This window comes from Adlercreutzia sp. ZJ176, from assembly GCF_011038975.1.
In the GTDB taxonomy this organism is placed as follows: Bacteria; Actinomycetota; Coriobacteriia; order Coriobacteriales; family Eggerthellaceae; genus CAAEEV01.
Genome location: NZ_JAAKEC010000013.1, coordinates 1 through 94,822, shown reverse-complemented (window position 1 = coordinate 94,822; position 94,822 = coordinate 1). Strand labels below are relative to the sequence as shown.

The following is a 94,822-nucleotide window of genomic DNA, read 5'->3' as shown; positions in this document are numbered from 1 at the left end:
CGTCTGACATATCACACTCTGATTCGAGTTCCATGTCCTCAGTATCCGGTTCTCAAGGTCCCGCGGCAGGCCGCCCCGCGGCCTCCCCGCCCGCGCCTCTCGCGAGACGCGCAAGGAGATACTTTACCAGCCCGCCGACCCGCCGTCAAGGACTTTTTTCGGGAAGATCCCGGTTTTGTCCCAACATGGGGTGGCGCGCACCGCCTCTCCGAAAGGCAGCTTGTCTATACTACCTCCCCCGCCGAGGATTGCAAGCGATCCGGCGCTTCTCCACAGCTTGGACACAACTCCAGGGGGGAGGGCGCACAGCAGCGCCCTGGGCGAGCCCCGAGGACATGGGAGGGCGGGGGGCGAAGCCCCAAGGGCGCGGGAGGCGGAGGTCCTGGACGGCAGCGCCCAGCCGGGCGAGGCGAGCCCCTCCCGTGTCATCCTGAGCGAGCGGAGCGAGCCGAAGGATCTGGTTGCGGGCACGATGCGCCCGCATGCGCCACCCGCCTGCGGCCGGATCCTTCGGCTCCGCGCCCTGCGGGCGCTCCGCTCAGGATGACACCAAAGGAGTGAACGGGGCCAGGGTTCGGGCGATTTGTCGAAACAGGACTTCGCAAACCGCACGGATAAGGCCGCTTGACAGCAGCGGCTTCAAAAACCGTGCGAACGAGATTGCTTGACGGCGGCGACTTCGCAAACCGCACGCGCGGGGCTGCCTCATGGCGGCGACTTCACAACGAGATCTGTTCGCGGAACTGCTTTATATGGAACTACTTTATATATAAGATAGCGGGTATCGAAAGCGCATCGAGGACGTATGTTGAAAGGTACCTATGAACGCATCCCCCACACCCGCCATCCGCCTGCCCGGCTTCGCCATGACGCTTATCGACGCGCTCGAGGCAGAGGGGCATGAGGCGTGGTGCGTGGGCGGGTACGTGCGCGACGCGCTGCTCGGGCGGCCCTGCAACGACGTCGACATTGCCACTGACGCGCTCTGGCCCGAGGTGAAGCGCATCTGTGCGGCGCGAGGCATGCGCGTCTACGAGACGGGCGCGAAGCACGGCACCGTGACGGTGGTGGTCCCCTCCGCCGCAGACGCGCACCACGAGGCGGAGCATGCCGTCGAGGTCACCACCTTCCGCTGCGACGGCTCCTACCAGGACGCGCGGCACCCGCAGCAGGTGCAGTTCGTCTCGACCATCGAGGAGGACCTCGCGCGCCGCGACTTCACCATGAACGCGCTCGCCTATCACCCCCAGCGCGGGCTCGTCGACCCCTTCGGCGGCATCGACGACTTGCAGGCGGGGATCATCCGCGTGGTCGGCGAGGCTGAGAAGCGATTCTCGGAGGATGCCCTGCGCACGCTGCGCGCCTGCCGGTTCTGCTCCCAGCTGGGCTTCCGCATCGACGAGGACACCTATCGGGCCATGCTTGCGCACAAGAGCCTGCTGGCGAAGGTGTCGACCGAGCGGATCACCCACGAGCTCGACGCGCTGCTGCTCGGCGCGCACGTCCGCGACGCGCTCATGGCCACCGTCGACGTGCTCTCGTTCGTGCTGCCCGAGCTCGCCGCCATGAAGGGCTGCGCGCAGATGACGAAGTACCATGTCTACGACGTCCTCGAGCACACGGCCTACGCCGTCGAGAACATGCCGCCCACCCGCCTCGGCCGCTGGGCGGCGCTCTGTCACGACATGGGAAAGCCCGCGGCGGCGTTCTTCGACGAGGGCGGCGTGGAGCATTTCTACGGGCACGCGAAGGTGAGCGAGGCCCTCGCAGGCGCGCTCATGGACCGCCTGCTCATGAGCGGCGCCTTCAAACACCAGGTCATGAAGCTCGTCCGCCACCACGACGACGAAATCAGGCTCGACAACCGCGCGATTCGCCGCATGCTCATGCGCCTCGACGGCGACCCCGTGCTGTTCCGCACGTTGTGCGACCTCAAACGCGCCGATGCGCTCGCGCAGGCGCCAGCGTTCGGCAGAGGGCGCGTCGGCAAGGTCGAGAAGCTACGACGCATGCTCGACGCGCTGTTGGAGGCCGAGGAGGTGCCTTCGATGCGAGCCCTCGCGGTAAGCGGGCACGACATCATGGGGCTCGGCGTTGAGCAGGGGCCTGCCGTGGGCAGGATCCTCGCCGCGCTGCTCTCCGCCGTGGTGGACGAGCAGGTAAAGAACGCGCGCGAGCCCCTGCTCGAGCTCGCGCGCACGATGATCTGAGGGGCTGAGCCGCCGCTTCCCTTCGCGCCCTCGCGCTCCCGCGCCCCTTCGCCGGGCCTTTGCCCGCGCGCCCGCGTCCCTTCGCCGCCCCTTCCCTTCGGCTACTTCAGGCCGGTTGAGTCGGCGTCGAGGGAGTCGCCGAGGTACTCGGCGAACGGGTTCGGGCCCACGTCCTCGAGCTCGGAGACGTGCCAGCACTCCGTGGCCGGCAGGCCCTCCACGGAGTCGGCGACGAACACCGGGTCCTTGCCCGCGTTGCGCTGCGCGGTGTAGTCGTCGAGCGCGCGCAGGGCCCACTTGCCCAAGAACAGGATGGTGACCAGGTTGATGATGGCCATGAAGCCCATGAATATGTCAGCCAGGTTCCACGCCAGGTCGAAGCTGTTCAGGCAGCCGTAGAAGATGACCACGAGGCACAGCACGCGGAACGCGGTCAGCACGACCTTGTTGCCGCCGAAGATGAAGCGCAGGTTGCTCTCGGCGTAGAAGTAGTTGCCGATGAGGCTCGAGAACGCGAACGCGAAGATGGCGAACGTGACGAAGTGGATGCCGCCGACGCCCACCGCGTTGTCAACGGCCATCTGCACGAGCGGCATGCCGTTGAGCGAGGTTGCCAGCTCGGGGTTCTGCACGTAGAAGATGAGCACCATCATGGCCGAGCACGTGCAGATGAGCAGCGTGTCGATGTAGACCGACAGGCTCTGCACGAGGCCCTGCTTCACCGGATGGGACACGCTCGCCGTCGCCGCGGCGTTCGGCGCCGAGCCCATGCCGGCCTCGTTCGAGAACAGGCCGCGCTTGATGCCGAGCATGACCACGCTGCCCGCGAACCCGCCAAAGATCGACTGGAAGTCGAACGCCGAGGCGAAGATGAGCGCGAACACCGCGGGGAGCTCACCGATGTTGGAGAGGGTGGTCCACACAGCCAGCGCGATGTAGGCGAACGCCATAACCGGCACGATGATCGACGTGATGATGCTGATGCGCTTCGCGCCGCCGAAGATGACGAACGCCGTCATCACCGCGAGCACGATGCCGAGCGCGATGGCCGTGCCGTTGGTGGCGTAGTCGGGCACGTAGTACTCGAGCGCCGAGGCCATGTTGAACGACTGCAGCCCGTTGAAGCCGAAGGCGAAGCACAGGATGAGCGCGATGGCGAACACGATGCCGAGCCAGCGCTTGCCGAGCGCCTGCTGGATGTAGTAGGCCGGGCCGCCGCGGAACTCGCCGTCGCCCGCGCGCACCTTCCATATCTGCGCCAACGTGGACTCGATGAACGCGGAGGCCGCGCCGATGATGGACATGAGCCACATCCAGAACACCGCGCCCGGGCCGCCCGTGGCGATAGCGGTGGCGATGCCCGCGATGTTGCCCGTGCCCACGCGGCTGGCCGTCGACACCATGAGCGCCTGGAAGGACGAGATCGACTTCCCGCCTTCCACGTGCTTCTTCTCGAGCAGCTGCGTGAACATGTCCTTGATGTAGCGGATCTGCACGAACTTGGTCTTGAAGCTGAACCAAACACCTACTGCCACCAGCAGGATCACCAGGATGTAGGTGTACATGAAGCCGTCGATCTCACCGGTGACGTCGATCAGCATCGCGTTCATGGCGTCGAAGTCCATAAGCCCTCCTCTAGGCGCGGCGGAACTGCGGATGAAGTGCCTGCGCGCATCCCCTTCGCGCGCAGGCTCGCTAATTCGCTGATTTTACCATCGAGGAGGGCGGCGCAGGCTGGGAAGTCACAGCGAGCGCAGGTAGCGCCACTTTTCGTCACGCCCCCGTTCCACGCTGGCAACCTCCTCGTCAGTGAGGGCGCGGAAACGGCCCTGGCGGCGCAGGTAGGCCTCGACGCTCGTGAACTCCTTCGGGTCGCGGTTGAGCGTGACCTTGCCGCCTGGCACGCCGCTCACCTGCGGCCCCTCGTACTCCGCGAGGTACCACAGGCCGCAGTCCACCACTTCCTTCGCGATCTCGACGGTCTCGTCGACGCCGCAGCCCCAGCCGGTGGGACACGGCGCGATCACGTGGATGTACTTGGCGCCGCGGATGGACGCCGCCTTCTGCACCTTGTTCATGAAGTCGGGCAGATACCCGATGGACGCCGTGGCGGCGTAGGGAATGCCGTGGGCGGCCACGATCTCGAACAGGCTCTTCTTCTGCGTGAGGCAGCCGTGCGCGTTTCGCCCCGCGGGCGTGGTGGTGGTCTTCGCGCCGAACGGCGTGAGCGACGACTTCTGGATGCCCGTGTTCATGTAGGCCTCGTTGTCGTAGCAGATGTAGAGGATGTCGTCGTTGCGGTCGATGGCACCCGAGAGCGCCTGGAGGCCGATGTCGGCCGTGCCGCCGTCGCCCGCGAACCCGACCACCGTGCAATCCTCGGGCTTCTTGCCCTGCGCGCGCAGGCCGGCCTCGATGCCGGAGAGGACCGCCGCCGTGGCGGCGAAGGGCGTAATGATGGCGTTGTTCGCGAAGCAGAGCTGCGGGAAGTTGAAGCCCACGGCGCTCATGCACCCGGCAGGCAGCGCGCAGATCGCGTGGGGGCCGAGCACCTTGAGCGCGGCGCGGACGGCGAGCGAGCCGCCGCAGCCGGCGCATGCCTTGTGGCCGAAGAAGAGCTCGTCGTCGGTGATGGTGCGCGCGTTGACCTTGGCTGCCATGGCTACCGCCCCCCTTCTGTGGCGTTGGCTTCCGCGACGGCGAGGTCCGATGGAGCGGGCTGCGCCGGGTTGGGTTGAGGCGGGGCGGGTTGCGGAGGGACAGGTTGCGCGGGGTTGGGTTGAGGCGGCGCGGGTTGCGCGGCGGGGTCTGCGTCGTTGACGCCCAGGAACACCACGCGCGATGTTTCACGTGAAACATTTTTGGGAGCGACAGGTTGGGCGGGTTGGGCGGGTTGGGGTGACTGGGCGGATGCGCTGGGCGAGTCGCAGTCGCCGCGCGAATCACGCGGGGCGGTTCCGTTGGCGGCGAGGTCCTCGAGCGTGGCGAAGACCCGCTCCATCTGCTCGAGCGAGATGTCGTCGCCACCGAGGCCGCCGATGAAGTTGAGCGTGGGAACCGGCAGCGCCGCCTGGTGCAAGGCGGAGTTCACGTTGGTGAACACCGTGCCCTCGGCGCCGAACGAGATGTCCTTCTCAAGCACGCCGACCGCCTTCGCGCCGGCGAGCGCGCAGGCGAGCTCACGGGCCGGGAACGGGCGCATGTAGCGGATGCGCACGAGCCCGACGCGCTGACCTGCGGCGCGACGCTCGTCGACGCAAGCGCGGGCGAGACCGGCTATGGAGCCGAGCGTGACGAGAACCGCGTCGGCGTCTTCGGTGCGATACGCCTCGATGAGGCCGGGGTAGCGGCGGCCGAACGCGGCGGCGAAGCGCTGCTCGACTTCCGCGATCACCTCGGCGACGCCGAGCATCGCGCGATGTGCCTCGTACTTGAAGTAGCGGTTGAATTCAGGTCCAGCCGAGTAGCCCATGTTCACCGGATGCTCGAAGTCGAAGCGGTTGCCCGTCTGGTAGGGCGGGAGGAACGCGTCGGCCTGCTCGGGCTCGGGCACGTCGACGTTCTCGTAGGTGTGCGTGAGCGCGAAGCCGTCGAGGTTGACCATGAAGGGCGTGCTCACGCGTGGGTCCTCCGCGATGGCGTAGGCCATGAGGGCCAGGTCAAGCGCCTCCTGGTTGTCTTGCGCATACACCTGGATCCAGCCGTGGTCGAGCAGCGCCAGCGAGTCGCGCTGGTCGCCGTAGATGTTCCACGGCAGCGCCGTGGCGCGGTTGGCGTTCATCATGACGATAGGGAAGCGCCCGCCCGCGGCGTAGGTGAGGACCTCGGCCATGTAGAGCAGGCCCTGGCTCGACGTCGCCGTGAACGTGCGCGCGCCAGTGGCGGAGGCGCCCATGGCGGCGGAGAGCGCCGAGTGCTCGGACTCAACGTGGATGTACTCAGCTTCGAGCTGGCCTGACTCGACCATCTCGGAAAGCCGCTCAACTACGACGGTCTGTGGCGTGATGGGATAGGCCGAGATGACCTGGGGACGCGCGAGGCGCACGCCTTCGGCCAGGGCCTCGTCGCCGGAGAGGAAGCGCTTCATCGGGCGTTCGCCTCGCTTTCGGGGATCATGCGGATGGCGTCGAACCTGCACGCCTTCGCGCACACGCCGCATCCCTTGCAGAAGTCGTAGTCAACGGCGACGGGGGCGGAAGCGCCTTGTGATCTGCGGCTATCCGCGGCGTGCGCGGCCGCGGAGGGCGTCTTGTAGATCGTGCCGTCGGGGCAGTAGAGGTAGCACTGCAAGCAGCCCGTGCACGCCTCGGCGTTGATGACGGGGCGCTCGTTGCGCCAGCCTGCGTTCTTCGCCACCAGGTGCCCCGCGGCATAGCAGGTCGTGCGCGCATATTCGGCCGGGTCGAGGCTCGGCGGCGCGACGAAGTGGGAGCGCAGCACGGGGATGTGCTCGCAAGCGCGCATGACGTCAGGGGTCTCGGAGACGGAAGCGCCCGCATGCCCACCCTCGTCTGCGACGCGCGATGTTTCACGTGAAACATTTTCGGGGGTTTCGGAGGGTTCGGGGGACTCGGGGGTTCCGGGAGTTTCGGAGCGCTCGAGAGATTCGGGACCCCCAAAACGCTCGGAACCTTCAAAGCCTTCGGAACTCCGCGCGGAATCCACCGCTGCCCTGGCTTCCGTCCCAGCGGCTCCGGCGACTTCTCCCCCGCCCTGCGGGCCGCGCGCGAGAACGCGCTCGCGCGCCTCAGCGACGATGCGCTCGTTCTTCGCATGCAGCTTCGCCGGCATGTACTGGCGAATTGCCTCGATCACGTTCTCTTCGCTCACGCTCTCGCACAACACGGAGAGCGCCCCGAGGAACACGGTGTTGGGAATAGCCCGACCCAAGATCTCCGTCGACAGCCCGTTGGCATCGATGGCGACGATGCGCTCGTCGGCGTAGCGCTTGACGCTGTTCACGAGAACGCGCCCGCCCGACTTGAGCTCGCGCTGCCACGCCTCGCCCGACGCGTCCAAGAGCGTGTCGTCGAGGTAGATCACGTAGTCGGCGCGGTCGATGGCGCTGCGGTCGCCGATAGGAGCGTCGCTGATCTTGGTGAACGCGCGCATCGGCGCGCCGCGGCGCTCAGGGCCGAACGACGGAAACGCCAGCGCGTACGCTCCGTCGGCTATCGACGCCGCCGCGCCGAGCAGCCGCGCCGCCGTGAACGCGCCCTGCCCGCCGCGGCCATGCCATAGAACTTCGATCATAGGTCCCCCTGTTTGAAGCACTTCGTCATCCCAGATCAGCCTCAGAGGCTAGAAGCGCGCGTACTTCTCCAGGTTCTTCTCGAGCTTCTCGACGAAGCGCTGCTCGAGGTCGGACAGCGCGGCGCCCTTCTTCGTCACGTACCCCAGGCGCAGGTCGACGTCGGTGTCGAGCGGTACGGTCTTGAGCGACGCGCCGTCGGAGATGCCCACCAGGATGCCACTCGTCACGGTGTAGCCGTTCAGCGCGACGATCAGCTCCGAAAGCGACGCGCGGTCGGTGCACGCGATGGACTTCGCGCGCGGGACGCCGGCAAGCGCCTCCTCGAAGAAGGCCGCCGGGGCGTCGGGGCCCTGGTCGAAGTAGAGGTACGGGTAGTCGGCCATGTCGTCGAGCGTCAGCTTCGCGGCGTTCACCATGGGGTGGCTCGCCGGCAGGGCCACGCGCGGCGCGCTGCGGATGAGCTCGTGAAACTCGCATCCCGCCTCCTCGAGCGCGGCGTTCAGCGCGTCGGCCGTCTCGGAGGTCTGGAAGATCACGCCGAGTTCGCTCGTGCCGGCCACCACATCGTCGATCACGCCCTGCGTGGTGCGGTCGTACAGCGCGTAGTGGTACTCTTCGCCACCCGCCGCAAGAACGACCTGCGCAAACGTCTGCACGTCAAACAGATAGTGCTGCCCTGAAACGGAAAAGCTCTTGCTCATGGCTACTTCGCCTGCCTTTCGTCGATGAAACGCGAAGCCTTGTGCTCGGAGGAAGTCCCCAGCTTACCCGCATCATACACGATAACCTTGGCGGGGCGCACGCCCGTGTGCGTCTTGAGCGCGTTCTCGACGCGCTTCGCCACCACGTCATACGGCTCGACGCTGCCCTGCGCGCGCTCGACCGAGACCTCGTACTTCGTCGTGAAGTTCTTGTCGTACACGCGGATGGAGTACTCGCCCGTGAGGCCCTCCTCGGCGCGCACCACGTACTCGATGTCCGTGGGGAACACGTTCACGGCGCCGACGATGAACATCTCGTCCTTGCGGCCGGTGACGTGGATGCGCGCGAGCGTGCGGCCGCACGTGCACTTCTCGGTGGACACGTAGCCGATGTCGCCCGTGCGGAAGCGGATCATCGGGCGGGCCTTCTTCATGAGCGTCGTGTACACGAGCTCGCCCATCTGGCCGGGTTCGAGCACCTCGCCCGTGGCCGGGTCAACCGTCTCGACGAGGATCTGGTCCTCCACGATGTGCAGGCCGTCCTTCGCCTCGCACATGGCCGCGCAGGCACCGTAGATGTCGGACAGACCGAAGAAGTCGACCACCTTCGCGCCCCACAGGTTCTCGATGGCCTCGCGCGTGGACTTGATGGAGCCGCCCGGCTCGCCCGCCACGATGATGGTGTGGATGCTGAAATCGGTCTTGGGGTCGTAGCCCTTCTCCTTCGCCTTCTCGCCCAAGGTCCACGCGTAGCTGGGGCTCGTCCAGATGACGGTAGGCTGGTACTGCTTCAACACGAACAGCAGGCGGTCTGACGGGACCGCGCCCACCCAGATGGCGAGCGCGCCGAGACGCTGGGCGCCGATGACGTCAGGGCCGCCGACGTAGAGCGCGAAGTTCAGGCCGTGGACGTAGCGGTCGTTCGGGCGCATGCCCGCCTGCCAGAACAGGCGCGCCTCGGTGTCCTGCCACAGGTCGAAGTCCTCCTGCGTGAAGGGGCTCACCGTGGGGACGCCCGTTGAGCCTGACGAGGTGGCCATGAAGATGACTTCCTCTTCGGGGACCGAGCACATCTCGCCGAAGAAGCTGCCGACGTGCTGCGTCTCGCGCTCCGTCTTCTTGTCGATGAAGGGGAACTTCTCGATGTCCTTGAGGGTCTTGATGTCCTCTGGCTTCACGCCCGCCTCGTCGAAGGAGCGCTTGTAGTACACGGTGTTCTCGTAGGCGTACTGCACCATCTTCTGCAGGCGCTCGAGCTGCATGGCCTCAAGCTCGGGACGCGGCATGCATTCGATCTCGGGATCGTAGTACTTCTGGTCGTAGGGGATGTCTTTGGCCATGATCTCTCCTTCTTGTTTCGCGCGCGGAGGCGCGCGGCGCGCTCCTGCCAAGGCGTGCTCTTGCAGTGTTTTTCCAGCATGTCGTATGAAACCACGAAAGCGCGAAGCGAACAACCTTTCTCGTCATTCGATGTTTCGATGCTTTACTATCTTAAATTCAGATAGCTTAGTTTATGGAGATTGCGAATGCCATAAGGAGCGTCGATAACTCCGCTTATCATGCAGTGCGGAACGCGCAGCAGGCAGCGGCGGACACCTAGAGAGAAGGGCTCACGCATCGGGCAGCGTGCGCCTGGAGAGAAGGGCGCGCGTGGCGCCGCGAGGCATGCGCGGGGAGGCGCGCACAGGGAAGGCGGCGTGCCTGGCGAGAGAGGGGCGTGTTTTACGAAGCGCGTTTCGCTAAACACGCCGAGAAGGTGAGGGAGCACGATCGCGCGAATGGACATTGGTAGTGAGGGTTCCCACGGGACGAAGCGTATGTGACGGACGGCGCACGTCGGGCGGTGTGCGGCGAAGAAGCGCACGAGGAGGAGCGGTGTGCGGCGGACAGAACGCGGCGTACGCCTGGCGAGAAAGACGAGCGCAACGGACAGAACGCGGCATATGCCTGGCGAGAAGGGCGAGCGCGGCGAACGGAAGGCGGCATGTACCTGGCAAGCGACCCAGAAACAGTGAAAACGTGAATGTTTCACGTGAAACATTCACGCCGCAATGGGCGTAAACGCAAGCGCAAACACGCGCGGCTACCATTTAAGCGAACGCAAGGAAAAACTACGAGAAGCACCGGAGAGAGGAAACCATGACGCTGCAACAACTTCGCTACCTTATCGCGATCGCCGAGTACGGTTCGATCAACGCCGCAGCGCACAACCTCTATGCGTCCCAGTCGAACCTCTCCACGGCGATCAAGGAACTCGAGGGCGAGCTCGGCATCACCATATTCACGCGCAGCAACCGAGGCGTGACGTTGACGAACGACGGGACGGAGCTGCTCGGATATGCCCGCCAGGTCATCGAGCAGGCGGACATGCTCGAGGAGCGCTACGCAGCAGGCGGCCCCAATCACGCGCGCCTCGCCATATCCTCCCAGCACTACTACTTCAGCGTGCAGGCCTTCATGAACACAGCCGACCAGTTCGACGGCGCGGAATACGACTTCATCTTGCGCGAGTGCGCGACAGGCGAGATCATCGACGACGTGCGCACCTTTCGCAGCGAGGCAGGCATCCTCTACACGGACGAATTCAACCGACGCGTTTTGGAAAAGGCGTTCTCAGATGCGGGGGTGACGTACTACCCCCTGTTCGACGCTCGCGTGCATGTATTCGTAGGTGAGAATCATCCTCTAGCGAAGCATGAGCTGCTTCGGCTCGAGGACCTCGAGCCCTACCCCCGCTACGCCTTCGAGCAGGGCACCACGAACTCGTTCTACTATGCCGAGGAGCCTTTCAGCTACCTCCCGCACAAGAAGAACATCCGCATATCCGACCGCGGCACGCTGACGAACCTTTTGACGCATTACAGCGGATACACACTCTCAACAGGCGTTTTGTCGGAAGAGATGCTCTCGGGCATCGTCTCCATACCGCTTGACTCGCCCGCGCGCATGCAGGTGGGCTACATCATGCACAGCGAGCGCCGACCGAGCGCGCTGCTCGAGAGCTACATCGCGAATCTGCGCGAGGTGATCAAGGGGAACCCCACAGTCGACGCCTATCTGGGCGACTAGACGACCGCCGGCAGAAGAACCACCGGCTGCCTGGCCGCAGGCTGATACCGAGCTGCACCAACGGCCTGGGCGCAGGCTGACCACCGGCCGCCTCGCCACCGATCGCCAGCGACCTAGCCGCAAGCTGACCGTAGGCTGGCCGCAGACGCTCGTCGCCTAGATGTTCTTGAGAATCTCCATGACGAAGTCGGCGTTCCTGAGCATCGTCTCCTCGTCAACGCCGTCAGCCACGTCGTGCGCCTCGCCGTAGAGCGCCGGCTTGCCAGCCTCCATACCCGCGAGGTGCATCGTCTGATACCCGCGCCGCGCCGCGCATGCCGTCGCGCTGTCCTTCCACAGCATCGAGCCCGTGCCCACGCTCATGCCGAGTGCTGCCGACGCCTTGCGTACGAAGCGCTTCATGCGCGACGAGCCCTTGACCGGGCGATATGTCCCCTCTTGCTCGATGAGCGTCAGCTCGCCCGCGCCGAGGCCGTCGAGGTTCACGATCACCGAGCCCTTGAGCTCGGCAGCATGCTCCGTCAGGAAGGCGTCCATGCCCGCGTTGCCTGCCAGGTCGGCGCCGAGCGCTACGAACCACACCTCAGTGTTGATGTCGGGATGGCGGAACCCGTAGATGCGCTGAACGTTCTCCGCACGGATCTCCTCAAGGGCCGCAAGGTTCTCTTCGGCCAGATCGACGGGGGCGCCCGCCGAAGCCGTGATCGGCATCTCGCTTTCGCCGGCAGGATAAGAGAAGGCGTCTTCGCCTTCGGCATAATCATCAGCGTAGCCGGCAGCACGCTCATCAGGCGCGCCACCGTGCACGGGAATCTTTTCCTTCACGCTCTTCACGCGGACGAGGGCATGCGTCAGCGACTCGCGGGAGAACCCGCCGCCATTCCAGCGGATCGTCTCCTGCGTTGCGCGGGGAGCATCCTCCCCTTCGGCAACGTAGTCCTCGTATTCGTCATACTCGGCGTATTCATCGTAGCCATCTGCGTAGTCATCATAGTCATCGTAGCCGCGCGAACCCGCAGCGAACGTGTCGGGAGCCTCCTGATCCTCGCGGAAGCTCTCCCAACCGCCGCGCGCCTTGCCCACGGCGCGGGCGTCAAAGGAGTCGTCAACGTCGAGCCACTGCTGCGGCGTGACCTCCTCCTGCTTATTCTTGCGCCCGAAGCCCAGCTTGCCCAGAATCCGAGACGCACGCGACTTCGGCATCTCGACGTATCCCGGTCCTGCAAACGCGCCCGTCTCGGTGTAGCTCTCCTCATAAGCTGAGTCATCGGCATCGTCAACGTACATCTCATCAGGCGCGACATCTTCAACCAGCTCGTCTCCCACCGGAGCGAAGGCGCCGGTAGCGCCGATGGAGGCGAACGAGCCCGCCTGGCTCACGTTGGAGGGAGCCTCTTCTTCGAGAGCGACCTGATCATGGGAAGAAGCGCTGTTCTGAGCTGCGATAACACCCGAAAGGGACGGGAGCGACGCACGCAGCGACGCCTTCTGCGCCTGTCGCGTTGCCTCAGAGGAACCTGCATTATCAAGCCCGGCGACAGCGGGGACAGCGCCGCGCAGGTCTTGGGCGCGCGCCGACGGATCAGCAAGCGGCGCGTTCTGCTTGTGCTCGGCAATCGGCGCGAGCGATCCCGTCAAGCTCGGCAGCGTGATGGCGCGCTTGCGGCGAGCCTTCTTCGGCTCCTCCGCCTGGCCGGCAGCGGGGTTCTCCAGCAAGCCGGGAATCTGCGGGGCCGGCTGCCCAGCCGCCGCGAGCTCGCGCGACTCGCGCTTGAGCGCCTCGCCGTCAACGGCAACCGGGATAAACGAGATGGTCCTGTCAGGCAGCGAAGCGGCGGAGGCGGATGAGCCATCAACAGAAACGGGCGCTCCATCAGCCGCGAAGGCGTCAGTGGGCGAAGGCAGGCTCTCGAGCGCCGAGGCGTCGAGCACGCGGACAGCGGGAACCGCCTGCAGGCCGAGGCGACCTTGCGGCGCTGACGTCGCAGCGCGCAGAGGCTCGACAGAGACCTCGCGAATCATGACTTCACCGATCTGGGGCTCGGTCACGGGAGCAACCTCGGGCGCGACCTCAGAAGCACCCCCGGCGTCAACCGTAGGGGCAGGGCCAGCTCCCGTTGCGCGGACGGGCGCTGGCGCGGGAACTGTTCCATCCGCAGCTGAGGCGGTGGGGTCGTACCCGGCCTTCGAGGTCACGCTCGAAAGGAAACCCTCTACGCCGGCAGCCTGATGAGGCGCGCCTTCATAGGGGGTGACGGGCTGTGCGGCGGCAGGATGATCCTGCTGCGCCTGCTGACCGCGCTCGAAAAGCGAGGCAACTTGCTCGAAATCAGACGCCTGCTCCTCGAGGATGCTGTCGCGCATCCTCTGCAGACGACGCTCGGCCTCCGTGGGGGCAAGCTCGTCAACGTGCTGCGTGCGCTGCGCAAGCTCGCGCTCGGCAGCGTCGAGAGCCTCGGCGTAGCGCGAACGATGCACGGGCGCCGCGGAAGCGGGCTTGCGGGCCTTCGCCTGGGCAGCCTTGAACCAGGCGGGCACGTCAGAGGAGTCGTGAGCAGCACGCGAAGATACGACAGCCGCAGAGCTCGCAGCAGCCATGCCCGCAGACGCCGCAGCGACAGCCTCCTCGGTTATCCCAGCGGCGGCAGCCTCTTCATGGTTCGCCCCCTGATCAGCGACAACGTCAACTTCCACGGGGGCAAACGCGTCGATCGCCTCTTCGCGGCGCGCGCGCATGTCCTCGTCCGAAGCAGACGCCACGGGCGGTTCCTTCACCTGAACGAGCTTGTCAGCGATGTCAATGTTGATCGTCTCGCTCACGGGGCGCCCAGAAAGAGCGGCGACAGCCGCCTTGGCGGCGAGCAGGCGCGCCTCAGGGGACTCGTCAGAAGCAAGGTCGAAAGCGGGCTCGTCGTAGTCAAGCTCGGCGCCGGCGGGGATGAACCCCGAGGCCAGCGCAGCATCTTCGCCATGCATGACCGCCTCCTGGCGGGCAAGCTCCTCCTCCGAGACGCGCCCGCGGCCGATGCGCGCGGCAACCTCCATGAGCACCGACACGCCCGCAGCGTTGCAGTTCGCGCCCTCGTTATAGGGCGCCGTGCGGTCCATCACGAAGGCAACCAGAGGCAGCACCGCCACAATCAGCGCAATCACGGTGAGCACGCTGAGGAAGACCGACAGGCCGCCCTCGGCTGACGTGACAAGCCGAATGAGCAGCAGGAAGGGGATCAGAACCATCGCGCCAAGCTCAGCCCAGCGGATGTAGGGCAACGCCGAGAGGATCGGCGCCGTCAGGCCCTTCTGCACCCTTCCGCTGTCGTAATGGGCCACCAGGATGATCTTGCGGCGCCGGCGCGCGGCCTCACTTGAAGTCGGCTCATATTTCGCCACGACGTTTTGGCTGACCCCGCGGTTGAGCAGACGCGAGACAACGGGCTTCCCCAATGATTCGGCGGCGAAGAGAGCCGCCGTGACCAGCGTGATGATCAGGGCCGGAATGACCATGACGGGTACTATCGTCGCGAGGAGCGCCATGAGGGCCGCCACGCCGGCGCAGATGGCGCGCGGCATGCCGAAGTCAGGGTTGCAGTTGAAGTCCTCGACGGAGGCAGTGAGCGTCGCTTCGCTTTGAAGCGCTTCGGCGAGGTAGAGCGCCGCCTGCTGCTCCTCCTCGGTTCCCGCGGGACGCGGGCCGATGGTCTGCGACAGATGGGCGACGTACTCTTTTATCTCGGACATGTGTCTTGCCTTTCATTTCCCGATCGGCACATGATTAGGGCATAATCATTAGGTAGTATACGCTATTTGCCCATGCTCCCCAAATAATCACGCAGAAACGCGTCGGCGGCCGCGGCGCGCGCGCGATCAGCCGCATAGGAGTCGAAGTCAGCCTGCGTGTTCTGCTCAAAGCGCTCGCTCACGAGCGTCTGGGGATTGCCCTTCTGCTCCTTGATGAGAGCTACCGCCTCGGCGTCGGCTTTGTTGTAAGCCTCGTTCGCCTCGGCGAGCATCTCCTTGTCGCGATCAAGGTAGGCCTGGTCAGACGAGAGGGCGAGGCGCTGCGATTCTATTCTCAAGTCAACATAATAAAGGAATGGCTCCAACTCCACCTCATAGCCCGCCTGCGCTTCTACGAGCTGCTCGCGGGCCTGCGTGAACAACTCGATGGCCTCGTTCGACTTCTCCATGGACGCGTTCACGTTGTCAGCGTTGATCTCCTCCACCAGCGCCGCCGCGGCGCGCGCGGCAGCGTCTCCTTGGAGGATCAGATCCCATCCCCTTTGGGCATGGTCGAACGGCGTGAGGGCCCGAAGCGTCTCCTTGAGGGCCGCGCTGCCCGACTGAATCATGTTCAGCCGCGCATTGATGCTGATGAGGGCCTGATTTGCCGTCTCTTTGACGTCGTTGTCGACAACGCCTTCCTGCAAGGATTCGACTGACCGCTTGACCTCGGCAAGCGTGCGCTCCGCTTCCTCAAGCTGCAACGCGCTCAACGCCTGGGCAGCGCCGGCGTCCGACTGAGTCACGGCGTTCAAGAACCCCTCCTCCGCCAGCTGCTCAAGCGGCTTTGACGAAGCCTGAACCACTAAATCGTCGAAAGGCAGGATTATGCTGTCAGTTTCCTCTATTTGCTGAATGTAGGTGACGAGCTGAGCCTTCTTGTCCTGCTGCATCTGAAGGCCCGCGTAGAGCGTAGCCGCGCCCGCCACCATGACCAGCACCACGGCGAGAGAGATGCCCGCGAGAGCCAGACGGCGGCTGCGTTTGCGCTTGGCCTTGCGCCGCGCAACCTCTTCCTGCGGAGTCTCCCATGCGGGAGCTGTTGCAGCAGACCGTCGCGAAGAGGCCGAACCATGCTGAGACAAACTTGACGAAGCGCTTGGCACAAGGCCCCCTGTTCCACGGCCGCCCATGCCAGCCGATACCGCACTGGGAAGCACGCCAGAAGAACCAACTGTCCCGCCGCCAGCAGAGACAGCCGCGCTCGCCGCGCCCACACTCGCGATGCCCGCGCCCGCGCCCGCCCCTCCTGCGGAAGAAGCGCCCGCGGCACCCGTAAGCGAACCACCGGCGGCAACAGCTGAAACACCCCCGTCACTCGACGCCGCGCCGCTGCCAACAGCCGTCGACCTCTCGACGGCGATCCCGGGAACCGTCTGAGGAGTCGAGGACCCCTTCACCTGCCCATCCTCAGCTGAGACAAACTCACCTGTCGAAAGCGGCAGCCCGCGCTCCTTGGTCGGCGTCGCAACCGGCTTCTTCGCGCGCCCGAGCGTAAACAGCGGTATGCTGCCGAGCCTCGACAGGCGCGCCTTCGGCTCTGCGCTGCGCGCGTCAGCCTCTTTCGCCGCCTTCGCCGCATCGAGCACGCTGAGGGAGATCTCGTTCGACGTCCCCTTCGTATGGTGCTTGATGTGCGCCGCGCCCGCTATCTTGTCCGCTCTGCTTCTCACGATGAGCCTATCTCGCCGGAAAATGTTTCACGTGAAACATTTTCTGTTTCACGCACGCCCCAGCGCGGAGATCACTTCGTCAATCGTGCACACGTGGATGTTCTTGCTGGGAAGCGACTTCAGAAACGCCTTTCCATATCCTTTCGTCACCAGGCGCTTGTCAGCTAAGATCAGCACTCCTTCGTCATCCGCCTTGCGAATCAGGCGACCTGCCGCCTGCTTCGTCTCGAGCACCGCCGCGGGCAGCACGTAGCGCCGCCACGCCTGCGCGTCACGCGCCGCGCGTTCGCACGACAGAGGATCGGTGGGCTTTGCGAAGGGAAGCTTGGGGATGATGACGCCCTTCAACGTGGCGCCGGGCGCGTCAAACCCCTCCCAGAAGCTCTTCAGCGCGAAGAGCGACAGGTGCTCATCCGCAAGGAAGTCGTCGCGCAGGCCTTTCACCGACACTCCCCACTTCTGACATACCAAACGCAAATCCTCGCTCTTGAGAACAGGTTGGACTTCGTCGAAGCACTTCTCCATTTCGCGACGGTTCGTGAAGAGCGTGAGCATCGAGCCGCGCTGCGCAATGTGCGCGCCGATGAGCAGCCTCTGCAGCTCAGGCAGGTAGCGGGGCTCGTTCGGCTCCGGCATGTCCTTCACCACATACACGGTCATATGGCTGTCGAAGTCATAGCTTGAGTCAAGTTTAAGCATGGTACAGTGCGACAATTCGTCGGCGTTGAGTCCTAGAGCTGCCTCAAATGACGCGAACGACTCATCCACGGTCAACGTCGCAGATGCATAGACAACTGAGTAGGTGTTGGAGTACAGCGTCTCACCCAGGCGCGCGCCCACGTTGTAGAGCAGCGCTTCGAGGTTCTCGCCGCCACGGCCCGCCTTATGGCAAAGATGCGCGGCATACACGTAACTTTCGGAACCTGCGAACAGGATGGTCTCGGCGGCGCGCAGCACATCCTTGAGCTCCATGGCGACCGAAGCGATCTCACGTTGCACCACAGCCGCACCCTCAACGTCCTCAAGGTAACCGACAAGCTCCTGACATGCGGTTATGAGCCTCTCCGCGCGCTCGGACATAACCTGCCCGAAACCTGCGAGCGCCTGGAAGGCCGAGGAGCGGCGAATCTCGTCGTTGATCCACAGGTCGACGTACTCGTATCCCTTGTTTCGCTTCGGCGGGTCGAAGTAGAGCAGGTCACGCACGTGCGCGGCAAACTCCCCCTCAGCCTCGGCGAACAGGCGTCCCGCTTCCTTCGCCTTGTTGGTCAACGCGTAGAAGAGCGTCCCCGAGCCTTCAGAGTCGGGTGCGACCACGTTACGCTCGGCACGAACGAACACATTTCGCGAAGTCTCGCCTGCCGAGACGCGTTGCGCCAGGTTGTTCAGGTCATCAACGGAGAGCTCCAGCGAGAACGCGCGGCGCGCTTCGTTCTCGGCGCCGTGGGCCTCGTCGACCACCCAGAAGCGAATGGGAGGCAGAAGCCCGCCGTCGGCGGCGAGGTCACAGAACAGCAGGCTGTGGTTGGTCACTACCACATGCGCCGACTCGGCACGGCGGCGTGAGCCGTGCACGAAGCACGACGTCCCGTAGAAGGGACACTTGCGACGCAGGCAGTCATGGCTCGTGGTGGTGATGGAGCGGCGCGGCAGGAGGCGGTAGTCAATCTTCAAGCCGTCCATGTCGTCATATTCCGTCTGCTCGATGTAGGAGAGCAGCGCGGCAAGCGCGGGCGCCTGCGAGTACACACCGTTCGTCACCTCGCGCATCTTAGGCCCCTCAGCCACAATGCGGTTTATCTTCCTCAAACAAGGATAATGTGAGAACCCTTTGAGGGCGGTGAACGTGAGGTGCTTCCCCTGCGTTTCAAGCGCTTGGGCCAGCGCAGGCAGCTCATGGTAGATAAGCTGGTCAAGCAGGGTATTCGTCTTCGTAGCCACGCCGACCGTTATGTTGTTGGCGACGGCTGTCAGCGCAGCGGGCACCAAGTAGGCCATCGACTTGCCCACGCCCGTGCCAGCCTCCACCATGAGGTTGTCGGATGTGGCAAACACGGCGCGGACGGCGCGCGCCATCGCCACCTGCTCGCCGCGCGGCTCATACACCTCATAGAGTGACCCGACGAGCCCTGATTCGCTGAACGCCTGGTCAATCTCACGCGCCGAGGGGAATGCCAGGCTCGACAGGGGATCTTCCGCAATGTCCTTGGCGTCGCGTTTCGCGCGCTGCTCAATGCTGCGCACGCGATCGCGGCGCATCGTGCGCAACGAGAACGGCTCATACGCGAAGTCGGGGGCGTCAGAGAGGGATGTTGAGGCGGTAGATGAAGCAGCAGATGAGGTTACAGCTGATGCCGTTGCGGTTCCGAGTACGGCGACTGTCGACCTCGCGGCGATGTTAGAGACTGCCGTTGCGTCAGCGATCCCGGATGCCGTTAAAGCCGCCGCATCATCTGCACCTACAGTACCTGAGACCGCGGGCGCGGGGCCCATTTCATTCGCCTTCTGCGCTGCTCGGCGCGCGTTCTCTCGTGCGAAATGAGCGAACACCACCGAAGTCGACCACTCAGCAGGCGTGGCCATCCTCGCGATCTCGCCGACGAGCGATGTGGGCATGGCATCGACAGCGGCGAGCAGGATGCGGAAGAGCGCGCAGGTGGCAGCCACGTCGTCGTCAGCGCGGTGCGTCGAGAGCGGCGCCCCGAAGGCACGCACTAGGTCAATGAGGCGATGTGACTTCATGCGCGGAAGAGCGATGCGCGCGAGGTCCAAAGAGTCAAGCCAGGTGTTCTCGAGAAGCGGATAGCCCGCAGGGTGCTTCGTGGTGAAGTTTCGATCGAATTCCGCGTTATGCGCCACTATCTTGGCGTCGCCGACGAACTTGACAAGCTGGGTGAGAGCGTCGGCGGGCAGCGGCGCATCAGCTACGTCCTCGTCATGAATGTCAGTCAGATGGGCTACATCATCCGGAATAGGTTTACCAGGGTTAACAAATGTGATGAACCAGTCAACTACCTCGCCTTTCTCCAAACGCGCGGCGGCAATCTGGGTGAGCTCGTCATGGTTTAGGGAGAAACCCGTGGTCTCCGTATCGAGCACCACGACATTGCGGTCAAACTCCCCGAAGTCAGATTGGGCGGCGCGCTGCGGAAGCGAAGCATAGCGCGCGAACACTTCATCAGGCGTTCCTTCTGTGACGAACTGCCTGAGCAGAGCAGAGACGGCGTCAGGCGACGTTTCGGAAGTTCCAGAAACCTCACCGCCAAACGAATCAGGAGAGATTCCAGCAGACGTGACAGGCAACGGCTCAAGCAAACCATCTGAGCCCGCCGAGCATGCCTTCATGTGAGCATCAGAGGAATCCGTGGAACACTCAGACGAAGTCGGCGCGATAGGATCCCTTAAAGAAACAAGAGACGAAGTGTTTCCGCCATCAAGCGCGTCGGTTAGTGTTTTCTTAGGCATGTTACAACTTCCTGGCTCATACTCTTGTTCCGCCACTCGCGTTCCGCCACTCGCGCGCACGCACCGATCTCACTGCTTTTCACGAAGCGGAGCAAACGCGCTGAACATATTATTTTATTATGTGAGGCAGCAAAAACATATCTAGACATTGTATCAACCTCTGGAATGGGTAGGTCATGGATCAGTATTTCGGTACATATCAAACATTCAACACTGTTTCAAAGAACGATGGCGCGGCGCTCATTGGCGCTGACAACCTCATCGGCGATCTTTACCAGATCGACATCGAGATGGACAGCAGCTCCCACAAAGCATGGCTCGTCAATCGATTTGGCAAGCGCGTCGGCTTCTTTGACGCCAAGTTCTCGCGCGAGCTAAGCATCTGGAAGGCGCGCGGGATGAAGTTGACAGCGATTCTCTCGTTCGTCGCCTACTCTGACGCGCCCGATCCTGGGCGCTACTGGGGCGAGATGGCCGTCATCTGCTACAACCCCTCAAACGACAAAGCGTTTTCAAAATTCGTCGATGGGGTGCGAAAGAAGATGGGAGAAGGAACGCGCCCGAACATCGACCTCAAAGACAACGAAGTGAAGAAGGTTTTATCAAGTGCGGGCATGTGGCTGCCTGATCAGAACATGCCTCTACCCAAGCTTTCCAAAGGCAACGCCATCATGAAGAGCCGGCTGTCCGTCAGCGAGAGGATTATCGAGCAAGGACGCAAGGGGAACAAAGGGTGCTACGCAGCAAGTTGGGCGTTTCTCATTGCGCTGGTTGTTCTTGTTCTGCTCGGGCTGAAGTCCTGCGGCGTGTTTTAAACATATCCACGTAGAGTTGGAAGAGCGAGGGGCGGAATGTTTCACGTGAAACATTCCGCCCCCCTCCACCACTTTAAAAGCCAGCCAACTGAAGAGGCTTCAAAAAAAAGAGGGCGTGGCTGTTCTTTCTGTCTCATCTCCGAACCCTCACCGAAACTCTCACTACATCCGCAAGCCTAAGGAGGGGGTTGAAATGTTTCACGTGAAACATTTCAACCCCCTCCCTTTCACTCATAAAGCCATCAAATGCAGCCTCAGGCGTCCTCCAGCGCACATTGGATAAGAAACGTGCAGAGCTCAGGGAAGGATATACCCGCAGCGCGCGCAGCGTCGGGAAGAAGCGATGTTCCCGTCATACCTGGAATGGTGTTCGTCTCCAATATCCAACTTACACCCTCTTCGTCAAGAATGAAGTCAGATCGCGACACACCCGAGCACTCAAGCGCCCTATGGGCCCTCTCCGCCAAATCCTGAATCTCAGCGGTAACCGTATCAGAGAGACGGGCAGGACAGATATGCTCTGACCCGCCGGGAGCATATTTTGATTCGAAATCATACGAATCGCTCTTGGGAACTATCTCAATAATAGGCAATGCGCGCGGGTTTTCATTGCCGATAACAGCCACTGTGAGCTCTGTTCCCTTGACGTAAGTCTCAACGAGAGCCTGCATGTCATACGCAAACACTTCTCCCAAAGCAGACTCTATCTCCTGGCGACCTTCGACGATAAAAACGCCGAGAGAACTTCCCTCAGTCGCAGGCTTGATGACGCAGTGATCCCCCACCATTTCAACGATCTTCTCAACATTAAATGATTCACCCTTTTTGAGAACCATCGACTGCGGCGTAGGAATACCCGCCGCCTTGTAGAACATCTTAGCTTTCGCCTTGTCGATGGCGAGCGCGCTCGACCACACATCAGACCCAATGTAGGGCAAGTCGATCATCTCAAGGAATCCCTGGATCGCTCCATCCTCTCCTTTTCGACCATGCAAGCACAGGAATGCCGCGTCGAAGTCACCGTCAATGAGAGCCTTCAAATCACTCTTGACCGCAGGATCAAGCGACGTCACCTGAAATCCTGCCTCAGTAAGAGCACTGAGGGCACCTTCTCCAGAAGCGAGCGAAATTTCACGCTCGCCACTCGTTCCTCCCGAGAGAAGCGCCACGCGGCATTGAGTTGGTTCGAAAGACTCAAACATCAGCATCTTCTTTCCCATCGACTAAAGACATCGCCCGAAAGTATACCAAATGTTGATAAGCCCCTGAGCAGAGCATTCTCCACCTATATCCGCATTCTCCCTTCTATGAAAACAATTCCTGAGCGACTTTTGAAACGTCATATCATCTAAACTACTCCTAGCTGCATATCTCAGCATAAGCTCTTTCACTTGAGTTCGCGATTCTCATCGACTGACTCGAAAGCGCTTTCCATGACATCACTCGAGCGAAGGTGAACAACCAACATGACGAGACCTTTGAATGAAATCAAAACTTACCGACTTGATCAACTTGAATACCTTGTGAAGGACCTCGGGCAACCAAAGTTCCGAGCAAAGCAAATCTATGAATGGTTTCACGTGAAACATGCCTCTTCTTATGATGAGATGACCAATCTCCCCCTCGCCCTGCGCGCTCAGCTTGCCGAAGAATGCCCTCTTGCAAGCTCTCGAATAGCAGATAAACGAATCTCAACGGACGGCACGCGAAAGTACATCATCGAATTCTCTGACGGGCAGCGTGCAGAAACCGTAGGGCTTCCCTCTGAAAGCGGCGACGCATCAAGGCAGCGCCTCACCGTATGCTTCTCCACTCAAGTCGGTTGTCCCATGGGATGTGCCTTTTGCGCAACCGGAAAAGAAGGATTCAAGCGCAACCTCACCGCAAGCGAGATAGTCGATCAGATCTTAGCGGTAGAGGAAGATTTTTCCCAACGAGTGACCAACGCCGTGGCAATGGGACAAGGAGAACCATTTCTCAATTACGAGGAGACCCTTAAAGCGCTCAGGATGATAAACGAGAAAGAAGGATTAAGCATAGGGGCACGACATATAACGGTGTCTACGTGCGGAATCATTGAAGGTATCGAGCGGTTTGCGAAAGAACCTGAGCAGTTCACGCTAGCCGTCTCCCTCCACTCCGCTATTCAAACAAAACGCGACAAATTGATGCCAAAAGTAGCGAACCAGCCGCTTGACCAACTTAAGCAGGTGTTGGAGAGCTACATCAGAAAGACGAACCGCCGCGTGACGTTCGAATACCTTCTCATCCGGGATGTCAACGACGGCCCCGAAGATTTGAAAGAACTCTTAAAATTCTGCGAAGGCATTCTCTGCCATGTGAACCTCCTTCCCGTGAACAGCGTGGAAAATTCTCAATTCAAACCTTCAAAGAAGCATGTCAGCGAGATATGGCTTAAGGAGTTTGAGAAACGTCACATCGAAGCTACTTTCAGGAAATCAAGGGGTGCAGATATATCCGGCGCATGCGGCCAATTGAAGAACAAGATGAGTGAGGTGTGATGGTAGGGAAATGTTTCACGTGAAACATTTCCCTAAAAGACTCCAACCAACGGCCTCTCCAAGTGTTTCACGTGAAACACGTCCCTTAAACAGAGCTGCCCTGAATGTTTCACGTGAAACATTCAGGGCAGCTTTACTCTTCCCTTTGATGCAGGATCAGGAAACTGAGGCTATCAGCTCCTCAAAGAGCCTCTCAAGCTCCTCTTCATCCTTGAACTCAATCTCTATCTTGTTCTTTCCTTTGACAGATTTCACTCTCACGTTGGTGTTGAGAACCTCTCGGAGCGCCTTCGCAACCGACTTATATGCCTTAGGAAGAGGCTGCCTTGCTGTTGTCGAGCCTTCCGAGGGCTTTCCGGAAAGCAGACGAGCTAAATTCTCAGCTTCGCGAACGCTCATTTTCATTTCCATGAGTTTGTTAGTGAGCGTCTGACGCCCCTCTTGGGAAGGAATAGACAAGATGGCACGCGCGTGCCCGGCCGTGATCTTGTCTTCGAAGAGAAGCTGCTGGGCGCCCTCCGGCAGGTCGAGCAAGCGCAAGGCGTTTGCGACAGTCGATCGTCCCTTCGACATCGCTTGAGCAATGTCAGCTTGGGTCATGTTCTTGCGTTCCATCAGGCGCTTATACCCATAAGCTTCCTCAATGGGGTTAAGATCAGAGCGCTGGACGTTCTCAACAAGAGCCAACTCAAGGGCCCGGTCCTCATCAACGTCCTTAATGCGAACCGGGACAGTCTTCAATCCAATGGACTTACAAGCCTGCCAGCGTCTTTCTCCTGCAATGATCTGGTACTTTCCTTCTCTGATCGTTCTCACGAGAATAGGCTGTAGAAGGCCGTCTTTTTCAATGGAGTTTGCAAGCTCCTCGATCTCTTCCTTTTTGAAGTTGGTTCGCGGTTGATCAGGGTTAGGGACGACGCTCTCAATGGGAACCTCGTCAAGTTTTTTCGCCAGCACTTTCCTCAAAGTAAGGGGTTCCTCAGCCGATTTCTCTTGCTCACGTTGAACAGCGGGGCGCGGCAGATCAGCAGGCACAGAAGAGGGTTTTAGCTTAGGCTCAACGAAGGAGCTGTAGGAAGGGATATTCTCTTCCCCTACCACAACTCTCTCTCGGGAAGGAGAGGGGGTCGCGGGCATTGAAGTCTCGAAAGTACCTCCCAACAGGGAATTTAATCCGCGGCCAAGGCCGCCTTTTGTATTTTTAGCCACGGTTGATCACTTCTTTCGCAAGCTCAGTGTAGGCAATAGACCCCTTTCCGCGAGGATCGTATTGCGTGATGGGCTGACCAAAACTCGGTGCCTCGGATAGCTTGACGGTACGAGGAATGAGAGTGGTGAACACGATCTTTCCAAAATACCCTCTCACCTCGTCAACAACCTGCTTTGAAAGCGTCGTCCTGTTGTCATACATGGTAAGAAGAACACCATAGATGTCGAGAGTGGGGTTGAGCCTTGTTTTGACACGCTTCATTGACTCAAGAAGTTTTGTCACGCCTTCCAGTGCGTAGAACTCACACTGAATAGGAATGAGAAGCTTGTCAGCAGCTACGAGCGCATTCACGGTAAGAAGTCCCAGAGACGGCGGACAATCTATGAAAATATAGTCATATCGGCCGCGCATGGTTCCTACAGCGTCTTTAAGCCTGTTCTCGCGAGCCATCTCGGAGACGAGCTCTACTTCGGCACCAGCAAGGTTGATCGTCGCAGGTGCGACATCTAATCCCTCGCAAACGTCAGGAATTATAACCTTCTCAATGGGTACATCAGAGAGGAGGACGTCATAGATGCAGTGTTCTACTGTTGATTTCTCTATCCCAAGGCCACTCGAGGAATTTCCCTGAGGATCCAGATCAACGAGAAGAACTTGGCGGCCCATCTCGCCGAGCGCAGCTGCGAGATTAATTGCCGTAGTTGATTTCCCTACACCGCCCTTTTGGTTGATTATGGCGATGATCTTCGTCTGCCCTACCACGCGCTTTACTGGATCTTTTTCCTCGTATGTTTTTAGAATCCGCTTCTCAGCCTGATCTTCAACTGAGGGAGCAAGGTCTCTCACCACCACCTCGACATCCTCTATGTCAAGATAGATCGAAGAAGCCGACTCAGGGGCCGGATCCTCAAGGTTTTTATCCTTCGGGGAATCCTCAACGTTGTTCACCAGGGCGTTCTGCTTGTCGTTTCTGTCGCGTTTAAAGCTATCCAGAAATCCCACTGGTGCCTCCTTTCAAAGCTAGCTAGAGAGTATATCAAACAAGAGAACACGAGGAATGTTTCACGTGAAACATTCCTCTTCAAACGGAAAAACAAACGCAAGACAACAGGTGAAAAGCTGTGATTGTTTCACGTGAAACAATCACAGCTTGCAAACAAGACGATCAAGTGGAGCACAGCACAAATCATGACGCCTTTTGGTAACTTCAGCATGAATCACTTCGCAAACTCCATCAAAGTTTTCCTTGACGTCATTGTTCGTGAATCTAAGCACTTTTATCTCAAGTGTTTCAAGATAGATGCTCCTCACTTCGTCATACCTCATTTGGCGAAGATCGAAGTGCTGCCCACCATCAATCTCTATAGCAAGTCTAACGCGGCGACTATAGAAGTCAACAATGTAGTTCCCTATGACCTTTTGAGCAACAAAAGGTATCTCATACTCTCTGAGAAATTCCAGCCAGAGCTTTCTCTCGCAGGGAGTCATATTTCTTCTCATGTTTCCTGCTCGCTGAGCAAGAATTTGCCTGCGCGTATATACCATCTAAAAACCTCCCCTCACCAGTGCCTTGCTTATATGATAGAAGAACCATCTAGCGAATAGATGGGGAGAACTTGACATAGGAGGAGCAGGAATTTTGATTACTTCGAGACTCTTTTTTATAAGGATTACCCTCGAGGTGTCTTATGTTTGGAATATAAAATTCTCATCAATCTGACGCGAATGTCGAATGTTTCACGTGAAACATTATCCTCGAGGTTTCAGAGGTGAATGTTGAGCTAGACCTATTCGACGCGGAAGCTTCAGCTTAGGTTTGCCAATCTTTGTAAATACGATTATCTCGCGATGGGTGATATCATCGCTTAAGGTAAGCCTGCGTTGGGACGTACGCCTCATCCCCACGAGCTCTTCAATATCCAAGGCACCCTTCATTTCCTCCTCTGAAATATTGGCCTTGTAGCAGATAAGTTGCCCTCCTTTTTTCAAAAGCGGAGCAGCAAGCTCAATAAGGGAGGGGAGCTGAGTGAGAGCCCGCGCGGTGAGAACTGAGAAACCCCCTTTTCTCTCAAGAGACAACTCCTCAATCCTCCCCGCATAGGTCTTTATCTGAGGAGAGAGCTCCATCTGATCTAGAATCGACTCAACGATTGCCATCTTCTTTTTGACGGAATCAACGAGAAGAGTTTCACGACCCGTGACTATTGCGAGAGGAACGCCAGGGAATCCTCCTCCAGTTCCTAAGTCACCATACAAGCCTTCAGGGGCCGCCTCTATCTCAGGTAACGCAACAAGAGAATCCTCAAGATGAAGAATATGAGCTTGCTCGATAGAATCTATTCGAGTGAGGTTCACGCGATTATTCGCTTCAAGAACCAATTGAAGGTAATTTTCGAGAAGGTCGGTCTTGTTGTTCATAGGGCTTTCCTTAAAGAGAATGTTTCACGTGAAACATTCTATCGCAGCTGCTTCCGCAGACGCATCTTTCAAGTGCTCCATTCAGATGTTTCACGTGAAACATTCCCAATCACCGACTCAAACGGTGAGACTATCTCTTGTCGCACGGCTAATGGATCTTCACCTCCCACACCTCGTGCAACGAATCGGATTAGATGCCCATGAAATCAAAGCCGCCTACATAGCGAGAAGCTTCTTGTGCGCTGCGCTTGTCCGCCGCGCTTCGCGCGCCGTGTAGAATCACGACCCAAAAAGGAAAAGGCGCGCCCATTCGAGACGCGCCTCAATTCGCCAACTTATCGCAAAGAAGATCGGAAGCCTAGCGCGGCGTGATCACCACGCGACGAGCGCCGCCCTCGCCTTCCGAAGCGGTGGCAACGCGATCATCGTCGCGAAGCGTGATGTGAACGATGCGCCGCTCATACGGCGTCATGGGGCGCAGCTTGACTTCGTGGTGCTGCGCCACGGCGCGATTCGCGGAAGAACGCGCGATGGACTCGAGCTTCTGACGCTGGCGGCTCTTATAGCCTTCAACGTCAATCACCACCGGGTAGCGGAAGCCAATGGTGCGCACCGTGATCGCAGAGACGAGAAACTGCAGCGCATCAAGCGTCTTGCCGTGGCGGCCGATCAGAACAGCGAGATCATCTCCCGTGATGTCGAGGATGAGTTCCCCTTCGTCACCTTCATACTCATCGATGGTGATGTCACCGACGTTGAAGTACTTCAAGATGTCCTGGAGCGCAGCGATCGCCGTGTCCGCGATGTTGTCAAGCATCTCGTCAGTGATCTCCTGCTCATCAGCTGCCGCTGGCGTCGTCACCGCAGATTCATTCACGGAATCACTCTCAGCGCCTACTTCGTCGCTTGCGACGGCATCGCACGTCGCAGCTTCCTGCATACCATCACTTTCGACAGCAACAAGCGCGTCTGGTGCAGCGTCGGCAACGCCGCCTTCTTCAAGAATCTCTTCCGTCATCTTCCTTCTCCTTTTTCCAGTAGAACGGCATTCGAAATGTTTCACGTGAAACATTTCGAATCAGCAAAACAAAGGGAGTGTTTCACGTGAAACACTCCCTTGCTATCAAAGAACGGATGGACCTAGCGCTTCTTCTTCGGACGCGGCTTCTTCGCCTTACGCGTCACCGTAACCTCGACGGGCTTGACCTCAATGGGCTCCTCAGCTGCGACGCGCTCATCGTTCTTGCGGCAGAGGTGCATGGAGAATTGATTCTGGGCGACGCCAATGAGGGACGAGACACCCCAGAAGAGGAGCACGCCGGCCGGTGAGCTCCAGGAAATCCAGAGCATAAACAGCGACATGACGACCGACATGATGATCATCTGGTTCTTCTGCTGCGCGTTCTGGTTCCTGAGCTGCTGGAGAACCATCGGCAGGAAGGTGGCGCCGGCGAAGATCACCATGAGGATCAGATAAGGAACAAATGTTCCAAATCCCATGAAGAATGCCTGTTCAGGCGTCGTAATCAGGTTAGGGACCAGCGCGTAGAACGAGTAGTCGTGTACTTCCGTGCGCATGCCCATCTCACGCAGCACCTGGAACAGCGCGATGAAGATGGGCATCTGAAGGAGCATGGGGATGCAGCCGGCGAGCGGGTTGAACTTGGCCTCCGCGTAGAGCTTCTGCATCTCCTGGCTCTGACGAACTTGGTCGTCTGCGAAGCGCTCCTGGATGCTGGCGATCTTCGGCTGGATCTTCTGCATCTGGTAGCTCGACTTCGCCTGCTTGTGCATGATCGGCGCCATGATGGCGCGGAAGATGACGGTGACGATGATGATGGCGAGTCCCCAGTCACCGCAGAAGCTGTAGAAGAACTGGATGACGTCGAAGATCCAGTTCTTAAAGACTTCCCACATATTCTTTCCCTTCTGTATCCCGGCGGCGCGGCGCCGTGCGTCAAGGCACGGGGTCGTAGCCGTGAGGCCCGCCAGGATGACATTTAATCAAGCGCTTGGCCGTCAAGATGAAGCCCTTCCTGAAGCCGTAGCGCCTGAAGGCAATAAGTCCGTACTCAGAGCATGTCGGAACAAAACGACAGCAGGAGGGGAACAGCGGAGAGACGGCGGCGCGGTAGAACATGATCAGCCAGACGGCGACCATGGCTGGAAACCGCTTCACTGCAGCCCGCACCTTATCCATCGGACGCGATCCCATCCCCAAGAGGGGAGTTCCCGAGCATCTTGTCGCATGCCTTTAGCACTTTACTATAAGAAGCCACCGTGAGGGAGGACTTCGCGAGAAATATTACATCGTATCCAGCCCACGGACCGCCCAAGTCGCGGCATATCGCGCGCATGCGACGCTTGGCCGCGTTCCTCCAGACGGCGTTTCCGAGCTTTTTGCCGGCAATAAAAGCAACACGACCATTGCGGCCGTGTTGCTTAACCCCCTCGGTTGTATCTCCGACAACACGGCTCCTGACGATGAGCGTGAGGTACGAGCCCTTCACACGCCGCCCGGAGGCGAAGAGGTCGGAAATTTCTGCGCTGGACTTTATGGTATCCAACGAGAGCTCCCGCTAGACGCAGAGACGCTTGCGTCCTTTGGCGCGGCGAGCAGCGAGAACGGCGCGGCCGCCCTTGGTGGACATGCGAGCACGGAAACCGTGGCACTTGGCGCGCTTGCGGTTGTTCGGTTGATAGGTGCGTTTCATTTCTGGCCCCTTTCGTGTTCAAAGAGTAACTTTGAGAGTATATAACATCGAAGCAGCATGTCAACGATACAGTGCGAGCAATTCTACCAAATCTGCCACGAAGAAGCTACCGCGGGAAACGCGAAACGCGGGGCATCATCTCAGCGCCTTTCCTCTGGCACAGCAGTTTCCGCGCAGGAAGGCCCTCTGCCTGAAACGCCACCACCCCTTCTTCTCTTAGGTCTATAAGATATATAAAAGCAGTTGTAACAATAAGGGCGGTGGAAAAGTTGAAAACGAGCGAAGAGCCTGCTCGGGCGAGGTAAATTCCCAAGGGCCGCGGTTGACCGCCTGTACCCGATATCAACCGCGCGCATGAGAACTCCCGCTTTTGCGCCGACGCAGTGGATTAAAGGGGCGCTTTTCAGTCAGCTTTCCCGCTCCGATCCACTTCGCTTCGTCCGCCGGTGGTGCGCCCTTTGGCCCACGCCAAGGGGGAAAGGGAAGGGGGGAGGGGCACCTTAGAGCTCGCGGATGATCTGCTTGAGCGTCTCGATCTCCTCCTGCACCTCCCGGCTGCCGCGCATCAGCTCCTCGACGGTGGTGACCGAGTGCATGGCGGTCGAGTGGTCGCGGTTGAACTTCTTCCCGATGTCGTTGAAGGGCAGGTCGAGCAGCTGGCGGCACAGGTAGATGGCGATCTGGCGCGGATACACGATGTTGCGCGCCCGTTTGGGTCCGATGAGGTCGCTGTGCTTGACCTTGAAGAAGCCCTCGACCTCTCGCTGGATGTCCTCCACGGTGAGGTTCTTCGACGTACCGCCCGAGAAGTGGTTCTCGAGCAGCGTGCGCACACCCTCGATGGTGAGGTCGGGCTGGTTGAAGAAGGTGATCTGGTAGATGACCTTGGTCACGGCGCTCTTGAGCTCGCGGATGTTCGAGCTTGAGTTCTCCGCGATGTACATCTGGATGTCCTCGGGGATGGTGAAGTGGTCGAGCCCCTCGTTGTCGGCGTATTCTTTGATAAAGCTCTTGACGATGCCGAGCTTCGTCTCGATCTCGGGCGGCTGGATGTCGATGGTGCCGCCCTGGTTGAAACGCGAGTGGTAGCGCTCGTCGATGTCGATGTTCTTAGGCGCGCGGTCGGCGGAGAGCACGATCTGACGCCCTTGTGTGGTGAGCTTGTTGAATATCTGGAAGACGATGTCGAGCGTCTGCTTCTTGCCCTGCAGGTACTGGATGTCGTCGATGAGGAGTACGTCGGCCTCCTCGTAGTGTGTCTTGAAGTTCTTGTAGCTCGACTTCTCCTTGTCGTGCGCGGCGCTGGCCTCCATGTAGTCGGACAGAAGCTCGGCCGAGTCGACGTAGACGGTGCGCAGATAGGGCTGCGTCTCGCAGATGTAGTTCTGGATGGCGCGCATGAGGTGCGTCTTGCCCAGCCCGCTCTTTCCGTAGATGAACAGGGGATTCAGCGGCGTCTTGCCCGGCATCTCGGCGACGCCGACAGCCATCGAGTAGGCCATGCGGTTCGAGTCGCCGATGACGAAGTTCTCGAAGGTGAGTGTGGACGTGGGCCCTTCGCAGCCGCCGCGCCGGGCGGCGGCCTTCTGCTGCGCCGCGCGTTGGTCGATGTAGTGGTCTGGGTAGGGTGCCAGCGTGGCTGCCGCGCGCGCCGAGGCGGAGGAGGTTGGGGTGACGGCCGGTGTGAGCGCCGTGAGCGCTGGCGCGCCGGGCAGGGGGTGCGCGGTTGTCGGCGCGCCAGCGCTCACGGCGGGTTGGCCCGGCGCAAGCGCAGGCGTTGCGGTGGAATGGGTTTGCACCGGTGCCTGAGCTGTGGCAGCCGGGGCCGGCTCCTGTGCCGCGGGCTGGGCTGTTGCGGTGGTGTCCACCTCGATGACCACCGTGAAGGGGACCTGGTACATCTCGGAGAGCGCGCGCTTGATGACCTCGACGTAGTGCCGCTCGATCCAGGTCTTGATGAAGTCGTTGTCGGCGGTGAGCATGAGGAAGCCCTCGCTCATGGCCTGCGGCTCGAGACGCGAGAAGAAGGCGTTGATCTGGGACGGGTCGATGCCTTCGTACCCCTTGACGCGCGCGCAGGCCTCGCTCCAGTTTTCTTTGATCTTGCTGCTGTCCATGTTCTCTACCCCTTGTTTGTGAGTTCGACTAGAGCGCCTGCGCGACGTCGCGGCCGAGCGGCGTGAGGGTGCGCTTCTTCGCCGCGATCCGCTCGACGAGCCCGGCTTCCTCGAGCTTGCGCAGCGCGACGTGCGTGCTCGACACGGGCGTGTCGGTGAGCTGCGCGATCTCGGTCACGCCGAGCGGGCCCTCGTAGAGGAAGAAGGGGAGGAAGTCGCGCTCGCGCGGCGAGAGGGGAGCGAGGGCCATCTGGATGCGGGTTGCCTCATGTGCTGCCATCTGGGAGGCGAAGGCGGGATTGACCTGCTGATACGCTCCCGGCATGCCAACGGCTTGCGGCATCGCCCCGAACGGCTGGGCGTACTGCGCCGCAGGAGCGGCCGCCATGGCGCCCGACGGCGCGCCTGCGTAGGCGGCGTCGGCGTACGGGTAGGGCATCCCCGCGGTCGCGCCGCCCGCGAACGGAACGCTCCCGCCCGCGTTCGGCATGCCCGTGACGCGCGGTCCCGCTCCCGGCATCCCTGCGCCTTGCGGCTGGTACGCGGGCTGCGCGACCATTGGGGTCTGCCCTGACGTCGTGGCCTGCGCCGCGCTGCTGGTGCCCGTCAGTCCCACTGCCTGGGCGGCTCCCGTCGGTGCCTGCCCCATCACGGCCTCGGGCGAGCCCGCTACCGCGGCGGGGTCCATGCTGATGGTCACGACGGATCCCGCGCCCATGTTGTCCTCAATGCTGATGGTGCCGTGTGAGAACTCGAGGTACTCCTTGACGATGGGCAGCCCCGAGCCCACGCCGCGAATGTACTTCTTCATGGGCTCGACGGCTGAGGAGAAGCCCGGCAGCTGCGCCTTGTCCTTGTGGTTGATGCCCGGCCCCTGGTCGGCGAAGCGGATGGTGCTTCCCCGATCGAGGATGGACACGATGATCTCCTTGAAGCGCGCGTGGATGAAGTTCTCCGACACTTCGCGAATCACCGTGTAGGGGATGGCGCCCCCTGCCGCGCGCGCCTGCTCATACACCTTCGACGCGAGGTTTTCGATGTAGGCGCCCGTCTCGGCGGGCGGGATCTCGGTGACGCGCGGCGCGCTGCGCAGGTCATCGTAAAGCGCGATGCGCGCGGTGGCTGACACGTAAGCGTAGTCGTAGGGCGCGCCTGCCGGCTCGTCGGGCATCTCGGGTGCGTCGTTCTTCAGCGGAATCTGATCCACGGCTTGCTCCATTTTAAGTACGTTTTCAGGAAAGTTCAGGGTTATTCACCGACATTGTAGCTTTTTTCAGGGGCTGAAATCTACTCACCTGCGGTTTTATCAGGCCCAAAAAGAAGTTTTCAACATTTTTCAACAAAATGTGAATACTGAAAGCTATTCGACAAGGGGTTTTCAGAGTTATCAACATTTAATTCAGAGAAAGTGGAAAACACTGAAAGACATGAAAACAGAAACGCTGAAAATCAGCTCCCGTTGTTAAAAAGTGTTGAGATTTCCCTTGACTTTTTAGCTGTTTAAGTTTCTCCTGCTCGAACTCGCCCTTTTTCGTCATGTTCGGGATTGTCGGTGAAAAAGCAGCGGCGTTAAGGCGTCCGTATGTTCGCTTTTGTAAAGAATAATGTAAAACACCTGGTCAAAGGCTACTTTTAACGTAAAGTGCCGTTGATGGTCGAAAAAGTAATCAACCGTGTCCTTTAGGCTCAAGTCTCTGCTGATGAGGGGTTTTTCCCTTGGCTCTGCCGGTTTGAAGGTGTTTGAGGCGAGTTATCCACATTTTCCACAAGGGGGAGGGAAAGAATTGTGGAAAGCAGAGGCGTCTTTCAGCGCCGCGCGGCTGAAAGACGCCCGAGCAGCCGCCTTGGTGACGCTATAATATCCCGAGAACGCATTCACCTGTCATCCGTCCTGCGCCGCTCATCCCCGCCGGCGGGTTCTTACCGAGAGGTTTGTCGCATGAAATTCAGCATAAACAAATCAGAGCTTCAGAACGCCATATCCATCGTGTTGAAGGGCGTCTCGACGCGCTCGACCCTGCCGGTCCTCTCAGGCATCTTGCTCGACGCCCGCGATGACAAACTCGTGATGCAGGCGACTGACCTCGAGCTCTCCATCCAATATTCCGTCGCGGCGCTCGTGGAGGAGGAAGGCAAGACGGTCGTTCCGGGCAAGCTCTTCTCCGAGATCGTGAAGAACCTCGCCGACGCCGCCGTGCATGTGGAGGCGCGCGACGACCAGGCGTACATCACTTGCGACACCTCGTCGTTCTCCATCAAGGTGCTCAACCATGAGGATTTCCCGGGATTCCCCTCCGTCGACACGCACCAGCGCATCGAGATTCCCTTCGCGCAGTTCTCCTCCATGGTCAAGCGCGTGTCGCGCGTGGTGTCGAAGGATGAGAGCCGCGCCATCCTCACGGGCGTGCTGATCACGCTCGAGGCCGGCCAGCTGCGCATGGTGGCCACCGACTCGTATCGCCTCGCCGTCACGGAAGCTGCGCTGTCCGACGCCACGGCCGACGAGTTCCAAGCGGTGATCGCCGGCAGCTTCCTCTCCGAGATCGCTTCGCTGCCGAAGACCTCCTCGCCGGTCTCCATCGCGCTCGCTGACAACCAGATCGTCGTGACCTGCGAGGACACGGTGTTCATCAACCGCCGCATCGAGGGCAACTTCCCCAACTACAAGCAGCTCCTCCCTGACACCTACGCCACTCGCGCCACGCTCGAGGTGGACCGCCTCGTCGCGGGCGTCAAGCGCGCGTCGCTGCTCGGGTCATCCACCTCGCCGGTGCGCTTCGACCTCAACGGCGCCTCGCAGACCACCCAGATCTCCGCGGCTTCGCAGGACGTGGGCTCCGCGCAGGAGACGCTTCCGTGCGAGATCGAGGGAGAGGACGTGGAGATCGCCTTCAACTACTCCTACGTGCTCGAGGGGCTTGCCGCCGTGATGGGCGACGAGGTGTACCTCGAGGCCCAGTCGGCGGTCAAGCCGGGCATCTTCCGCGCGCTGCCGCCGGAGAACTACCTGTACCTGGTCATGCCCGTGCGCATCTCCTAGGCACATGCCGAGCTCACGCGCCCGCATCGCGGGAGGCGCGCGGTGACGCTGCGCATAACGGACATAACGTTTCGAAACTTCAGGTCATACGAGGAGCTGCGTCTCGGCAAACTGGGCATGCTCACCGTGCTCGTCGGCCCGAACGCGGTGGGGAAGACCAACATCGTCGAAGGCGTGCAGCTGCTCACTGCGCTCTCGTCGTTTCGCCATGCCACCATTGACCAGCTCGTGCGGCACGGGGAAGCCGCAGCGCACCTCAGCGCCTCGCTGACTGACGGGAACCGCCTGCTTGACGTGGAGCTTGCGGCTGAGGGGCATGCGAAGCGCTACCGGCTCAACGGCAAGGCGAAGCGCCCGGCCGACCTCAAGGGGCTCGTGCCCTCGGTGACGTTCACACCTGATGACCTGGGGCTCGTCAAAGGGTCGATGAGCGTGCGCCGCGCCGCGCTTGATGCGCTGGGTTCGCAGATCAACGCGAACTACTACCTGATCCAGAAGGACTACGAGAAGGTGATCCGCCATAAGAACCGCCTGTTGAAGGAAGAGACGTCGCCGACGCTCATCGACAGCATCAACGAGATGCTCGTGACCTGCGGCGCGCAGCTGACCTGCTACCGCGCGGCGCTCTTCGAGCGATTGATCCCGCACATGAGGGCGCGCTACGAGCAGATCGCCGGCGAGCGGGAGCGCTTTGACGCGTGCTACGTGCCGTCATGGGATGAATGGGGGGACGGCTCGGGCGTGCCCGCCTGCGCGGTGAAAGAGCTGGCGTCCCACCATCTCACGCGTGATGAGGCGCGCGCGTGTCTTGAGCGCGCGCTTGCTGTCCGCCGCGACGAGGAGCTGCGGCGCCGTCGCGCGCTTGTGGGCCCGCATGCTGATGCTATCACCTTCATGATCGACGGTAGCAACGCCACCCACTTCGGCAGCCAGGGCCAGCAGCGCACGGTGGTGCTCGCGTACAAGCTCGCCGAGGCGGCGGCAATCGAGGAAGTGCTCGGCGTCAAGCCGGTGCTGCTGCTCGACGACGTGATGAGCGAGCTTGACGGCGCCCGCCGCGAGGCGCTCGTCGGCTACATCTCGCGCGACGTGCAGACTTTCGTCACCACCGCCAACCTCGCGTACTTCGACGCAGGCATGCTCGCCACGGCTGACGTAGTGGAGCTGCCGCTTGCACCGTCGCGCAAGGGAGTTGCGCGGGCGCAGGGGGAAGAAGAGCAGCCAAAGGGAAATGTTTCACGTGAAACATTCGGCCTCCCTGCGCGGCAAGCCGACGCGCTGGAGATAGGTTCGTTGCGTGAAGATTTGCAGGATGCTTCTGCCTCCGCGCGACAAACCGATATGGGAAAGATGCCTCTTTCACCGTCATGTGAAGGTCGCGCGCAAGAGCCTTCGAATGTTTCACGTGAAACACTCGGCCTCCCTGCACGGCAAGCTGACGTAGTGGAATTTTCGCACACGTCGGGAGCACTGGCGCAGGAGAGGAGCGTGACATCATGAGGAAGCTCGGCAGCGAGCTGTCCGCGGTGACGGGCGGGCTCTCCTCCACCGACCAGGCTGCACGCATCGCGCGGCGCGCGGCGCAGGTGCAGGCGATGTTCAAGGCGGCCATCGAGCACATCTACAAGGAGAACGCGCGCTACGTGCTCGAGCACGTGAACGCGGTGTACATCAAGAAGGAGCCGGTCGGCGCACCGGAGGCGGGCAAGACGGTGCGCTCGCTTCTGATCTACATGGACGACGGCAGCTTCCGCAGCGACGTGCACAGCCGCCAGCACCTCATCATGCTGCTGCTCAAGGAGCGTTACGGCGAGGAGATAGAGGTGTTCAAGACCTTCCCGTCGCGCTTCAACATGCGCAACCGCCACCCGTACGCCTCGCGCGAGCAGGACGAGCGCGCCAACGCGCCCGCGTCAGCCGCGCCGCCCCTTCCGCTGACGGAGCACGAGCGCGCCCGCGTCAGCCGCGCCTCCGCGGGCATCGAGGACCCGCGCCTGCGCGCGCGCTTCGAGCATGCCATGGAGGCGTCGCTCTGCCAAGAAAAGGGCGAGAAGGCCGCGAAGGCACGTGGCGTGTAAACTGACGGCCGATTCGCAGAAAAACGCCATAATTCTCATAAAAAGTGAAAACACCACCTGAGAACGTCTGAAATCACGTCGCCTGAGCGCGCAACGGGCTCTTCTTCGATTCCGATATGGTAAAATTACACGGCAGAGCGCCCTCCCATGGGCGCGTCTTTCATGTTTTGCGACAAAAGGAGCGTGTCAATTGGCAGCAAAACCAGATCATTACGACGGTTCCGACATCCAAGTCCTCGAGGGCTTGGAGGCAGTTCGCAAGCGCCCTGGCATGTACATCGGCTCGACGGGCCCGCGCGGCCTGCATCATCTGGTGTACGAGGTCGTGGACAACTCGGTCGACGAGGCGCTCGCGGGCTACTGCGACAAGATAGAAGTGTGGATCCACGCTGACAACTCGATCACCGTCGCCGACAACGGCCGCGGCATCCCCGTAGACAAGCACCCGAAGGAGAAGATCCCCACCGTCGAGGTGGTCCTGACCATCCTCCACGCCGGCGGCAAGTTCGGCGGCGAGGGCTACAAGGTGTCGGGCGGCCTGCACGGCGTGGGCGTCTCGGTGGTGAACGCCCTGTCCACGCGCGTGGAAGTGTTCGTCAAGCGCGACGGCAGCGAGTACAAGATCGCGTTTGACCACGGCAAGACGGTCGAGAAGCTGAAGAAGCTCGGCCCCGCGAAGGGCACGGGCACCAAGACCACCTTCTGGCCCGATCCCGCGATCTTCACCGAGACCACCATCTTCGACTACGACACCCTGGCCAACCGCTTCCGCGAGATGGCCTTCCTGAACAAGGGCCTCAAGATCATCCTGCACGACGAGCGTGTTACCGACGCCGAGGGCAACCCGCGCACCGAGGTGTTCCAGGCGCAAGGCGGCATCGTCGACTTCGTCAAGTACCTGAACGAGGGCCGCGAGACGCTCAACAAGCCCGTCTACTTCGAGGCGGAGAACGAGGACGGCACCGTCGAGGTGGCGCTCCAGTGGTCGACCTCGTACTCGAGCAACTCGGTCATGGCGTTCGCCAACAACATCAACACGCACGAGGGCGGCACGCACCTCGACGGCTTCAAGCAGGCCATCACGCGCACCATCAACGAGTACGCGCGCAACAAGGGCCTGCTCAAGGAGAAGGACGCGAACCTTTCGGGCGAGGACGCGCGCGAGGGCCTCGCGGCCATCATTTCGGTGAAGCTGCACGACCCGCAGTTCGAGGGCCAGACCAAGACGAAGCTCGGCAACACCGAGATCCGCCCGCTCGTGCAGAACGCCGTGACGCGCGGACTGGCCGAGTACCTCGAGGAGAACCCCACGCCCGCGAAGCGCATCGTGGGCAAGGCCACCCAGGCGCTCAAGGCGCGCGAGGCCGCTCGCAAGGCGCGCGAGATGACGCGCCGCAAGAACGTGCTCGACTCGTTCGCGCTGCCCGGCAAGCTGGCCGACTGCTCCTCGAAGGACGCCGCCCAGTCTGAGATATTCATCGTCGAGGGCGACTCCGCAGGCGGCTCCGCGAAGCAGGCGCGCGACCGCAAGACGCAGGCCATCCTGCCTTTGCGCGGCAAGATCCTCAACGTGGAGCGCGCGGGCCTGCACCGTTCGCTCTCCTCGGACACGATCTCGTCGCTCATCACGGCCATCGGAACGAACATCGGCGACGACTTCGACGCCGAGAAGGCGCGCTACCACCGCATCATCATCATGACCGATGCCGACGTTGACGGTGCGCACATCCGCATCCTGCTGCTCACGTTCTTCTACCGCTACATGCCCGAGCTCATCAACCTCGGCTACATCTACATCGCCCAGCCCCCGATCTTCGGCGTGAAGAAGAAGAACTCGCGCACCACCAAGATCGAGCGCTACATCTACGACGAGAGCGCGCTGTCCGAGGTGCTCGCCGAGATGGGCGGCGCCGAGAAGTACGACGTGCAGCGCTACAAGGGCCTCGGCGAGATGGATCCCGAGCAGCTGTGGGAGACCACCATGGAGCCGCAGAGCCGTACGCTTCTGCAGGTGAACATCGACGACGCCGCCGAAGCCGAGCGCGTGGTGAGCGAGCTCATGGGCGACCAGGTTGAGCCGCGCAAGGAGTTCATCCAGAAGCACGCCCGCGACGTGCGCTTCCTCGACATCTAGGAGGTCGCGCGGAAGGGCGGAGGTTGTCGGCAGCCGCCGGCGTCGTGTCGCTGACGCTGTAGGGCGGGTTTCGCAACTGTCGGTCGCATCGCACCGCGGGCACGTAAGCAACTGCCGGCTAGCTGCAACTGCGCTGCGGGAACGTGAGCGGTTGCCGGCTGGTTGCAACTGCCCGCCGCTCCGCTCCGCACCGTTTCGGGCGATTTTGCGAAACGCGTTTCGCAAAACGCATTTGAGTGTGAAGAAATATGTCCGAAAGGAGACATATGACTGAAGAAAACGAGGGCCTGTCCCACGAAGGCTTGCCCGGTGAGGATCTGCCAGGTGAGGGTTCGCCGAACGACGGCCTGCTAAACAACGCCCTGCTGAACGACGGCGCCTCCTACGAAGAAGAGCTCTACGAAGACGCCTCCCGCAAAGCTTCGCCAATCGACGGCTTCGTCTCCGAAGAAGAGCGCGCGAAGTCGATGCTCGTGGACATGCCGAACCCCCACGGCGCCGTCATCGAGGGCGCGAACGGAGGCGAGGGCACCATCGTCCGCTCCGCCTACCTGGGCAAGGAGATGCAGGCGTCGTTCCTCGAGTACTCCATGAGCGTCATCGTGGCCCGCGCGCTGCCTGACGTGCGCGACGGCCTCAAGCCGGTCCACCGCCGCATTCTGTACGCCATGAACGAGTCAGGCTATCTGCCGAGCAAGCCGCACATGAAGTCGGCGCGCACGGTCGGCGACGTCATCGGCAAGTACCACCCCCACGGCGACGTGGCGGTGTACGACACCATGGTGCGCCTCGCCCAGCCGTTCTCCATGCGCCTGCCCCTGATCGACGGCCACGGCAACTTCGGCTCCATCGACGGCGACTCCGCAGCCGCCATGCGCTACACCGAGGCGCGCCTCGACAAACCCGCCATGGAGCTCCTGCGCGACCTCGACAAAGAGACCGTCGACTTCATGCCGAACTACGACGAGAGCCTCCAAGAGCCGAAGGTGCTGCCCGCGCGCTTCCCGAACCTGCTGGTCAATGGCTCGAACGGCATCGCCGTGGGCATGGCCACCAACATCCCGCCGCACAACCTCGGCGAGACGATCGACGCCACGTGCCTGATGCTGGAGAATCCGGACGTGACCACCGAGGAGATCATGCAGGTGCTCCCCGGCCCCGACTTCCCCACAGGCGGCCTGATCATGGGCAAGAAGGGCATCCTCGACGCGTACGAGACGGGCCACGGCGGCCTCACGGTGCGCGCGAAGTGCACCATCGAGGAGAAGAAGAACGGGCGCTCGTCCATCGTGGTGAAGGAGATCCCGTACCAGGTCAACCGCAAGCGCCTGCTCGAGAAGCTCGGCGAGCTCGTGCGCGACAAGAAGCTGCCCGAGATCTCGAACATCCACGACGCCGCCGACCGCCGCGGCATCGACATCATCATCGACCTGAAGGCCAACGCCATCCCGCAGGTGGTGCTCAACAAGCTGTACAAGCACACGCAGCTGCAGGTGGGCTTCGGCTGCAACATGCTGGCGCTCGTCGACGGCGCGCCGCGCGTCCTCTCGCTCAAAGAGATCCTGTTCTACTACATCGAGCACCAGAAGGACGTCATCGTGCGCCGCACGCGCTACGAGCTGGCGAAGGCTGAGGAGCGCGCCCACATCCTCGAAGGCTATATCATCGCGCTCGACAACATCGACGAGGTCATCCACATCATCCGCTCGTCCGAGACCGACAAGGAGGCCGCCGCGCGCCTGACCGAGCGCTTCGGCCTCACGAAGCGCCAGACCGACGCCATCCTCGAGATGCGCCTGCGCCGCCTCACCGGCCTCGAGCGCACCAAGATCGAGCAGGAGCTGGCTGACCTGCGCGAGAAGATCGCGTACTACAAGCGCGTGCTGCAGGACGAGGCGCTCGTGCGCGGGATCATCCGCGACGAGCTGCTCGAGATCAAGCGCAAGTACGCCACCCCGCGCCGCACCAGGATCACGGGCGAGGCGAAGGACATCGAGGTGGAGGACCTGATTGCCGACGAGTCCATGGTCGTCACCATGACGAAGGCCGGCTACATCAAGCGCCTCCCGGTAAGCACGTACCGCCAGCAGAAGCGCGGCGGCAAGGGCATGCAGGCGGTGAACCTCAAGGACTCCGACTTCGTAGAGCACCTGTTCGTGGCGTCGACGCATTCCTACATGCTGTTCTTCTCCACGGCGGGCAAGGTGTACCGCCTCAAGGTGTACGACATCCCCGAGGCGTCGCGCCACGCGCGCGGCACGGCCATCGTGAACCTGCTGCCGCTGGCGAAAGGCGAGACGATCTCGGCGGTCATCGCCACGAAGGACTTCCCCGAGAACGAGTACCTCATGTTCGCCACGGCGCAGGGCATGGTGAAGAAGACCTCCATGAACCAGTACGACCGCACGCGTCGCGACGGGCTGATCGCCATCAACCTGAAGGACGACGACGAGCTGATCGCCGTGCACCGCGTGGCGGAAGGCGAGAAGGTCATCATGGTGTCGAGCGCCGGCAAGGCCATCTTGTGGAAAGAGGACGAGGTGCGCGCCATGGGCCGCGACACCATGGGCGTCCGCGGCATGAACGTGCCGGCTGACGCGCATGTCCTCGGCATGGAGATCGCCAAGCCCGGCACGGACCTGTTCGTCATCACCGAGAAGGGCTTCGGCAAGCGCACGCCGATCGAGGAGTACCCCGAGCACCATCGCGGCGGGCAGGGCGTGTACACCATCACCATGACGCAGAAGAAGGGCTTGCTGTCGGTGATGAAGATCGTCGGCCCCGACGACGAGATCATGATCATCTCCGAGGAAGGCGTGGTCGTGCGCACCCCGGTTAAGGGCATCTCCGAGCTGGGGCGCTCGACGCAGGGCGTGTGCGTGATGAAGATCCAGGACAAGGACCGCGTGACGGCTGTGGCCATCTCCTCGACAGGCGGCAAGAAGAGGGTCGTCAAGGACGGCGCCGGCGAAGACGGCGGGCAGATGGGCCTGATCGAGCACGGCGAAGTCAGCGAAGACGACATCGACGCCGAGTAGGGCTGCTGCGCGGCGCGCCGTGCGTCGCTGCGCCGCAACGGCGCGCTCCGCGCAGCTGCGGCGTGCTGTACGGGTCGCGGGCAGTTGTGGCGTGCTGTGTTTTGCGGGTCGCGCGCGGTTGCAGCGCGCTGCGCTTTGCGAGTTGCGGGCAGATACGGCGTGCCGTGCGGCGCGGGTTGCGGCAGCTACGGCGCGCTGTGCGGCGCGGGTTGCGGGTGAGTTGCAGGCGAGTGACGAGCTGCAGGTCGTGAGCTGCCGGCTGCGGGGTTTGTGAGCGGGCGGCGACTCGCAGTCTGCGTGCTCTAACACGCCTGTGCCAAGTGAGCCGCGAGCTGTGATCGTCAGCACGCGCACGGGGGGAGTGTTTCACGTGAAACACTCCCCCCTCTCTCTTCCCTGCTCCCTTCGCTCCCCCCTTTTCGGCGTGTTTTGCAAGTCCTAACCTGCAAAATCGTCCGGAGCGATGCCCTCGAGGAAGGTGCGGAACTCCTGCAGCTCGCTCTCCTCGTCCTTGTTCTCCTTGAAGAGGTAGGGAAACGACGCCTTCTCCAGCACGTCTTCCTCTATGTAGAACGGCGCCTCCTGGCGCAGCGCGAGTGCGAGCGCGTCGGTGGGGCGCGCGTCAAGCGCGATCAGCCGCGCGCCTTGGCGCAGAATGAGCTGTGCGAAGAAGGTCTGCCCCTTCACCTGATTGATCACCACGTGGTCGACGCGCGCGTCAAGGTTGGTCATGGCGTCGAGGAACAGGTCGTGCGTCATGGGTCGGGGCAGCCTCACGTGCTCAATGGCCACGCCGAGCTGGGACGCCTCGGTCACGCCGATCCAGATGGGCACGATGCGCGACTTCCCCGCGGGCGAGTCCTCCACGGGCTCGAGCACGAGCACGGAGGGCTGTGCGGGGCCCGTGACGATGAGCGTGAGCACGTGAAGTGGAACCATGGAATCCTCCTGCCGGCATGAGCGTGTTTCCCTAATCTTAGCTGATGGGAAAACAGCGGCCGACCTCGGTGCGCGACGAACCCAGACGACGGCCACCCTAAGGGATGACCGGCCCCTGTGTTCGTGTTTATCTGGGTAGATCCAGGGATTCATGTTGCGCGGGAAGTGCGCCGCATTCCGCATCTCGAAGGGCACGGGTGAACGCAACCCGGAAGACGAGGACACCCACGCTTCAAGGGATGCAGGTGTGTTTTGCGTGGTGAGATTCAGTAAGATGGAAGCACTCTCGTTTCGAAGGGCGCGCGTGAGCTTTGCATGGTGGGCTTTGGCAGGAAAGGAAGAGCCGTCCCTTCGAAGGGGAATGCAATTCGCCCATGATGGATGAAAGTGATGTTGGCAGAATGTTGGTTGGAAGTTGGCAGCCAATATCCCGCCAACAAAAAAGCAGGCCAGAAATTGCTTCTGACCTGCGGTTTTAGTGGTGGAGCATAGGGGGATCGAACCCCTGACCTCAGGCTTGCAAAGCCCGCGCTCTCCCAGCTGAGCTAATGCCCCATGTCACCAAGCACTTCTTCTTGATGTTTCACGTGAAACATTCTGTGAAAAGCGCCCAGACATTAATAAACGCTCCACCGGCTAACTCGGCTCACGGTGGAGCGTTTATCGCAAAAATGGTGGGCCCGAATGGATTTGAACCAGCGACCTCACGCTTATCAGGCGTGCGCTCTAACCAACTGAGCTACGGGCCCTTGAAAAAGTGCTTAAATATCATACACCTGATTTGGCGCGCGCTGCAAGAAGTAATTTTAACTTTTTTAAAATTATCCGCTCGGCTAGATATGGACGAATCTGGCGAATTGGAACCGAATCTGGGCGGAGAACCTTGGCTTTCCGCAGTTGCCGCAACCCTAAGCATCGCGGACGTTGTTGGTGCTTTAAGGAAACGACCCGGTTGAGGACTGCAGGTGTCTTCGCCTGAGAGACGAAGGACGGCCGGCGTTGTTGCGGTTGGGGGGTTATTCTTGCTGAGAATGGCTACAGGATCAGGTGGGCTGCCGCCGCTATCACCAAAAGGTGCGCAGGGTAGTAGGCGTAGAAGAACCATTTGAGGGGTCGGCCGCGACGGCCCTGGTAGCGGGTGATGAAGGTGGCGGCGAAGAGGATCCCGACGCAGGCGTAGCCGAGTTCGCACCAGGAGGTGAACAGGGCTGTCGTACCTGCGAGCGAATAAGAGGGGAGCGCGCCTCCCGTCAGGATGTTCGCAAGGGCGGGGATGCCCGTCGAGGCGAAGGGGACGAGCATGGTCAGCATGATGCCGCGCGCTCCTTGGCTCCTGAGCTCGTGAAAGAGGAAGATCATGAGCGGGCCGATCACGGGCCAGTCGCAGAAGGCGCTGATGCCGAGCGCGAGACAGAAGCAGGCGGCGAACGCGCCGGGGCTTTTGCAGTGGTCGCGCGCGTAGAGGATACCCAGGCCGGCGAGAAGCGTGAACATAACGTTCCCCTCAAGGCCCCACAACAGTGAGAAGGGGACTTGCGATATGAGGGCGAACGCGAGAAGCCGCTTGGCGTAGCGTCGCATGTTCGAGGTGCGCGCGTATCCCTCCGACACGAGAAATGCCATGACGGGGAAGGTCATGCCTCCGAGTGCGTAGAGGATCAGGAGCGCGGGGGCGCCCCATAAGTCATATCCCGCAAAAGCGCCCGAGAACACGTTCGCCACATGGTTGCAGGTCATACCGATGATGGCGGCTACCTTGAGGGTGAATGCGGACACATCCGGGCGTAAGCCGGTGGTCGGACGGGGTGACATGCTGCCTATTGTGCGGGATGGTGCGGCGGGCGCTGTGTCAGATGGTGCGGCGGGCTCTGTGTCAGGCAACGTGACGGATGAGGTAGCAGGCGGGGAGCTTGCGGGCGCGTCGGGGGGTGCGTCAGACGGCGTTCCGGGTGATGTGATGGGTGATGTGGCGGAAGGCGCAGCGGGCTCTGCGTCGGGCAGAGCGACGGGTCCGGGCGCGTTGGTTGCATTGGGCGCGCTCGATATGTTGGAGGGGCCGGTTGGCACGGTGAGTTGAGCCTTCCTTCATCACTCTGGCGTGTTTTGCGAAGTGCGTTTCGCGAAACACGCCGGGGGAGTTGGGGAGATTATACTTTACCCATGAAGCTCAGAGACGCATACATGCGGTACCCGCTTGTCACCATGGCGGGCGCGTTCGTGTTGGCAGGTGTCTGCTCGGGGGTTGTGCGCGGAAGCGACTTGGCTGCACAGGTAGTGAGCACTGCATTTGCCGCCGCTGTGGTCATGCTGCTGATACGGCTGCTCGTGCCGCAGTCTCTCGGCAGGCTGGGTGGTCGCCTTCCGGGCGCGCAAACTCCTGATGAGAGGAGAGGGAACTCCCCTGAGCTGTCTCTTGTAAAGTCTGACGGCTGTTTGTCGGATGAGATGACTCCTGCTGGTCTTGGCGAGTGCTCATCGAACTCGCAAGCTTTGGGAGATCCTGACCTTCGCTCGGAGCCTCACCGAATGTTTCACGTGAAACATTATGCGTTGCTCCTGCTGGCTGCAGCTATTGGAGGAGCGTGGAGCATGGCAGGCGGCGCTGCGGGCGGGATTCTCTCGCTAAGCGCAACGGATCTTGTGGCGCGCTGCGCCTTGGTTCTGCTGCTCTGCGCGGCGACGGCTGTATTCGAAGAGGGTCTGTTCCGGGGGATCGTGATTCCCTGCGTGATTACGCGCGTGCGTTCTGAGGAAAAGACCGAGAGGGGGTTCGGGGAAGACCCGGAGGGAGAGTTCAGAAGGGAAACTGAAGGGAGGGCGGCTAGAAGTAAATCAGAGAATAAGTTGGAGGAGGAGTTCGGAAAACGGTCTGAAAGAGAACGCGTGAAACAGTCCAAGGGCAAAGGTTGGCGTGCTAACCCCGTGCTCGTTGCGGCTGTGTTCAGCGCGCTCGTCTTCGGCATTCTGCACGCATCGGGATCTTCGGATGGCAGCTTCTTTTCGCAAGCTGTTCTTGCCGGAGATGCTTTCAGCTCTTCTGCTGGGTATGCTCCGGCAGACAGCTCGTACGCTTCTGCCGGGTACGCTCTTACCGGCAGCCCTTGTGATCTTGTCGGGTGCGCTTTTTCCGGCAGCTCGTGCACCTCTGTCGGGTACGCTCTTGCTGACAGCTCGTGCGCTCTTGCCGGGTGTGTTCCTGCAGACAGCCCGTACGCCTCTGCCAGCAGCCTTTTCTCTCCTTCGTCAGCCCTCCTCTTCGCAGCTCTTCCTCCCGCTGTCATCCTCGCTGTGCAGGCTCTCCTCAAGGCGCTCCAGGCGGGACTCTTCGGCTTCTGCATGGCGGCAGTGTTTTTGGAAGCAGGATCGATCAAACAGCCCGTGATGATCCACGCTGCCTTCAACGTGCTCTACCTGGGTCCCTTGCTGGTTGCGACGGGGGCCGTCCCCGCCACCTACCTCACGGGGAATTGTGGTGACCTTGCGATGTTGGCGCTGACAATCGCGCTGTTATTGCCGCCGAGCGTCAAAAGCGCGCGATGGCTCGCACGCGAAGTGGTACCATACAGCAGTTTCCATCAGTAAAAAAGCAGCACCGTGTGAGATACCGCGAGGGTTTTGCGCAGCGCGCGCAGAGATGCGCGGGTGAAATTCGCCAAAGTTTCGCCAAAGGCGTGAGGCCAAAGCGCGAGGTTTGCGCAACGTGCGCGCAAGATGCGGTTGTCACTCACGAGGCTGCCGAGCATATCAAGAAGAGGGAAGAAGCAACATGAAGCAGGAGAACATTCGCAACGTCGCCATCATCGCGCACGTCGACCACGGCAAGACCACCCTGGTCGACCGCCTGCTGTGGGCCTCGCACGTGTTCCGCGAGAACCAGCAGGTGGCCGAGCGCGTGCTCGACTCCAACGACCAGGAGCGCGAGCGCGGCATCACCATCTTGTCCAAGAACATCTCGATCACGTACAAGGACGTGAAGATCAACGTCATCGACACGCCGGGCCACGCCGATTTCGGCGGCGAGGTGGAGCGCGTGCTCAACATGGCCGACGGCGCGCTGCTCATCGTCGACGCGTACGAGGGGCCCAAGCCGCAGACGCGCTTCGTCCTGTCCCACGCGCTCGAGCGCGGCCTGCGCATCGTGGTGGTCGTGAACAAGATCGACCGCCCGAACGCCGACCCCGAGGGCGCCGTCGACAAGGTGTTCGACCTGATGGTCGAGCTCGGCGCGTCGGACGAGCAGCTCGACTTCCCCGTGGTGTACGCCTCGGCTGTGAACGGCTACGCGCGCCTCGAGCCCGGCGATGGCAACATGGACATGGTTCCGCTGCTCGACATGATCCTCAAGGAGATCCCTGCGCCTGACGTCGACGCCGACGGCCCGGTGGCCCTGCAGGTCTGCACCGTCGACCACAGCAGCTACGAGGGGCGCATCGGCGTGGGGCGCCTGCACAGCGGCACGCTACACGAGAAGGAGCAGGTGCTCGTGGTGAAGGCTGACGGCGAGGACTATACCGCGCAGATCCGCAAGGTGTACACGTTCGAAAACCTGGGCAAAGTCGAGGTCCCCGAGGCGCACGCCGGCGACATCGTGGCCGTCATCGGCATCGAGGACGCCGACATCGGCGACATCATCACCAACCCCGAGAACCCCGTGGCCATGGAGCCCATCGCCGTCGAGGAGCCCACGATGGCCGTCGTGTTCGAGGCGTCCACCAGCCCGCTCGTGGGCCGCGAGGGCGAGATCGTCGGCGGCCGCCAGCTGAAGGAGCGCCTGCTGCGCGAGAAGGAGAGCAACATCTCCATGCGCATCCGCGAGACCGAGGACAAGACCGGCATCGAGGTGGCAGGCCGTGGCGTGCTGCACCTGTCCGTCCTCATGGAGACGATGCGCCGCGAGGGCTTCGAGTTCCAGGTGGGGCGCCCGCAGGTGGTGTACAAGGTCGACGAGCACGGCAACAAGCTCGAGCCGATCGAGGAGGCCACCGTCGACGTGCCGAACGACTACGCGGGCAAGGCCATCGAGGTCATGGGCACCGCCGGCGGCATCATGGAGGACATGGCGTCCGACGAGGCCATCACGCACCTCACCTTCCGCATCCCGTCGCGCGGCACCATGGGCCTCAAGACGCGCATCCTCAACGCCACCCACGGCGAAGCGGTGCTGTTCCACCACTTCAAGGAGTACGGCCCCTACTCGGGCGAGATGGCGGGCCGCAAGAACGGCGGCATGATCGCCATGTCGACGGGCAAGGCGGTGGCGTATGCGCTTGATACGCTCCAGGAGCGCGGTCGACTGTTCGTGGGCCCGGGCGACGAGTGCTACGAGGGCATGATCGTCGGCGAGTCGGCGAAGGACTCCGACATGGTGGTCAACGTGGAGAAGACGAAGAACCTGGGCAACCAGCGCTCGAGCACCGCGGACAAGGCCATCCAGCTCACGCCGCCGGTGACCTTCACGCTCGAGGAGGCGCTCGAGTACATCGAGGACGACGAGCTCGTGGAGATCACGCCGAAGAGCATCCGCCTGCGCAAGCGCCTGCTGTCGGCGACCGACCGCAAGAAGGCTGCGAAGAAGTAAGGGCGCCCCCGCCCGCGCGCGGCGGACGCCTGCGCGCGGCGGCCCACCCCGCTTCCCGCATCTCGCGCATCCGCCCTGCCGCGCATCCCCTTCGGGCGGTTTTTTGAAACGCGTTTCGCCAAAGGCCCCTCAGGCAAGCAAGCCGAGGGGCCTTTTCGCCGTCCGCCGTCCGCTGTTCGCTGCTGACGCCCCGCGGCGAGTATTCGTCGCGTGTGGAACGAAAGTGGTCATATTGTGCGCGTTCTCCCACGTCATTGTCCGTATGCGAAAATACACGCCGAAACTACCACGGGGCTTGACGATGGTCCCGTGTTCTCGGGAGGAACAAGCATGAAGAAGATGTCTTTTGCGAAGAGCTTGCTCGCGGCGGGGTTGGCAGCGGCGTGCGTGTGGGGCCTTGCGGGTTGCGCGATGGAGTCGACGAGCGCGAACGGCGTGAAGCTCACGGGAGGCGTGGCCGCCACCGTCAACGGCGTCGAGATCGCGGAAGACGACGTGACCATCATGATCGAGAATCAGCGCGCGGCGAACTCGCTTGACACCGAGGACGCGTGGGGCAAGTACCTCGCGCAGTCCGGCAGCACGCCCGAGAAGATGCGCGAGTCCTTCATCGACGGGTTCATCGGGCAGGAGCTCATCCGCCAGTTCGCCGAGGAGCGCGGCGTAACGGTTGACGACGCCCAGGTCGAGGAGGGCTTCGAGAAGACGCGCTCGAACTACGCCGATGACGAGAAGTGGCAGGAAGCCCTCAAGTCGAAGAACCTCACCGAGGACACCTACCGCGACAACATCCGCTTCTCGCTGCTGTACCAGGGCGTGACCGACTCGTTCGCGGTCGAGAACCCGTCCGACGAGAGCATGCTGACCTACGGTAAGATGTTCTCCACCTCCTACAACGGCGCGAAGAAGTCGTCGCACATCCTGTTCGAGGCAGGTGACGAAGCCACCGCGCAGCAGGTGCTCGACGAGATCAACGCCGGAACGCTCGACTTCGCCGCGGCGGCGCAGCAGTACTCCAAGGACAGCTCGGCGGCCGACGGCGGCAACGTGGGCTGGGACAAGCTCACCACGTTCGTGACCGAGTACCAGGAGGCACTCGACGGCCTCGAGGTCAACCAGGTGAGCGGCTTGGTCACCACCGACTACGGCATCCACATCATCAAGTGCACCGAGGTGTTCACGGCGCCTGAGGAGCTGACCGACGTCAACCAGCTGCCGGCTGAGTTCATCGAGCGCGTGCGCACGTACGCGGCGGATTCCGAGAAGAGCGAGGCGCTCGACGCGTGGCTGAAGGAGAAGCGCGACGCGTCTGACGTGGTGATCAACGACATGCCCGAGGGCCTGCCGTACGACGTCGACATGAGCAAGTACGAGACCGAGGGCAGCTCGGACGCGGAGGCGAGCTCGGACGGCTCGGATGCCGCTGACGCCGCTGGCGACGGCTCGGGCGCCGACGCCCAGGGAACTGACACGGCTGACGGTGCCGAGGCTGCTGCGGGCGAGGGTGAGGCTGCGGGCGGCGACGCTGGGGCCGCTGCCGCGGGCTCAGCCGACGCCGCCGCCGACGCTGGGGAGGCTGGCGACGCGGCGGCCGACGCCGCCGCGAGCTCTTCCGCGAGCGCATCCTCCCAGCCTGCGGAGTCGTAGCCCCTCCATGAACAACCCTGCTCCTCCCTTCCTCGAGCTGCGCGACGCGGTGGTGCGTCGCGCAGCTCGTGACATTCTGTCGGTCGAGTCGCTCGTGCTGCCCGAAGGCGAGTCGGTAGCGCTTTTGGGCCCGAACGGCTCGGGCAAGTCGACGCTCATAAGCCTGATCACGCGCGAGGCGTTCCCGCTGCACCGCGATGAGCCGCCGGTTCTCTTCCGCGGCCGCGAGCGGGCGACGCTCGAAGAGGTGCGCGCGTGCCTGGGGATCGTGTCATCGACCATGCAGGACCAGATCACCGTTCACCTTCCCGCCGTCGACGTGGTGGTGGGCGGGCTGTTCGGCGCGCTCGGCGTCCCCCGGCGGTTCAGCGTGACCGAGCAGCAGCGCCAACGCGCCTACGACGTCATGGACAAGCTCGGCATCGCCGACTTGGCGCCGCGCGACATCATGACGCTCTCGACGGGGCAGGCGCGCCGCGTGCTCATCGCGCGCTCGCTCGTGCATGACCCTGACGTGCTCGTGCTTGACGAGCCGTGCACCGGGCTCGACCCCGAGGGCATGTACTACGTGCGCCGCACCATGCGCGCGCTGGCGCAGGGCGGCCGCGCCATCATCCTGGTGACGCACTACCCCGAGGACATCATTCCCGAGATCAACCGGCTGGTGCTGATAAAGGACGGCCGTGTGTTCGGTGACGGCACCAAGCGCGAGCTGCTCACGGGCGAGCGCATGAGCACGCTGTTCGACGTGCCGCTTGAGGTGGTGGAATCCGGCGGCTGCTATGCGTTGGTGAGCCGCTACGAGTGAAAAATCCCCCCTTGTTCAAGGGAAAATTCTGAGTTAAAATACATAGTCGCTGCATCAGCCGTGCAGCTGTAGGTACGCGGAGAGATGTCCGAGCTGGCCGAAGGAGCACGATTGGAAATCGTGTATGCGCCAAAAGCGTATCTGGGGTTCGAATCCCCATCTCTCCGCCATTTGAAATTACGGGAAGCGCGCGCCGATGTTTCACGTGAAACATTTTGATGAGCGCTTCGTCTTATATTGATGCGGCGTGCGAACTTCGCGTTCTGCACGCAGGCGCCTGAGAAAACCCGGGCGTCGCACCCCATGCGGAGGGGTGGCAGAGTGGTTGAATGCGGCGGTCTCGAAAACCGTTTTACGCGTAACCCGCGTAACGAGGGTTCGAATCCCTCCTCCTCCGCCACGAATTTCCAACGCCTCGACAACGGGGCGTTTTTTCGTTCTCTTTCGCTTTTGATTCCGCCTCCGCCCCTTCTTTCTCCCCTCATTCCCGCGCGATAATTCGCCTGCGTAACGGCTTGGCAACGCGGTTTCGCTTACAATGGTTTGGTGAAGCGCAGCGGCGGGGATTGCGCGCTCGCGGGCTTCGCATGATGCACCGCGTGTGCGCTGAGGGGCTGCTTCAGCGCCGACGGTGCCCAAGACGAGGGCTGGAACCGGCTAGGTTCAGAAGAGGGCGCCATGTACACGAGGTTAGTGAGCCATACCGACAAGATCAACCAGCAGCTTGCGCGGTACGGGGTCAAGTTCGGTATCTACAAAGGCGGCGTGTTCGAGGAGCGCCTGTTCCCCTTCGACGCCGTGCCGCGCATCATCGAGGCTGACCGGTGGCAGCACCTCGAGCGCGGGTTGATCCAGCGCGTCGACGCGCTGAACGCCTACCTGCGCGACCTCTACAACGAGGCGCAGATCATCCGCGACGGCATCGTGCCCGAGCACTTCGCCTACGCGTCGTCGGGCTACCTCCCCCAGTGCGAGAACACCATGCCGCCCGAGGGCATCTACTCGCACATCTCCGGCATCGACCTGGTGGAGGGCAACGACGGCGAATGGTACGTGCTTGAGGATAACCTGCGCATCCCCTCGGGCGCGTCGTATCCGCTCATCGCGCGCAACCTGTGCCGCCGCTGCGACGCCGACACGTTCCGCGAGGTGCCGCTCGTCGACAACCGCGACTACGGCAGCCGCCTGAAGGACGTGATGGACAACGTGAACCGCGGCGGCATCAACGTCGTGCTCACGCCCGGCCGCTACAACGCGGCGTACTTCGAGCACAGCTACCTGGCCGAGAAGATGGGCGCCGTGCTCGCCGAGCCGAGCGAGCTGTTCGTGGAGGACGAGGTGCTGTACTACCGCGACTCGACGCGCAACGCGCGCGTGGGTGCGGTGTACCGCCGCCTGTCGGACGAGTACCTCGACCCGCTGTGCTTCCTGCCCGAGAGCCTCATCGGCGTGCCAAACCTCATGTGCGCATACCGCGCGGGCAACGTGGCCATCATCAACGCGCCCGGCAACGGCGCGGCTGACGACAAGGGCATCTACTATTTTGTTCCGCAAATGGTGGAATACTATCTCGGCGAGAAGCCCATCCTGAAGAACGCGCCCACGTACCTGCCGTACTACGCTGACGACCTGGCGTACGTGATGGAGAACGCCGAGAACCTGGTGATCAAGGACGTGGCGGAGGCCGGCGGGTACGGCGTGGTGTTCGGCTGCGAGCTCGAGCCGGAGAAGCTCGCCGAGCTGAAGGACTTCGTGCGCGCCGAGCCGCGCCGCTTCATCGCGCAGGAGGTCATCGACTTCAAGTGCCTGCCCACGTGGATCAACCACGAGATGGTCCCGCGCAAGGCTGACCTGCGCGCGTTCGTCCTCTCGGGCGAGAAGACCGCCGTGTGGCCGAGCGGCCTCACGCGCTACGCCCGCCAGGAGGGCTCTTCCGTCGTCAATTCGTCCCAAGGAGGAGGGTTCAAGGACACATGGGTACTCTCTCGCTAGAACGCGTCAACCGCCTGCTGTGGCTGGGCCGCTACGTCGAGCGCTGCACCACCACGCTGCAGTTCATCCTGGCCACCTATGACGCCGCGCTCGACTCGACCGAGGGCAACTGGAAGGGCCAGCTCGAGGAACTCGGCTTCGATCAGGACAACGACGACCCGGTGGAGTTCTTTCACGAGTGCCTGTTCAGCCGCACGCTGACCGCCTCGACGCATTACTCCATGTCGGCGGCGTACGACAACGCGGTGGTGCTGCGCGACGTCATCGGCACCGAGTCGTGCGCCTACGTGCAGATGGCGCTGAACGAGATCGAGCGTGCGGAGGTGTCGCCCACGCCGCTTCTGGACCTGCAGACGGTCATCGACATGATCATGGCGTTCAAGGGCTCGTGCGACGACTACATCGCGAACGACTCCGCGCGCAACATCATCAAGTGCGGCATGTCGATCGAGCGCATGGACCTGTACGTGCGCCTGAACTATCATCTGGGAGACTTGCGGAAGGAGACGCAGAAGCTCGCGACGCGCGTGGACCGCACCGGCATCTCGTACGACCGCCACGCGTTCAAGGAGCTCATCGATAAGATCTTCTCACCGCGTTTTCCCGAGGAGGTTACGTACGAGGAACTCGGGAGCATGCTCGAGCTGATCGCGCGCGTGTTCTGAGAGGATGTGCGCAGCGTGGTTGCGGGTTGCGGGCTGCGGGCCGTGGGCCGTGGGCCGTGGGTTGCGAGCGGGTTGCGCGCCGCGAACTGCAGGCAGGCATGCTGCGGTTGCGGTTGCGGGTTGTGAGCGGGTTGTGGGCGGGTTGTGAGCGCAGGTCGGCATGCTGCGGGCGCGGGCGCGCTGGTTGTGAGCGCGGGGCGCTGTTGCAACGCGCACCAGCGCGGCTCTGCCGTGAGGTGAGTTGCGATCTGCCGGTCGCGCGAGCTGCGAGCTGCGAGCTGCATGTCGCAGGCCGTGGGTGTGCGGCGAAGCGCGTGAGTGTGCGGCGAAGCGCGTGAAGCTGTACGTCGCAGGCCGTTCGAGCCTACAGGTCGTGGGCGCGAGATACGGGATTCGTTGCGGCCTTCCTCGGGACGTTTTGCGAAACGCGTTTCGCAAAACACGCCGAAAAGAGGAGGGAGGGCGCGTTATTTGGAGGAACGTCTATGAGGATGCTCTCATATGTTTTCGAAACGTCGCTGGCGTTCAGCGAGCCGGTCACTGACCACAGCTTCGTGCTGCGCTGCCTGCCGAAGTCGACGAACACGCAGAAGGTGATGGAGTCGCAGGTGTTCACGCGCCCGCGCATCCCGCTGTCGGAGCAGATCGACGGCTTCGGCAACCGCATCGTCGTGGGGTATTGCCCCTCCGCGCACGAGTCCTTCGACTTCTACGCCACGGGACTGGCCATGGTGGAGCCCGACGACGCGGGCCCGACGCCCGCACACCCGATGTTTCTGCAGGCCACGAAGCTGACGATGCCGAGTGACGCGCTTCGCGCGCTGGCGAAGGAAGAATCGCAGGCAGCTGGCTGGAGCGCGAAGGGTAACGCGGAAAGGTACGCTGCTTCAATCGCGGAGGACTCCCTGGGTGCGGAAGCGACGTGGGCGCGTGAAAATGTTTCACGTGAAACATCGGGCACACCTGACGAGGACGTCGCCGCAAAAGCACCTGATGAGGAAGTCGCGGCAGAAACATCCGCTAGGGATGACTTGGCAGGCTTACCGGGCAAGGACGTCATTGAAGGTTCACTTGTCGAAGTCGGCGCGGCGCCTGTGTCCCCAGAAGACGTCGCGGCAGACGCGGGGTATGCGAGCACCTGGGCGCTCGCGCAGCGCCTGTGCACGCGCGTGTTCGATTCCTTCGAATACGCGCCGGGTGCGACGGACACTACCACCACGGCTGCGGAGGCGTATGAGGCGGGGCGCGGCGTGTGCCAGGACTACGCCCACGTGCTCATCGCGCTGTGCCGCGCGCTGGGGATTCCCGCGCGCTACGTCACGGGCCTCATGGTGGGCGAAGGCGCCACGCACGCGTGGGTCGAGGTGCACGACGGCGAGCGCTGGCGCGGCCTCGACCCCACGCACAACTGCGTGGTGGACGACCGCTACATGCTCTTCGCCACGGGACGTGACTTCGAAGACTGCCCCATCGAGCGCGGGATGTTCCGCGGGAAGGCCGAGCAGACGCAGAAGGTGTCCGCCTCGCTCGGCGACGACGCGCCGGCGGTGAACGCGACCACGGCGCATCTCGCCGAAGCGGTGGCCGCCGAGGCGAAGGCGGGGTAGCGCAGGCCCTTTCGAAGGCGAGCTCGCAGCAAGCACCTTCTCGGCGTGTTCTCTACTCGTGGTCTGCTTTTGGCGTCGTTGTTTTCCACGCGGTGGAGCGGTTTCCCTGCCTGTCCGCCCGCCCACCTATCCGCCCGCGCATCTGCGCGACGTCTGCCCGCCCGCCCACCTGTCCGCCCGCGCATCTGCGCGCCGGCGCCGCCTGCCCGCGCGCGCCGGCGCCGCCCATCTGCTCCGCCCATCACGTCCGTTTGTTAATTGATTGCTACGTTCAAGGGCGAGTGTTTCACGTGAAACACTCGCCCTTATAATCTCGGATAACTGTTTTTCGGCGCCCGTTCGCCTGCCTGCCTGCCCTGCTCGCTGGCGTGCCCGGCGCCCCTTGGCAACCGAAAGAGCACGAAACGACATGGTAGAGACCGTTTTCTCCGCAGAGCTCCCGGTGAGGGAGCATCTGCTGGTGCAGAAGAACCGCATCATCGGGGCTGACCTCGCGCGCGAGGCGGGCGTCGCCCCCGGCGCGCCGTCCGCGTCCGCCGCGCGCCCCGAGCTGCTGGAGGCCGCGCCGCGCATGGCGGTCGTCACGGGCATCCACGGCGACGAGCTCGAAGGCCAGCACGTGGCGTTCGAGCTGGCGCGCATCTTGCGCGCGCACCTCGACCAGGTGCACGGCATCATCGACATCTATCCCGCCATCAACCCGCTGGGCATCAACTCCATCGAGCGCGGCGTCCCGGGCTATGACCTCGACCTCAACCGCGTGTTCCCCGGCGATGCCGCCGGCTCGCTCACCGAGGCGCTCGCGGCGGCGGTGATCGACGACATCAAAGGCGCGCAGGTGTGCGTTGACATCCACGCGTCGAACATCTTTCTGCGCGAGATGCCCCAGGTGCGCATCAACGAAGAGAGCGCCGAGGAGCTCCTCCCGCTTTCGCACCTGATCAACATCGACTTCGTGTGGGTGCACGCATCGGCCACGGTGCTCGCGTCCACGCTGGCGTACTCGCTGAATTCCATCGGCACGAAGACGCTGGTGGTCGAGACGGGCGTGGGCATGCGCATCACGCCGCACGAGACGGCGCGCCTCACGCACGGCATGCTGCGCCTGGCGAACCACTTCGGCATCTGGAGCGGGGAGTTCGGCCGCTACGGCATGCCCATAGTCAGCGGCGACCACCGCGTGAGCTTCCTCAACGCGAACGCGGCGGGCGTGTTCCTCCCGAGGGCGGCGCACGGCAAGCGCGTGGGGAAAGGCGAGCTCATCGGCGTGATCGTCGACCCGCTGGAAGGCGTGGTGCGCGAGGAGGTGCGCTGCCCGGTGAACGGGCTGCTGTTCACCTTGCGCGAGTACCCGGTGGTGTACCCCGGCTCGCTTCTGGCGCGCGTCCTGGGAGGTGAGTGAGGCATGGAGACTCTGAGGCTGTTCGAGCTCGACACGCCGTACCGCGAGCGGATGACCATCGAGGCGTACGCGTTCGGCCCCGCCGACGCCGCCACATCGGTGGCCGTGGTGGGCGCGATGCGCGGAAACGAGGTGCAGCAAACCTACATCTGCGCGTCGGTGGTCAAGCACCTGCAGGAGATGGAGCGCGACGGCGCGCTCACGGGCGACGTGCGGGTGACGGTGATCCCCGCGGTGAACTCGTTCTCGATGAACATCGCGCACCGCTTCTGGCCGATGGACAACACCGACGTCAACCGGATGTTCCCCGGCTACGACCAGGGCGAGACCACCCAGCGCATCGCCGCCGGGCTCTTCCGCGCGATCGAGGGCTGCACGTACGGCATCCAGCTGTGCAGCTTCTACCTGCCCGGCGAGTTCGAGCCGCACGTGCGCGTGACCGACACGGGCGCCATCGACCTGGCGCGCTCGTGGGAGCTGGCGAAGCTGTTCCGCTTCCCCTACGCCGTGCTGAAGGAGCCCGCGCCCTTCGACACCACCACGCTCAACTACAACTGGCAGGTGTGGAACACCTATGCGTTCTCGCTGTACAGCCCCAAGACGGAGAGCATCGACGAGGAGTCGGCGACGTTCGTGGCCGATTGCATCGTGCGGTTCCTGCACGGCGTCGGCGCGGTGCGCGACGACGTGCCGCCGCGCTGCGACACCCGGCTGCTGCGCGAGTCTGACCTGGTGAACGTGCGCACGACGCGCGCGGGCTTCTTCAAGCGGGCGGTGTACGTGGCGTCGAAGGTGAGGCGCGGTGACGTGCTCGCCGAGATCCTGTCGACGCAGGACTGCTCGGTGCTCGAGACGCTCGCGAGCCCCTGCGACGGCACGGTGTTCTTCCGCCACGGCCCCGCCATGGTGAACGGCGACACGATCGCGTTCAAGATCGCCCCCGAGAAGTAGCGGGCATTCGACTCTGAGAAGCAGGGTGTGTAAGTTAGACTTTGAGAAACAGGGCGCGCGAATTCGTTCCTAAGTAGCGGGCAGGCGGACTCGCCTGCTGTGTCCCTCTTCGGCGTGTTTTGCGGAATGTGATTCGCAAAACACGCCGAAAGGGAGGGGGGACGCGCGGGGAGGGGTTCGCAGCGAGCCGCGGCCCGCCTCGCGATGGAAAGCGGGAGCGTTGGGGAAAGCGGGAGCGTTGGGCGTAGCGGGCGGGGAGGGTTTGCTCCTTGGGTGGAAGAATGGGAACATCTGCTCCTACAGGGGGGAGAGGTGTGGCGAATGTGCGACAATACCGACAGCCTACAACGAAAGGAGGCCGTCATGGCCGATCGCGAAGTGGAAAACGCAAGCCAGGAAGTCCCTGAGATTCCTGAGATTCTGGAGAAGGTGCTGCTGTTCGCCCTCGACGAGGCGAAGGGCAAGATGGGCCAGGGCGCTGAGGTGATCCCCTTCACCACGCTGGTCGTGAAGGACAACCTGTTCATCGAGACGCATCCGGGCGAGGACGCCGAGGAGTGCTTCAACTTCGCGCGCCACACTGTCGAGGGCGCCCGCGGCGCCGAGGCGTACGCGCTGTGCTATGACGGCTACATCGAGACGGACGACGGCGTGATGGACGCGCTCATCGCCGAAGGCGGCGTCCCGGGCGCCGACGACGGCTACGCCATCGGGTACCTGTACACCGTGGAGGAAGGCGCCGAGCCGGTGTTCGAGAGCGAGCCCGCCTACGTGGGCGAGGCCCCCAACTTCATGGGTAACCTGAAGGACGCCTCCGAGTACACCGACGAGGAGATCGAGGAGAAGTACCTCGAAGAGGACGAGCCCGAGGACTTCGAAGAGTAGGGTTGCGCCCCGCGCCGGGCTACGGCGGACCTTCGTGCCCGCGATTATTTCTCACGCCTTGCGGAAGCGGCTGCTTGCCCCGGCACCCACGCGGGGCGGGCGGTCGTTTCTTGTTTCCCGCTGTGCCCCGCGCTGGGCTGCGGCGGCTTTCCGCTTGGTTTCCGTCAGACCGAAGCGACGGTCCGCCGTTTTTGCGCCAGAGCGCAACGTCCTTCGCGCCGCTCTCATGCCAGAACGCAACGCCTGCTCTGCAACCTTTGCGTCGGAGCAGGCGTTCCCCTTCGCCTCCTTCGCATCGAAACGCAGCATCCCGTCTGCCTCCCTCAGCCGCAGCGCGGCACGACCTTTGCCCCCGTGCTGCGCGGCAGATTCGCCAAACCCCCGCCATCTGCTTGCCAGGCGGCGCCGCTATGCTGAGGGGCAAGAGCTTCGGCATCCCCGTTGGGCGTGCAATCCGAAAGGAACTCGGCAGGAGGAGTGCTCGCACGCGGGTTTGCCAGGGGGTCGGTGCTCGGCGCGCGCGGCGTGGCGCGAGAAGTGACAGGGCGGGACATGGGCGGGATCACGAACAGCCCCGCGCCTCGCGTGACGAGCGCATATGTGTGGTAAACGTGAGCGAGCGAAAATCGGAGGGTACGCAAGGCGAGGCGCTTTGGTATACTAGGCAGGCTGTATCCTGCCCCGGTGAGAGCCTTCACCAGCCCGGGGCCGTAAAGTCCAAAGGAGGTGAGCTGATGAAGGCTTATGAACTGCTGTTTTTTGTCGCTCCTACTATCGACGAAGAGACGCGCGCGGGTGTTATGAAGCGCATCGAGACCACGATCGCCGCTGGCGAGGGTTCCATCGACAACGTCGACGCGTGGGGCAAGCGCAAACTCGCTTACGAGATCAATGGTCTGACCGATGGTGACTACACTCTCATCGATTTCCACGCTGATCCCCAGAACATCGCCGAGCTCGATCGCGTGCTGCGCATCACCGATGCGGTAGTGCGTCATATGATCGTGGCCCGCACGGATCGCGACTAGTGAGAGATCGGGCGGTGGCAAGCCGCCCCAGCATGAGGAGAGGTGGAAATGAGCATCAATCGAGTTGTTATCAGCGGTAACCTGACGCGCGACCCTGAGCTTCGCCAGACGCAGTCCGGCATGCCCGTGATGAGCATGGGCGTTGCGGTGAACGACCGCCGCAAGAACCCGCAGACCGGCGAGTGGGAGGACTATCCCAACTTCATCGACTGCACCATGTTCGGCACGCGCGCGCAGAGCCTCAGCAACTACCTGACCAAGGGCACCAAGGTCTCCATCGAGGGCAAGCTTCGCTGGAGCCAGTGGGAGCGCGACGGCCAGAAGCGCAGCAAGATCGAGGTTATCGTCGACGAGCTCGAGTTCATGTCGAGCCGCAACAGCGGCGGTGCTCACAACTCCGGTGACTACGGCGCGCCGGCGTACAACGCCCAGCCTGCGTACAATGCGCAACCCGCATACAACGCGCAGCCCGCGTACAGCGCCCCGGCCCCCGTCATCGACGCCTCCTCTTCGGTTTATGACGAAGACATCCCGTTTTAAGCGAAAGTTGAGAGGTTAATATGGCCGATTACGCTAAGCAGCCTCGTCGTAAGTACTGCCAGTTCTGCAAGGACGACGTCGAGTACGTCGACTACAAGGATACGCAGATGCTGCGCAAGTACGTTACCGATCGTGGCAAGATCAAACCCCGCCGCGTGACGGGTGCCTGCACCCAGCACCAGCGCGACATTGCGAACGCCGTCAAGCGCGCTCGCGAGATGGCTCTCATGCCCTACGTTGTCCCCGCTGTGAGCGGTCGCGGCGACCGTCGCAATCGTGGCTAAGGAGGACGACACATGAAGGTCATTCTGCTGAAGGAACTCAAGGGCAAAGGCGGCGAAGGCGACGTCATCGACGTGGCCGCGGGCTTTGCCAACAACTACCTGCTCACCCAGGGCTACGCCGTGAGGGCCACCAAGGGCAACCTCAAGCAGCTCGAGGAGCGCAAGAAGAACATCGCGAAGCGCGAGGAAGTGCGCATCGCTGACGCCAACGCCCTGGCCGAGAAGCTCAACGCCGCCAAGGTGTTCGTGGCTGCCCAGGTGGGCGAAGAGGGCCAGCTGTTCGGCTCCGTCACCGCCACCATGGTCGCCGAGGCCATCGAGGCCGAGCTCGGCGTTGAGATCGACAAGCGCCGCGTGGAGCTGGGCAAGCCGATCAAGGTTGCCGGCGAGCACGAGGTCGTCGTGTCACTGTACCGCACCATCAAGGCCACCGTCACCGTCACCGTCGGCGACAAGAAGGCTGCTGAGGTCGAGGAGGCCGTCGAGGCTGAGGTCGAGGAAGCTGCCGCGACCGAGACCGAGGCTGCCGAGGACGCCGAGTAGCGTCTGCGCCCGAAACGCGCAAGCGAACTCCCGAACTCCCCTTGCCCCACGTGGGCGAGGGGAGTTTTCTTTTCAGGGGCGCGCCCCAGCGCCTTTGCGCTACCATAGGATTGTTCCGCAAACGCCGTTCCAAGCAGGAGGAAAGAAGCCGATGCCCGCTCCCGCCTCAACTTCGCATACGCAACGCACCACCGTCGACGCGGCCAAGCGCGCGCAGCTCCCGCAGAATATCGAGGCGGAGCAGTCGGTGCTGGCGGCGTGCATGCTGAACACCGAGGTGGTCGAGGAGCTGATCCTGCGCCTGAAGCCCGAGAACTTCTTCCGCCCGGCGCACCGCATCATCTTCGAGTCGGTCTACGACCTCTCCGTCCGCCGCATCCCCGTGGACCCCATCGCCCTAGCCGACACGCTGCAGGCGAAGGGCCAGCTCGAGGCCGTGGGAGGCCGCGCGTACCTGGCCGAGCTCGCCGACAACACCTTCGCGCTCACCAACTGGCAGCGCCACGCCGACATCGTGAAACGCACGGCCATCCTGCGCGAGCTGGTGTACGCGGCTGCCGACATCAACGCGCTCGCCTACGACGCGCCCGACGACCTCAACCAGGTGGTCGAGGAGGCGGAGAAGACGCTGTTCAACGTCACGGAGAAGCGCGTGTCGTCGTCGTTCGTGAAGATGGACACGCTCATCACCGACGCGTTCGAGGAGATATCGAAGCTCGCCGCGCAGGGCGACCACATGGCGGGCGTGCCCACGGGCTTCCGCGACGTCGACAACCTGTTCCACGGCTTTCGCGGCGGCGACCTGGTCATCCTCGCCGCGCGCCCCGGCGTCGGCAAGACCTCGTTCGCGCTGAACATGGCCGTGAACGCGGCGAAGGCGGGCACGGCCGTGGCGTTCTTCTCGCTGGAGATGAGCGCGGGCCAGCTCGTGCAGCGCATCCTGTGCGCCGAGGCGCGCGTGAGCTTGTCGAAGATCCGCGGCGGCTTCGTGTCCGAGGGCGACTGGGGCGCCATCGCCGACGCGTCGAACACGCTCTCGAAGCTCGAGGTCTACATCGACGACTCGCCGGGCCTGTCGATCCTCGAGGCGCGCGCGAAGGCGCGCCGCGAGCTGCGGCACGCGGCGGGGCAGGGCCGCGGCCTCATCATCGTGGACTACCTGCAGCTCATGCAGCCGCCCGCCGTGCGCAAGGACGGCAACCGCGCCGTCGAGGTCGGCGAGATCTCGCGCGGTCTGAAGGTGCTCGCGAAGGAGATGGACATGCCGGTCATCGCGCTCTCGCAGCTCTCGCGCGCGGTGGAGATGCGCGGCAAGAAGCGCCCGATGCTGTCTGACCTGCGCGAATCGGGTTCCATCGAGCAGGACGCCGACATCGTCATGTTCATCGACCGCTCCATGGACGACATGGAGGCGGAGAGCGAGGACCGTCCTGACCTGGGCACGGCCGAGCTCATCGTGGCGAAGCACCGCAACGGCGCCACCCGGGACATCACGCTGGCGTTCAACCCGGAGTACACCAAGTTCATGGACTTCATCGACGACTCGCGCGTAGGCGGGTTCTAGCCCATGGCGCGCCGGCTTACGTTCATCCACGCGGCCGACCTGCACATCGGCGCGCCCTTCCGCGGCCTGCGCGCGCTGTCGCCCGAGTGGGCGGACCGCCTGTGCGAGGCGATTCCCGAGGCGTACGACCGACTGATCGACGCGGCGATCGCCCGCGCGGTTGACTTCGTGGTGATCGCGGGCGACGTGTTCGACGAGGCGCGCGCCTCCTACGCCGACTACCTGCGGTTCTTCAGGGGAATCGAGCGTTTGGGCGAGGCGGGCATCAGAGCGTACCTGTGCACGGGCAACCACGACCCGTACGCCCAGTGGCAGCAGGACTTCTTCGCGCTTCCTGCGAACGCGACGATGTTCGCCGCCGACAGGCCCAGCTTCGCGCTGTTCGAGCGCGCGGGCGAGCCGCTCTGCGTGCTCGGCGGCCGCGGCTATCCCAACAAGGTGTGGCCGGCTGACCGCGACATCGCCGAGGGCCTCACGCGCGCATCTGCCGAGGCCGCGCTCGGGCCGCGGGCCGTCGAAGCGCCGTTCGGCGTGGGCGTGCTGCACACCGGGCTCGACCTCGACCCGGCGAAGGCGCCTGCGAGCCCCGCGCGGCTGCGCGCCGCGGGCTTCGACTACTGGGCGCTCGGGCACATCCACCAGCGCTTCGTCGACAACCCGGAGGACCCGCGCCTCGTGTTTTCGGGCTGCATCCAGGGGCGCGACGTGAAGGAGACGGGCCCGCGCGGCGTGAGCCTGGTGACGCTCGAAGAGGGGGCGCCGAATCGCGTGGAGTTCATCCCCACGGCCAGCGTGGTGTGGCAGCGCTACGCGGTTGACGTGGGGGAATGCGCGTCGCTTCCCGCCGTGGCCGACGAGGTGATGCGCGCGCAGTTCACCGCGAGCAGCACGGCGCAGTGCGAGGAGATGATCTCGCGCATCACGCTTGCGGGCGCCACGCCGTTGCATGACGTGCTCGCGCGCCCCGGCGTGATCGAGGACCTGCGCGCGACGCTCAACGAGGCGCGCCCCGACTTCTTCGTGGACGCGCTCGTGGACAAGACCACGCGCCCGCTCGACCGCGAGGCCCTGCGCGCCGAGGGGATGTTCCCCGCGGCGGTGCTCAGCGCGGCGCAAACCTTGCGCGCGACCCCTGACGAGCAGGTGGGCTATCTGCAGGAGGAGTTCCTGCGCCGCGGCGTGCCGATGCCGCGCGGGGTGACGGCCGACCTCGACGCCCTGATCGGCGAGGCGGAGGACCTCGTGTTAGACCTGCTCGTCCAGGAGGGTGATCGCTGATGACTCCCTACCTGAGGCATGTCAAGATGGAGAGCTTCGGCGCCGCGCGCGACCGTATGGTGGGGCCGTTCTCGCCGCACCTCAACGTGGTGTTCGGCGCCAACGAGTCGGGCAAGACCACGCTCGCGGCGTTCGTGGGCGGCGTGCTGTTCGGCTGGGACGAGGCGCGCGGCGGGCGCAACGCCTACAAGCCGCGCGGCACCGAGCGCGCCGGGTCGCTGTTCTTCGAGGAGCGAGAAGCGGGTGCGAAAGGCGAGGGCGGCGTGCCGGCGGGGGATGGCGTGCTAGCGGGCGGCGCGGCTGCCGGTGCCCCAGCGATCCCCGGTGCTCCCGGCGCGCTGCTCGAGCTGCGTCGCGTGCGCAACGCCGACGGCCTGCAGGGCGACGCGCGCCTGGTCGACGACATCGACAAGGACACCTTCCGTGCCGTGTTCTCCCTCACGAGCGACGAGCTGCGCAGCCTGCGCAATACCACCGACGTGACGGCGCGCCTGCTCACGGCTGGGTCGGGCACGGGCGCGTCGCCGGCAGAGGCGCTCGCCGCCGTGCAGGCGCGGCTGGCGGAGCACACCTCGCGCGCCGCGAGCGCGCAGGACTCCATCGTGCAGCTGACCGAGGAACGCGACGAGATCCGACGCGCGCTGCGCGCGGCCGCGGAGGAGATGGAGAACAGCCGCGCGCAGGATCGCGAGTTCCACGCGATCGAGCCTGAGCGCCAGCGCATGAGCGAGCGCGTGGACCGCCTGAACGCGTCCGTCGAGAGCCTGTCGGCCTGCCGCGCTGGTCTGGAGAAGCTCGGCTCGGAGGCGGCGTCGTTGCACGTCGAGCTCGAGCACCTCCACAACGAGGAGCGCCGCGCGGTGGCCGCGCGCCGCTCGCGCGAGCAGGCGGTCGGCCGCGCGCTCGCGCGTCTGACGGGAGCCGAGGATCGTGCCGCGCGCGAGCGTCTCGAGGCGCTCGCGGAGCGCGAGGCGAAGCAGGCGCACCTGCTCGACGCCGCGCGCGAGGACTACGCCGCCGCGCGCGCCGCCTACGAGGCGCTTCTTGAGACGCAGAGCCGCGTCGACCAGGGGCGTCCCCATCTGCGCCGCGGCGTGCAGGTTGCGGTCACGGCAGCCATGTTCGCGCTGCTGCTGTGCCTGGGCGTGCCGCTGTTCATCCAAGGGCGCGCCGCGGGCAGTCTGTCGTACACGTCGCTTGGCCTGGTCATGGTGTTCTTCGGGCTCATCCTGGCCGCGTCGGCCCTCGTGCTTTTGTTCCGCCCCGACCGTCGCGACGAGGATCGCCGCGAGCGCATCGAGGCGGCTCACGAGGCGATGGCCCAGTGCGCCAAGCGCCTCGAGCTGAGCGAGCAGGCCCAGGTCGAGTTTGAGGAGGCCGTGCGCGCCGACCTCGCCGAGATGGGGCTGGGGGACGCGGGCGCTTCTCTGCGCCGCGCTCGCGTGCTGCTCGACGACGCGCGCGACGCCCGCGCCGAGATGGCGCTCGACCGCCAGCGCCAGCGCTCGGCCACGCAGCGCGTCAACGAGGTGGAGGCTCGCCTGGGGGAGATCGCCGCGCAGCAGGCGCTTCTGTGCGAGCGCGCGGGCGTGCCCGCCGAGGTGACGCTCGCCGAGCTCGACCAGGAGCTCGCGCGCTGCACGAGCGAGCGCGCCGAGGCGCTCGAGAAGACCGAGGCGCTCAACCGCCGCTGGGGCGAGCTGAGCCGCGAGCTCGCGCAGGCGCGCCAGGCGCGCGAGTTCGACAAGCTCAAGACGCGCTACCACGAGCTCAAGACGCGCATCGACGAGGCGTCGGTCAGCCTCGCGCGCCTGCTCCTGGCGCAGCGCATGCTGGAAGACGCCGTGGCGGCGTGGAAGTCGAAGAGCCAGCCCGAGGTGTTCGCCCAGGCTAGCCGCCTGTTGGCGCTCATGACGGATGGGCGGTGGACACGTGTGGCGCTCGCCGACGCCGGCGAGGTGCGGGTGACCGACAGCACGCTCACCACGCGCGAGCCCAACCTGCTCTCGCTGGGGACCTGCCAGCAGCTCTACCTGGCGCTGCGCATCGCGCTCCTCATGTGCGCCCCCAACGTGGGCCGCGCCGTCCCCGTGCTCGCCGACGACATCCTCGTGAACTTCGACGCCGAGCGCCGCCGCGGCGCGGCGCGCGCCCTCGCCGAGCTCGCGGAGACCCGTCAGGTGATCCTCCTCACCTGCCACGAGGAAGTGGTGCGCGTGCTCCAAGAGGCCACCGCGCCCACCCACCCCGCCGCCCTCATCAAGCTGTAGGGGCGGGACGTCGCCGCCCCCGCGCTCGGGGTGCCCGCGTACCTGGCGCGCCCGTCCCGCGCTCGGGGCGCCCGCTTCTGGCGCGTCCCCTTGCTCGCACCACGTGCGCCCCGCCCCTCACCCCCAACTCGACGTCCTCGACAACTAAAACGTCGAGGACTCGACAAAAATTTTATCGAGTCCTCGACAAACCGCTTGACGAGCCTGTCGAGCCATGTGATACTGAGCCGCAATGAGGGGGCACCCTCGAAAACAAGCGGATCGCTCCACCGCATCCCAACGGCAGGAGAAGCTTCATGACGATTCCCGTCAACATAGACGACCTGGTCAACCGCCGCATCGTCGAGTCGGCTCGCATCGAGTTCAAAAGCGGGTTCAATCCCAACGCCGTCATTCACACCATATGCGCCTTCGCGAACGACATTGACAACATAGGCGGAGGGTACCTCGTCCTCGGCGTTGAGGAGAAAGACGGCTCGCCCGTCCTCCCGCCCAAGGGAATACCTCAAGGCGAAATCGACGGCATCCTCAAGAAGATGGTGGGCTTTTGCCACCGCATAGAGCCCCTTTACAACCCTATCGCGGAGCCCGTCCTCTTCCAGGGCGCGTACCTCGTGGTCATCTGGGTGCCGGGAGGGCACGGGCGCCCCTACAAGGCGTGCAAGGACGTGCATTCCGCAGGATCGGCCAAGCACTATTACATCCGCAAGTTCAGCAGCACCGTCGTGGCCTCGCCTGACGAAGAGAAGGAACTCTTCTACATTTCGACGGACATTCCCTTCGACGATCGGCCGAACTTGCTGGCAAGGGTGGATGACCTGGATCTGGGTCTGATGCGCCAGCACCTCAAGAAGATCGGCAGCGACCTGTACGAGCATTCGGCGAAGCTGAGCACGCTTGACCTCGCGCGCGACATGCAGCTGGTCTCGGGGCCGGTTGAGGACGTGCGGCCCTTGAACGTCGGCGTGCTCATGTTCACGGAGCATCCCGAGCGCTTCTTCCGCTACGCGCGCATCGAGGTGGTAGACATCCCCGACCCAACGGGAGCGAACATGGTTGAGAAGGTGTTCACGGGTCCCATCCAGCGCCAGCTCGGGGATGCTCTCGCCTACATAAAGAACTATGTGATCAAGGAGAAGGTGACGAAGCGCCCGGATCGCGCTGAGGCGGCGCGGGCGTTCAACTATCCGTACGCAGCGGTCGAGGAAATCCTGGCGAACGCGGTCTATCATCGGTCGTACCAAATCAGCGAGCCTATCACGGTGAGGATCACGCCCGAGTCCCTTGAGGTCACGAGCTTCCCCGGGTTCGACCGCAGCATATCGGACGAGGACGTCGCCGAGCGCAGGATCAGGGCGCGCAGCTACCGCAACCGCCGCATCGGGGACTTCCTGAAGGAGCTGAGGCTCATAGAGGGGCGAAACACGGGCTTCCCTAACGCGTACAAGGCGCTTGAGGCGAACGGCTCGCCTGACCTCGAGTTCTTCAGTGACGAGCAGCGCGGGTTCCTCTCGGTGGCCATCCCGGTGCATCCCGCCTTCGCCCCGAAGCAAAAGGCGGGAAGCGAGAAGGCGCGCCTGTATGAGCAGCGCATCCTTGACGCATTGGAGCAGGGGGACCTGACGCTCACGGACCTCGCGCGCGCAATGGGCTACAAGGGCATCTCCAAGAAGCTCTCGAAAACCGTTGAGGCCCTCGAGGCGACAGGCGTGCTGGAGCGAAGGATCCCCGAAGGCAGCACCCGCGTGCTGATCCATTGGGCCGGGCGGGGATAAGGCACGGGTGCGTTGTTCATCGCTGCATCGTTTTGGGAGCGTGTTGCCTCGCGCTGGCTGCCTGAGGGCAGCGAAGACTACCGCTTGTGAGCCGAGCGGAAGAAGCTGATGATCTCAGCTTGCGCTCGTTCGTAGGCTTCGACGAGGTTGTCGTTCGTCCCTTCGTTGATCAGCGCGCACAAGATGCTGACGGTGAGGTCTTCGTCGTGTACGTCGAGAGGCTCGAACATGATGCCGCGTTCATCGGTTCGCGTGCAGAGGGCGTGGTCCCACTGTATAGCTGACGGAGGATGAGCCGCCCGCGTCGTCTTCTTGCCGGTTTCCTGGGCATCGGACGCCTCTCGCACGAAGAGGAGCGCAGGGTCGACGTCAAGCGCGTGGGCGATCTTCTCGACGTTCTTCAGGCTGACGTTGATGCGCTGCTGCTCGACGCCGCCAATATAAGTGCGGTGCAAACCGCTTTTCTCCGCAAGTTCCTCTTGCGTCATGTGAGCGCACTTTCGATAAGACTTCACGTTTGCGGCGAACACTTTCTGAATGTCGCTCATCAGACCGCCTTCCTGCTTATTTACGAAGGCAATCAAACCGAAAAGAAGAAAATGAATCTACAGAATATAAGTAGCATTGACAAAGCGTTGAGGCGAGGATATCGGCATGTAAGCGGTTCGATCAGGACAAATAATACGTCGTTTATTCCATCCCGTTGCCCCAATGCATCAAAAAAGTTGAATATCATCAGGTAATGCTATATATTTTATGAGTTTTATGTCAGGGAGAAGTGTATCTCATGACAGAAAGCGAGATAAACCTCGCCGCAAGCATGCCAGACAGCAGGCATGCCCGCGGCGTGTGTTTGCTCGAGGTTTGTCTAGCAAGAGCGGATTAACGCAGTTGTCTCGTAGGGATAGCAGCGAAAGGAGGTCTACGGGTGTTTCGCGTTGCGGCGCAGACGAATATTGGTCCGCGCAAGAAGTCCAATCAAGACAGCTGCTGCATAGAAGTAATTCAGACCTCCTCGGGCGAAGCGGCGCTCGTTGCGGTATGTGACGGTGTCGGCGGGCTGTCCCAGGGAGAGGTTGCGAGCGCTTCGGTTGTGACGTGGCTGGTGAACTGGTTCGAGACGATGTTCGTTCAAACGTGCGAGCGCCTCGCGTCGGACCCCGCCGGGGTGCTCAACATAGTTCAGAGCCAGTGGAGCTTCGGGCTTGACCGGATGAACACGCTCGTTCGCGACTACGGACGGGACCACGACACTCAGCTGGGAACGACGTTCACGGCCATTTTGTTCTACCAGGGCCGCTACCTCATCGGACATGTCGGCGACACGCGCGTCTACCGGTTCGCTGGCGGCGAGATGGAGATCCTCACCAAAGACCAGACGTGGGTGGCCCAGGAGGTAGCGCGAGGGAACATCCCTCCCGAGAAGGCCCGCTTCCATCCGAAGCGCAACGTCATCCTCCAGTCGGTCGGAACCCAGAGCGAGCTTCAGCCCGTGTTCGGCAGCGGCACGTATGAGGTCGGCGAGACGTACATGGTGTGCTGCGACGGCTTCCGCAACGAGCTGTTCGACGACGAGCTGGTGGAGTCCTTCGGCTCTCTGAGCCATGCGACGGAGGAGCAGATCCAGCAGAGCTGCGATTCCCTCATCAAGCTGGTCTTGGAACGCGGTGAGCGCGACAACATAACCGTCGCGTGCCTGTGCTGCCAAGATGACGAGACTGCCGAGACAACCCCCTTGGGAGGTGAGTAGCATGGCCCAAGTGGGAGCTGTAGTCGGCGGCAGATACAAGATAATTGAAGAGCTGGGCAGGGGCGGCATGTCAGTTGTCTGGCTGGCGTCAGACCTGCACATGAGCAACAAGCAGTGGGCTATCAAGGAAATCAAGGAGAACGCGAGCACCGAGACGCATCGCGTTTCCTTTGAGAGCCTGAAGAAGGAAGCCGCCATCATGCAGAAGCTTGACAAGCATGATGGCATCGCCCAGATCGTGGACATCATCACCGAGGACTCGACCCTCTTCGTGGTCATGGAGCACGTTCCCGGCGAGGATCTGCGCGACCTGCTGAAAAAGCGCGGGTCGGCTTTCGCCTTGGAGGACGTGCTGGACTGGGGCCAGCAGATATGCGATGCGCTCGGCTATCTTCACAGCCAGAACGTCATCTATCGCGACATGAAGCCCGGTAACGTCATGCTTCGTCGCGAAGACGGCAAGGCGAAGATTATCGATTTCGGCATCGCGCGCGAGTATAAGGCTGGCAAAACCGATGACACGATGCCCTTGGGAACGCGAGGCTACGCGCCTCCCGAGTCGTTCAAGAAGGGCGTTCAAACTGATGCGCGGTCTGACATCTACTCGCTCGGCGTGACGCTGTTCCACCTTGTCACGGGCTATGGCCCCATGCAGTTCATCGATCGCCCGACGCTGCCTTCCATCATGGAGGTGAACCCCGCTCTCTCGGGGCGCAAGGCCCAGGGTCTCGACAACATCATCCAGAAGTGCACGAAATGGGATCCTGACCAGCGCTACCAGAGCTGCGACGAGCTGTGGCTCGCGCTCGACAAGCCTGAGGACCAGATCGAGGAGCACATCCAGGAGCTCAAGCGCAAGCAGAACACCTTCCTCGGATTCGCCGTGGCGGGCGTGGCGTGCCTGGTCCTCGGCATCGGATGCATGGCGGCGAGTGCCATCGTGCGCGGCTCAAGCTACGACAGCCTCATGGAGCGCGCGGCGGTGGCGAGCACGGCCGAGGTAGGCGACCAGGCGTCGCCCGCAGAGAGCCTCTACGTCGAGGCCATCGACGTGTCCCCGGACAGCATCGAGCCGTACAGCAACCTGGTGAACGAGGTGTACAAGGACGACTCGGCGTTCACCACGTCAGAGTCGTCGAGGTGGGCTGCGCTGTTCGAGGCGAACAAGGGCAGCATCAGCGACTCCGCCGATTATGCGAAGCTCTGCTATGACGCCGGGATCGACTACTTCATCTACTTCAGCTACGGCGACGAACTCACGCGCGGATCGCAAGCCGTCACCTGGTTCAACTATGCTATTGAAAGCTACGACTCCCGCACGGGGAAGGGCCAGCCTTGCACGCTGAGCGACCAAGAGCGCCGCGCGGCAGAGGTCTATAAGACCATCGGCGAGTTCTCCCAGACCCTCTCGCGCGCGACGCAGGAGGGCACCGAGGGAGAGTCGTACGCAACGTATTGGGATGCGCTCGAGCAGGCGTGCACCAACCTTGACGACAGCGACCCGGTTATCGTCAGGCTGCGTCTGTATGACGTGGTGTTCCAAGCCATCAACTCCCCTGTGTACCTGAACGGCTTCAGGCGCGCGGGCATCTCCGAGTCGCGCGTGGACAGCCTGCTGCAGGAGGTCTACCAGCAGACGCTCGCATTGGCGGGAGACGCGAACAAGAACGAGCTGACGAACACCCTCTACGAGACGATCGTCAGCGGCTATCCGAATGCAGCCAACAACGTCAAGAACACGTACAACAACATAGGCGTGCTGAACCAAGGATCAGCGTCGGGTTCTTCTGACGCTGCGGCCTCCTCGACGGCTAAGGGGGCGAACTGATGAGCGTACAGCAGATCCTCTTCTTCGCGGGCATCGTATTCTTCATCTTGGCGGTGGTGTTCATCGCGCTTGCCGTCTATGTGTTCGTCTCGCGGAACATAGCTGACGTCCATGCCGAGCTTACCGGGAAGAAGCAGCTCCGCGAGCTGAGCGAACGCCAGAGCGGACGCGGAAGGCAGTCTTCTCGCTATCGCAGCGGCAAGCTTGCGCGAAACGGAAGCTCAGCGGAGCCGACGGGTCCCATCGTCGCCACGAGCTCTTCGGGCGCTGCAGCTGCTTCGAGCGAAGGGGTTGCGAAGGTGGCGCCTTCGAGTTCGAGCGAAGCCCCTTCCGCTGCGATCACTGCAGCTGAGCCTACGAAGGACCTGCCTTCCCAGAACGCGGGCAGCGTGGCAAGCGCGCCGGCAAGCGCGCCGAGCGCTTCGAGCGAGGACGCCGAGTCGACCCGGGTGCTTGAAGAGGAGGCGGAAGCCGAGACCACGACGCTGGCTGAGCCTGCAGCTGAAACCGAAGCCGAGGTCGCGGAGACCACTCTTCTCCAAGGCGAGGACGGTGAGCATACGACGATTCTCCACGAGGACGAGGTGGAGTCAGAGAAGGCTGAGGAGTCCGAAGCCTCCGAGGCCTCCGAGGAACCCGAGGAAGAGTCCGATGCGCCTGAGGCGGCGGCTGAGTCTGAAATCGAGCCCGAGTCTGAGCCGGAGCCCGAAGCAGGACCTGAAATCGAGTCTGAACCGGAGTCTGAGCCGGAACTTGAGCCTTCCCCTGCGGAAGAGCCCAAGGAGGCGGCAGAGCGGGAAAACGACGTTTCCGAGGTGGAAGATCGCGGGAACTTCCAGATAGTCAGGAAGATTGTGCTCATGGAGAGCACTGATCTCATACAAGCGGAGCAAGGAGCCTAACCATGTTTAAACGCTACAAAGGTAAGCATGTTAATCGCATGCGCTCAGCGATTAACGACGCGAAGAACGCGTTGAGCACGTCATCGCGCGTGTTCTTGTCCTTCGCGCTTGTATGCCTGCTGTTCCCCGCAGCAGCCCTCGCGACGACGACGTCTGAGCCTGCTGTTGTCAGCGAAGACAATGCGGCAAAGGAGACGCCTGAGACGCCCGAGCCCCAAACAGATGATCCCGAGAAGACTAAATCTGTGGGGACAGAATCTGGGGAGACTGAATCCGCGGAGAAGGATGATGCCGACTCCAGCTTGCCTGCTGCAGAGGAGCCTGCAGTAGTTGCCGAGACGTCTGGATCTGATGCCACTACAGGCACCGATTCCAGTGGCACTGGTACGACTTCTGATAATCCCTCCGTAAATCAGTCACCCGAGGTGTTGTTCTTTACTGCTGACGGGAAAAACCTAGCCGACAACAAAGTAGTGAAGGGTCCTATAGCTATTCGTGTGGTGGTGGCGAACCTTTTCACAAACGATGAAGTCACCATCAATCGTAACGGACAGCCGATTGAAACGATTATTGCTACGAATAGTACCGTGACATATGACATTGCGGACTACGAGGCCGGCCAGACCCTTTTTGTCTCAGTTAGCTCGACTAATGGAAATAAAGAAGTAACAGCTCCGGCACTTGAGCTTGACACGCAGACCCCCGATGTGTCCGTGAAGATGGATCAGCCTCTGGTTGGCACCGACAACAATACTAGTTACTACGCTTCCGTTAACGGCAGTAACGAGCTGACAGCTATCATCACGGTGACCGACCTCAACTTCGACGCTGAGAAGACGACCATCACGCCCTCGGGCAATGGAATCGTCAAAGCCACCAATGGCGTGACGTGGACGCGGGACACGGAGGACCCCAGCAAGTGGACCGCCGAGGTCGCCTACACGGAGAACGCCATCGACGAGGCGGGCGCGCTCAAGGTGACCGCGGTCGACAAGGCCGGGAACGAGAACCGCTATAACTACGGTGGCAAAAAGCCGGCGAGCACGACTGCTCCCTACGGCGGCGCCCAGGCCACCACGGATGCGGACAACAATCAGGTTGACGATCGCAGCTTCGTTTTCGATCCCACGGCACCCAATGTGTCGGTGCAGGTCGACCAGGCAAAGCAGAATACCTATCAGACGACCGACTACTATGGTAACAAACTGGTGGCGACTATCACAGTGACCGATCGCAACTTCAACGCGGCGGTAACGACCATCACGCCCTCGAACAACGGGACTGTTCAGAACGTCGCCGCGCCGTGGACGCAGGACGCGGAGGACCCCAGCAAGTGGACCGCCGAGGTTGACTACACGGAAAACGCCATCGACGAGGCGGGCGCGCTCAAGGTGACCGCGGTCGACAAGGCCGGGAACGAGAACCACTATAACTACGGTGGCAAAAAGCCGGCGAGCACGACTGCTCCCTACGGCGGCGCCCAGGCCACCACGGATGCGGACAACAATCAGGTCGATGGCAAGGACTTCATCCTCGACCTCACGGCTCCGACACTTGAGAACGTGAAGGTGAGCATCAAGTACGCCAACGCTTACCAAAACGGCGACACGGGCGTGCAGGACGGGAAAAACTACTCCGAACCCTACGCGTTCTACGATGCCAACGCCATAGTGGAGATGATCCTCAAGGACAACAACGGCCTCATGAAAGCAGAGGTCAAGGAGCCCTTCACGTTCGGTGGTGAGAAGTCCCTTAGCGACAAGGGGCGCGAGTGCAAGACCAGCGTCTCGCTGATCGAGGGAACGGAGTTCAACCGCGACATCATCGTCACGCTGACCGACTACGCGAACAACACCCGCACATGGAGCATCGAGCCCGAGGGCGAGGTGAAGGAAGTCAAGCGCAACAGCCCTGAAAGCGTCGGCAACGCGTTGGTCGACGTGATCGACAAGCTCGCGCACCCGATAACCCTGGTGCTCGACAAGACGTCCCCGGAACTTCGCTGGAACCCCAGCGTCACGCCTGGCTCCTACTACAACACGACGCAGACCATCGGACTGGATATCAAAGAGCTCAACTTCAAGTACCTCAAGGATCATGACGGTGGTCAGCCAGTCATCCAGGTGTCGCAGCGTTCTGACGAGGCGGGCGGTGCCACCGTGCAGTGGGATCCGGTGACGGTCAAAGAATTCACCGGCTCGGGCAGCAGCTACAGCACGTCGATGGACTTCGTGAACGACGGCCACTACACGCTGGAGGCCAAGCTCGTCGACCCCGCGATGCACTCCGCGGAGCTGAAATTAGAGGAGTTCACGATCGATAAGACGGCGCCGACGATCGACGTGGAGTTCGACAACAACGACGCTCTCAACGGCAAGTACTACAAGGCCGCCCGCACGGCGACCGTCACGGTGACCGAGCACAACTGGGACGAGGCCAAATCGGCGATCACGTCCAACGGCAGCGTCAGCGGCTGGACCACCAGCGGCGACGTCCACACGGCCACGGTGTCGTTCACGACGGACGGCGACTACAACCTGAGCGTGGCCGTGACCGACAAGGCCGGCAACGAAACGGTGAAGACCGTAGATGGATTCACTATCGACAAGACGGCGCCCGTGATCAACTCCATCACGTGGGACAACAACGACGTGCGCAACGGCAAGTACTACAAGGCCGCCCGCACGGCGACCATCACGGTGACCGAGCACAACTGGGACGAGGCCAACTCGGTGATCACGTCCAACGGCAGCATCGGCGGCTGGTCCACCAACGGCGACGTCCACACGGCCACGGTGTCGTTCACCACGGACGGCGACTACAACCTGAGCGTGGCCGTCACCGACAAGGCCGGCAACACGGCCGAGCAGACCGAGGACGAGTTCACGGTCGACCTGACGATGCCCGCGATCGACGTGGAGTTCGACAACAACGACGTTCTCAACGGCAAGTACTACAAGGCCGCCCGCACGGCGACCGTCACGGTGACCGAGCACAACTGGGACGAGGCCAAATCGGCGATCACGTCCAACGGCAGCGTCAGCGGCTGGACCACCAGCGGCGACGTCCACACGGCCACGGTGTCGTTCACGACGGACGGCGACTACAACCTGAGCGTGGCCGTCACCGACAAGGCCGGCAACACGGCCGAGCAGACCGAGGACGAGTTCACGGTCGACCTGACGATGCCTGCGATCGACGTGGAGTTCGACAACAACGACGTTCTCAACGGCAAGTACTACAAGGCCGCCCGCACGGCGACCGTCACGGTGACCGAGCACAACTGGGACGAGGCCAGCTCGGTGATCACGTCCAACGGCAGCATCGGCGGCTGGTCCACCAGCGGCGACGTCCACACGGCCACGGTGTCGTTCACGACGGACGGCGACTACAACCTGAGCGTGGCCGTCACCGACAAGGCCGGCAACACGGCCGAGCAGACCGAGGAAGAGTTCACGGTTGACCTGACGATGCCCAACGTGTCTGTGGAGATGGACCAGCCTTTGGTTGGCGTCGGTGATGACAAGACCGACTATTACGCCTCGGGCAACAAGGACGACGAGCTTCTTGCCATCATCACGGTGATTGACCGCAACTTCGACGCTAGCACCATGGTCGAGTGCTCTGGTAACGGCAAGGTCCTGGTTGACGACGGCAAGACGTGGACGCAGGACGTGAAGGACCCCAATAAGTGGACCGCCAGGGTCTCCTACAAGGAGAACGCTGTCGGCGAGGCGGGCGCTCTCAAGGTGGCTGCGATTGACATGGCCGGGAACGGGAACGACTACGCCTACGGTGACAAGAAGGACGAGAGCAAGACCGCTCCCTATGGCGGCGCACAGGCTACCACAGCCAAGGGCGTCCCTGTCGGCGGCGACAGCTTTGTTCTCGACCTCACAGCACCGAGCGTGTCGGTGCAGATCAACCAGGCAAAGCAGGGTGCTCATGATGGGATCGACTACTACGGTACGTGCGATGAGAATAGCGAGCATATGACCGCTACCATCACGGTGACCGACCGCAACTTCGACGCTGAGAAGACGACCATCACGCCTTCTGATAAGGGAACTATCCAGAAGGACGGCGGCAACGTATGGACGAGGACGAAGAGCGGCGAGACGTGGACCGCCAAGGTTACTTACACGGAGAACGACAGAGGCGCCGCCAGCACTTTGAATGTTGTCGCTGTCGACAAGGTGAATACGGCCGTGCGAGCTGCCGGCGCGGGGGACGATAGCGCTGTCGTCAAGGCCCACGAGAACAAGTACGCCTACGGATACAACAACGATAAGGCTATGGACAAGGGCGCTGCTCAGGCCACCACGGATGTGAGTGGCGCACAGGTCGACGGCACCAGTTTCATCCTCGACCTCACGGCTCCGACGCTTGAGGACGTGAAGATGAGCATCAAGTACGCCAACGCTTACCAAAACGGCGACACGGGCAAGCAGGACGGGAAAAACTACTCCGAACCCTACGCGTTCTACAACAGCGACGCGATTGCGGGCATGATCTTCAAGGACAACAACGGCCTCATGAAAGCAGAGGTCAAGGAGCCCTTCTCGTTCGGCGGTGAGAAGCTCCTCAGTGACAAGGGGCGCGAGTGCGAGACCAGCGTCTCGCTGATCGAGGGAACGGAGTTCAACCGCGACATCATCATCAAGTTGACCGACTACGCGACAAACAGCCGCATATGGAACATTTCGCCTGATGGTACGGTGACGGAGGTCAAGCGTGGCTCCAGCGAGGACGTCCATAACGCGCTGGTCGACGTAATCGACAAGCTCGCGCATCCGATGACCCTGGTGCTCGACAAGAAGCCGCCGAAGCTCAGCTGGAACACCAGCGTCACGCCCGGCTCCTACTACAACACGACGCAGACCATCGGAATGACAGTCGAGGAGCTCAACTTCAACTACCTTAAGCTTTTCGATGGCGGCCAGCAGGTCATCCAGGTGTCGCAGTACGCCGGAACGGCAGGTCGCGCCCTCACGCAGTGGGCTCCGGTGACGGTCAACGACTTCGCCGGGTCGGGTAGCAGCTACAGCACGTCGATGGACTTCGTGAGCGACGGCCACTACACGCTGGCGGCCAAGCTCGTCGACCCCGCGACGAACACCACGACCCTGGACTTCGAGGAGTTCACGATCGACAAGACGGCGCCCGTGATCAACTCCATCACGTGGGACAACAACGACGTGCGCAACGGCAAGTACTACAAGGCCGCCCGCACGGCGACCATCACGGTGACCGAGCACAACTGGGACGAGGCCAACTCGGTGATCACGTCCAACGGCAGCATCGGCGGCTGGTCCACCAACGGCGACGTCCACACGGCCACGGTGTCGTTCACCACGGACGGCGACTACAACCTGAGCGTGGCCATCGCTGACAAGGCCGGCAACACGGCCGAGCAGACCGAGGAAGAGTTCACGGTTGACCTGACGGCCCCGACGATCACGTTCAGCGAGGTTGAGGAAGGCGTTGCCTACAACGACACGGTTGCGCCGGTCATCACCTTCATGGACGAGAAGAACTTCGACAGCAACGGCGTTGCTTGGACCCTTACGGGCAACAAGAACGGCGTGAAGACCTTTGACGCATCGCGTGCTGGCAACGGCAACGGCGAGACGGTGTCCTACGCCGACTTCACGCGCGAAGTGGAGTCTGACGACATCTACACGCTCGAGGCCACGCTGGTCGACCTTGCCGGCAACGAGGCCGAGAACAGCATCGTGTTCTCCGTCAACCGCTTCGGATCCAACTTCATCGTGGTTGATCAGGAGAAGTACGCTGAGCACAACGGCTACATGGCCGAAGCTCCCGAGGTCATCATTCAAGAGATCAACGTATGCGGCTCTGAGAGCGAAGAGCATGGCGTGTCGGTCACCCATGGCCTGAAGACGGAGAACCTGGAGAGGACCTCCTCGGCAAGCGGCCAGGAGGGGGGCTACTACATCCAGGCTGGCGAAGACAGCTACGGATGGGCTTCCTACTACTACCATGTGCCGGGCGCTAACTTCACCGAAGATGGCAACTACCACGTGGTGGTGAGCTCGACTGACCGTGCGACGAACCTCAACAACTCGGCGAGTTACTACGAGCCCGAGGCCCATGAGGTGGCTAACGCCGAGGTGACATTCATCCTCGACACGGCCGACCCGATCATCGACGGCGAGAACGTCGCGAGCTACAAGATGTACAACGCGGACGCCTACGACGTGACCTTCACGGTGACGGACAACATCGGCATCAACGAGGTTGAGGTTTCGCTCGACGGCGCCACCCAGAAGGTGACTCCCGAGGCAAGCGGCCTGTGCAAGGTCTCGGTGCCGGCGAAGGCCTTCACTGATCGCAACATGGAGATAACCGCCGTTGACTTCGCAGGACGTTCTGCGGACAAGGTGGTGGTGGAGAAGTTCCACGTGACGACCAACTTCTTTGAGCTGTACTGGATGTGGCTCGTAGGCGCGGCGGCGCTGGTGGCGGCAGGCCTCATCTGGTTCTTCCTCTTCAAGCGCAAGAAGGACCAGGAAGAAGAGGCGGCCCCTGCTCAGCAGTAGCGGCATCTAACCGAGGGAGGCTTGGACAGCCAGAGGCTTGGCAACTTGGCCTCCCTCCTCTCCCTTTGTGAAGAGCGGCCAAGCCGTCTTTTCAGATAGCAGGTATGGGATATGCAAGCAGACGCGCACTGGATGTGCCGGCTTGCGTAACCAAGGAAAAAGGAGGAAAAGGATGAAGGAAATGAAGTCAGTGGGCATGCGCTTGCTGAGCTTCTTCGTCACTGCGTGCTTGGCCATGCTCATGGCGGCCGGCATAGCGGCTCTGCCTGCCACCCAGGCACATGCTGACGAAGAGGCGGTGCGCTCGGCGGCAAGCGGTGTCATGAAGTTCAACTGGAGCATTGACGGCGCCGAGTACTCGCGCGGTTCGTGTTTCCTGATCAATGATGACACGGTCATCACGGGCTATCACTGCACGTTCTTCAGCCAGAACGAGCTGGACCTGTTCGGCTACTCCGGTCAGGACATCCAGGATCTGAAGTCGCGCATGACCTATTCGGTCACCATCAACCGTGACGTCACGGTTGGCGCCACCCTCGTGAACGCCTCGGAGGCGCAGGACTTCGCCATCTTCAAGCTCGACCAGGTGGTGAACAACCACAAGCCGCTGACGTTCCGCAACAGCATGGAAGTGAAGGCTGCTGAGCCGGTGTACACCATCGGCTTCCCTGCGAACTCCGACCTCAAGGTCATCAACACGTACACGACTGACGATGTGACCATCAAGAACGGCACGGTGAGCAAGGTCGAGGGCATCTACCAGGGCATGACCTCTGACCTGTTCACCATCAACGGCTACTATCTGCAGACGAACTGCCCCATGTCGGGCGGCGACTCGGGCGGCCCCATGGTTGACGCCAACGGCTACGCGGTGGGCGTGTCCCTCATGAGCGACAGCAGCTTCTACTATGCGGCGGCCAGTGACAAGATCATGGAGGTGCTTGACGACCTGGGCGTTGAGTATAATAAGCATGGCATAGATCCCGATCCCGAGCCGGTTTACAATCTGCCCTTCTCGAGCCTCAACTCCGCGATTGCTGCTGCTGAGGCGCTGGACGCCTCGAAGTACACCGAGGAGAGCTACAAGGCCGTGACTGCAGCGCTCGCTCCGGCGAAGGAAGCCCTCAACCTTGAGCTTGAGGACAACACCAGCGAGAGCGAGTACAACGACAAGAAGGCCCAGATTGATGATGCCACGAAGGCGCTGAACGACGCGGTCGCCGCGCTCGAGGAGGCTCCCGAAGGACTGCCCTTGCCGGCTATCATCGGCATCATCGTCGCGATCGTCGCCGTCATCGCGATCATCGTCGTAGTCGTCGTGATGTCGCGTAAGAAGAAGGGCGCCAAGAAGGATGAGCCTAAGGACAATGCGCCCGCCACGGCGCCGGCCACCTTCCATCCCGTCAATCCGCTGCCTGATTCTCAGACAGAGAGCACCACGGTTCTCGCTCCTGACGGCAGCGAGACCATCATACTGTTCCAGGCGGCGAGCGGCGGCAGCTTGACGCGCATGAGCACGAACGAGCACATCCCCATCAACAGCGCCGAGTTCACCATCGGGCGCGAGCGCAGCCAGGTGAGCTACTGCCTCGAGGGCAACAGCTCCATCAGCCGCATCCATGTGCGCTTCCTGGTTGAGGACGGCAAGACCTACCTCGTCGACCAGAAGGCCGCGAACGGCACGTACGTGAACGGCGTGAAGGTTCGCCCGGGCCAGAAGATCCTGCTCAAGAGCGGTGACGTGGTCACCCTCGCTGACGAGAAGTTCAAGTACAGCGCGTAGGCAAAAGGAAGGCGCCTTCGCATAGGTGCGCAGGGGGAGGCCGCGTCTCAGCGTGATGCGGCCTCCCTTTTGGTTGGGCGGACGAGCTGGGTTGAGCAGCTCGGAAAGCGACGGAAGGACACGTGATGCGTTGCGAGAATTGCGGAAGTGAGATAAGTCCTGATCTGGTCTTTTGCACAAACTGCGGCACGCTCCTCGGATCACGCGGCACAACGGGGGAGTTTGACGCCGTGGGTGATGGCCGCTCAGATACCGAAGTGCTCAACAACGGAACAAGCCGGTTCAGGGATACGGTAGTCGAGCCCGTTCATCTGCGAGCGAAGGAGGGACGGACTTCGCCAAGGGGCGGAGCGGCATATGGCTCAGCCACCGGCTCGAACATCCCGCCTTCTTCGACTGTGCGCCCTGTGGTTACGGCCCACTCCCCGGCATCAGCGTCGACGCAGCCGTCCTCGCCAGGCTTTTCCCCTCACGAGTCGAGCGGATCAGACGAAGCGAAGAAGAACCGTACGCTCGTGATAGCCCTCGCCGCCCTCGCTGCCGTGGCCGTGATCGCGCTTGTTGTCAGCCTCGTGGTCATCTTCGCTGGTCCGAAGGGCGAGGCGACGCACGCAGGCGCTACTTCAAGCGCGACGTCGGCGAGCGGCCAGCCGTCAGCGTCCGGGAGCTCCTCAGGGGAAGGAGGCCTCAGCCTGAACTCGCATTCTGGATCGGAGAGCAGCTCGAGCAAGAGCTCGGATGGCATGACGTCAGGCGGAACCCCCGTGGTCCCAGCTCCGGGATCGTCCTCTCCTGGCTCGTCGAGTGGCCTTTCTGACTCAGAGGCTTACCACATCCTTGTTGAGAGTCTTGCGGACATCAGGGCCTATGATTCCGAAGTTGCCCGATGCTCAAGCGACTTCAACAACAACTATGCGCGTGAGTCCATGTCGACGCGATCTTCGGAGGCCCGTGCGGCGGCCAATCTGAAGTCGGAGATAAAGGCGAAGTGGGAGAGCTTGAAGAGCGTCAAGATGCCGTTTTGGTCTGTGAACTACGGCGCTTGGGAGAGCATGTGCCAGCTTTACGAGTACTTGTGGAATCGCATTGACGTCATCGACCGCGCATGGAAGGTGAGCTTGTCTTACGAGAAGCCGAGCGAGCACCGCGACGAGATATGCGCCCCCTTGGAAGCAGCGCAAGACTCCTCCGGGCAAAACAAGGACTATGTCAAGTTCAAGGCGCTGCTCCCGACGGTGCGCCTCGTCAAGCCTTGACAACGAGCAACGCAAATGTGATCTGCGCTTAGAAGGAGAAGCCATGTATCTAGGATTTTGCACCCACTGCGGCGCGCCTTTTCAGGGTGATGAGAGGTTTTGCACCCACTGCGGCACGCCGCGAGAGGTTGAGGTGACGGCTACCTGCGGTAACTGCGGGCAGGCGGTCGAAGGAACGGGACTGTTCTGCATATACTGCGGCGCGCCGCTGCGTCAGGAGACCCCTGCGCGTAGCGGGGAAGCTGTGCGCGAAGAGCCTGCGCGGGCGGCTTCCAGCACGGTTGCGCCAGAGCAGAGAGCGGTGCGCGTAGAGCCCGTGGAGCCCGTGGAGCCTGCGGAGCCCGCAGAGCCCGCGAGGCCCGCGGAGCAGCCGCCGATGAGCCAGGTGCCGATGAGTCAAGCGTCGGCTGGGCAGCCGTCGAAAGGGCAGACCTTCGTTGAGCCGCTGACGGCGGAGCCGGAATCCAGCATGGCGTACGATGACGAAGGCGCGATGAGCATAGACTACGTGCCGGAAGGCGCCATCACCATATGTCCGGGTTGTTCCGCCATCCTCGACGCAAGCGTGACGAAATGCACCCAATGTGGGCGCGTCCTCGTAGATGAGCCTGAGCCTGCGGCTTCCGTGCCGAGCGCGTCCAGCGCTGCGGGGCAGGTGGCAAGGCAAGAGCAGGCTCGGGTGGAGACGCCGGCACGTGCTCAGGCGGAGATGCCGAAGAAGGCCCTGGACCAGAGCGCGCCTCCTGTCCGTCCGCTGCGCGAGCAGGCTGAAGACGAGGACGAATACCAGACGCTCGTCTTGTCTGAGGACTATCGCTCAGAAGACTTCAGCGAGACTACCATATTGGTCGAGCAGAACCTCGTGTCGCTGTTCAGGAAGGCGACGGGAGAGATGTTCGTGGCAGAGCCCCCCTTGGTGCTTGGTCGCGGCTCGGAGGCGACGTGCTGCATGACGGGCAACTCGGCGATCAGCCGCAAGCATGCCGAGATCGTCTCGCGTGACGGGAAGTACTACCTGAGCGACCTCGGCTCTGCAAACAAAACCAAGATAGGAGGGGTCGCCCTGTCTCCTCATGCGCTGGTCGAGATCCAGGACGAGACGGAGTTCTCTCTCGGTGATGAGGAGTTCGTGTTCCACGTAGGGGAGAAGTGGTGCCTTGCGGCGGCGCAGGCTGCGAGCCGCGCTTAGCCAAGGCAGGGCTTGCTGCCTTGCCAAGGCTTGTGTTTGTGACGATCGGCGCGAAAGCCGAGAAAGGTGTGTACGGTGTATAGCTACGGATACAGCCCTTATGCGGCGCAGATGGCGGGACAGGCGATGGCGGTGGGCATCGTCCTGCTGCTGGCGACGATCGCCGTCGTGGTTCTGACCATAGTCGGCTACGTGAAGTTCTTGGGCAAGAACTCTGACAGAAAGTCAGGTCTGGGGAAGTTCTTCCACTTCGATCACTTCTACATCGAGCAGGTCCTGCGCTTCCTCTATCTTTTCAGCGCCATCTCTATCACTGTGACGTGCGTGGCAAGCGTGCTGATCGCGGCTTTCGCCGGTGGCGCTGCCGCGTTCTTCGTGAGCTTGATCGGCTTCGCCGTGTTCTTCTTCGTCGGCCAGTTCTTCTGCCGCATCATGTTCGAGAACGCGCTCATTGGGATTCGCCAAGCTGTTGACGTGCGCGCCCTTCGCAGCAAGATCGTGGGCGACGTTGCCGCAACCGATGCGGGGCCGGAGTCTATCGACGAGATCAAGTCGTCGTTCAAGCGGAAGCGGAAGGTAGGGCCAGCCGGTTCTGCTGGCGTTGCGGCGAGTCCGGCTGCGGGTGCGAGCAGCGTCAAGCCGGTGTCCCCATCGGCGCATGAGGCATGGCGCTGCCCGGAGTGCGGAAACGTTGGCACTGGGAAGTTCTGCGGACGCTGCGGATCCCCGCGAGCGTAAAGCTTGAGACCTCCTTGCGCGGCGAGGGCGCAAGGAGGTCTCGCTTTGCGTACGGAAAGACAGTTTGGCCGACGAGATCTCCTGAAAAGAGGATACGGTGGCCAAGGATTAAAGCCAGTGAAGGAGCTAGACATGATTTGCGGCAATTGCGGGAAAGAAGTGAGGCAAGGGGCGTTTTGCGGGCATTGCGGTGCGCCGCTTGGCGGACAGGGCAGCGTTGCTTCGCAGATGCAGCAGCCGGTGCAGCAAGCGATGCCCTACCAACAGCAGGCGTATCAACAGCCGTATGTGGCAGCGCCCCAGCCGGTAAACGCGAGCGTGGCGCCGAACCAGCAACTCGCATACGGCCAGGCTGCGCCCGCCCAGACGTATCAGGCTCAGCCCGTTACGCCGTCCGACGTTGTTTACCCAAGGCCCGACAAGCAGAAAACGCTGCTGATGATCGCATTCATATTCAACATCATCAGCACGGTATGCTGGGCTTTCAGCATCATCGGGCTCGCGTGGAGCATACCCATGACGGTCCACAGCTACAACATCTACCAAGGGAAGAAGGCCAACACGACGGGTTTCGGCATCGCATGTCTGCTGGTGTTGAACATGGTTGCCGGCATCCTGATGCTCGTCGCCGACAAGGATCAGTAGAGAGCGGCGGGGGGTTGTTGCGCTGCGCCAAGGACGCCGTTCTTCGAGCGCCTAGTGATCAGGGTATATATTGTATCTACTATCGGTAGATACGGCAGAAGGAGCATCTGGCATGTGCACGACTGCGGCAGCTCAGAGGACCAAGATCTCCTCGTGGGGCAACTCCGAGGCCGTGCGAATCCCCAAGGGCATCCTCAAGGCGGCAGGGCTCTCCTCGGGGGATGACGTTGACGTGGCGGTCAACGAGCGCGGAAACATCGAGCTTGTCCCTAAGGGGCGCGCTCATCGGCGCATCCGCCCAGCGCGGCACGTCACGTACGAGTCTCTCTTCGCAGGCTACGAAGGGGATGCGCGGGCTGACTCGGCTTGCGTGCGGCCTGACGCCATGGCTGGCGCCGAAGGAAGGGCGTGGGGGCTGTGATCTGCGAGCAGGGAGACGTCGTTTCCATCAACTTCGACCCATCGAAGGGCCATGAGCCCGCATATCGCCACTACGGCGTTGTTCTCAGTCCTTGGCGCATCAACAAGACGTGCGCGCTCATGCTGATGGTGCCGGTGACGTCGGTTGACAACGGATATCCGCTCCATGTGAAGATAGCCGCGGGCAACCCCGTTCGCGGCTTCGTGCAGTGCGAGGCCGTCAGGGCCATGGACTTGGGTGTGCGGGAGGCGGAGGGCGCGGCTGAGGTCGTCGGCTCGCTGGATGATGGTACGCTCGCCCAGGTGATGGCCACGGTGCTCGTGGTGCTGGGACTCGAGGAGTTCTGAATTAAGACATAATCAGGACATGTCTCAATTAAATAGGACATGTCCTGATTATGTCTGATACTGTCTTATTTCCTCGGCCGCTTTGCTTTTACGCCGGCAAACGTCAGCTGAAGAGGATAATTGATGGCGAAGAGGTGGGCGTTTTGGACGGGCGCGGGAGCTAGCACGGGGCCGGCGGTTGCCCGGAGCGACCGTCCAGGATTGTTGTCTGAGGTGAGGAGCTTGCGGTATGCCTTGTTACATTGTGCGGAATGACCTGTGCCGCATGCGGGTTGACGTGGTGGTCTGCCCGGCCAACGCGGCGCTCCGAATCGGCGGCGGGGCTGGCGAGGCCGTCGCGCGCGTGGCGGGGCTCGCCCAGCTGCAGGCGGCGTGCGACGCCATCGGGCCCTGCGCGGTGGGCGACGCGGTGGCGACGCCCGCCTTCGACTTCCCGGCGCACAGCATCGTGCATGCGGTGGGGCCCGTGTGGCGCGGCGGCACGCATGACGAGGACGCGCAGCTCGCCTCCTGCGTGACGCGCTCGCTCGCCCTCGCCGCCGAGCAGGGCGCCGCGACGGTGGCGCTCCCGCTGATCTCCGCGGGTTCCTACGGCTTCCCGCCGCGGCGCGCGTTCGACGTGACCATCCGCGCCATCAGGCGTTTCCTCGAAGACCACGACCTGCACGTGTACCTGGTGCTGTTCGACCGCGAGTCGGTGGCGGCGGGCAGCGAGCTGCTCGGGTCGGTGGCGGAGTACGTCGACGACGTCTACGTGCGCGAGCACATCCTGGAGGGCACGCGCATTCTCGGCAGCGCGCCCTGGCGCGGGGGGTCCCGCGGGTTCAGCGCCGTCGAGCTTGCCGAAGAGGTTGAGCTGGCGGGGGAGCCAGCTGCCGCGCCGTGCATGCCCTCGGCGCCTGCCCCGCAGCCCGCCACTTCGGACATGCCCCTCAACCCTCTGGTGGCCGCCTTCGAAACAGGCTCCTTCGACACGGCCTCCTTCGACGCCTCTGACCTGCGCGAGCGCATCGCCGCGCTCGACGAGTCGTTCGCCGCCACGGTCCTGCGCCTCATCGACGAGCGCGGCCTGACCGACGTGCAGGTGTACAAACGCGCCAACATGAGCCGCCAGCTGTTCGCCAAGATTCGCAAGGACGACAACTACCGCCCCGCCAAGCGCACCGCCTGCGCCCTGGCCATCGCGCTCGAGCTCAGCCTCGCCGAGGCGCGTGACCTGCTCGGCCGCGCGGGCTTCGCGCTCTCCCACAGCAGCAAGGCCGACGTAATCGTGGAGTACTTCCTCATCCACGGTATCTACGACATCTTCCAGGTGAACGAGGCGCTCTACGCGTTTGACCAGCCCCTTCTCGGGTAACAGCAGGGGAGCGTGGCGAAGGGGGAGGCAAGCGCGGCGAAGATGGTGGCGAAGGGGAGCGATAATGGGGACGGCAGGGAAGAGGGTGGCGAAGGTGGCGATAATGGGGGCAACGAAGGGAACGCCAAAGAATGGGGCGACAGCTGTCGCAGCCGTCCATCTGCAAGAGCCTGCGCTCCGCCCCGCACGGGGTAGGGCCTGCGGATTGCCGGCGCCCCTCAAGGTTTTTGAGCGAACAGGCTGACGAGCGAAAGCCTGTCAGATAGACTAGAATGGCAGGAAATTAGTTTATGCTCTAGTCTATATCCTAGTCTACGGAGGCGCCATGATCAGATCGCTCGACGAGATGCCCGCTCTTGTCCGGGGCCTTCTCTCCGACGTCGAAACTGAGGTCGTCGAGTACAAGGAGGCGAAGCAGAGCTTCGACTTCGAGAGCATCGGCAAGTACTTCTCCGCGCTCAGCAACGAGGCGAACCTGAGAAACGCCGAGTGCGGGTGGCTTCTATTCGGCATCACGAACAAGAGAAGGGTGTGCGGAACGGCATATCGCAAGGAGGCATCCCGCCCGAGCGTCGGGCTGCGAAACCTAAAGCAGGAGATCGCCCGGCACCTCAACGAGGGACTGATCTTCGAGGAGATCTACGAGTTCGATCTCGAGGGGAAGCGAGTCGTTGTCTTCCAGGTCCCGCCGTGCGGATTTGCGACGCCGACCACGTGGCGTGGCGTTCCGTGGTCGCGCGAGAACGAAGCTCTCAAGGAGATGCCGAGGTTCAAGCTCGAAGCAATTTGGGGACAGTCACGCCCTGACTGGTCGAAGCAGATAGCCTTCGAGGCAGAGTATGACGATCTCGACCCAGATGCCGTCGAATTCGCCTGCGAAAGGTTCGTCAAAAAATACGGAGCCAGCCAGCCGGCGATCAGACAGCTCTCCCACGAGGAGATGCTGCGTAAAATGGGGCTTTTGATTCATGGAAGGGTGACTAATGCCGCGCTCGTTCTGCTGGGGCGGCCCGAGTCCACCGCGTTCCTCGGCGGCTCTGCCCCGAGGATCACCTGGACGCTGTACTCGTCCGACGGGAGGCCCGAGGCGTACGAGCACTTCGACCCTCCGTTCATTCTCCAAGTGGACAAGGTGTTGGGAAAGGTCAGAAACGAGCGCTACCGCTACTTCAACAGCGAAACGACCCTGTTCCCGACGCTTGCGAACAAGTATGACCCCGAGGCCATTCGCGAGCTTCTCCACAACGCAGTTGCCCACCAGGACTATAGGCAAACCGGAAAGGTCAACGTGCTTGAGTACGAGGACCGTATCGTGTTCATAAACGAGGGGTCGTTCATACCGGGGACCATCGAGAAGGCGATAGAGCTCGGGTACAGGCCTCCGTATTACCGCAACAGGCTGCTGTCCGATGCGATGGCGAAGACTGACATGATAGACCAGAACGCCATCGGGATACGAAACGTCTACGAAATCCAGAGGGGCCGCATGCTCCCCCTCCCGACTTACGACCTATCCGACCCTGGCAGAGTCACCGTCACCCTATACGGCAAAGTGCTGAGCGAAGCGTACACGCGGCTGTTGGCGGCAGAGCCCGGGATGGACTTCGATACCGTATTTCTGCTTGACCTCGTGCAAAAGGGAAAGCCCGTCACCAAAGAGCAGGGGAGGGCGCTGAGGTCTCGGGGTCTGGTGGAAGGCCGATACCCCAATCTCATTATCTCGTCGAGGGTCGCGGGCATAATCGGGACCCACGAGGAGTATGTCAGGCAGAAGGGGCTCGACACGAGCATCTGCAAGGAGCTGATAGTGAAGCTGCTCAGGGCGCGCCCGTGCTCGCGGGCGGAGATAGCCGCGGCGATCGACCACGCGCTGCCAGATGGGATGAGCGACGACCAGAAGAAAAAGCACGTGAGCTACCTTCTCCAAGAGCTGAGGAAAGACCAGCGCGTGAGGCCGGAGGGCTCAAGAGGGAGCGCCGTCTGGGTTCTAAACTAGCGGTAGACTAGAGCATCCTGCTCTCTAGTCTAGGAAGCGACCAGGAGGCGAGCTCGATTCTTGTCGCGTTCGAGCGGCTGGTATTTCGGGGCCTTGATTGCTCTTCCTGCGCCGTGGATTTTCCTGACGGCAAGCGGGGTGGCGAAGGCGAGAGAGCTGCTTTGCGGATCACCGCCCCGTCTCGCGTAACGCTGTCACGGCGAATGTCGCTCGTCAGGCAGTTGAATGTCGCTTCGCGGTTTACCTATCGCGCTGCGCGCTTCCGCATAATGCTCGCTGTAAGCAACGAGCACGTCCCGATCTGGTTCGGTCAAGCAGAACCAACTTGGTTCGGCTAGGCACAACCGGTTTGGTTTGGTCAAACGCAACCAGCTTAGTTGGCCCAACACGACCAGCTTGGTGCGGTCAGGCCTGGCCAACCCAACCCGGTTCGGCCAAGTATGACCAACCTGGTTCAGTTTGGCCAAACGCAACCAACCCGGTTCAGTTCGGTCAGGCACAACCAATCCGGTTCGGCCAGACACAACCAACTCAACCTAGCTCGGGCGGCTCGGTGAAGAGGCGACAGAAAGGAAGCGCATCATGAAGAAGGGTCTGACGGAACTGGTTTTCATCCTCGACCGCAGCGGTTCGATGACGGGGCTCGAGAGCGACACGATCGGCGGGTTCAACGCGGTGCTCAAGAAGCACCAGGAGTGCGAGGGCGACGCCGTGGTGTCGACGGTGCTGTTCGACAACGTGACCGAGGTGCTGCACGACCGCGTTAACGTGCAGGACGTGCAGCCCCTCACGAGGGCGGACTACCAGGTGCGCGGCTGCACGGCGCTGCTCGACGCGGTGGGCGGGGCCATCCGGCACATCGAGCGCGTGCAGCGCTACATGCCCGACGAGTACAAGGCGGAGCACGTGGCGTTCGTCATCACCACCGACGGGCTGGAGAACGCGAGCAGGCGCTACACGTACGACCAGGTGAAGCACGCCATCGAGCGCAAGCAGGAGGAAGGCTGGGAGTTTCTGTTCATGGGCGCGAACATCGACGCCGCGGCTGAGGCGGCCCGGATCGGCATCCGCGCCGACCGCGCCGCAACCTATGTGGCCGACACCCAGGGTACGAACGTCGTCTACGAGGCCATGGCGGACGCGACGTGCTGCCTGCGCGCCGAAGCGGCCGTCCCCGCCGCCTGGGCGGCCCCCATCGAGCACGACCGCGCCTCGCGAAAAGCGTAGGGCGCGTTCCCCCGCCCTCTCCCGCCTGTCTGGAATCGTTGGGAGAAATGCCCTGCCCCGCGGCGCCCTGGTTCGCACCTATACTATACTGTGAGGTTGCGGAACAGGGCGCTTTCCGTTCCCTGACGCTCGAATGACGAAAGGACGAACCATGCCGAGTACTGTGCTCGTCGGCGCCCAGTGGGGCGACGAAGGCAAGGGCAAGATCACTGACCTCATCGCAAGCGACTTCGACTACGTCGTGCGATTCCAAGGGGGCAACAACGCCGGACACACCGTCATCCACGGCGACAAGAAGCTGGCTCTGCACCTCATGCCCTCGGGCGTCATGTACGAGAACGCCGTGCCCGTGATCGGCAACGGCGTCATCATCGACCCCGGCGTGCTGGTGAAGGAGATGGCCATGCTCGAGGCTGAGGGCATCTCGTGCAAGCGCCTCAAGATCTCCTGCGACGCGCACGTCATCATGCCGTACCACAAGGACCTCGACGGCGCCGACGAGAAGCGCCTGGGCTCCAACCAGATCGGCACCACCAAGCGCGGCATCGGCCCGTGCTACCAGGACAAGGCCGCGCGCAAGGGCATCCGCATCCAGGACCTGCTCGACGAGAAGATCTTCCGCCTGAAGGTGGAGACGGCGCTCGCGCAGAAGAACCCCATCCTCGAGAAGATCTACGGCCTGCACACCTACACGGTCGAGGAGATCTGCGACGAGTACCTGCCGTACGCGCGCATCCTCAAGCCCTACATGGAGGAGACGGCCCAGCTGCTGAACCGTGCGCTGCGCGAGGGCAAGAACATCCTGTTCGAGGGCGCGCAGGGCACGCTGCTCGACATCGACCACGGCACCTACCCCTACGTCACCTCGTCGAGCTGCTGCGCCGGCGGCGCAGCCACGGGCACGGGCGTGGGTCCGGTGAACATCAACCGCGTGCTCGGCATCCAGAAGGCCTACGTCACGCGCGTGGGCGGCGGCCCCTTCCCCACGGAGCTCGCCTTCCCCGAGGACGGCGGCAGCGGCCAGGACGCCGTCGACGGCGAGACGCTGTGCAGCGTGGGCCACGAGTTCGGCGTGACCACGGGCCGCAAGCGCCGCTGCGGCTGGTTCGACGCCGTGATCGCGCGCTACGCCGCCGAGGTCAACGGCCTCACCGACGTGGCGCTCACCAAGCTCGACGTGCTGAGCGCCTTCGACACCATCAAGGTGTGCGTGGCCTACGAGTGCGGCGGCAAGCGCTACGACTACTTCCCCATGCAGCAGAGCGTGCTGTTCCACGCGAAGCCCATCTACGAGGAGCTTCCCGGCTGGAAGGACGTCGACATCACCCAGTGCAAGACCTACGAGGAGCTGCCTGAGAACACGCGCAAGTACGTCGAGTACCTGGAGGAGATCACCGGCGTGCCCATGTCCATCGTGAGCGTGGGCCCCGACCGCGACCAAACGATCATGCGAGGATGGTAGCCGGTCTCGCTTGCAGGGCGGATGCGGTTTTGGAAAGGAACGACATGAACATTCTGGTACTGGGCTCCGGTGGGCGCGAGCATGCGATCACCTGGGCGTTGAGCAAGTCCCCCCGCGTTGACGCGCTGTACGTGGCGCCGGGCAACGGCGGCACCGATGGCGTGGCGAAGGCCGTCAACGTCGCCGTCGACATGATGGATGCGGAGGCGGTGCTCGCGTTCGCGCGCGAGCACGCGGTTGACCTGGTGGTCGTCGGCCCGGAGGCCCCGCTCGTGGCGGGCGTGGCCGACGAGCTGCGCGCGGCGGGCGTGGCCGTGTTCGGCCCGAACGCCGACGGCGCTCAGCTCGAGGGCTCCAAGGCGTACTCCAAGGCGTTCATGGCCGCCAACGGCATCCCCACGGCGGCCTACGCGCAGTTCGACGCCGCCGAGCCCGCGCTCGCCTACGTGCGCGAGCAGGGCGCCCCCATCGTCATCAAGGCCGACGGCCTGGCGGCGGGCAAGGGCGTCGTGGTGGCCGAGACGCTCGAGGACGCGGAGGAGGCCGTGCGCGCGTGCTTCGACGGCGCCTTCGGCGCGGCCGGCTCGCGCGTGGTCATCGAGGAGTGCATGACGGGCCCGGAGTGCTCGCTTCTGTGCTTCGTCACGAACGGCGCGTCGTTCCCCATGGCCCCGGCGCAGGACCACAAGCGCGCCTACGACGGCGACAAGGGCCCGAACACGGGCGGCATGGGCGTGTACTCGCCGGTGCCCATCGTGGCCGACGACGAGATGGCCGAGATGGTGCGCATCATGGATGCGGCCGCGGCGGCCACCGCGCGCGAGCCGTTCGGCCTCGACTACCGCGGCACGCTCTACGGCGGCTTCATGCTCACGCCGAAGGGGCCGCGCGTGGTGGAGTTCAACGCGCGCTTCGGCGACCCGGAGACGCAGGTGGTGCTTCCGCGTCTCGAGAGCGACCTGGCGGAGGTCATGATGGCCGTGGCCGAGGGCCGCGCCGCCGACGTGGAGCTGGAGTGGTCCGACGCGTGGGCGGTGTGCGTGGTGCTCGCGAGCGAGGGCTACCCGGGGTCCTACGAGAAGGGCAGGGTCATCCTCGGGATCGAGGAGGCCGAGGCGCTCGACGGCGTGACGGTGTTCCACGCGGGCACCAAGACGAACGCCGACGGCGAGCTGGTCACCAACGGCGGGCGCGTGCTCAACGTGGTGGCGCTCGGCGCGACCTTCGAAGAGGCCCGCGACCGCGCCTACGAGGCGTGCGACCTCGTCAACTTCGAGGGCAAGCAGCTGCGCAGCGACATCGGCGCGAAGGCCCTGCGCGGCCGCGGCGCGTGGGAGTAGCCCATGCTGTCCGAGCGCATGCTCTCCGCGGTCGTCCGCGAGTGCACCAAGAGCTACCTGAACCTCAAGCCCGTGACCGAGGACCGCATGCCCGCGCCCGTGCCCGGGCAGCGCTACATGCTGTACATGCACGTGCCGTTCTGCGAGCGGCTGTGTCCGTACTGCTCGTTCAACCGCTTCCCGTTCGCGGAGGACCGCGCGCGCCCGTACTTCGCGAACATGCGGCGCGAGATGCTCATGCTCAAGGACCTCGGGTATGACTTCGACAGCATCTACATCGGCGGCGGCACGCCCACCATCCTGCTCGACGAGCTGTGCGACACCATCGACCTGGCGCGCGAGACGTTCTCCATCAAGGAGGTCTCGAGTGAGACGAACCCGAACCACCTGATTCCGAGCTACCTGGACAAGCTGCAGGGGCGCGTGCAGCGCCTCTCCGTGGGCGTGCAGAGCTTCGACGACGACCTCCTCAAGCAGATGGACCGCTATGACAAGTACGGCAGCGGGCAGGAGATCCTCGAGCGCATCCAGGACGCGAGCCCGTACTTCACCTCAATGAACGCCGACATGATCTTCAACTTCCCGGCGCAGACCGAGGACGTCCTCATCCGCGACATCGAGCGCGTGATCGAGTCGGGCGCGAGCCAGACCACGTTTTATCCGCTGATGGCGAGCCCGAGCGTGGAGAAGTCGCTCGCGCGCACGGTGGGCAAGGTGGACTACGTCCGCGAGCAGCGCTTCTACGAGATCATCTGCGAGCTTCTGACCGGCGAGCTGCCCGGCGTGGAGGTGGCCGGCGGCAAGGCGGGCGCCCAGGGCGAGCGGGGGCTGTTCGAGCACGGCAGCGCCTGGACGTTCAACCGCCGCGGCACGGGCGCCGCGGGCGAGGAGGGCATGATCGACGAGTACGTGGTCGACTACGAGGAGTACCCGGCCATCGGCTCGGGCGGCATCACGTATTTGGGGAAGAGCCTGTACGTGAACACGTTCTCCGTGCGCGACTACAACGCCGCCATCGAGGGCGGGCGCATGTCGATGACGGGCAAGGCCACCTTCTCCAAGCGCAACCGCATGCGCTACCGCTTCATGATGCAGCTGTTCGGCCTGCGGCTCGACAAGCGCCAGTTCAAGCGTGACTTCGGCTGCTCGGTGGAAGCCGGGCTGCCCGTGGAGATGGCGTTCATGGCGGCGTCGGGCGCGTTCGCCGTGAACAACGACGAGGAGCTGACGCTCACGCCCAAGGGCCGCTACCTCATGGTGGTGATGATGCGCCAGTTCTTCATCGGCGTGAACAACCTGCGCGACCAAGCCCGCGCGGCGCTCACGGGCGAGGAGCGTGAGCTGATCTTCGGATAATGATATTCACCGCCCTCATATACCTCGCGTTCGCAGCGCTGCTCGTGATGGCCGCGGTCATCGACATGCGGACGTTGCGCATTCCCAACCAGCTGGTGTTGGGCCTTGCGGGGCTGTGGCTGGTGTGGAGGCTTGGCCTCGGGATCGGCGGCGTGATCGTGGGCACCGACTTCGTGACGGCGCTGATCGCGCCCGCGCCGTTTCGGGGCGTGTCGCTGGCGGGCGGCATCGTGGGCGCCGTGGCGCTCGGCGGCGCGCTTCTGCTGGTCACGGTGGTGTACGAGGCGGTGTCGAAGAAGCGCGCCATGGGTGCCGGCGACATCAAGCTTCTGACCATGGTGGGGCTGTTCCTGGGCCTCGAGCGCGGCGTGCTCTGTCTGCTGGCGGCCTGCGCGGCGTTCCTGCTGTCGGCGCTCGTGCTGCCGCACACCCGCTGGGGCGAGAAGAACCTCGCCGCGGCGGAGTCGGGCTACCCCATCCTGCGCGAGTTCCCCTTCGGCCCCGCCATCGCCCTGGGGTCGGCTCTCGCGCTGTTCGTGCCGTAGGGAGGGGAAGCGCGGGCGGCCTGCGGCGGGCTGGCGGGCGGCGGCGCGGCGGACTTGCGCTCGGCGGCGCGTGCGGGCGGCGGCGCGTGCGGCGGGCTTGCGGGCGGCGGCGCGTGCGATGGC

General features: G+C 62.7%; 69 protein-coding genes, 4 tRNA genes and 1 pseudogene. 48 read left to right on the top strand and 26 right to left on the bottom strand.

Annotation, left to right across the window (positions count from 1 at the left end; all coding sequences use genetic code 11):
• Nucleotides 1-821 precede the first annotated feature (821 nt).
• The gene (locus tag G7Y50_RS08375; RefSeq protein ID WP_165052778.1) at nt 822-2,210 is read left to right on the top strand and encodes a CCA tRNA nucleotidyltransferase; all 1,389 of its coding nucleotides are present in this window, start codon (nt 822-824) and stop codon (nt 2,208-2,210) included.
• Between the two features lie 101 nt (nt 2,211-2,311).
• Here G7Y50_RS08375 and G7Y50_RS08370 read toward each other — a convergent pair whose 3' ends face one another.
• From G7Y50_RS08370 to G7Y50_RS08345, 6 genes are all read right to left on the bottom strand, one after another.
• Nucleotides 2,312-3,835 (bottom strand): sodium:alanine symporter family protein, encoded by a 1,524-nt coding sequence (locus G7Y50_RS08370; RefSeq protein WP_165052776.1) that lies wholly within the window; start codon nt 3,833-3,835, stop codon nt 2,312-2,314.
• Between the two features lie 117 nt (nt 3,836-3,952).
• Nucleotides 3,953-4,870, bottom strand: a complete 918-nt coding sequence (locus G7Y50_RS08365) for a thiamine pyrophosphate-dependent enzyme (RefSeq protein WP_165052773.1) — start codon at nt 4,868-4,870, stop codon at nt 3,953-3,955.
• Nucleotides 4,871-4,872: 2 nt separating this feature from the next.
• Complete coding sequence (gene porA, locus G7Y50_RS08360) at nt 4,873-6,297, bottom strand: pyruvate ferredoxin oxidoreductase (protein WP_165052770.1); 1,425 nt, start codon at nt 6,295-6,297, stop codon at nt 4,873-4,875.
• A complete protein-coding gene (locus G7Y50_RS08355; protein WP_165052767.1) occupies nt 6,294-7,463 on the bottom strand; it encodes a 2-oxoacid:acceptor oxidoreductase family protein in 1,170 nt (389 codons plus the stop codon). The genes porA and G7Y50_RS08355 overlap by 4 nt, the downstream gene beginning before the upstream one ends.
• Before the next feature lie 48 nt (nt 7,464-7,511).
• On the bottom strand, nt 7,512-8,165 hold the full coding sequence (locus G7Y50_RS08350; RefSeq protein ID WP_165052764.1) for a LysR family transcriptional regulator substrate-binding protein: 654 nt from the start codon (nt 8,163-8,165) through the stop codon (nt 7,512-7,514).
• A gap of 2 nt (nt 8,166-8,167) precedes the next feature.
• Nucleotides 8,168-9,505, bottom strand: coding sequence for a phenylacetate--CoA ligase family protein (locus G7Y50_RS08345; RefSeq protein ID WP_165052761.1), 1,338 nt, complete (start codon nt 9,503-9,505; stop codon nt 8,168-8,170).
• 799 nt (nt 9,506-10,304) lie between these two features.
• Between G7Y50_RS08345 and G7Y50_RS08340 the strand changes: the two genes are divergently transcribed.
• On the top strand, nt 10,305-11,234 hold the full coding sequence (locus tag G7Y50_RS08340; protein ID WP_165052757.1) for a LysR family transcriptional regulator: 930 nt from the start codon (nt 10,305-10,307) through the stop codon (nt 11,232-11,234).
• 156 nt (nt 11,235-11,390) lie between these two features.
• Here G7Y50_RS08340 and G7Y50_RS08335 read toward each other — a convergent pair whose 3' ends face one another.
• The 3 genes from G7Y50_RS08335 to G7Y50_RS08325 form a co-directional block, all read right to left on the bottom strand.
• Nucleotides 11,391-14,972 carry an aminopeptidase gene (locus tag G7Y50_RS08335; protein ID WP_165052754.1) on the bottom strand — a complete coding sequence of 1,194 codons (3,582 nt, stop codon included), beginning with the start codon at nt 14,970-14,972 and terminating at the stop codon, nt 11,391-11,393.
• A gap of 62 nt (nt 14,973-15,034) precedes the next feature.
• Nucleotides 15,035-16,687 carry a hypothetical protein gene (locus G7Y50_RS08330; protein ID WP_165052751.1) on the bottom strand — a complete coding sequence of 551 codons (1,653 nt, stop codon included), beginning with the start codon at nt 16,685-16,687 and terminating at the stop codon, nt 15,035-15,037.
• Nucleotides 16,688-16,735: 48 nt separating this feature from the next.
• Complete coding sequence (locus G7Y50_RS08325) at nt 16,736-20,188, bottom strand: helicase C-terminal domain-containing protein (protein WP_241159507.1); 3,453 nt, start codon at nt 20,186-20,188, stop codon at nt 16,736-16,738.
• 140 nt (nt 20,189-20,328) lie between these two features.
• Between G7Y50_RS08325 and G7Y50_RS08320 the strand changes: the two genes are divergently transcribed.
• Nucleotides 20,329-20,967, top strand: coding sequence for a hypothetical protein (locus G7Y50_RS08320; protein ID WP_165052748.1), 639 nt, complete (start codon nt 20,329-20,331; stop codon nt 20,965-20,967).
• A 254-nt stretch (nt 20,968-21,221) separates the two neighbouring features.
• On the opposite strand, the gene G7Y50_RS08315 is transcribed toward G7Y50_RS08320, so the two are convergent.
• On the bottom strand, nt 21,222-22,169 hold the full coding sequence (locus G7Y50_RS08315) for a D-alanine--D-alanine ligase (protein WP_165052803.1): 948 nt from the start codon (nt 22,167-22,169) through the stop codon (nt 21,222-21,224).
• 264 nt (nt 22,170-22,433) lie between these two features.
• Between G7Y50_RS08315 and rlmN the strand changes: the two genes are divergently transcribed.
• Nucleotides 22,434-23,489, top strand: coding sequence for a 23S rRNA (adenine(2503)-C(2))-methyltransferase RlmN (gene rlmN / locus G7Y50_RS08310; protein ID WP_165052745.1), 1,056 nt, complete (start codon nt 22,434-22,436; stop codon nt 23,487-23,489).
• Between the two features lie 156 nt (nt 23,490-23,645).
• Here the strand turns inward: rlmN and G7Y50_RS08305 are convergent, their stop codons facing one another.
• The 11 genes from G7Y50_RS08305 to G7Y50_RS08255 form a co-directional block, all read right to left on the bottom strand.
• A complete protein-coding gene (locus tag G7Y50_RS08305) occupies nt 23,646-24,698 on the bottom strand; it encodes a ParB/RepB/Spo0J family partition protein (RefSeq protein ID WP_241156448.1) in 1,053 nt (350 codons plus the stop codon).
• Nucleotides 24,691-25,551 (bottom strand): ParA family protein, encoded by an 861-nt coding sequence (locus G7Y50_RS08300; protein ID WP_370458013.1) that lies wholly within the window; start codon nt 25,549-25,551, stop codon nt 24,691-24,693. Before G7Y50_RS08300 ends, G7Y50_RS08305 begins: the two co-directional genes overlap by 8 nt.
• Nucleotides 25,552-25,842: 291 nt before the next feature.
• Nucleotides 25,843-26,244, bottom strand: a complete 402-nt coding sequence (locus G7Y50_RS08295; RefSeq protein ID WP_165052742.1) for an endonuclease domain-containing protein — start codon at nt 26,242-26,244, stop codon at nt 25,843-25,845.
• 204 nt (nt 26,245-26,448) lie between these two features.
• Nucleotides 26,449-27,117: a 16S rRNA (guanine(527)-N(7))-methyltransferase RsmG gene (gene rsmG, locus G7Y50_RS08290; RefSeq protein WP_165052739.1), complete on the bottom strand. Its 669-nt coding sequence runs from the start codon at nt 27,115-27,117 to the stop codon at nt 26,449-26,451.
• Nucleotides 27,118-27,475: 358 nt separating this feature from the next.
• Nucleotides 27,476-28,135 (bottom strand): R3H domain-containing nucleic acid-binding protein, encoded by a 660-nt coding sequence (locus G7Y50_RS08285; RefSeq protein ID WP_241156447.1) that lies wholly within the window; start codon nt 28,133-28,135, stop codon nt 27,476-27,478.
• A gap of 122 nt (nt 28,136-28,257) precedes the next feature.
• A complete protein-coding gene (locus G7Y50_RS08280) occupies nt 28,258-29,034 on the bottom strand; it encodes a YidC/Oxa1 family membrane protein insertase (protein ID WP_165052737.1) in 777 nt (258 codons plus the stop codon).
• Between the two features lie 40 nt (nt 29,035-29,074).
• Nucleotides 29,075-29,296, bottom strand: a complete 222-nt coding sequence (gene yidD / locus G7Y50_RS08275) for a membrane protein insertion efficiency factor YidD (protein ID WP_241156446.1) — start codon at nt 29,294-29,296, stop codon at nt 29,075-29,077.
• A 13-nt stretch (nt 29,297-29,309) separates the two neighbouring features.
• On the bottom strand, nt 29,310-29,684 hold the full coding sequence (rnpA, locus tag G7Y50_RS08270; RefSeq protein ID WP_165052734.1) for a ribonuclease P protein component: 375 nt from the start codon (nt 29,682-29,684) through the stop codon (nt 29,310-29,312).
• A gap of 12 nt (nt 29,685-29,696) precedes the next feature.
• Nucleotides 29,697-29,831 carry a 50S ribosomal protein L34 gene (gene rpmH / locus G7Y50_RS08265; RefSeq protein ID WP_123185473.1) on the bottom strand — a complete coding sequence of 45 codons (135 nt, stop codon included), beginning with the start codon at nt 29,829-29,831 and terminating at the stop codon, nt 29,697-29,699.
• A gap of 500 nt (nt 29,832-30,331) precedes the next feature.
• Nucleotides 30,332-31,948, bottom strand: a complete 1,617-nt coding sequence (gene dnaA / locus G7Y50_RS08260) for a chromosomal replication initiator protein DnaA (RefSeq protein ID WP_165052731.1) — start codon at nt 31,946-31,948, stop codon at nt 30,332-30,334.
• Between the two features lie 28 nt (nt 31,949-31,976).
• Nucleotides 31,977-33,155: an ATP-binding protein gene (locus tag G7Y50_RS08255; RefSeq protein WP_241156445.1), complete on the bottom strand. Its 1,179-nt coding sequence runs from the start codon at nt 33,153-33,155 to the stop codon at nt 31,977-31,979.
• A 732-nt stretch (nt 33,156-33,887) separates the two neighbouring features.
• Between G7Y50_RS08255 and dnaN the strand changes: the two genes are divergently transcribed.
• The 5 genes from dnaN to gyrA all read left to right on the top strand — a co-directional run bounded on the left by dnaN (nt 33,888) and on the right by gyrA (nt 42,238).
• Nucleotides 33,888-34,988 carry a DNA polymerase III subunit beta gene (gene dnaN, locus G7Y50_RS08250; protein ID WP_165052725.1) on the top strand — a complete coding sequence of 367 codons (1,101 nt, stop codon included), beginning with the start codon at nt 33,888-33,890 and terminating at the stop codon, nt 34,986-34,988.
• Between the two features lie 42 nt (nt 34,989-35,030).
• Nucleotides 35,031-36,488: a DNA replication/repair protein RecF gene (locus tag G7Y50_RS08245; RefSeq protein ID WP_165052722.1), complete on the top strand. Its 1,458-nt coding sequence runs from the start codon at nt 35,031-35,033 to the stop codon at nt 36,486-36,488.
• The gene (locus G7Y50_RS08240; RefSeq protein WP_165052719.1) at nt 36,485-37,066 is read left to right on the top strand and encodes a hypothetical protein; all 582 of its coding nucleotides are present in this window, start codon (nt 36,485-36,487) and stop codon (nt 37,064-37,066) included. The genes G7Y50_RS08245 and G7Y50_RS08240 overlap by 4 nt, the downstream gene beginning before the upstream one ends.
• A gap of 190 nt (nt 37,067-37,256) precedes the next feature.
• Nucleotides 37,257-39,200: a DNA topoisomerase (ATP-hydrolyzing) subunit B gene (gene gyrB / locus G7Y50_RS08235; RefSeq protein ID WP_165052716.1), complete on the top strand. Its 1,944-nt coding sequence runs from the start codon at nt 37,257-37,259 to the stop codon at nt 39,198-39,200.
• A gap of 479 nt (nt 39,201-39,679) precedes the next feature.
• Nucleotides 39,680-42,238: a DNA gyrase subunit A gene (gene gyrA, locus G7Y50_RS08230; RefSeq protein ID WP_255464141.1), complete on the top strand. Its 2,559-nt coding sequence runs from the start codon at nt 39,680-39,682 to the stop codon at nt 42,236-42,238.
• Between the two features lie 438 nt (nt 42,239-42,676).
• Here the strand turns inward: gyrA and G7Y50_RS08225 are convergent, their stop codons facing one another.
• From G7Y50_RS08225 to G7Y50_RS08210, 4 genes are all read right to left on the bottom strand, one after another.
• Nucleotides 42,677-43,177 carry a bifunctional nuclease family protein gene (locus G7Y50_RS08225; protein ID WP_165052713.1) on the bottom strand — a complete coding sequence of 167 codons (501 nt, stop codon included), beginning with the start codon at nt 43,175-43,177 and terminating at the stop codon, nt 42,677-42,679.
• A 479-nt stretch (nt 43,178-43,656) separates the two neighbouring features.
• Nucleotides 43,657-43,732, bottom strand: a tRNA-Ala gene (locus tag G7Y50_RS08220).
• A gap of 117 nt (nt 43,733-43,849) precedes the next feature.
• Nucleotides 43,850-43,926 (bottom strand) — tRNA-Ile (locus G7Y50_RS08215).
• A 286-nt stretch (nt 43,927-44,212) separates the two neighbouring features.
• Nucleotides 44,213-44,989 (bottom strand): TraX family protein, encoded by a 777-nt coding sequence (locus G7Y50_RS08210; RefSeq protein WP_165052709.1) that lies wholly within the window; start codon nt 44,987-44,989, stop codon nt 44,213-44,215.
• 348 nt (nt 44,990-45,337) lie between these two features.
• Between G7Y50_RS08210 and G7Y50_RS08205 the strand changes: the two genes are divergently transcribed.
• The 20 genes from G7Y50_RS08205 to G7Y50_RS08110 all read left to right on the top strand — a co-directional run bounded on the left by G7Y50_RS08205 (nt 45,338) and on the right by G7Y50_RS08110 (nt 67,994).
• Nucleotides 45,338-46,759: a type II CAAX prenyl endopeptidase Rce1 family protein gene (locus tag G7Y50_RS08205; protein ID WP_165052706.1), complete on the top strand. Its 1,422-nt coding sequence runs from the start codon at nt 45,338-45,340 to the stop codon at nt 46,757-46,759.
• A gap of 184 nt (nt 46,760-46,943) precedes the next feature.
• Nucleotides 46,944-48,755 (top strand): translational GTPase TypA, encoded by a 1,812-nt coding sequence (gene typA, locus G7Y50_RS08200; protein WP_165052703.1) that lies wholly within the window; start codon nt 46,944-46,946, stop codon nt 48,753-48,755.
• A 330-nt stretch (nt 48,756-49,085) separates the two neighbouring features.
• Nucleotides 49,086-50,402, top strand: a complete 1,317-nt coding sequence (locus tag G7Y50_RS08195; RefSeq protein WP_165052698.1) for a peptidylprolyl isomerase — start codon at nt 49,086-49,088, stop codon at nt 50,400-50,402.
• 7 nt (nt 50,403-50,409) lie between these two features.
• The gene (locus G7Y50_RS08190) at nt 50,410-51,210 is read left to right on the top strand and encodes an ABC transporter ATP-binding protein (protein WP_165052695.1); all 801 of its coding nucleotides are present in this window, start codon (nt 50,410-50,412) and stop codon (nt 51,208-51,210) included.
• Nucleotides 51,211-51,288: 78 nt separating this feature from the next.
• Nucleotides 51,289-51,380 (top strand) — tRNA-Ser (locus G7Y50_RS08185).
• A 137-nt stretch (nt 51,381-51,517) separates the two neighbouring features.
• A tRNA-Ser gene (locus tag G7Y50_RS08180) sits at nt 51,518-51,610 on the top strand.
• A gap of 278 nt (nt 51,611-51,888) precedes the next feature.
• Nucleotides 51,889-53,202, top strand: a complete 1,314-nt coding sequence (locus G7Y50_RS08175) for a circularly permuted type 2 ATP-grasp protein (protein ID WP_165052692.1) — start codon at nt 51,889-51,891, stop codon at nt 53,200-53,202.
• The gene (locus G7Y50_RS08170; protein WP_165052689.1) at nt 53,184-53,867 is read left to right on the top strand and encodes an alpha-E domain-containing protein; all 684 of its coding nucleotides are present in this window, start codon (nt 53,184-53,186) and stop codon (nt 53,865-53,867) included. Before G7Y50_RS08175 ends, G7Y50_RS08170 begins: the two co-directional genes overlap by 19 nt.
• Nucleotides 53,868-54,352: 485 nt before the next feature.
• A complete protein-coding gene (locus G7Y50_RS08165) occupies nt 54,353-55,474 on the top strand; it encodes a transglutaminase family protein (RefSeq protein WP_165052686.1) in 1,122 nt (373 codons plus the stop codon).
• A 409-nt stretch (nt 55,475-55,883) separates the two neighbouring features.
• Nucleotides 55,884-56,876: a M14 family metallopeptidase gene (locus G7Y50_RS08160; protein WP_165052682.1), complete on the top strand. Its 993-nt coding sequence runs from the start codon at nt 55,884-55,886 to the stop codon at nt 56,874-56,876.
• Between the two features lie 3 nt (nt 56,877-56,879).
• Entirely contained in the window at nt 56,880-57,827 is a 948-nt protein-coding gene (locus tag G7Y50_RS08155; RefSeq protein WP_165052679.1) for a M14 family metallopeptidase, read from the top strand.
• 363 nt (nt 57,828-58,190) lie between these two features.
• Nucleotides 58,191-58,712 (top strand): hypothetical protein, encoded by a 522-nt coding sequence (locus tag G7Y50_RS08150; protein ID WP_165052676.1) that lies wholly within the window; start codon nt 58,191-58,193, stop codon nt 58,710-58,712.
• Between the two features lie 734 nt (nt 58,713-59,446).
• Nucleotides 59,447-59,740, top strand: coding sequence for a 30S ribosomal protein S6 (gene rpsF, locus G7Y50_RS08145; RefSeq protein WP_165052674.1), 294 nt, complete (start codon nt 59,447-59,449; stop codon nt 59,738-59,740).
• A gap of 48 nt (nt 59,741-59,788) precedes the next feature.
• A complete protein-coding gene (locus G7Y50_RS08140; protein WP_165052672.1) occupies nt 59,789-60,280 on the top strand; it encodes a single-stranded DNA-binding protein in 492 nt (163 codons plus the stop codon).
• Nucleotides 60,281-60,300: 20 nt separating this feature from the next.
• Nucleotides 60,301-60,564 carry a 30S ribosomal protein S18 gene (rpsR, locus tag G7Y50_RS08135; protein ID WP_165052670.1) on the top strand — a complete coding sequence of 88 codons (264 nt, stop codon included), beginning with the start codon at nt 60,301-60,303 and terminating at the stop codon, nt 60,562-60,564.
• Between the two features lie 12 nt (nt 60,565-60,576).
• Nucleotides 60,577-61,107: a 50S ribosomal protein L9 gene (rplI, locus tag G7Y50_RS08130; protein ID WP_165052668.1), complete on the top strand. Its 531-nt coding sequence runs from the start codon at nt 60,577-60,579 to the stop codon at nt 61,105-61,107.
• Between the two features lie 151 nt (nt 61,108-61,258).
• The gene (dnaB, locus tag G7Y50_RS08125; RefSeq protein ID WP_165052666.1) at nt 61,259-62,671 is read left to right on the top strand and encodes a replicative DNA helicase; all 1,413 of its coding nucleotides are present in this window, start codon (nt 61,259-61,261) and stop codon (nt 62,669-62,671) included.
• 3 nt (nt 62,672-62,674) lie between these two features.
• Nucleotides 62,675-63,949, top strand: coding sequence for a DNA repair exonuclease (locus tag G7Y50_RS08120; protein WP_165052664.1), 1,275 nt, complete (start codon nt 62,675-62,677; stop codon nt 63,947-63,949).
• A complete protein-coding gene (locus G7Y50_RS08115; protein ID WP_241156444.1) occupies nt 63,949-66,219 on the top strand; it encodes an AAA family ATPase in 2,271 nt (756 codons plus the stop codon). The genes G7Y50_RS08120 and G7Y50_RS08115 overlap by 1 nt, the downstream gene beginning before the upstream one ends.
• Nucleotides 66,220-66,515: 296 nt before the next feature.
• Nucleotides 66,516-67,994, top strand: a complete 1,479-nt coding sequence (locus G7Y50_RS08110; protein ID WP_165052662.1) for an RNA-binding domain-containing protein — start codon at nt 66,516-66,518, stop codon at nt 67,992-67,994.
• Between the two features lie 77 nt (nt 67,995-68,071).
• Here the strand turns inward: G7Y50_RS08110 and G7Y50_RS08105 are convergent, their stop codons facing one another.
• The gene (locus G7Y50_RS08105; protein WP_165052659.1) at nt 68,072-68,542 is read right to left on the bottom strand and encodes a helix-turn-helix domain-containing protein; all 471 of its coding nucleotides are present in this window, start codon (nt 68,540-68,542) and stop codon (nt 68,072-68,074) included.
• A gap of 380 nt (nt 68,543-68,922) precedes the next feature.
• On the opposite strand from G7Y50_RS08105, the gene G7Y50_RS08100 reads away from it, so the two are divergent.
• From G7Y50_RS08100 to G7Y50_RS08015, 19 genes and pseudogenes are all read left to right on the top strand, one after another.
• On the top strand, nt 68,923-69,744 hold the full coding sequence (locus G7Y50_RS08100; RefSeq protein ID WP_165052655.1) for a PP2C family serine/threonine-protein phosphatase: 822 nt from the start codon (nt 68,923-68,925) through the stop codon (nt 69,742-69,744).
• A 1-nt stretch (nt 69,745) separates the two neighbouring features.
• The gene (locus G7Y50_RS08095; RefSeq protein WP_165052652.1) at nt 69,746-71,572 is read left to right on the top strand and encodes a serine/threonine-protein kinase; all 1,827 of its coding nucleotides are present in this window, start codon (nt 69,746-69,748) and stop codon (nt 71,570-71,572) included.
• Nucleotides 71,572-72,474, top strand: a complete 903-nt coding sequence (locus G7Y50_RS08090; RefSeq protein WP_165057025.1) for a hypothetical protein — start codon at nt 71,572-71,574, stop codon at nt 72,472-72,474. Before G7Y50_RS08095 ends, G7Y50_RS08090 begins: the two co-directional genes overlap by 1 nt.
• 587 nt (nt 72,475-73,061) lie before the next feature.
• The gene (locus tag G7Y50_RS08085) at nt 73,062-79,037 is read left to right on the top strand and encodes an Ig-like domain-containing protein (protein WP_165052647.1); all 5,976 of its coding nucleotides are present in this window, start codon (nt 73,062-73,064) and stop codon (nt 79,035-79,037) included.
• 172 nt (nt 79,038-79,209) lie between these two features.
• Nucleotides 79,210-80,820, top strand: a complete 1,611-nt coding sequence (locus tag G7Y50_RS08080; RefSeq protein ID WP_165052644.1) for a trypsin-like peptidase domain-containing protein — start codon at nt 79,210-79,212, stop codon at nt 80,818-80,820.
• A gap of 998 nt (nt 80,821-81,818) precedes the next feature.
• Nucleotides 81,819-82,076 (top strand): hypothetical protein, encoded by a 258-nt coding sequence (locus G7Y50_RS12075; protein ID WP_241159505.1) that lies wholly within the window; start codon nt 81,819-81,821, stop codon nt 82,074-82,076.
• Nucleotides 82,027-82,266 (top strand): annotated as a pseudogene (locus G7Y50_RS12250) (zinc ribbon domain-containing protein); the annotation flags it as partial. The gene G7Y50_RS12075 and the pseudogene G7Y50_RS12250, both read left to right, overlap by 50 nt.
• A gap of 279 nt (nt 82,267-82,545) precedes the next feature.
• The gene (locus G7Y50_RS12070) at nt 82,546-83,265 is read left to right on the top strand and encodes an FHA domain-containing protein (RefSeq protein WP_241159503.1); all 720 of its coding nucleotides are present in this window, start codon (nt 82,546-82,548) and stop codon (nt 83,263-83,265) included.
• Nucleotides 83,266-83,340: 75 nt separating this feature from the next.
• Entirely contained in the window at nt 83,341-84,003 is a 663-nt protein-coding gene (locus tag G7Y50_RS08065) for a DUF4282 domain-containing protein (RefSeq protein WP_165052636.1), read from the top strand.
• A 132-nt stretch (nt 84,004-84,135) separates the two neighbouring features.
• Nucleotides 84,136-84,648 carry a zinc ribbon domain-containing protein gene (locus G7Y50_RS08060; RefSeq protein ID WP_165052633.1) on the top strand — a complete coding sequence of 171 codons (513 nt, stop codon included), beginning with the start codon at nt 84,136-84,138 and terminating at the stop codon, nt 84,646-84,648.
• A gap of 112 nt (nt 84,649-84,760) precedes the next feature.
• Entirely contained in the window at nt 84,761-85,069 is a 309-nt protein-coding gene (locus G7Y50_RS08055; RefSeq protein WP_165052630.1) for an AbrB/MazE/SpoVT family DNA-binding domain-containing protein, read from the top strand.
• The gene (locus tag G7Y50_RS08050) at nt 85,057-85,416 is read left to right on the top strand and encodes a type II toxin-antitoxin system PemK/MazF family toxin (protein ID WP_241156441.1); all 360 of its coding nucleotides are present in this window, start codon (nt 85,057-85,059) and stop codon (nt 85,414-85,416) included. Before G7Y50_RS08055 ends, G7Y50_RS08050 begins: the two co-directional genes overlap by 13 nt.
• 229 nt (nt 85,417-85,645) lie before the next feature.
• Nucleotides 85,646-86,773, top strand: a complete 1,128-nt coding sequence (locus tag G7Y50_RS08045) for a macro domain-containing protein (RefSeq protein WP_165052613.1) — start codon at nt 85,646-85,648, stop codon at nt 86,771-86,773.
• Between the two features lie 325 nt (nt 86,774-87,098).
• Nucleotides 87,099-88,769 (top strand): RNA-binding domain-containing protein, encoded by a 1,671-nt coding sequence (locus G7Y50_RS08040; protein WP_165052610.1) that lies wholly within the window; start codon nt 87,099-87,101, stop codon nt 88,767-88,769.
• 582 nt (nt 88,770-89,351) lie between these two features.
• Nucleotides 89,352-89,996 carry a VWA domain-containing protein gene (locus tag G7Y50_RS08035; protein WP_165052607.1) on the top strand — a complete coding sequence of 215 codons (645 nt, stop codon included), beginning with the start codon at nt 89,352-89,354 and terminating at the stop codon, nt 89,994-89,996.
• Nucleotides 89,997-90,147: 151 nt separating this feature from the next.
• Nucleotides 90,148-91,458: an adenylosuccinate synthase gene (locus tag G7Y50_RS08030; RefSeq protein WP_165052604.1), complete on the top strand. Its 1,311-nt coding sequence runs from the start codon at nt 90,148-90,150 to the stop codon at nt 91,456-91,458.
• 44 nt (nt 91,459-91,502) lie between these two features.
• Nucleotides 91,503-92,798, top strand: a complete 1,296-nt coding sequence (purD, locus tag G7Y50_RS08025) for a phosphoribosylamine--glycine ligase (protein ID WP_165052601.1) — start codon at nt 91,503-91,505, stop codon at nt 92,796-92,798.
• 3 nt (nt 92,799-92,801) lie between these two features.
• Nucleotides 92,802-94,154: a radical SAM protein gene (locus G7Y50_RS08020; protein ID WP_165052597.1), complete on the top strand. Its 1,353-nt coding sequence runs from the start codon at nt 92,802-92,804 to the stop codon at nt 94,152-94,154.
• Complete coding sequence (locus G7Y50_RS08015; RefSeq protein ID WP_165052594.1) at nt 94,154-94,699, top strand: prepilin peptidase; 546 nt, start codon at nt 94,154-94,156, stop codon at nt 94,697-94,699. The genes G7Y50_RS08020 and G7Y50_RS08015 overlap by 1 nt, the downstream gene beginning before the upstream one ends.
• Nucleotides 94,700-94,822 lie beyond the last annotated feature (123 nt).

Coding starts and splice junctions, on each gene's coding strand:
- dnaA (WP_165052731.1), bottom strand. CDS start 31,948: ATGGACAGCAGCAAGATCAAAGAAAACTGGAGCGAGGCCTGCGCGCGC.
- purD (WP_165052601.1), top strand. CDS start 91,503: ATGAACATTCTGGTACTGGGCTCCGGTGGGCGCGAGCATGCGATCACC.
- G7Y50_RS08170 (WP_165052689.1), top strand. CDS start 53,184: ATGGGTACTCTCTCGCTAGAACGCGTCAACCGCCTGCTGTGGCTGGGC.
- G7Y50_RS08055 (WP_165052630.1), top strand. CDS start 84,761: ATGTGCACGACTGCGGCAGCTCAGAGGACCAAGATCTCCTCGTGGGGC.
- G7Y50_RS08140 (WP_165052672.1), top strand. CDS start 59,789: ATGAGCATCAATCGAGTTGTTATCAGCGGTAACCTGACGCGCGACCCT.
- G7Y50_RS08345 (WP_165052761.1), bottom strand. CDS start 9,505: ATGGCCAAAGACATCCCCTACGACCAGAAGTACTACGATCCCGAGATC.
- G7Y50_RS08340 (WP_165052757.1), top strand. CDS start 10,305: ATGACGCTGCAACAACTTCGCTACCTTATCGCGATCGCCGAGTACGGT.
- dnaN (WP_165052725.1), top strand. CDS start 33,888: ATGAAATTCAGCATAAACAAATCAGAGCTTCAGAACGCCATATCCATC.
- G7Y50_RS08205 (WP_165052706.1), top strand. CDS start 45,338: ATGAAGCTCAGAGACGCATACATGCGGTACCCGCTTGTCACCATGGCG.
- G7Y50_RS08045 (WP_165052613.1), top strand. CDS start 85,646: ATGCCTTGTTACATTGTGCGGAATGACCTGTGCCGCATGCGGGTTGAC.
- rpmH (WP_123185473.1), bottom strand. CDS start 29,831: ATGAAACGCACCTATCAACCGAACAACCGCAAGCGCGCCAAGTGCCAC.
- rsmG (WP_165052739.1), bottom strand. CDS start 27,117: ATGAACAACAAGACCGACCTTCTCGAAAATTACCTTCAATTGGTTCTT.
- G7Y50_RS08315 (WP_165052803.1), bottom strand. CDS start 22,169: ATGTTTGAGTCTTTCGAACCAACTCAATGCCGCGTGGCGCTTCTCTCG.
- G7Y50_RS08155 (WP_165052679.1), top strand. CDS start 56,880: ATGGAGACTCTGAGGCTGTTCGAGCTCGACACGCCGTACCGCGAGCGG.
- G7Y50_RS08060 (WP_165052633.1), top strand. CDS start 84,136: ATGATTTGCGGCAATTGCGGGAAAGAAGTGAGGCAAGGGGCGTTTTGC.
- rlmN (WP_165052745.1), top strand. CDS start 22,434: ATGACGAGACCTTTGAATGAAATCAAAACTTACCGACTTGATCAACTT.
- G7Y50_RS08110 (WP_165052662.1), top strand. CDS start 66,516: ATGACGATTCCCGTCAACATAGACGACCTGGTCAACCGCCGCATCGTC.
- rpsR (WP_165052670.1), top strand. CDS start 60,301: ATGGCCGATTACGCTAAGCAGCCTCGTCGTAAGTACTGCCAGTTCTGC.
- G7Y50_RS08105 (WP_165052659.1), bottom strand. CDS start 68,542: ATGAGCGACATTCAGAAAGTGTTCGCCGCAAACGTGAAGTCTTATCGA.
- G7Y50_RS08015 (WP_165052594.1), top strand. CDS start 94,154: ATGATATTCACCGCCCTCATATACCTCGCGTTCGCAGCGCTGCTCGTG.
- G7Y50_RS08350 (WP_165052764.1), bottom strand. CDS start 8,165: ATGAGCAAGAGCTTTTCCGTTTCAGGGCAGCACTATCTGTTTGACGTG.
- G7Y50_RS08095 (WP_165052652.1), top strand. CDS start 69,746: ATGGCCCAAGTGGGAGCTGTAGTCGGCGGCAGATACAAGATAATTGAA.
- G7Y50_RS08210 (WP_165052709.1), bottom strand. CDS start 44,989: ATGTCACCCCGTCCGACCACCGGCTTACGCCCGGATGTGTCCGCATTC.
- G7Y50_RS08195 (WP_165052698.1), top strand. CDS start 49,086: ATGAAGAAGATGTCTTTTGCGAAGAGCTTGCTCGCGGCGGGGTTGGCA.
- gyrA (WP_255464141.1), top strand. CDS start 39,680: ATGCCGAACCCCCACGGCGCCGTCATCGAGGGCGCGAACGGAGGCGAG.
- G7Y50_RS08080 (WP_165052644.1), top strand. CDS start 79,210: ATGAAGGAAATGAAGTCAGTGGGCATGCGCTTGCTGAGCTTCTTCGTC.
- dnaB (WP_165052666.1), top strand. CDS start 61,259: ATGCCCGCTCCCGCCTCAACTTCGCATACGCAACGCACCACCGTCGAC.
- G7Y50_RS08335 (WP_165052754.1), bottom strand. CDS start 14,972: ATGTCCGAGATAAAAGAGTACGTCGCCCATCTGTCGCAGACCATCGGC.
- porA (WP_165052770.1), bottom strand. CDS start 6,297: ATGAAGCGCTTCCTCTCCGGCGACGAGGCCCTGGCCGAAGGCGTGCGC.
- G7Y50_RS08175 (WP_165052692.1), top strand. CDS start 51,889: ATGTACACGAGGTTAGTGAGCCATACCGACAAGATCAACCAGCAGCTT.
- G7Y50_RS08375 (WP_165052778.1), top strand. CDS start 822: ATGAACGCATCCCCCACACCCGCCATCCGCCTGCCCGGCTTCGCCATG.
- G7Y50_RS08120 (WP_165052664.1), top strand. CDS start 62,675: ATGGCGCGCCGGCTTACGTTCATCCACGCGGCCGACCTGCACATCGGC.
- G7Y50_RS08030 (WP_165052604.1), top strand. CDS start 90,148: ATGCCGAGTACTGTGCTCGTCGGCGCCCAGTGGGGCGACGAAGGCAAG.
- G7Y50_RS08285 (WP_241156447.1), bottom strand. CDS start 28,135: ATGACGGAAGAGATTCTTGAAGAAGGCGGCGTTGCCGACGCTGCACCA.
- G7Y50_RS08115 (WP_241156444.1), top strand. CDS start 63,949: ATGACTCCCTACCTGAGGCATGTCAAGATGGAGAGCTTCGGCGCCGCG.
- G7Y50_RS08165 (WP_165052686.1), top strand. CDS start 54,353: ATGAGGATGCTCTCATATGTTTTCGAAACGTCGCTGGCGTTCAGCGAG.
- rpsF (WP_165052674.1), top strand. CDS start 59,447: ATGAAGGCTTATGAACTGCTGTTTTTTGTCGCTCCTACTATCGACGAA.
- G7Y50_RS08370 (WP_165052776.1), bottom strand. CDS start 3,835: ATGGACTTCGACGCCATGAACGCGATGCTGATCGACGTCACCGGTGAG.
- G7Y50_RS08295 (WP_165052742.1), bottom strand. CDS start 26,244: ATGGTATATACGCGCAGGCAAATTCTTGCTCAGCGAGCAGGAAACATG.
- G7Y50_RS08040 (WP_165052610.1), top strand. CDS start 87,099: ATGATCAGATCGCTCGACGAGATGCCCGCTCTTGTCCGGGGCCTTCTC.
- G7Y50_RS08280 (WP_165052737.1), bottom strand. CDS start 29,034: ATGTGGGAAGTCTTTAAGAACTGGATCTTCGACGTCATCCAGTTCTTC.
- G7Y50_RS08160 (WP_165052682.1), top strand. CDS start 55,884: ATGGTAGAGACCGTTTTCTCCGCAGAGCTCCCGGTGAGGGAGCATCTG.
- G7Y50_RS08240 (WP_165052719.1), top strand. CDS start 36,485: ATGAGGAAGCTCGGCAGCGAGCTGTCCGCGGTGACGGGCGGGCTCTCC.
- G7Y50_RS08365 (WP_165052773.1), bottom strand. CDS start 4,870: ATGGCAGCCAAGGTCAACGCGCGCACCATCACCGACGACGAGCTCTTC.
- G7Y50_RS08150 (WP_165052676.1), top strand. CDS start 58,191: ATGGCCGATCGCGAAGTGGAAAACGCAAGCCAGGAAGTCCCTGAGATT.
- rplI (WP_165052668.1), top strand. CDS start 60,577: ATGAAGGTCATTCTGCTGAAGGAACTCAAGGGCAAAGGCGGCGAAGGC.
- G7Y50_RS08225 (WP_165052713.1), bottom strand. CDS start 43,177: ATGGTTCCACTTCACGTGCTCACGCTCATCGTCACGGGCCCCGCACAG.
- G7Y50_RS08355 (WP_165052767.1), bottom strand. CDS start 7,463: ATGATCGAAGTTCTATGGCATGGCCGCGGCGGGCAGGGCGCGTTCACG.
- G7Y50_RS08020 (WP_165052597.1), top strand. CDS start 92,802: ATGCTGTCCGAGCGCATGCTCTCCGCGGTCGTCCGCGAGTGCACCAAG.
- typA (WP_165052703.1), top strand. CDS start 46,944: ATGAAGCAGGAGAACATTCGCAACGTCGCCATCATCGCGCACGTCGAC.
- G7Y50_RS08320 (WP_165052748.1), top strand. CDS start 20,329: ATGGATCAGTATTTCGGTACATATCAAACATTCAACACTGTTTCAAAG.
- G7Y50_RS08035 (WP_165052607.1), top strand. CDS start 89,352: ATGAAGAAGGGTCTGACGGAACTGGTTTTCATCCTCGACCGCAGCGGT.
- G7Y50_RS12070 (WP_241159503.1), top strand. CDS start 82,546: ATGGCGTACGATGACGAAGGCGCGATGAGCATAGACTACGTGCCGGAA.
- G7Y50_RS08190 (WP_165052695.1), top strand. CDS start 50,410: ATGAACAACCCTGCTCCTCCCTTCCTCGAGCTGCGCGACGCGGTGGTG.
- G7Y50_RS08090 (WP_165057025.1), top strand. CDS start 71,572: ATGAGCGTACAGCAGATCCTCTTCTTCGCGGGCATCGTATTCTTCATC.